The sequence below is a fragment of the Nocardia sp. NPDC020380 genome, assembly GCF_044386975.1.
In the GTDB taxonomy this organism is placed as follows: Bacteria; Actinomycetota; Actinomycetes; order Mycobacteriales; family Mycobacteriaceae; genus Nocardia.
The window spans coordinates 56,691-172,033 of record NZ_JBIRVQ010000005.1 but is presented as its reverse complement, the minus strand read 5'-3'; the positions used below and the strand labels follow the sequence as shown (position 1 = coordinate 172,033).

Sequence of the window (115,343 nt, the reverse complement as noted above, 5' to 3'; positions counted from 1 at the left end):
GCTCACGGGCATGTCCTCATCTACGAGTGGTGGTGACGGCTTTCAAGGCTTCGACGAGGTCGTTCAGGTCCTGTTGCAGGCGGGCCAGTCTGGCGGGATCGAAGTCGGGAAGGTGTGCGGCGAGGGAGCTGCCGAGGCCGGTGCGGGCGGCGGCCAGCCGGTCCCGGCCCGCGGGGGTGAGGGTCACGACCACGGCTCTGGAGTCGTGGGGGTCCTTGGTCCGCGTGGCCAGGCCGGCTTCGGTCAGCCGTCCGATCAGCGTCGTTGCTGCCGGTTGCGAGCATCGGTCGATGCGAGCGAAGTCGCTGATCCGCAGTGGGCCGTATTCGTCGAGGGTCCCGAGGGCCCGCATCACGGCGTGCGGCAGATCTATGTCGCCGAGTACTCCGGCCAGGCGGTTGAGCTGGGTCGAGCCGACGACGATGTCGACCAGACTCTCCTCGAGAGAAGGGGCGAGGGGCTCGGTTGCCTGGGTCAGCTGCACCTGAATTATGTTACATAAGCTAACTATCTAATTACATATGCTAACTATATTTACCTGGGTGAGATGGGACACAGACCAAAAACGGCCCGCACGCTGGTCGCGTGCGGGCCGTTCGGGCCGTGGTGGTGACTAGGCCGGTCGGGCCAGGGGGCGGGACGGGACGCCGAAAAGCTGGGCGTCGCCGTGGGCGCGCTTGAAGAAGAGGTGCGCGTCGTGCTCCCAGGTGATCGCGATGCCGCCGTGCATCTGGACGGTTTCGGAGACCACCGAGTTCAGGGTGTCGATAGCGTGCAGGCGGGCCGCGGCCACATCCACAGCTTCGGCGGTACCGTCGGCCAGGCCCGAAATCGCCAGGTAGATAACGGATCTGGCGGATTCCACCAGCACGTACATGTCGGCCATGCGGTGCTTCAGGGCCTGGAAGCTGCCGATGGGGCGGCCGAACTGAACGCGGGACTTGCTGTACTCGACGGTCATGTCGAGGCACTGCTCGGCCGTGCCGAGTTGATCGGCTGCCACTGCGGCCCAGGCGATTTCGCGCAGGCGCGCGAGGTCGACCGTGCCGAGCGCACGCGCCGGGACGGCCGCGAACTCGATGGTGGTGAGCCGCCGGGTCGGGTCCATGGGCGGCACGGCGGTCCGGGTCACGCCCGGCGCGTCGCCGTCGACTTCGTACAGTCCATCCGCGGTGAGCACCAGCAGGGTGTCGGCATAGGTGCCGTCGAGCACGTAATGCGCACTCCCGGTGAGGGTTCCGTTCTCGGCGCGCACGCCGAAGGAGTCCCAGCCGCCGTCCCCGGCCCAGCACACCGCCAGGGTGCGGACACCCTCCGCGACCTCCGGCAGCAGCCGCTCATCGGCTTCGGCATTGCCCGCCAGCAGCAATGCCTGCACCCCGAGCACGGCCGATCCGAGCATCGGCGGCGCGGCCAGCGTCCGCCCGAGCTCCTCGACCACCAGCAGCGCCTCGACCAGTCCGACCCCGACGCCCCCGAATTCCTCCGGAATCGCCAGCGCCGCAACCCCGACCTGCTCGCACAGCAACTGCCACAACTGCTCGTCGTACCCGCGCTCACCCGCGAGCCCGCGCCGCATGGCCGCACTGTCCCCGTGCTTGGCCAGCACGGCCCGCACCGTCGTCGCGAGTTCCTGCTGTTCAGCGGTGATGCTCATGCATGCACTCCCGTCGTGGCGAAGTGTCCGGCCCGCCGGCGCGCGCCGAGATCGTATGTCGTGCTGTCGGCCGAGAAGTTCCGTAGTGCCCGCACTGCCCGTGCGACGAGCGGGCTGAACTGCGCGGACTCGGCTCCAGAGGCGCTGATTGCCGACATGGTGGCCGGATCATGCTGCGGTGGAGCAGCTTCCCCGACCCCTTCCGGCGGCGTTCCGCCGTCGGCTGCCGGGTGGCCCAGGAGGCGTTGCACGGCCGCCGTCATGCGGCGGTCTCACCGCGCAGGGCCGCGGCGATGCGGGTGCGGTGCAGTTCCGGTGTGCCCCAGGCGGAACGGAGGGCAGTGACCTTGGTCAGCCAGAGCGACAGGTCGTATTCGGCGGTGTAGCCGATGGCGCCGTGGACCTGGAGGGCGATGCGGGCGGCCTGGTAGGCGGCCTCGCCGCAGGCCAGTTTCGCGGCGGAGATGTCGCGGGAGCGGGTGACCGGGTCCGCGTCGTCCTGGAGGGTGAGGGCGGCCCGATAGAGCAGTGGCTGCGCCATTTCCAGGTCGATGAGGGTGTTCGCCAGGTGGTGCTTGATGGCCTGGTAGCGGCCGATCGGGGTGCCGAACTGCTGGCGCTGCTTCACGTATTCGACGCTGGTGTCCAGCAGGGCGCGGCCCGCGCCGAGCAGTTGCGCGGCGGCGGCCAGGGCGCCGGTGTCGAAGGCGAGATCTATTGCGGCGCGGACGCCGTCGCCCTCGGCGAGCACCTCGCCCGGCTGCAGGGTGAACAGCCGGCGCGCGGCATCCACCGACTTGACCGGTGCGCCGGGGGTGGCGAGCCAGATCCGATCGCCCTCGGCGATCAGCGCCAGATCGGCGATATCGGCGTCGAGCGCGGTCGGCGCCCCGGCAGCCCAGCCGGAACTGAATCCGGGCGCCTCCGCGGTGGCGTCCGCGCGCGAACTGTTCGCCGTGTCGGCGTGCGCTCCGGTGGTGGAGTTCGCCGCTCCCACGGCCCCCGACCGGTGCGCCGATGTCAGGGCGACGGTGCCCAGCTTGGCGCCCTCGGCGAACTGCGGCAGCCATTCGGCGGCCGCGGCGGTGTCCGGGAGTGCTTGCAGCAGTGCGGGAATGGCGGCGGCGGTTTCCACCAGTGGACCCGGCACGGCCGCGCGCCCGATCTCGGTGAAGGCCACCACCAGTTCGACGGGTCCGGCGCCGAAGCCGCCGTTGTCCTCGGTGATGGTGAGCCCGAGCGCGCCCGCTTCGGCGAGCTGGCCGATGAGCGCCCGCCCGGGGGCGGTGTCGCCCGCGCCCCAGGCGCGCACGACGCCCGGGGTTTTCGCGGACTCGCCCATTTTGCGCAGGCTGGCGGCGAAGTCCTGTTGTTCTGCGGTGATTGCGAATCGCATGTCGTCTCCCGTTCTTGTACAGACGCAGCTAGCGCGGCAGCCCGAGCAGGCGTTCGGCGATGATATTGCGCTGAATTTCGTTGGTGCCCGCGTAGATCGGCCCCGCCAGCGAGAACAGGTAGCCGTCGGTCCAGGCCGACTCCTGTTCGGCGGCGGCGCCGTGCAGGTCCAGTGCGGTCTCGTGCATGGCGATATCGAGTTCGGACCAGAACACCTTGTTGACCGAGGATTCCGCCCCCAGCTGGCCGCCCTCGGCGAGCCGGGTGACGGTGGCCCAGGTATTGAGCCGGTAGGCCTCGGCGCCGACCCACGCGTCCACGACGCGGTCCCGGGCGGCCGTGTCGGTGTCGGAAGCCGTTGCGCGCCACAGCTCGATGAGCTTGGCGGCGGTGGCGGTGAACCGTCCCGGTGCGCGCAGCGAGAGCCCGCGCTCGTTGCTGGACGTGGCCATGGCCACCTTCCAGCCGTTATTGGCCTCGCCGATCACATCGGCGTCCGGCACGAACACATTGTCGAGGAAGATCTCCGCGAACCCGGGCTCGCCGTCCAGCTGCGGAATCGGCCGCACGGTGACGCCTGCCGCGGTGAGCGGGAACATCACATAGGTGAGCCCGCGATGCCGTTCGGCCTCCGGATCGCTGCGGAAGAGCCCGAATCCCCAGTCCGCGAACGAGGCTCGCGAACTCCAGGTCTTCTGCCCGTTGAGCAGCCAGCCGCCGTCGGTGCGCTTGGCGGTGGAGCGGATCCCCGCGAGGTCGGATCCGGCCTCGGGCTCGGACCAGGCCTGCGCCCAGATGTCCTCGGCGCGCGCCATTCTCGGCATGATGCGCGCGAGCTGCTCGGGCGAGCCGTGCTCGAACAGGGTGGGCGCGAGCAGGAAGATGCCGTTCTGGGAGACGCGTCCGGGTGCGCCGGCCGCGTAGTACTCCTCTTCGAAGATCACCCATTCCGTCAGAGAGGCGTCGCGGCCACCGTATTCGGCGGGCCAGGCGACACAGGACAGCCGCGCGTCGGCGAGCTGCGCCTCCCATGCCCGGTGGGCCTCGAAGCCCTCCTTCGTGTCCATGGACTGCAGCGGAGTGGCGGGCACATTGGCCGCCAGGAACTCGCGAACCTCGCGCCGGAATTCCGCTGTCTTGGCGTCGAATTCGAGATTCACCTATTTCGCCCCATCATTGTTCGTAGCGGCAGCTTTCATGGACTTGGCGTTCATCCCGCCGAGCGGATCGGTGCCGACCTCGGCATTGTGCGCGTGCGCGAAGTGGTGCAGCCCGAACACCGAATCCATCCCCGCGCGCATGCCCATCAGGTCCTCGCACTGGTTGACGGCCTTCTTGGTCAGCGCCAGACCGAAGGACGGCATCTCCGAGATCTTCTCGGCGAGCGCGAACGTCTCGCTCTCCAAATCCGTGCGGGCGACGACCCGGTTCACCATGCCCCACTCGTAAGCCTGTGCGGCGGTGAAGCGTTCACCGGTGAACAGCACCTCCTTGGCTCGCCGCGGTCCGAGCACCCACGGGTGCGCGAAGTACTCGACGCCCGGAATACCCATGCGCACCACGGGATCGGAGAAGAACGCGTCCTCGGAGGCGACGATCATGTCGCAGGCCCACGCCAGCATGAGCGCGCCCGCGATGCAGGCGCCCTGCACCATGGCGATGGTCGGCTTGGGGATCTCCCGCCAGCGCCGGCACATGCCCAGGTACACCTCGGATTCGCGCGCGAAGCGCTGATCCCCGCCCGGCCGGTTGACATGGTCCCACCACATGACGGCCTTGTTCTCGTAGCTGATGTGGTGATCGCGTCCCGGGGTGCCGATATCGTGCCCGGCGCTGAAATGCTTTCCGGCGCCGCCCAGCACGATCACCTTCACCTCCGGATCCTCGACGGCCCGCACGAAGGCGGCGTCGAGGGCGTAGGTCATGACCGAGTTCTGCGCATTGCGGTAGTCGGGCCGGTTGAGCGTGACGACCGCGATCGGCCCGCGCTTCTCGTAGAGGACGACATCGCCCTCGTCCGGGATGGGACCCAGTTGCTCGCTCACGCCTTCTCCTCACGTAATTGCCGCTTGAGAACCTTCCCGGCGGCGTTGTAGGGCAGCTCGTCGCGGAATTCCACGTACTTCGGCATCTTGAAGTTGGCCAGCAGCGTCCGGGCATGTGCCAGCACGTCTTCGGCGGTGAGCCGCACGCCGGCCCGGGGCACCACGAACACCTTGCCGACCTCGCCCATGCGCTCGTCGGGGACGCCGATGACCGCGGTCTCGGCGATGCCGTCGAGCCGCGCCATGGCCTGTTCCACTTCGGCGGGATACACATTGAAGCCGCCGGAGATGTACATGTCCTTGAGCCGGTCGGTGACCTTCATGTAGCCGCGGTCGTCGATGACGGCGACATCGCCGGTGTGCAGCCAGCCGTCGGGATCGATGGCGGCGGCGGTGGCCTGTGGATCGTCGAGGTAGCCGCGCATCACCTGCTCGCTGCGGAGCAGCAGTTCACCGTTGTCGGCGAGCTTCATCTCGAAGCCGTCGATGACGCGCCCGCAGGTATTGGCGATGGTCTCGGCGGAGTCCTCGGGCCGGCACATGGTGCCGAAGCCGCCGGATTCGGTCTGCCCGTACGCGGTCAGCACCACCTCGAAATCGAGTTCGCCGCGCAGTCTCTCGATGAGCACGACCGGCACGGTGGCCGCGCCGGTGACCGCGACGCGCAGGCTGGACAGGTCCGCCTCGGCGCGGGCCGGGTGATCGAGGATGGTCTGGTGGATGGTCGGCGGTCCGGTGAGCACGGTGATGCGCTCGTCGTGGATGAGCCGCATGGTCTCGCGCACGTCGAACACGGCCTGCGGCACGATGGTCGCGCCGGTGGCCAGGCAGGTGATGATGCCCGCCTTGTAACCGAAGCTGTGGAAGAACGGCGGCACCACCAGGTAGCGGTCGCCATTGTTCAGGGTCGCGCAATCGGCCCAGGCCCGCGCGCTGGTGAGCAGCTGGTGGTGCGCGATGAGCACGCCCTTGCTGCGCCCGGTGGTGCCGGAGGTGAAGAGGATGTCCGAAAGATCGTTGGGCGATACCGATTCCGCGCGGGCGATGGCGTCGCCGAGGCTGACGGCCTCGGCCACCTTGCCGAGTTCCGACCAGGCGATGGCGTTCTCGACGGGTTCCTCGCCCTCGACCGGGATGACGATGGTCGTCTCGATCCCCAGATCCGGTGCGGTGGATCGCAATTCGGCCAGCCGGTCGCGCCCCAGGAAGGTGCCGCTGATGAACAGCGCCTTGGCCTCCACCCGCGACAGCACATCCGCCGCCTCGGCCGCCACGTACCGCGTATTGAGCGGCACGATGACCGCGCCCACGTAATGCGTGGCCAGCAGCGCGGTGACCCAGTGGTGGGTATTGGGCGCCCAGATGCCGATCCGGTCGCCGCGCTGCACGCCGCGCGCGAGCAGCGCACGCGCCGTCTCACGGACCGAGTCCAGCAGTTGCGACCAGGTCGGCCGCACGGCACCGTCGGCGACAGCGGGCGCGTCGCCGTAGGCGGCGGCCGCCGCGTGCAGGGCCAGCGGTGTGGTCTGCGGAGGAGATGTCACGGGGTTTCCTCGCCGTCCGGGAATGGGTCTAACAAAGCAAGTGCTTGGTAGGTTACTCTACCGACGTGAGCATGATCCAGACCCCCGAACCGGCCAGTGGGAACACCCCTGCTGATGACGCCGAATTCCGTGCCGAGGTGCGGGAATGGCTGGCCGAGAACCTGAACGGCCAGTTCCGCGAACTGCGCGGTCTGGGTGGTCCGGGGCGCGAGCACGAGGCCTTCGACGAACGCCTCGAATGGGACCGCGCCCTGGCCGCCGCCGGGCTGACCTGCCTGGGCTGGCCCGTGGAATGGGGCGGCCGCGACGCGACACTGCAACAGCAGGTCATCTTCCACGAGGAGTACGCCAAGGCCGACGCCCCGAGCCGGGTCTCGCACCTCGGCGAGGAACTGCTCGGCCCCACCGTCATCGCCTTCGGCACCGAGGCGCAGAAGCGGCGCTTCCTGCCCGGCATCCGCAATGTCACCGAACTCTGGTGCCAGGGCTACTCCGAACCCGGCGCGGGCTCGGACCTGGCCGCCGTGGCCACCTCCGCCTACCTCGACGGCGACGAATGGGTGATCAACGGCCAGAAGATCTGGACCTCGCTCGCGCACCTGTCCGACTGGTGCTTCGTGGTCGCCCGCACCGAGAAGGGCTCGAGCCGCCACCACGGCCTGTCCTACCTGCTGGTGCCCATGAAGCAGCCCGGCGTCGAGATCCGGCCCATCATCCAGCTCACCGGGACCGCGGAATTCAACGAGGTCTTCTTCGACAATGCCCGCACCGCAGCCGATCTCGTGGTCGGCGTGCCCGGCGACGGCTGGAAGGTGGCGATGGGCACGCTCACCTTCGAGCGCGGCATCTCCACCATGGGGCAGCAGATCCGCTACGCGCGCGAACTCGCCGACCTGGAAGCGGTGGCCCGCACCAACGGTGCGATCGAAAACCCGGTCATCGCAGACCGATTCGACAAGGCCTGGGTGGGCCTGCGGGTACTGCGCGCACACGTGCTGCGCACCCTGGAATCCGGGCACGACGGAGCATCCGTGGATGCCCGCACCGCCGCCGGCCAGGCCTCGGTCACCAAGCTGCTGTGGGCGAATTGGCATCGGGGACTGGGCGAACTGGCCATGGACGTGCTGGGCGCGCCGGGCCTCATCGCCGACGCCCCCGGCGACGATCTCAATGCCTGGCAACGACTTTTCCTCTTCAGCCGCGCCGACACCATCTACGGCGGCTCGAATGAAGTGCAGCGCAACATCATCTCCGAGCGGGTGCTCGGACTTCCGCGAGAGGCTCGGCCATGAGTGAGCGAAGCGAACGCTCCATGAACACCGTCGACTTGTCCACTGCTCCTGAAATCACCGGCGGCCACAATCTGCTGGCGGGTAAGACCGCGGTCGTCACCGCCGCCGCGGGCACCGGCATCGGCTCCGCGACCGCGCGCCGGCTGCTCTCCGAGGGCGCCGACGTGGTGGTCTCGGACTGGCACGAACGCCGCCTGAAGGAGACCGAGGCCGCGCTGCAGGCCGAATTCCCCGATCGCCGAATCGCTTCCGTGGTCTGCGACGTCTCCAGCACCGAACAGGTGGACGCGCTCATCACCGCCGCCGCGCAGGCGCTGGGCCGCATCGATGTCGTGGTCAACAATGCGGGCCTGGGCGGCGAGACGCCGGTGGTGGACATGACCGACGAGCAGTGGGACAAGGTCCTCGACATCACCCTCAACGGCACCTTCCGCTGCACCCGCGCCGCACTGCGCTATTTCCGCGAGGCCGGGCACGGCGGCGTGATCGTGAACAATGCCAGCGTGCTCGGCTGGCGGGCCCAGCACGGCCAGGCGCACTATGCCGCGGCCAAGGCCGGCGTCATGGCGCTGACCCGCTGCTCCGCGGTGGAGGCGGCCGAATTCGGCGTGCGTATCAATGCCGTCGCGCCGTCCATCGCCCGGCACGCCTTCCTCGACAAGGTGACCTCCGCCGACCTGCTGGACCGGCTGGCGGCCGGTGAGGCGTTCGGACGGGCGGCGGAACCGTGGGAGGTGGCCGCGACCATCGCCATGCTGGCGAGCGATTACACGACTTACCTCACGGGCGAAGTGGTTTCCATTTCCAGTCAGCGGGCTTAGGGGTACCTGAGTCTCGACCATCGAGTGAATGTCGAACGCTCGGCGCACTCCAAGGCCCACCCGAAATTCGGGTGGGCCTTCGGTTTTCGGTCATGATGGCCGAATGCCGGGGGTCGGTCGGGACCCGATGTTTAATGAGCGGAAAATGGCTGGCGCACGGATGGTGTCATTGTGCAATCCTGGTTTAGGCCGGTTCCGCTAGTCGAAGGGCGCGACCCATGGGTCCGGATCGCCGACAACAAGCAGCCACAGAGGAAATCCACGAGGATTGGGAACTCGAGCTGGTGCGCGAGGTTGTCCTGGCGCGCCGAAGACTCGACAAGGTCGTGCTGGCCGCACTGACGTTCGGTGCGGAATTGCTCGACCACGATTCCGAATGCGCCACCGCCATGCGCGCGGCGCAGATTCTGGAACAGCACGCCGTGGACGAGTCCGATGTGACTCGCGATCCACGAGCGGCGCTGCGCCGCGACATGATCCACGATCGTGATCGCGCGCGCCGGCTCGGCCTGTCCCGGGAGACGGGCTACGGGGAGACGGAGGCCGAACAGCACCGCAGGAAACAGACCGAGCTGTTGTGTGAAGTGCGCGCCGACCTGCTGGAGGTGGTGCGCAGTTGCCGGCAGCTGCGTTTCGATCACAATGCCTTCGCCGACGGCATTGCGCAGGGGTTATGTGCTGCCACAGACAAATTGGTAGTGGGGGCGGATATGGAGACATATCGGGCGTGGCAGCGGGGGATGGTTCTCAAGATCATCGAGGAACCCACCATCGACGGAAGCCCCGCGCGCGTGATGGCGACCGTGGACGCGGGGCCCGGCCGGGCCCCGATGACCGTTGAGTGGGACAGTCCCGAACGCCGGCTGGCGCTGGTGGCTCGCATGGCCCGAGCGGGGATTTCCCCGGTGGTCATCTGTGATCGGCTGCTCGCGGACCTGTCCGTGTCCTCGCCGCTGCGCTACTCGGTGCGCTGATCGCCGGGCCGTGTGGACCAAGCAAATGCTTGGTTGTATATTGAGGCGGTGACCTCACCTGACCCCGCCAAATCCGCACGTCGCAACGAGCTGCTCGGCCTGGCCGCGAACCTGTTCGCGGAGCGGGGCCTGCGCGCTACCACCGTTCGTGACATTGCGGACGCGGCGGGGATTCTATCGGGGAGTCTCTACCACCACTTCGATTCCAAAGAAGCAATGGTGGACGAAATCCTGCGCGGCTTCCTCGACGACCTCTTCGGGCGGTACCGCGAGATCGTGGCGTCCGGGCTGGCCGCACGGGACACGCTGGAAGCCTTGGTCATTACGTCCTATGAATCGTTCGACCGATTCCATGCGGCGGTCGCGATCTATCAGGCCGAGGCGAAACGCCTCAGTGACACACCACGATTCGGTTACATCGCCGAATACAACAAAGAATTCCGCGAACTTTGGCACCAGGTGCTCGCCACCGGTGTCGCCGACGGAACTTTCCGGCCGGAACTCGATATCGAACTGGCCTACCGCTTTTTGCGCGACACCGTGTGGGTGTCAGTGCGCTGGTACGCGCCGGGCGGCCGCATCACGGTCGACAGCCTGGCGAAGCAGTACCTGAGCATCGTCCTGGACGGGCTCACCAACCCCGCAGTTCAGCAGTAGGAGTTCCAATGTCTGCAACCTCCCGCCGCCAGTATGCGCCCATGCGTGAGGCGTACGTGATCGATGCCGTGCGCACACCCGTCGGCAAGCGTGGTGGCGCACTCTCCGCCGTGCACCCCGCCGACCTCGGCGCGGCCGCCATCAAAGGACTGATGGGGCGCAACGAGATCGACCCGGTGGCCGTGGACGATGTGATGTTCGGCTGCTGCGACACCATCGGCCCGCAGGCCGGAAACGTCGCGCGCACTGCGTGGTTGGCGGCCGGCTACCCGGAATCGGTGCCGGGCGTGACCGTGGACCGGCAGTGCGGTTCCTCGCAGCAGGCCATCACCTTCGGCGCGCAGGCCATCATGTCCGGCACCGCCGAGGTGATCGTGGCGGGCGGTCTGCAGAACATGAGCGCGATTCCGATCTCGGCCGCCATGCTCGCGGGTCAGCAGTACGGCTTCGAGGGCCCGTTCGTGGGCTCGCACGGCTGGGATCACCGTTACGGCACCGGCGAAGTGTCGCAGTTCAATTCGGCCACCATGATCGCCGAGAAGTGGGACATCTCCCGCCGCGAGATGGAGGAGTGGGCGCTGCGCTCGCACGACCGCGCCCGCAAGGCCATCGTGGAGGGCAAGTTCGATCGCGAGATCGTGGCGGTCGGCGACTTCTGGATCGACGAGGGCCCGCGCGAGACCAGCCTGGAGAAAATGGCCGGCCTGCAGCCGCTCGCCGAGGGCAGCCGCATCACCGCCGCCCTCGCCAGCCAGATCTCCGACGGCGCCAGCGCCACCCTGCTGGCCTCGGATTGGGCGGTGCAGGAGTACGGGCTCACCCCACGCGCCCGCATCCACCACGTGAGCGCCCGCGGCGCGGACCCGATCTACATGCTCACCGCGCCGATCCCGGCCACCAAGTGGGCGCTGGAGAAGACCGGGCTCACCATCGACGACATGGACGTCATCGAGATCAACGAGGCCTTCGCGTCCGTGGTGCTGGCCTGGCTGAAGGAGACCGGCGCGAATCCGGAGAAGGTGAACGTGAACGGCGGCGCCATCGCGCTCGGGCATCCGCTCGGCGCCACCGGCGCAAAGCTTTTCGCCTCGCTGCTCAATGAGCTGGAGCGGGTGAACGGACGGTACGGTCTGCTCACCATCTGTGAGGGTGGCGGTACCGCAAACGTGACCATCATCGAACGCTTGGGCTGAGTTTCGCCCTTTCGAAAGCCTCACACCGTAATTCGGTGTGCGGTTTTTGTCGTTTGCGTCCGTAATGATCGGATTCGACGGACGATGGATCCGATGAACGAGAAACTGCCGAGAAGGGGTTTCCTGCTGGGTGCGCTCGGCGTGATGGGCACGGGCTACATGGCTTCTGCGGCCGCTGAACCGGTTCCCCTACCGCCACCGCCGGTGCCCATTCCGCCGCTGCCCGCACCGACTTACACGCCGCTCAACTATCACTCGCCGGTGCTGCAACCCTATGTGGATGCGCTGCCCATTCCCGAAACACACACCGTGGCTGGGCAGTTGATCATCGCAACCGACGGTGTGCACCGCTATCACCGGGATCTACCCGAGACGCGCACCTGGGGATTCGGGCAGCCACTGCTGGGGCCGAATCTGGAGGCGCATCGGGATCGGGTGGCGCGCATCAGCTTCCGCAATCAGCTCGGCGCTCATCCGCTGGCGCCGCATGTGGATCTCACCATGCACGGCGTCACCGAGCTGGATCGCACCGATCCGCGGTTCACCGTCCACCTGCACGGCGGGGTCAACTCGCCCGCCTCGGACGGGCATCCACTCGTCAACTGGCGCAATGGCGGCGGGCCGAGCTACACCTACAACAACCGGCAGGAGGCCGCGACCCTCTGGTACCACGATCACGCCATGGGTATCAACCGGCTGAATGTGCAGGCGGGACTGGCCGGGATCTACTACCTGCGAGACGAATTCGATACGGGGCGAGCGGACAATCCGCTGGGGCTGCCCAGTGGGGAGTTCGAGATCCCGCTCATCGTGCAGGACCGGACTTTCAATGCCGACGGCAGCCTGCAACCCATGGTCGCGCGGTACATCCCCGAGGGATACAACCAGTCCGGGCAGTTCGGCGACACCTGCTGCGTGAACGGCGTGGTGTGGCCGGAGCTGGCGGTGCGGCGCACGCTCTACCGGTTCCGGTTGCTGAACGGATCCAACTCGCGGCCTTATATTTTCGAGTTCTCCAACGGCATGCTGTTCCATGTCATCGGCACCGATCAGGGACTGCTCGACGCGCCGGTGGCGACGCCGTCCCTGCGGGTGAGCAATGCCGAGCGGGTGGATCTGCTGGTGGATTTCAGCGAGCTCGCGGACGGGACCACCGTCGAGCTGATCAATACCGCCGAGAACGATCTCGGCAACGAGGTTTTCATGGTGCCCGAACTGCGCCGGATCATGCGGTTCGCCGTCTCCGGTCCCGGGCCCGCGGCCTCGATCCCACCCCTCCTACGCGGCGGTGACGGCCTGCCCGCCGCCCTGCCACCCCTCGCCCGGCCCGACCTGCTCCGCACCGCGACCCTCATCGGCCTGAACGATCCGTCCCGTGCCGCAGCCGTGTTCCCGACCATGATGGCGCAGAACAATCTCCCCTTCCTGACCTCGGACATCGATACGGCGCGCGCCGGCACGGTCGAGCAGTGGAACATCGTCAACACCACACCGTTCGACCACCCCATGCACTGGCACCTGGCCCATCTCCGGGTGATCGGCCGCCAGCCCATCCTGACCTCCGCCTACTGGCTGGCGAATCCGCCACCCGCCTTCGGAACCCGCTGGGCCAACTCGGCCGACGCCTTCGCCCTCGGCCCCCAACAGCCCCCGCCCCTTTGGGAAGTCGGCTGGAAAGACACCGTCGAATGCCCCACCGACACCATCACCCGCATCCTCGTCTACTGGCCCACCCCCGACGAGATCGGCGCCGACCCCGACATGCCCATCCCGATTCCACCGGGCGCGGAAGCCATGTCCCCGACCCCCACCACCGACATGTCCGGCGGCATGTTCATGCCCGCCTCCGACTCCAATCCCGACATCCGCGGCTACGTCTGGCACTGCCACAACCTCGACCACGAGGACCACGACATGATGCAGCAAATCCGCGTCCAACCCTGACCACCCGGTGCGAAGTTCCCACTCGCCCAACCCAACCCACCCGGCGCCCCTAACCTGCGAACCATGACAGGGAAGGACCGCCTGGCGGCGATAGCTCGCAAGGCTCGCCGGGTACAGGACGCCACCTCTCGGGTACGCGCGACGGCGACCTGCGGTCGAGTGTGGATAGAGGTGGCCGCCGATGGCCGGATCACCGGCCTGACGCTATCGGATCCCGCCCTCGCACAAGCGATCAGCGCGGCCCACCGCGACGCCCTGCAGTCAGTACGCGCGCTGGCCGCCGGCCTGAGAGGCGAACTCGCCGACGATCCCACGGTTCTCGCGGCGCTGCACAGCTTTGCGGCCGAGTGCCCGGCGACCACCGCCCCTCCCCACGCTGCCGATCCCGAGGAGCCGAACCCCTACGCCCTCCCCGCGCCGATCCGCCGCCGCTACGGCCTCGGCTAGTCGCCGTCAGCGTGGGGCGTGGGTGGGTGGTGGGGGCGGCACTACGATGATCGCCGGTTTGTTTCCCGAGCTCAGGAAAGCGGGCGGTGTATGGATTTGGGTGTCCGCTGGAAGTTGCATGGCGGGGATGGGCGGACGCCGGCGGCTGGGGTGGTGGTGCGGCCGGATGAGCGGTTGAGCTGGCCGCGGACCATCGGGCTGGGGGCGCAGCATGTGGTGGCGATGTTCGGGGCCAGTTTCGTGGCGCCGGTGCTGATGGGGCTGGATCCCAATCTGGCCATCATGATGTCCGGCGTCGCCACCGTGCTGTTCCTGCTGGCTACACGCGGGCGGGTGCCGAGTTATCTGGGGTGCTCGCTGTCCTTCGTGGGTGTGGCGGCGGTGATCCGGGCGCAGGGCGGCAGTAGCGCGACGGTCACGGGTGCGTGCCTCGCGGTGGGTGTGGTGCTTTTCCTGATCGGTCTGGCCGTGCAGCGGTTCGGGGCGCGGATCATTCACGCGGCCATGCCGCCGGTGGTCACCGGTGCGGTGGTCATGCTGATCGGGTTCAATCTGGCGCCGGTGACCGCGGCGACGTATTGGCCGCAGGATCAGTGGACGGCCCTGCTGGTCATGCTGTTCACCGGGCTCGCCGTGGTGGGGTTGCGCGGATTCTGGTCGCGCATAGCCATTTTCCTGGGCCTGGTGTTCGGTTACGGCTTCTCCTGGGTGCTGGACCGGGTCTTCGGCAAGATCCATTCCACTGACGGCAGCGGCAAGGTCACCGATCACTGGCGGCTGGACCTGTCCGGTGTCGGCAAGGCGGATTGGCTCGGGCTGCCCGCTTTCCATGCCCCCGTGTTCCAGTGGTCGGCCGTGCTGGTCGCGCTGCCCGTGGTGATCGCCCTGGTCGCCGAAAACGCCGGGCACGTCAAGGCTGTCGGCGAGATGACCGGCGACAATCTGGACGACAAGCTCGGCACCGCCATCGCCGCGGACGGCGTCGCCTCCGTGCTCTCCACCGCGGTGGGCGGCCCGCCCAACACCACCTACTCCGAGAACATCGGCGTCATGGCCGCCACCCGCGTCTACTCGACCGCCGCCTATTGGGCCGCAGCCGGTTTCGCGCTGCTGTTCGGTCTCTGCCCGAAGTTCGGCGCCATTGTCGCGGCCATCCCCGGCGGCGTGCTGGGCGGCATCACGGTCATCCTCTACGGCATGATCGGCCTGCTCGGCGCGCAGATCTGGACGAATGCCGGTGTGGACCTGCGCAATCCGCTCAATCTGGTGCCCGCTGCCGCCGGTCTCATCATCGGCATCGGCAATGTGAGCATGAAGTTCACCGACAACTTCACGCTCAGCGGTATCGCTCTCGGCACCGTCGTGGTCATCACCGGCTACCACGCGCTACGCCTGTTCGCCCCAGCACATTTCAAGGCCGACGAGCCACTGCTCGACGAGGGCACCTCGTCCTACGACGAGCCCGCGCGCTAGAGCGCCACCTGAAGCTGGCGGGCCGCCACGCAAACCTGCTCCCAGGCGATCGGGGCGATGGCGTCGACCAGATCGTTGCCGTCGTCCAGCGGGGTCACGAAGACCGGCAGACTGGACAGCGCCTTGCGCGGGATGAGGATGATGTTGTCGTCGTTGTCCCGCAACAGGAGCCGGTTGGTATACGGCATGATGCAGTCGCGATCGGGGAGCAGGATCGAGAAGGTGACCTTCTCCAGCGATTCAGGGCGGGTCGCCTCGAAGGTGCCGGCCTGTTCGTAGCGCGGGTCCGGCCACTGGACCCGGCGCATGAGCGCCACCAGTTGGGCGGGCGCGGCATTCTCCAGCTGGCCGATCAGCCGGGGACCCAGGCAGAGACTGCGATTGGGGCCGGGCAGCGAGATGACGCCCCCGTCGCGGGCGACGAGCTGGGCCGCCACCCGGATCGCGGAAGTGAGTTGCTGCTCACGCCAATCGGCGTCGAAGACATCGTCGAGTTCGCCGAGACTCAGTTCGCCGTGGTCGGTTTCGATCGGCGATCCGCTGTGCACCGCGGCCCGGCGGACGATGCCGAGCGCGAGTTCGCAGTCCTCCTCGCAGGATCCGACCGGCAGGTTGATCTCGAGTTCGTCGTCCTCGTAGTGGATGGTGACGGCTCGGGTGGACAGACCGGCCCGGTACAGGCGGCGACTGCCCTCGGTGACCGGGTCCGTGAGTTCCTCGCCGTACCAGCGCAGGTCGGATAGTCCGGTATCGATCACCGTCAGGGGCATATCCCCGTCCATGCGGATGGTGAAGGTCTCACTCATGGTGTGCAGCATGCCCGCCGGAAGCGGAGTGCCGCACCCGAATAACACCTCATTGCCTGAATAACCCGAATCATCCGGATGACATCGCGAGGCGGGTGGATCAGCCCGCGCGCGGCTGATCCACCGCGGCCGTGCCATAGGGCAGTGGCACTACCAGCCAGGAGTGCTCCTGGGTGTACGCGGGATGTTGCGAAGCATCCGGATCGGCCGCGAGCCCCTCGACCCGTGTCCAGTGGTCGCCGCCCGAGGGGATGGTGTCGGTGTAGCGGTAGTGCAGATGCCCATGCAGGTGCAGGGCTGGGTGCAGCGTCTCGACCACGCGCTGGATGCGGTCCTGATTGGGGAAGCATTCCGGCTTGTTCTTGCGGTTGAACTTGGGTTTGGTGGCGCGCGGCTTGTCGTGGGTGAGCAGGATGTCGACCGGCGTGGCGTCCGCGCCGAGCAGGGCGTCCAGTTCGTCGTCGGCCATCTCCTCCTCCGGGAACCACAGCGTCCCCGCGGTGACCGGCATGCGGGCGGAACCGTAGACGCGCCGCTTGGCGGCCTGCTCCTCCTTGCGGGCCTCCCGGGCCAGCCGCCAGCCCTTGTCGGTCGAGCGGGCGCCGCCGAACGCGGCGAAGGTGGTGCCGTCCCAGGTCCAGCGGTGCCCGCGTGGCGCATAGCGGACCTGCTTGCGGCACATCAGGAAGCCCTCGTCGTCGCGCTGGTCGTCGTACAGCTCGTGCAGCAGCGAACTCTTGTCGTGGTTGCCGTCCAGGAAATAGACGATCACACCGGCCCGTTCGGCCGCCTTGTTCACCACGTCGAAGTACCGCCGGCCCGAGTGCACGTGCTCCCAGGCCCCGAAATCCCCCACCACGAACATGCGCGCGCAGTCGTTGCGCGCCGCGACCTGCACCAGCGTCAGCGCGTGTTTGGTGTTCCCGTGCAGGTCACCGGTTATCAGGACACTCCCCATCGGGATATGTTCGCAGCCGCGCGCATATCCGGCATCCGCAAATCGCCGGGGGCGCGATCCGAATGGTCCCGTTCTAGGCTGAGGCCATGAACTCTGTGTTGGTCACCGGCGCGGCCCGGGGCATCGGTAAGGCCATCTGCGTGCGCATGGCGCAGCAGGGCTGGCAGGTGTACGCGGGCGTGCGCAAGCTGTCCGACGGTGAGGAGCTCGCGGCCGCGGACGCCCGTATCGTCCCGGTGCTGCTCGATGTCACGAACAGCCAGCAGATCGCGGCCCTCGACGAGGTGCTGCCCGCCGATCTGACCGCGGTGGTCAACAATGCCGGCATCGTCGCCGACGGCCCGGTCGAACTGCTCGACCTGGACGAGGTCCGGAACCAGTTCGAGGTCAATGTCTTCGGCGCGCTCGCGGTCACCCAGGCCGTGCTGCCGCGACTGCGCGCCACCAAGGGCCGCGTCGTGTTCCTCTCGTCGCTGAGCGGGCGCATCTCCACGCCCGGCACCGGCGCCTACAACTCCTCGAAGTTCGCGCTCGAGGGCCTGGTCGACGCCTTGCGAGTGGAGTTGCGGCCGTGGGGAATCCGCACCGTGCTGATCGAGCCGGGACCCATCGCCACCGATCTCTGGTTCGGCGCGGTCGACATGGTGGACCAGACCACCTCGCATCTCACCGACGAACAGCGCACCCTGTACGCCGGTCATCTGGCCGGACTGCGCCGGATGTCGCAGCAGGTGCCGAAGATCGCCGCCCCGGTGGCGACCGTGGTCAAGGAGGTCGAGAAGGCCCTGACCGCAAAGCATCCCAGGGCCCGCTATGTGCCGGGCCTGGCGGGCAAGATCCAGGTGGTGGCCGTGGCCCTCACGCCCACACCGATTCTCGACACCGTCTTCTCGCTGGTCGCCGGCGTCCGCCGCAAGTAGCCGGAACAGCGAACCGCCCCCGGGCGAGAGGTTCCGGGGGCGGCTCGTGCGCGGCCGACTGTGGTCACCGCGCGGTCCTGGTGTGCGTCAGGCGGGTTCGGTGACGCGGTACTGCTGCAGGCTGTCGATGCGCTCGACGGCCTCGGCGATGATGCGGTCGACGAGTTCCGCCACGGTGGGCAGATCCTCGATGATGCCCGCCACCTGACCGGAGGCCAGCACACCCGCGTGGGTATTGCCCTCCACCAGACCGGCTTTCAGCAGCATCGGGGTATTGGCCGCCATGATCACCTGGGACCAGGTGAGTTCCTTCTGCTTCCGCATGGCGAGACCATCTTTGATCATGGTCGACCATTTCATGCCCGTCATGCCCTTGAACTTGACGGCATTGGAGACGGCGGCGGCGAGACCGCGGTAGCCGCCCGAATGTTCCAGCTTCTGCACCAGTTCGGTGTTCAGCACGCGGTGGGGCATACCGTCGACCTTGGTGGAGACGACCGTGTCCTGCAACCCGCGGGACAGATATTCCTGCTTCACCGAGTCCGGGACGCTCGAGTCCTGGGTGAGCAGGAAGCGGGTGCCCATGGCGACACCGGCCGCACCGTAGGACAACGCGGCGGCCAGGCCGCGGCCGTCGAAGAAACCGCCACCGGCGATGACCGGAATATCCACGGCGTCCAGCACGGACGGCAACAGCAGCGTCGTTGCGACGGAGCCGGTATGGCCGCCGCCCTCGCCGCCCTGCACGATGACCGCGTCCGCGCCCCAGGACGCGACCTTCACCGCGTGCTTGGCCGCGCCGATGGACGGCACCACCACCACGCCGTTGTCCTTGAGCCGCGCGATGAGTTCCTTCTTGGGCGCGAGCGCGAAGGACGCCACCTTCACGCCCTCGCGGATCATCAGCTCGCAGCGGTCGGCCGCGTCGGAGGCGTCGGCGCGGATGTTCACGCCGAAAGGCTTGTCGGTCTTGGCCTTGGTCTTGGCGATGGCCTCCTCGAGCTGTTCGAGGGTCATGGTGGCCGAGGCGAGAATGCCCAGGCCGCCCGCATTGGCGGTGCCCGCCACCAGGCTGGGTCCGGCGACCCAGCCCATGCCGGTCTGCACGATCGGATGATCGATGCCGACCAGTTCGGTGAGCGGCGTCTTCAACCGCTGCGCGCTCATGCCTCCACCTCGCTAGCGCTCGGCTCCGGCACGACCGCGCGTGCGGCTGTATCCATTGATCGCTCGCTGCGCTCGCTCATGCCTCCACCTCGCTAGCGCTCGGCTCCGGCACGACCGCGCGTGCGGCTGTATCCATTGATCGCTCGCTGCGCTCGCTCATGCCGTCACCTCCTTCTCGCGGAAGCCCTTGGGATCGAGCACGTTCCGGATGATGTTCAGTTCTTCGTCGGTCGGCAGCCGGGTCTCGCCCGCCTCGGCCAGGCCCGCGATCTCGAACGAGGTGTTCTCGGCGACCTCGTCGGCGGTCACGCCCGGATGTACCGACAGCGCGCGCAGGGTGTGGTCCGGTCCGCCGAAGTCGAACACGCCGAGGTTCGACACCACCCGGTGCAGGTGGTGGAACCGGTACGCCGGGTTCTCGGGATCGATCTTGTCGTAACCGATTCCGGAGACGATGTCGACGGTCTCGCAGAACACCCGCTTGTTGTGCTTGGGCACGAAGTAGCTGGTGGCGTGGTTGATGGTATTGCCCGGCGCGCCGCGCACCCCGAACATCTGCCGGGTCGGGTGCTGCAGCGGGCCGAAGGCCGACAGGTTCTGATTGCCGTGCCGGTCGATCTGGTTGGCGCCCATGACCACATGGCGGCGACCGGAATTCACCACATCGAAGACCTTGGAGAACGGGATCCAGCCCTCGATGGGCGCCTTGCCGCCGATCGGCGGGACCTCGGCGAAGAACAGCGCCTCACCGTCGGACAGCAGCAGATCCGGCTCGAAGGTGAGCCGCGCCAGCCGGGCGCCGATGGTGGTGACGGTGGACATGGGGCTGGCCATGATCTCGCCCGCGCCCCGGAAGATCTCGGCGGCCGCGACGACGCAAACTTCGGCGCGAGTGACGGGCCCACCCGTCGCCCGACCACCACCCCTGGTGGAATCGCCGCGCGATGCTGTGATGTTTTCGCTCATTACTTCTGCTCCTCGGCGAAAGCCTTGACGGCGGCCTGGTATTCGTCCTCCGGGACATCCAGGTAGCGAGCCTTGAACTCGGCCCACGACTCCGGAGTCTTGGCGGCCTCCACGTAGAAACGCTGGAACTTCTCGTCGCGCCCGTAGCTGCCGGAGAAGGTGAAGTGCGCGCCGCCCGGGGCCTCGACCACACCGTCGACCATCATGCGGTTGAGGATGAGGGCCTGCGTCGGAACGGCTTTCACCAGTTCGTCGGTCTCGACGAGCCGGTCCACCGACAGGTAGCGCTTCTCGGCGGCCAGCGTGTACAGGTCGTCCATATACGGATCGACGCCGGTGTAGGCGGCATTGCCGTGCTTGTCACCGAGATCCAGGTGCACGAAGGCGGCGTCCAGATTCAGTGCGGGCATGGCGACGAGGGTCTCGCTGCGGCCGTCGGCATCGGTGTAAGGGGACTGAACAGTTTTCAGCTCGCCCTCCCAGAAATCGATGACGGCCGAACCCAATCCGGCGCGGATGGGCAGGAACGGCAGCCGGGCCGCGGCGGCCTGCAGACCGCACTTGACCATGCCCTCGTCCATTTCGCGCACGGTGATGGCGCCCTCGGTGCGCGCCTTGGCGAACCACGGGTCGTAGAACGGCGCGGAGTCCAGGGATACGAAGCCGTAGTAGGCCTTTCGCACCTTGCCCGCCGAGCACAGCAGGCCCAGATCCGGTCCGCCGTAGGTGACGACCGTCAGATCCTTGATATCGGAACGCAGGATCGCGCGCACGAAGGCGAGCGGCTTGCGCCGTGAGCCCCAGCCGCCGAGGCCGATGGTCATTCCGCTGCGCAGTTCGCCGACGACCTCGTCGAGCGTCATTCGCTTGTCGCGCATGGCTTTCTACTTCTCCTTCTTCTGCGCGGCCAGATCGTCGTCGAAGCGGGCCCGGATCTCGTCGGCCACGCCCGCGAGGTTGAGCTCCATGGTGAAGCCCTGCTCGAAGCGGTAGGAGCGGTGCACGTCCTGCACGTCGATGCCGTTGAGGGCCTTCTTGGCGGCGCGGATGACGCGGCCGTCCTTGCCGGCGATGTTCTTCGCGACTTCCAGTGCGGCGGCGTCCAGTTCGGCGCGCGGCACCACCTTGAACACGGAGCCGTAGTGGTGCAGCTGCTGCGCGGTGAGGGTGCCGGCGGTGTAGAACATGGTCCGCATCAGGTGCTGGGGGACCAGGCGCGACAGATGGGTGGCCGCGCCGAGCGCCCCGCGGTCCACTTCGGGCAGGCCGAAGGTGGCGTCGTCGGAGGCGATGATGACGTCCGAGTTGCCGACCAGGCCGATGCCGCCGCCCAGGCAGAAGCCGTTGACCGCGGTGACGACGGGGACCTGGCAGTCGTAGACGGCGGCGAAGGCGTCGAAGCAGCCGTGGTTGGCCGCGATCAGCTTGGTGTGGCCGACGTCGGCGTTCATCTCCTTGATGTCGACACCGGCATTGAATCCGCGCCCCTCGGCGCGCAGCACCACGACCCGGGTCTCCGGATTGCGCCCGGCCGCGCGGACGGCGTCGGCGAGGGCGAACCAGCCGTCGGAAGGCAGTGCGTTGACCGGCGGATAGTCGACAGTGACGACTTCGACGCCCTCGGTTTCGGTGTGACGGTTGATCCCCATCGAATGTCCCATCGTTGGCAAAACAAGCAAGTGCTTGGTAGGTTATCACGGTGGGAATCGAAGTGAACCTCTCCGGCTCGGTCGTCCTGGTCACCGGCGGAGTGCGAGGCGTCGGAGCCGGCATCAGCCGCGTCTTCCTGGACGCCGGCGCCACCGTGGTGGCCTGCGCCCGCCGCCCGGCGGACGCCCCGATCGAGAGCAATGGCCGGGGCATCGACTTCCTGCCCTGCGATGTGCGCGACCCGGATTCGGTCAAGGGACTGATCGACGCCATCGTCGAGAGGTACGGACGGCTCGACACCGTGGTGAACAATGCCGGCGGCGCGCCCTTCGCCCTGGCCGCCGATGCGAGCGCCAATTTCCACTCGAAGATCGTGCAACTGAATCTGCTTGCCCCGCTCCTGGTTTCACAGGTTGCCAATGAGGTGATGCAGAAACAGGAGACCGGCGGCTCGATCATCATGATCTCCTCGGTCTCGGGTCATCGGCCCTCGCCGGGGACCGCCGCCTACGGCGCGGCGAAAGCCGGTGTGGACAGCCTGGTTTCATCCCTCGCGGTGGAGTGGGCCCCGAAGGTGCGGATCAACTCCGTGATCGTGGGTCTGGTCAATACCGAGAGTTCACACCTGCACTACGGCGACGATGACGGCATCGCCCAGGTCGCCCGCACGGTTCCGTTGCAGCGCATGGCCGTTCCCGAAGACATCGGGCGGACCGCCGCCTTCCTCGCCTCGCCGTTGGCCTCCTATATAAGCGGCGGCTCGCTGCTGCTGCACGGCGGCGGCGAGAAGCCCGCCTTCCTCGAAGCATCCACCGCGAGCGTTCCCGCCGCCACCCATCCGGGGGCGTCGGGGGCATAGCCCCCGACGTCCCCCCTTCTCTCACCAGTGAGGTAGATCGACATGACGGACAACAAGATCTGCGACGGCCGCGTCGTCATCGTGACCGGAGCGGGTCGCGGCATCGGTCGCGCGCACGCCCTTGCCTTCGCCGCCGCGGGCGCCAAGGTCGTCGTCAACGACCTGGGTGCCGAGCTCGACGGCGCGCCGAGCCCCGATTCCCCCGCCACGCAGGTGGTCGAGGAGATCAAGGCCCTGGGCGGAGAGGCCGTGGTGAACGGCGACGATGTGTCCGACTGGGAGGGCGCGCGCCGCATGGTGCACACCGCCGTCGAAACCTTCGGCGGACTGGACGCACTCGTCAACAATGCGGGCATCGTGCGCGACCGCATGCTGGTGAACCTCGGCGAGGACGAGTGGGACGCCGTCATCAAGGTGCATCTGAAGGGCCACTTCGCGCCCATGCGCCATGCCGCCGAGTACTGGCGCAACGAGTCCAAGGCGGGCCGGCAGCCGCAGGCGCGCATCATCAACACCAGTTCCGGCGCGGGCCTGCTGGGCAGTGTGGGGCAGGGCAACTACGCGGCCGCCAAGGCCGGCATCGCGGGCCTGACCGTCACTGCCGCCGCGGAATTCGCGCGCTACGGCATCACGGTGAACGCCATCGCGCCGGCCGCGCGGACCCGGATGACCGAGACGGTCTTCGCCGACACCATGGCCGCGCCGGAGGACGGCTTCGACGCCATGGCTCCGGAGAACGTGTCGCCGTTGGTGGTCTGGCTGGGCAGCGCGGATTCCGCGGGTGTCACGGGCCGCATGTTCGAGGTCGAGGGCGGCAAGGTGACGGTGGCCGACGGCTGGCGGCACGGCGTCTCGATCGATCGTGGCGCGCGCTGGGAGCCGGCCGAGCTGGGTCCGGTGGTGCGCGATCTGCTGGGCAAGGCGACCGTGCCGGAGCCCGTCTACGGAGCGTGATCTGCGTCACGACAATCCCTTTCGTCGCCGGTACCCCTCGGGTGCCGGCGACGACTGTTTTGTATGGCGTACGTCACGTCGCGGCTGTGGCAAGTGTCACCTCACGGCAAAACGGGCAACCTTCGATGCGGGCCCGGGGGGGGTGAGCAGATGATTAGCTGTCCAGTACGGGTGGATTGCCGGTTTTGCTCGGGAGGGACAGCGGCGTCGCGGTGACATCTGGGGTGGTTGGGACACCCGGGATCATCTCGAATCGGCCAATTATGCTGGGGCGCTTGTTCATATTCGGCACGTCGGGGCAGCCGCGAGCGTACGGTTTGATCGTTCCCCTAATGCTCTCGAGAGTTGTGCGGGGTGACATGGTGACCGGTACGATGACCGCGTTCCGCAAAGGTCCGGCAATCGGGGCTGTGAGGGGCGCTTGATACCGCTCCAACCTGACTGGTGCGGGTAGGAATTCCCCGCACCGCAGGACGGGAGGAAGCCGACCGCGCAGTATCGATGAGGGGATGGCTTTCGCATGATCTTCGGTCGTGCATGGCGCTTGGTGGCAGTGATAACCGCTGTCGCCGGGTCGGCGCTGCTCGGGCCCGTGGCCGCCGACGCGCAGCCCAGCGGCATCGATCTACAGCCCGCTCCGGCGGGCGGCGACTCCGCCCCGCAGGCTCAGCCGCAGGGGGCGAATCCCGTTGCGGGCGGGCCCGATGATCTCCTGGCCATTCTCGGCCTCGGTACCGGCTCGGCAGGGGTCGGTTCGGCCGCCGTCGGATCCGCCGGTGTGGGTTCGGCCGGAGTCGGCTCCGCCGGCGCCGGGACGGTATTGGGCGGCACCGGCTCCGCCGCATTGGGCACCGGCTCGGCCGCTCTGGGGACAGGTTCCGCCGCCGTGGGTTCGGCAGGCGCGACGACCGGGTCCGCGGTCCTGGGCGCAGGCGCCGCCGGCCTTGCTACCGGCTCCGCCGCACTCGGCGCGGGTTCCGCCGCAACGGGTTCCGCGGGCCTCGGCACGGCAGGCATCCTCGGTCTCGGTTCTGCCGCCACCGGTTCGGCAGGTCTCGGCACGGCAGGCATCCTCGGTCTCGGCTCCGCTGCCACCGGTTCGGCAGGTCTCGGTACCGGTGCGGGGCTGCTCGGTTTGCTCTTCGGGACGGGCTCGGCCGGAGTCGGCTCGGCGGCAGTAGGTTCCGCCGCCGTCGGTTCGGCGGGCATCGGCGCGCTGTGCACCGGTTCGGCCGCGGTCGGTTCCGCCGCAGTGGGTTCGGCCGGTGCCGGTTCGGCCACCGGCGGTTCGGCGGGAGTCGGTTCGGCCGGGACCGGATCCGGGGCGGGTTCCGCCGCAACGGGTTCCGGTGCGGGCTCCGCCGCGACCGGGTCGGGCGTGGGCTCCGCGGGTGCCGGTTCCGCCGGTGCGGGTTCGGCGGCCGCCGGTTCGGCGGCGACCGGGTCGGCCGCATTGGGTTCGGCCGCAGTGGGTTCCGCGGCGGTCGGTTCGGCCGGGGTGGGTTCCGCGGCCGTCTGCGCCTCGCCGTTGTTGCTGTTGCTGATTCCGCCGCCGCCCGCACCCGAGGCGCCGGGGGTGCCGCTCCAGATTCCGCAGCCGCCGGCCGTACCGCAGCTGCCCGCCTTCTTCCCGCAGCTGCCCGCACTCCCGGCCGCCGCGCCGGCCGCGCCGCCCGCCGCGGTGCCGCCGTCCCCGCCGCCCGTGTCGAATCCGCCACTGGCGCAACCGGTTCCGGACATCAAGCCGACCTCGGCGAGCAGTCCGCTGCCGCCCATCAAGGTGCTGTCGGTGGTCGGTGGCCTCATCGCGATGGCGCTGGCGGGCGCGGGTTCCGGTGCGGTGAGCTTCCAGGGCGCGTCGGCGGCGCAGGCGCGTGTGGATGCCGCCCGGGCCGCGTTCTTCGGACCGAGGGTGTAGGGGTAGCGCGATGACCGAGAGCAAGGCGCACAGCATCGGCTCCTACCGGAGGGTGGCGGCCGCCGTCGACGCGGTGTGCGCGGTGGCGGCCGACTACGACGCCACCACCCTCGACGACGTGGTGCTGGCCATCTCCGCCGAACGGCGGCGGCCCATCGAAATCGCCAGTGCCCAACTGGGTCCCGGCGTGTGCGGTCAGCGCCGCAGTTATCCGGAGAAGGACGTCATCGTGCTGGCGTCCGCATTACCCAGCCGCGACCACACACTTGCTCATGAACTCGGGCACATCGTGTTCGATCATCCGGGCGAAGCGGCGGCCGAGGTGGTGCTGGAGGCCAGTGACGATCTCATCGCCTACATGCTCAGCCAGCGCTCCCATCAGAAGGCCATCGACCTGGGCGAGGACGAGCAGGCCGAATGGGAGGCGGAAACCTTCGCCAGCATGCTCATGACCCGACTGCGTGTATTCAAAAGCCGGGGCGCGGGCGTCTCGGTCCTTCGATTCGATGAGGCACTCGGATGACCGAGTCAGGGCGCGGAGGCGGCAGCTTGCGTAACCACGTAGAGCCCCTCGGACATCCGCGAGGGTACAGCTCGACCGAGTCAGGGCGCGGAGGCGTCGCTCCGCCTCCCCGCGCTTGCTTGCGTAACCACGCAGCGCCCCTCGGACATCCGGGAGAGGATCCAGCATGACCTTCTGGCTGACAGCTCTGCTGGTCTGGATGGCAGCCGGCGCGCGGGTGGGGCGGGTGCTGGTGAAGCCCGCGACCACGGCGCGGGTGGCGATCGTGGTCGCGGTGGCGTCGGTGGCGGCGGCGGCCACCCTCGCGGTGCCGGAAATCAATGTGGCGGTGGATCATCTGCTGCCCAACGGCGTGCACGGGGAGTGGTTCGGCGACCGCCTGACCGCCGCCTCCTGGATCCTGTTCGGCACCGCCACCTCGGTGGTGGCGGCCGCCGCCTGGCCGGTGGTCTCGCGCCGCAATCTGCGCCAGATCGCCTGGATGTTCTACGCCGGCGGCCTGATCGCCATGCTGCTGACCCTGCTCTGGTCGCTCACCTTCGGGTGGGTGATCGTGGTGGTGGAATGCGTCTTCATCGTCATCACCGGCGTGCGCAATCTGGACTGGACCACGCTGGGCCGCGGTATCGCTCTCTACTCGACGGGCACCTTCCTCGTGGGTGTGCTTGCGGCACTGTCGATTCGGCGCGCGCTGCACCACGAGCCGATGGAGGTGCCGGGCCAGGGCGCCTGGTACTGGCCGGTGTGGGAGCTGGCGAGCCTACTCATCGCGGTGGGCGCGGTGTGGATCGTCATCGAACTGTGGTGGCGAGCGCGCATGCTGCTCAGGCAGATTCGGACCCTGCACCGGGTGCTGGTGGCCCGCTTCCCGGAGGTCATCGCGCACGAGGAGAAGGGGTCCGGCACCCAGATCAAGGCCTCCGACCAAGTGGCGCAGATCATGGACGCGCTCTACCTGCAGGCGGGTGGCGGTGTGGATCTGGCCACGGTCGGCATCCAGTTGACCGATGCCACCAAGCCGCCGGACGAGGTTGCTCCGCGCGCCCTGCGGGTCGCGGAGTGGGCCCGGAATCCCTTCGGCGATGTGGTGATCGATCCACGCTGGATCTCGCCCCCACCCGGAGTGGGTCCGCGCGGCTGGGTGCATGCGATTGCTCGCGCTTATGATGCATCGGGTTCGAATGCGCGCCCGAACGCCGTTCAAGGTTCGGCGCAACACTAGTCACTGAATCCGTCATCGAATCGGTCACTTCGCGCCGACTTCGACTGCACGGTGCTGGTCACCGCTGTTGTACTAATACCTTTCCCGCGACAGGTTGGCGCAAATACGATCTTGTCTCGAATATGACAAGTCCCGTGCTGCCATGCAGCACGGGACTTTGCTTGTCGCGGGATGGTGCATTGGGGGCGAAACACTCACAGTGCACAAAACGACATAGTGCACAAAAGAACTGACTTCGGGACCCGGAACATGCTGGGTGGGTAATGCCAGGATTGTGCATATTGCACCAGCGCAGCGTCTTACGCCACATGGCCCCAGCGAACTGGGACCGGTGCAACACTCCTCATGCATACCGAATGGTCGGGGATTGGCCGGCGCCGCCCTGCAAGCAGAGCCGGTCATTCTCCGTCGGTCCGACGTGGATCACGCTGCCGACAAACCAACACAGTGCGGCCTCCGAGCTAGCCGCACTGTGTTGCTCTGTGGCAGGGCCTATTCCGTGCCGTCCGGAGGAATTTCGGGCAGACCTTCGCTTGCCCGCAACTTCTCCGCCATGGAGGTGAGTAGATTCTGAGATTCTTCGGAGAGGTTGAATGCTCTACTCGACAGACGACGAAGTCCGTAGCCCTGCAGCTGGGACAGCAGCTCTAGATCATGATCGATCTTCGCCGCGTAGATGTCGTTGAAGAAGTAGTCAGGCTTGACCTTGAAGAACTTTGCCAGAGCAGCCACCGTCTCATCCGACGGGTTCGTGCGCTGTCCCGACCGCAACTGCGAGAGATACGGTTTCGAGATCGGATGGCCGGATGCCGTCAAGGCGGCCGCCACCTCTGCGTTCGTGTGCGGCTTACGCCCCGGGGGATGCACGGTTTCGAACAGCTTGTTCAGCCGCGCCGCGAAATCAGCCATTGTGAGCCGCCCAATTCCCTTCGCTGTACTAACAGTCGTTATCTCGGATACGTATCATTGATATTAGCGGCTCAGTAACTGAAAACCTACGCCTGATTCGCGATTTCCTTGAAGCTTCTAGGCGGTGATCCGGTTCACCCTCTGTGGCTTGGGCGTTTGCGGGCCAACCCCACGGTTCTTGCCGAGCGCTTAAGAGGACCGGTTCTGGCCCGTCGCGAGGGTCTTCCCGGACGGGCCACCTGTAGCTACAAGATAGCTGACATCTCATCTTCTTGTCTGTACCGGAGATTGTGTGGCGTACGCCACGTTTCGCGACAAGTCGGATGAACGTTCAACCCAGGCCCCAAAAAGTTTGGGCTACTGGATCCGCTCGATGATGGTGCCGGTCGCGAGGGCGCCGCCGCAGCACATGAGGACCATCGCGATGTTCTTGTCCGACCGCTCCAGCTCGTGCAAAGCCGTTGTGATCAACCGGGATCCGGTGCTGCCGACCGGATGCCCGAGCGCGATCGCGCCGCCGTTCACGTTCACCCGATCCAGGTCCGGCTTGTGCACCGAGGCCCACGACAGCACCACGGACGCGAAAGCCTCGTTGATCTCGAACAGGTCGATATCGCCGATGCTCATACCGCTGCGCTCCAGCAGCCGCTGGCAGGCCTGCACCGGACCGTCCAGCTGGTATTCGGGCTCGCCACCCACCAGGCACTGCGCGATGACGCGGGCGCGCGGGCGCAAACCCTCACGCTGCGCGGCCTTTTCGTCCATCAGCAGCACGCCGGCGGCGCCGTCGGAGATCTGTGAGGAGGTGCCCGCGGTGTGAATTCCGCCCTCCTGCACCGGCTTCAGCTTCGCCAGGCCCTCGCGGGTGGTCTCGCGCAGGCCCTGATCGCGGCTGATGTCGGCGGTCTCGCCGGTGAGGTTGCCCTCCTTGTCGACCTGCGGGGCGTTCTTGACGGTCAGCACCTCGCGATCGAAGCGGCCCTCCGCCCACGCCTGGCCGGCCAGCCGCTGCGAGCGCTCGCCCCACTCGTCGGTATCGTCGCGAGTGATACCACGCCGCTTGGCAATTCGCTCCGCGCCGGTGAACTGGTCGGGCATATCGATGTTCCAGGTGGCCGGCTTGCGCGGGCCCGCGTGCGTTCCGACGTTGGCGCCCAACGGAACATGGCTCATGGACTCGATGCCGCACGCCAGGCCGACCTCGATGGCGCCGGTCGAGATGAGACCCGCCACCAGGCCGACCGCCTGCTGCGCCGACCCGCACTGATTGTCGATGGTGACCGCGCCGGTCTGCCAGGGCAGGCCCGCGTGCAGCCAGGCGGTGCGGGTGACGTTGTTGCTCTGCTCGCCGACCTGCATGACGCAGCCGCCGATGACCTGCTCGACCAGGATGGGGTCGATCTCCGCTCGGTCGAGCACGCCCTTCTGTGCCGCCCCCAGGAGTTCGGCGGCGTGCAGGCCGGCCAGCCAGCCGTTGCGCTTGCCGATCGGCGTGCGGGCCGCCTCGACGATGACAGGTGTACCCATGACTTTCCTTCCGAGTCAGAACTGCAACAAGTTCTCTGCGACTAGCCTAAGTTAGTAAACGGTGTTTTCCATTGTCTCTTCCCCTGGTTTACCACCCGTGCTTGAATAACGGTAGAACAGGTTTCAGTTGGTCAAAGGAGACAGCTGGTGGTGGATACCCAGGCCCGCCCGAACGTCCCGGACGGATTCGACGTCACCGACCCGGAAATGTGGGCGCAGCGCGTTCCGGTCGAAGAACTCGCCGAACTGCGCAAGGCCGCACCGATCTGGTGGAATCCCAAATCCCCCGAGGTGGGCGGCTTCCACGACGACGGCTTCTGGGTGGTGAGCAAGCATGCCGACGTCAAGACCGTCTCGCGCCGAGACGACGTGTTCTCCACCTTCGAGAACACCGCCATCCCGCGGTTCCAGGACGACATCACCCGCGAACAGATCGAACTGCAGCGCTTCGTCCTGCTCAACAAGGACGCGCCCGAGCACACCAAGCTGCGCAAGATCATCTCCAAGGGCTTCACGCCGCGCGTCATCAACGGCCTGCGCGCCGAACTGACCGCCCGCGCCGAATCCATCGTGAAGGCCGCGGTGGCCTCCGGCACCGGCGATTTCGTGCAGCAGGTGGCCTCCGAACTGCCGCTGCAGGCCATCGCCGAACTCATCGGCGTGCCGCAGGAAGACCGCATGAAGCTCTTCAAGTGGTCCAACGAGATGACCAGCTACGACGACCCGGACAGCGACGCCGATCCGGTGGTCGCCTCCACCGAGATCCTCGGCTACGCCTACCAGATGGCCGAGGCCCGGCGCGCCTGCCCGGCCAACGACATCGTCACCGAACTGATCAATGCCGATCTGGACGGTGAGGCGCTGCTGCCCGAGGAATTCGGCTTCTTCGTCATGGTGCTGGCCGTGGCCGGCAACGAGACCACCCGCAATGCCACCACCCACGGCATGGCCGCCTTCCTCGAAAACCCGGACCAGTGGGAGCTTTTCAAGTCCCAGCGGCCCCGCACCGCCGCCGACGAGATCATCCGCTGGGCCACCCCGGTGAGCAGCTTCCAGCGCACCGCGCTCGAGGATGTCGACCTCGAGGGCACGCAGATCAAGAAGGGGCAGCGCGTCGTGCTGTCCTACCGGTCGGCGAACTTCGACGAAGAGGTGTTCGAGGACCCGTACACCTTCAATATCCTGCGGGACCCCAACCCGCACTTGGCTTTCGGCGGCACCGGTGCGCATTTCTGCATCGGCGCGAATCTGGCCCGGCTGGAGATAGAGATCATCTTCAATGCCATTGCCGATCACATGCCCGACATCACCAAACTCGGCGATCCGAAGCGACTGCGCTCCGGCTGGCTGAACGGCGTCAAGGAATTCCAGGTCGACTACACGAGCGGATGCCCGGTCGCCCACTGACCTCGTCACAGTAAGAAAAAGGCCCCGCCTGCCAGTGCAGCAGGCGGGGCCTTTCTTTCCCTCAAAGAGGTTTGATGGTGGCCATGGCGCGTTCTGTTTCCCAGAAGGCGCGCAGGGCAAGGATTTTGCCGTCACTGTCGACCTTGTAGGTGAAGACACCCTCGGCGTCGATGATCTGGCCCGTCATGGTGGTGCGGATGCGGCCGACGTAGGCCACCTCGCTGCCACAGGCGAAGGAGTCATCGAACAGGAACTCGATGGAGTCGGTCTGCGCGATCGCCTTGTCCCAGAACGCCGCAATGGCCTCCGCGCCGCGGTGCCCCTTGCCGTCCGGATCGAAGAACGACGGACCGACCGGATCCTCGACGATCCCGTCGACCGCAAACAGTGACACCCAGGTGTCCTTGTCCTTGGCCCGCACGGCCGCCTGCGACTTCAGGCCCGCGACCCGGGCGGGATGTTCGCTCACGGCTGCTCACTCCCGACCACCCACATCGAGAAGTACTGCGAGCCACCGCCGTACGCGTGACCGAACGCCTTGCGCGCGTTCTCCACCTGGTAGTCGCCGGCCCGTTCCATGACCTGCTTGGCGGCCTCGGCGAACCGGATCATGCCGGAGGCGCCGATCGGGTTGGAGGACAGCACGCCGCCCGACGGATTCACGGGAAGCTTTCCGCCGATGGCGGTTTCGCCCGCATCGGTGAGCTTCCAGCCCTCACCCTCGGGCATGAAGCCCAGGTTCTCCAGCCACATGGGCTCGAACCAGGAGAACGGGACATAGATCTCGGCCGCGTCGATCTCCTCGAGCGGGTTGGTGATCCCGGCCTGCTTCCAGAGCGCCTTGGCGGCTTCCTTGCCGGCCTGCGGACTCACCTGATCGCGGCCGGCGTAGGCCAGCGGCTCGGTGCGCATGGCGGTGCCGTGGATCCAGGCCACCTTCCGGCCCTGCGCCTCCACGGCCTTGGCCGAGGACTCGTCACCGATCACGATGGCGCACGCGCCGTCCGAGGACGGGCAGGTCTCGTCGAAACGGATGGGGTCCCACAGCATCTGGGACGACATCACGGACTCGAGAGTGATGTCCGGCTGATGCAGATGCGCGAACGGGTTCCGCGCGCCATTGCGGCGATCCTTCACCGCCACCATGGCGCCGATGTGCAGCGGCGCGTTCGCGCGGCGGATGTAGGCGCGCACGTGCGGGGCGAAGTAGCCGCCCGCGCCCGCGCCGACCGGCTTGGTGAACGGCACCGGGTTCGACAGCGCCCACATGGCGTTCGACTCGGACTGCTTCTCCCAGGCGATGGCCAGCACCCGGCGGTGCACGCCCGCCTGCACATGACTGGCGGCCACGACCGCGGTCGAACCGCCCACCGAACCGGCGGTGTGCACCCGGAGCAGCGGTTTTCCGGTGGCGCCCAAGGCATCCGCGAGGAACAGCTCCGGCATCATGGAGCCCTCGAAGAAGTCGGGGGCCTTGCCGACCACGACCGCGTCGATATCGGCCATGGTCAGGCCGGAGTCCGTCAGCGCCCGGTCGATGGCCTCGCGGACCATCCCCGCCATCGAGACATCCGACCGTTTGGTCACGTGATGAGTCTGTCCCGTACCCAGGACAGCGGCTGACAAGGGCCCACCCGTCGCCCGGCCGCCACCCCCCACCGAATCGCTGCGCGATGCTGTACTCATTTTGCCTCCAGGGTGGCGACCAGGTTCTGCTGCAGCGCGGGACCCGAACTGGCATGGGCCAGTGCGCGATTCGCGTTGCCATTGAAGATTTCGGTGGCGGCGAAGCCGATGCGCTCCAGCCCGGCCGCGAACATCGGGTTGCCCGACAGCGGGCCGCCGGACGGATTGATGCGGGTGTTCCCGTTCAGGCCGATGGCCTGCTTCAGGATGAGCTCCTCATGGCTGAACTGCGCGTGCAGCTCCGCCACATCGAAACCGCTCGCGTCGCCGCCGGTGACGGCGTCGGCCGCCTTCTTGGCGGACTCGGAGACGGTGAGATCCCGCGCACCCAGCACCGGGCTGTCGATGTAATGGGCCATACCGGTCAGCCAGGCCGGGCGCTCGCGCAGCTCGCGGGCGCGATCGCCCACCGCCAGCACGATGGCGGCCGCACCGTCGGTGATCGGCGCGATGTCGTGGGCGCGGAACGGGTCGGCGACTTTTGCGGCGGCCAAGAGCTTTTCGGCGTCCGAGCCGGTGGAGCGGGCGGCCACGGCGGCCATATCGGCCTCGGTCCACTTACCCGCGTCCAGGCCCGCGCGGGCCTGCAGGCCGGCGATGGAGACCGAATCCGGCCACAGCGGCGCGACCAGATACGGGTCGGTCTGCAGGGTCAGGATCTGACGCAGGGTACCGGCGGAGGCCTTTCCGAAGCCGTACACCAGCGCCGTTTCCGCCTGTCCCGAGCGGAGTTTCACCCACGCCTCGTACAGCGCCCAGGCGGCATCCATCTCCACGTGCGACTCGTTGATCGGCGGCACCGCGCCGATGGAGTCGATGGCCGAGATGAACGAGAAGGCGCGTCCGGCAAGGTAATCCGAGGAGCCGGAGCACCAGAAGCCGATATCAGAGACGCCGATGCCGAGCTCGGCGTACAGCTCCTGGAAGCACGGCGCGAGCATCTCGACGCCATTGGTGGTGCCGAAGGTCTCGGGCACATGCGGCGCGTGGGCGAACCCTACGACCGCGATGTCGGTTGCATTGTTGCGCCCACCCGAGCCCCGACCGCCGCCCCTGGCGGAATCGCTCTGCGATGCTGTGTTCATATTTCAGCGCCTCTCTACAGGTGGTGCGCGAAAGAGTCGTATTCGGCGTCCGGTTCGCCGGTCGGCCGGAAGTGGTCGATATTGCCGATGGACAGGCCCCACTCCTCGCGCGGCTTCCACACCGCCTGGACCTTCATACCCATCCGGACCTCGCTCGCTTCGATGCCGAGCACCAGGTGCAGGAACGGAATATCCGCGCCGTCCAGCAGGATGTAGGCGGCGACATACGGGGGCTTGAGCGTCTGACCCATGAACGGCACGTTCACGATGCAGAAGGTGGTGACGATGCCGGTGTCGGAGACCTCGACGTAGTCGTCGGTGGGGGAGCCGTCCCGCGGGTCCGCGCCACGCGGCGGGAAGTACACCTTGCCGTCCATGCGGGCACGGGCGCCGAGCAGCTTGCCCTCCATGAGCGCCTTCAGGAAGACGGCTTCCTGCGGTGCGGCGGTGTGCTTGATGGAGAAGTCGACCGGGGTCACGATGCCGGTGATGGGATCCGCGGTGGTGTCGGAATCGGCTGGAGCAGCGGAGGTTTCGCCCGGTTCGAAGGCGGCGATGTCATGAATGCTGCCGGTGCGTTCGCCGGCCCAGCGCGCCCGCACCCGCAGGCCGGTCGAGATGTCGGCCGGGGCGGCCACATCCACCGCGTGCAGGATGGCGGTGTCCGCGCCGTCGAGCTTGATGAGCGCGTAGGCGAAGGGCCGGTCGAAGGGCTGGCCCGGCAGCGGCTCGGCGACCCAGGACCAGGTCTGGACCGTGCCGACATCGGAGACCTCGACGAACTCCGAGAGCGGTTCACTGGTCTTCGGATCGAATTCCGCGGGCGGCACGATGACGCGCCCATCGGACCCCCGTACACCGACGACCTTCCCGGACCGCAGTTCCGTGAGGAAGCGCCCGATGATCGGTCCGGTGGAACGGGTGTAGTCGAATTGCATCCGCAGCGGCGCGGACAGTACTTCGGTGTTCCCGTGAGTCACGAGATCGAGTAGAACAGGTTCTAGAGATGGTGGCAAGGGCGCACCTGGGAAGGGAGTCGGACATGCGGTTTGGGTTGCAACTCGGATATTGGGGGCAACAGCCTCCGGCCAATGCACAAGATCTCGTGAACGCCGCCGAGGAGGCCGGATTCGACGCCGTCTTCACGGCGGAGTCGTGGGGTTCGGACGCGTTCACGCCATTGGCGTGGTGGGGTTCCCAGACGAGCCGGGTGCGGTTGGGGACCTCGGTCGTGCAGCTGTCGGCGCGGACGCCCACGGCGACCGCGATGGCCGCGCTGACGCTCGATCATCTCAGCGGCGGCAGGCACATTCTCGGGCTCGGTGTGTCCGGCCCACAGGTCGTTGAGGGCTGGTACGGACAGCCTTTTGCGAAGCCGCTCGCGCGGACCCGCGAATACGTGTCGATCATCCGGCAGGTGCTCGCCCGGGAAGGCAAGGTGACTTCCGCCGGGCCGCATTACCCGTTGCCCTACAACGGTTCCGGCGCGACCGGGTTGGGTAAGCCGCTGAAGCCGATCACGCATCCGCTGCGCGCTGACCTGCCTATTTGGCTGGGTGCGGAGGGGCCCAAGAATGTGTCGCTGACCGCGGAGATCGCGGACGGCTGGCTGGCCATCTACTACACGCCGCGGCTCGCGGGCATGTACAACGAGTGGCTCGACGAGGGCTTCTCGCGGCCGGGTGCGCGGCGTTCGCGCGAGGACTTCGAGATCGCGGCCACCGCGCAGGTGATCTTGACCGATGACCCCAAGGCCGCGCTGGATCGGCTGCGGCCGTTCTCGGCGCTCTATATCGGCGGCATGGGTGCGGAGGAGCTGAACTTCCACGCCGAGGTGTACCGGCGGATGGGTTACGGCGCCGAGGTCGACGAGATCACCCGCCTGTTCCGTGCCGGGAAGAAGGAGGAAGCCGCCGCGGCGGTGCCCGATCAGCTGATCCTGGACACCACGATCATCGGCGACGAGGACCATGTGCGCGAGCAGCTGAAGGTCTGGGAGCAGGCCGGCGTCACCATGATGCTGGTCGGCGTGCACGATGCCGAGCAGTTCGAGCGGCTGAAACCGCTTATCCGGTCGTAGAACTCGTTCTAGGATTGGACTCGATCTCGGTGAGTGGGAATGTCCCCCTTGCCGAGAACGAGAACAGGTTCTATTTTCATCCTTGTGAGCTACAACATAGCGGACCTTGTCGAACACACCATCGATCTCATGCCGGAGCGAGTCGCACTGGTTGATGACACCCGCTCGGTGACGTACGCCGAGCTGGAGGACCGGGCCAACCGGCTCGCGCACTACCTGCAGGAGCACGGTGTGCGGCCCGGCGACAAGGTCGGCGTCTACTCGCGCAACACCATCGAGGCCGTCGAGGCCATGGTGGCGATCTTCAAGGCGCGGGCGGTCATGATCAACGTGAACTACCGCTACGTCGAGAACGAATTGCAATACATCTTCAGCAATTCGGACATGGTCGCGCTGATCCACGAACGCCGTTACAGCGAGAAGGTGGCCAATGTGCTGCCGAACGTCCCCGCCGTGGCCACCGTCGTCACCGTCGAGGACGGCACCGATCTCCCGCTGCCCCCCGGCGCGGTGGAATACGAAGCGGCACTGGCCGGCTCGTCCGGTGAGCGCGACTTCGAGGAGCGCACCTCCGACGACATCATGATGATCTACACCGGCGGCACCACCGGCCTCCCCAAGGGCGTCATGTGGCGCCAGGAAGACTGGTGGCGGGTGCTCGGCGGCGGCATCAACTTCTACACCGGCGTCCACATCGAGGACGAGTGGGAGCAGTCCAAGGGCGGCGCCAGCGGCAATACGCCCATGGTGCGCTACCCGATTCCGCCGCTGATCCACGGCGGTTCCTTCACCGCCACCCTGCACAGCCTCTTCGACGGCGGCAAGGCCGTCATGCTGCCGGAGTTCAGCGGCCACGGCGTGTGGCAGGCCATCGAGCGGCACGGCATCAACATGATCTTCATTACCGGTGACGCCATGGCCCGGCCGATGATCGACGCCGTATCCGAGGGCAACCCGGAAACCGGTGAGCCGTACCAGCATTCGAGCCTGTGGGTGCTGGCCAGCAGCGCGGCCCTGTTCTCGCCGACGCTGAAGGACGAGTTCGTCGAGCGGTTCCCGGGCGCGCTCATCACCGACTCCATCGGCTCCTCCGAGACCGGCTTCGGCGGGCTCTCGGTGGCGGCCAAGGGCACCACGCACACCGGCGGGCCGCGGGTGAAGATCGACGGCTCGACCCAGGTGCTCGACGAGGAAGGCAACCCGGTCGAACCGGGCTCCGGCAAGGTCGGCATGCTCGCCCGGCACGGCAATATCCCGGTGGGCTACTACAACGACCCGGTCAAGACCGCGGAAACGTTCAAGGAGTTCAACGGCATTCGCTACTCCATCCCGGGCGACTACGCCCGCGTGGAGGAGGACGGCACCGTGACCATGCTCGGCCGCGGCTCGGTCAGCATCAACTCCGGCGGCGAGAAGATCTACCCCGAAGAGGTCGAGGGCGCGCTCAAGGCGCATCCGGAGATCTTCGACGCGCTGGTGGTCGGCGTGCCCGACGAGCGCTGGGGGCAGCGGGTGGTGGCGGTCGTGCAGTGCCGCGACGGCTCCCGGCCCACCCTCGAGGAGCTGCGGCCCACGCTGATCCAGGAGATCTCGTCCTACAAGCTGCCGCGCAGCCTGTGGTACGTGGACGAGATCAAGCGGTCGCCCGCCGGCAAGCCCGACTACAAGTGGGCGCACGCGCAGACCGAGGAGCGCCCGGCCGACAATCACGCCCAGGCGCCCGGCAGCAAGTAGCCCTGCGGTGCCGGGCGGCTCCGAGCCGCAATCAGCTTCGAGCACCAAGTAGCTCGCGGGAAGATCCCTCGGTGCTCGCGAGAATCGCGCCCGGTCACGCTCATGGCGTGACCGGGCGCGATGCATTGTGCGGGCGGGTTGTCCCGCGCTGCCCTCGAGAGTGGGGGAGTTCGTTTTCTGCAACTTGTCGGTGGCCTGTGCCACAGTGGTCCACATGAGCGAGAAGGGGGACCGGTCCGCCACGGTCACCGACGAGGTTTTACAGAGCTTCGAGACGCACCGGCGGGAACTGTGCGCCTACGCCTATCGCATGCTCGGATCTTCTTTCGAGGCCGAGGACGCCGTGCAGGAGACCTTCACGCGCGCGTGGAAGTCCTATGACAGTTTCGAGGGCCGCTCCAGCCTGCGGTCCTGGCTGTACAAGATCACCACCAATGTCTGCCTGGACATGCTCGACGGGCCGCAGCGCCGCGCCCGGCCCATGGATCTCTCCGGTCCCTCCACCCCCGATTCGCAGCTACCCGCGCCGGAGCCGGATTACGTATGGGTGGAACCGATTCCGAACGGCCTCGCCTTCGGCGCCGATCCCGCGGAGGCCGCCAGCGCGAAAGACACACTGCGCCTGGCCTTCGTGGCCGCGGTCCAGCACCTGCCGGCCAGCCAGCGCGCCATCCTCATCATGCGGGAGGTGCTGCGCTTCTCCGCCAGCGAGACCGCCGACATGCTCGAGGTGTCGCCCGCCTCGGTGAACAGCGCGCTGCAGCGCGCCCGCGCCACCATGTCGAAAGTGCAAGAGAAGGCCACGGTTTCGGACGCCTTCAGCGAAACCGACGAGCAGCAGCGCAAACTCGTCGACGACTTCGTCAAGGCCTTCGAGTCCTACGATATGACCGCGCTCACCGAGCTGCTGAAGGCCGATGTGGCACTGTCCATGCCGCCGTTCCCGCTCTGGGTATCCGGTCCGGAGAATGTCGCGGCCTTCATGCTCGGCACCGGCGAGGCCTGCCGGAACTCGCGCCTGATCCCGCTCGCCGGCGCCAACGGCCAGCCCGCTTTCGGTCAGTACAAACCGAGTGGCGAAGAACCGGGACTGTGGACGCCGTGGTCGATTACAGTGTTGGAGCTCGATGGCTCCACCATCTCGGGCCTGAACTTCTTCCTCGACACCGAGAAGTTGTTCCCGCTCTTCGGCCTTCCGATGGAGTACCGCGAGAACTAGTTAGACTTTGTCGTCGCGCAGGTGGATGCGCCGGGGTGGTCCGGCGCAGTGCGGCGGCATGCGTAGAACGGCCCGCAGGGTGAAAACCCGGCGGGCCGTTCACGTTTCATGCTGACCAGTCTGTAGGTGCTGGAGCGTCGGCTATCCGGGATACGCCATATGGAATGGCTCCCACTGGTGGCCATCGGGATCGATGAAGGTGCGGCCGTGCATGCCGACCTGCGCCTCCTGAGCCCGCTTGTCGGCGTTCACCTCTTCGGTGCCGCCCGCGGCGATCGCGGCCTCGGTGAGGGCATCGACTTCGTGGGCACTGGCCAGGGACAGGGCGTACAAACCGTTGACGGTTCCGGCCGAATCACCCAACGGTCGTTCGCTGAAGGTGGTGAAGAAGTCTCTGGTCAGCAGCATCAGGCAGATGTTGTCGTCGATGACGATGCAGGCCGCGTTGCAGTCGGTGAAGTCCTGATTCACCTTCCAGCCGATGGACTCGTAGAACCGCTTGGCCCGCTCCAGGTCCGCGACCGGGAGATTGATGAAGATCATTTTGCTGGCCATGGGGGTCGTCCTTCCATCCGCGATCCGATGCACGCAGTGACAGCTGTCGCTAGTGGGGACGAATCGAGCCCGAAAAACTCATCGGTCCGACAGCGGGGCGCCGGTCGTGACAGAGTGGCTGTGGAGGTGCTCGATGAAATACAGCTACCTGGTCGCACTCACCGGAAACGGCGGGCCGGTGCCACCGGAGCTGGGAGTCGTGCGCCGATTGGTGCGGCGAGGTCACCGGGTGACCGTGCTCGCCGAGGAATCCATGGCCGCCGAGGTGACGGCCACCGGGGCCCGGCTGCGGCCGCGCGCGGGCGCCGGATTCGCCCGCGATACCGCCGACGAAATCGATTCGGACCGCCCGGATCTGGTGCTGGCCTCGTATTTCGCCTTCGGGGCCATGGTCGCGGCGCAGGCCTGCGGGGTGCCGTTCTCGGTACTCATGACCGGCGTCTATCCGCTGCAGGTGGAGGGCGCGCCGCCGCCCGGGACCGGATTCGGGCCCGCACACGGACCGGTCGGGAGGCTACGCGACCGGTTGGTGGGCACCCTGGTACAGCGGCAATGGGATCAGGGATTACTCCCGCAATTGAATGCGCTGCGCGAAGGATTCGGGCTGGAACGGCTGGCCCACTACCAGGATCAGGCCCAGCTGGCGCACCGGCAGCTCGTACTGTCCAGTGCGGCCTTCGATTTCGCGGGACAGCGCCCGCACGGCGTCCGGTATGTCGGGCCCATTCTGGATGATCCGCACTGGGCGGGGGAGACCTCCTGGACCGCCACCGACGGCGGCGATCCGCTCGTCCTGGTCTCGCTGTCCACCACGGCCCAGGGGCAGGCCGACTGCCTGCAACGGATCGCGGAGGGCCTGGGCCGGCTGCCGGTGCGCGGCGTCATCACCACCGGACCCGCGGTCGATCCGGCCGCCCTCATCGCGCCCGCGAATGTGACGGTGCTGCAGACCGCCCCGCATCGCGAGATCATGCGGTACGCCAGCCTGGTGGTGACGCACGGCGGACACGGCACCCTGATGAAGGCGCTGGCCGCCGACCTACCCGTGGTCGTGCTCCCGCACGGCCGCGACCATGCCGACAATGCCGCCCGGGTGCGGGCGCACCGGGCCGGAATCGTGCTGCCGCGCATCGCTTCTCCGCAGCGCATCACCCGTGCGGTCCGGCAGGTGCTGCGGTCCCCGGTGTACTACCGCGGTGCCGGTGAGCTCGGCCGCCGCATTCGCGCCGACGCGCTGAGCGATCGGCTGTTGCGGGAACTCGAGCCCTCCGGGCATGCCGCGGGACCCGTGGCCGAACGCCTCTTCTCGGTGCGCGAAATGGAATCCTGAACCGCGAGCGACGGCGTCCTGGACCGCGAACTCCGCGTTGTTCGACCGAAATTCGCGCGCCACTGGCCGGATTTCGCTGGTGTACGGCGTAACCGCCGCTTACCGTGTGGCTCATGGACTTTCTGGCGGTTTTACGACATCAACTCACCGCATTCGGGGAGCTCGTCACACCGGACGTGGAGCTGTCCACACCGGTCACGGGCTGCGGCGACTGGACCCTGTACGACCTCGCCGACCACGTCGGGAACGGCAACCTGTGGGTCGTGACCGCCGTCGCCGAGAACCGTGGCGACCACACCGGTGAACCCGCCCCGAAGGACGCCGCGGAACTCCGCGCCTGGCTGGACGGCACCGCCGACGCCCTGGTGACGAGCCTGTCCGTGGACCCGGAAACCCCGGCCTGGACCTTCTCGAAACTCCTGCCGCGCACCGTCGGTTTCTGGCAGCGCCGCCGCGCGCTGGAGACCCTCGTGCACGTCTGGGACGGGCAGCACGCCCTCGGCACGGCCGACGTCTTCGATCCGGAGCTGGCCGCCGACGGCATCAGCGAGGTCTTCGAGCTGTTCGCCCCGCGCATGATTCAGCGCGGCCTGGCCACCGAACCGCAGGAAGCGCTGCGCATCCGATCCACCGATACCGGGCAGACCTGGACCTACGGGCCCGGTGAACCGGTCGCCGAACTCAGCGGCGCCGCTTCGGATCTGCTGCTCGCGCTCTGGCAGCGCATCCCCGCCACCGATCCGGCTCTCGCCTGGAACGGCAACTGGGCCGCCGGCGAGCGCATCCTCGCCGGGCCGCTGGTGCCGTAAGACCTTCGCGCGCACGGAAAAGCGGCGAGGTGATGGCCGGTATGGAAGCCATCGCCTCGCCGCTTCGACCGCGGGTGCGGGGCGCCGTCAGTCGTTTCCGGGACCTCAGTGGGCCGGTTCGGCGAGCAGTCCGCCCAGGGCCCGCAGGTGATCGGTCGCGCCGCCGAGGGCGAACTCGTTGTGCTTGGCGGCGGTGAAGAACTGGTTGACGATGTGATCGCGGTCGATACCCACGCCACCGTGCACGTGCACGACGGTGTGGGAAACACGGTGACCGGCATCGGCGGCCCAGTACTTGGCGGTGTGGATCTCGGCGGTGGCCGGCAGGCCCTCGGCGAGCCGCCACGCGGCCTGCTGCACGGCGAGGCGCACGCCCTGGACGTCGATGTAGGCGTCGGCGAGGCGCTGGGCCACGGCCTGGAAGCTGCCGATCTTCTTGTTGAACTGCTCGCGCTCGCGGGCGTAATCCGCGACCAGTTCCAGCCCCTTCTCGACCGTGCCGAGCTGCTGCGCGGCCAAACCCAGCCAGGCGTGCTCCAGCAGCCACTGCAGGATTTCCGCGCCCTGCTCGACGGTGCCGACCAATTCGGCCGGGGTGCCGGAGAATTCGACCTCGGCCTCGGGGGAGCGGTCCGTGACGATCTGATCGTCGACGCGCACGGTGGCATCGGACGGATCGACCAGGAAGACCGCGGCCCGGCCGGAAACGGTGGCGGGCACCAGGATCCGAGCGGCCTGGCGGGCATAGGGCACGGTCGTCTTGAGACCGGTGATGCGCCAGCCGCCGTCCTCGTCGGCCGTGGTGACCGGGGTGGTGAGCTCCCAGTTGCGCTCCTCGGCCAGCGCCACGGTCAGGATCTTCGCGCCGGCGGCGGCCTCGGCGGCCAGTTCACGCTGAGCGTCGGAACCGAATTCGGCGAGCGCGCTCGCACCCAGCACGATCGACCACAGGTACGGCACCGCGGCCACCGACTTGCCGAGTTCGCGCAGTACGGCGGTCTGCTCCAGCACGCCGAAATCGCTGCCGCCCACCGACTCCGGCAGGGCCGCGGCCAGCACGCCGGTCTCCGCGAGGGAGTTCCACAGCGGCTCGTCGAAGCGCACGGTGGGCGTGCCCGCGGTATCGGTGTTCTTGTCGAGTTCGCGCAGCCGATCCGCGGTGACGAGCTTGCCGGTCACCTCGGCGGTGAGCCGGGTCAGGTCCTGCTGCGCTTCGGTAAGGCTGAAATCCATGATGGTTACCTAGCTTTCGATCAGCGAGCGGCCGCGGGCTGCTTGAGGGCGGTCATGGCGATGATGTCGCGCTGCACCTCGTTGGTGCCGCCGCCGAAGGTGAGGATCAGGCAGGCGCGGTGCATGCGCTCGAGCCGGCCGCGCAGCTGGGCGCCGACCGAATCCTGACGCAGATAGGCCTGCGGGCCCAGCACTTCCATGAGCGCGCGGTAGGACTCGGTGGCCAGCTCGGTGCCGTAGACCTTGCAGGTGGAGGCGTCCCACGGGCGCGGCGCGGCATCCCCGCCGGCATCGGCGCGGGAGGCGATCTCCCAGTTCAGCAGCTTCAGGTATTCGACCTTGGCGTGCACCTTGGCCAGCGCGATCTGCACCCACTCCTGATCGATGACCCGGGAGCCGTTGCCGGTCTTGGTGTTCCGCGCCCAGTCGGTGGTCTGCGCGACCGCGAGCGCCAGCGGCGCCGACGAGGTCAGCGCGACGCGCTCGTGATTGAGCTGGTTGGTGACCAGCGACCAGCCGCCGTTCTCCGGGCCCACCATGTCGGAGTGCTTGACCCGCACGTCCTGGTAGTAGGTGGCGGAGGTGTCCGGCCCGGCCATGGTGTGCACCGGAGTCCAGGAGAAGCCCTCGGCCGTGGTGGGCACGATGAACATCGAGATGCCCTTGTGCTTCTTGGCGCTCGGGTCGGTGCGGGCGGCCAGCCAGATGTAGTCGGCGTAGGCGATGAGGGAGGTCCACATCTTCTGCCCGTTGATGATCCACTCGTCGCCGTCGCGGACCGCGGCGGTGCGCAGCGAGGCCAGGTCGGTGCCCGCGCCGGGCTCCGAGTAGCCGATGGCGAAGTGCAGCTGACCGGCGGCGATCTTGGGCAGGAAGAACTTCTTCTGCTCCTCGGTGCCGTAGTGCATGATCGTCGGCGCCACCGAGTTGATGGTCAGGAACGGCACCGGGGCGCCGGCCACGGCGGCCTCGTCGGTGAAGATCAGCTGATCCATGGTGGACCGGTCCTGGCCGCCGTACTCCTTGGGCCAGCTGAGGGTGAGCCAGCCGTCGCGGCCCATTTCGGCGACGACCTCGCGGTAGACATTGCCCTGGCCGTACTCACCGGTGGTCGCCGAAAGCGCTGCTCGCCGTTCGGGAGTGATGAGTTTGGCGAAATAGTCACGCAGCTCAGCGCGCAGCTGTTCCTGTTGCGGCGTGTAGGCGATACGCATAGCTGTACCTCTAGCCTTCGTTTTCTCGGTTCAGCCGATCATTGCACAGCTGGTGAAACATGTTCCAGTATGGACCTCGGGTAAGGGTCGGTTTGCTACCCCCGGCCGAACCCGGGCACTAGGCTCGGGCCATCCCTGTGTATAAGGAGTCAGCTATGAAGGTCACCGTCGATTTCGACCAGTGCGAGGCCAACGGAATCTGCGTCGGAATCGCCCCTGATGTCTTCGAACTCGATGACGACGACAACCTGCACGTTCACGAGGCGGAGGTCACCGAGGCGAACCGGGCGGACATCGAGACGGCCGTGGCCCAATGCCCCAAGGCCGCGCTCAAGCTGTCCTGAGCGGATGCTTGCCCGTCGGGTGGAACACGTTCTAGAGTCGGCCCCGTGAGCGATTCTGATGTGAGCCTGGCCGGCAAAGTTGCCGTCGTCACGGGTGCGGGCGCCGGACTGGGCCGGGCCGAAGCCCTCGAACTGGCCCGGGCCGGCGCCTCGGTCATCGTCAACGACCTGGCCGAGAACGACGCGGTCAGCGCGACCCTCGCCGATATCCGCGCCCTCGGCGTCAAGGCCGAATTCGTGGGCGGCAGCATTGCCGAGCGGGCCACCGCCGACGCGCTGATCAGCACCGCGGAGGAAGCCTTCGGCGGACTCGACATCGTGGTCAACAATGCCGGGATCACCCGGGACCGCATGCTGTTCAACATGTCCGACGAGGACTTCGACGCGGTCGTGGCGGTGCACCTGCGCGGCCACTTCCTGCTGACCCGCAACGCGGCCGCCTACTGGCGCGCCAAGTCCAAGGCCGCCGACGCGCCCGTCTACGGGCGCATCGTCAACACCTCGTCCGAGGCCGGCCTGCTGGGACCCGCGGGGCAGGCGAATTACGGTGCCGCCAAAGCGGGTATCACCGCGCTGACCTTGTCGGCCGCACGCGCGCTGTCGAAAATCGGTGTGCGCGCCAATGCCATCGCGCCGCGCGCGCGGACGGCCATGACCGAGAAGGTCTTCGACGCCGCCCCCGAGGCGGGTCCCGACCCGCTCTCCCCGGACCACGTCGCCCGCCTGGTGGCCTATCTGGCCTCTCCCGCCGCGGATTCCATCAACGGCCAGCTGTTCGTCGTCTACGGCCCGATGGTCGCCCTGATGGCGGCTCCGGTGGTGGAACAGCGCTTCGACGCCGAGGGTGAGTGGACCCGCGCGGGCCTCGCCGACACCCTGGGCGGCTACTTCGCCGAACGCGCCTCCGGCGCTTCCTTTTCCGCCTCGTCGCTGTCCGAACTCGGCTGAGGCTTACCTGACTTCCCCCGGTGGGGCCGCGAGTTCGTAGATTTGACACTCCGGCCCCGCAACGGTTGATCACGGGGTCGATCGTTGGTAGGAAGGGGAGCAACTATGTGTGTGGTGCCTCACAGAGCTCCACCAGTCTGACGGTAGCTCTAGGGAGAACATGTTCCCGAAACTTGACACGTGTTCGAAGAGAATGCCTGTTCAATACCGTCGAAACCTTCCCGAATCACGTAAGAACGTGTTCTAATCTTCGGGCGGGACCGAGATCACAATCAGATCTCAGGTGCTATAGCTAGGCAGGGGCAGGAGGAATAGCGGGAATGAATGAAGTCCTTGCCGTACCGCTGCGGGCGGTCGGAGGGTTCTTCGAACTCGCCGGCGCTGTCGCCCGCGCCTTGGTGCGGCCCCCGTTCCAGCGACGGGAATTCATCGATCAATCCTGGTTCATTGCCAGGGTTTCCATCTTCCCGACCCTGATGGTCGCCATTCCGTTCACCGTGCTGGTGAGCTTCACCCTCAACATCCTGCTGCGCGAGATCGGCGCCGCCGACCTCTCCGGCGCCGGTGCGGCTTTCGGCGCCATCACGCAGATCGGCCCCATGGTCACCGTGCTCATCGTGGCCGGTGCGGGCGCCACCGCGGTCTGCGCGGACCTGGGAGCCCGCACGATTCGCGAAGAGATCGACGCCATGAAGGTGCTCGGCATCGACCCCATCCAGCGGCTCGTGGTGCCGCGCGTGCTGGCCTCGATGCTCGTGGCCTTCCTGCTCAACGGACTCGTCTCCACCATCGGCATCCTGGGCGGTTTCCTCTTCTCGGTCTACCTGCAGGGCGTGAACCCCGGCGCCTTCGTCAACGGCATCACCCTGCTGACCCACTTACCCGAGCTCGTCATCTCCGAGGTCAAGGCCACGTTGTTCGGGCTCGTCGCCGGACTCGTGGCCTGTTATCTGGGACTGAACGTCAAGGGAGGGCCGAAGAGCGTCGGCGACGCGGTGAACCAGACCGTCGTCTTCGCCTTCATGGCCCTCTTCGTCATCAACGTGGTTGTCACCGCCGTTGGCATCAAGTTCACGGCGAGGTGATCAGATGGCCTACGTGATCCAATCTCGTTTCCCGCGGGTGACCAAGCGATTCCAGCGTTTCGCCGACAGCCTCGACGGTGTCGGCAGGCAGGCGGTCTTCTACGGGCGGTCGATCGGCTCGGTGCCGAAGGCCCTGGTGCACTACCGCACCGAAACCATCCGGCTCATCGCCGAAATCTCCATGGGCAGCGGTGCTTTGGCCGTCATCGGCGGCACCGTCGTGATCGTCGGGTTCCTGACGCTGGCCGCGGGCGGCACCATCGCCGTCCAGGGCTACAGCTCGCTCGGCAATATCGGCGTCGAGGCCCTCACCGGCTTCTTCGCGGCCTTCATCAACGTTCGCATTGCCGCTCCGGTTATTTCGGGCATCGGCCTGGCGGCGACGCTGGGCGCCGGCACCACGGCACAATTGGGTGCCATGCGTGTCTCGGAAGAGATCGACGCCCTGGAGGTCATGGCGATACCGCCGATACCCTTCCTGGTGGGCACCCGGATGCTGGCGGGCACTATCGCCATCATCCCGCTGTACTCGCTGGCCGTCATCGCCTCGTTCATCGCCAGTCGCTTTGCGACCGTGGTGATCTACGGGCAGTCGGGCGGCGTGTACGACCACTACTTCAGCACCTTCCTGATTCCGAGTGACATCCTGTGGTCATTCGCCCAGGCGATCTTCATGGCACTGGCCGTCATGTTGATCCACACCTACTACGGTTACACCGCTTCGGGAGGCCCGGTCGGCGTGGGCGTCGCGGTGGGTAATGCGGTGCGGGCCTCGCTGATCGCGGTCGTCATGGTGACGCTGCTGATGTCGCTGGCCATCTATGGCACATCCGGCAATTTCCATCTCTCCGGGTAGGGCGGAACATGGTGCAAGAGCAGAAGCCCAAGCAGTATCTCGAGCAGGGCTGGGTCGTCCGGCTGGCCGGAGCCGGGCTCGTCCTCGGTATCGTCGCCGTGATCGTCATCTGCCTGGTGAGTTTCGCGGGCGGATTCGAAAGCAACGTAAAGGTATTCGTGGATTCCCCGCGTGCCGGTCTGGTCATGGACAAGGACGCCAAGGTGAAAATCCGCGGCGTCGAAATCGGGCATGTCACCGGGATTACCGATACCCCCGGCGGGGCGCGCATCGAGTTGGCGGTCGATCCGGACAAATTGAAGATGGTGCCCGCCAATGCCGGCGTCGATATCAACTCGACCACGGTATTCGGCGCGAAGTACATCAATTTCCTGGAACCGCAGCAGCCGTCCGGATCATTGCAGCCGGGTTCGACCGTCGAAGCGAGTTCGGTGACAGTCGAATTCAATACGCTCTTCCAGCACCTCACCGACGTGCTCGGCAAGGTGCAGCCGGAGAAGCTCAACGCGACCCTCACCGCCCTGGGCACCGCCCTGCAGGGCCGCGGCGACAAGCTCGGCCAGCTGCTCGCCAACAGCGACCAGTACCTGAAGGACATCAACCCGAGCCTGCCCGACCTGCAGCGCGATCTGCAGACCTCGGTCGGCGTCACCAACCTGTACGCCGACACGGCCCCGGACCTGTTGCACACCACCGACAATGTCGTGGTCACCGGCAACACCATCGTCGATGAGAAGGACAACTTCAACAAGGTGTTGCTGAACCTCATCGGGCTGGCCAATGACACCGGCGGCGTGCTCAACGACAACACGCCGGCGCTGGTCACCGCGCTGGATGTACTGCGCCCGACCGCCGAACTCCTCAACGAGTACAACCCGGCGCTGTACTGTCTGGTCGTCGGATCGGCCGACGCGCTGCCGCTCGGCAACCGCATCTTCGGCGGCGACGGACCGTGGGTGACCCTGAACGCCAGCTTCATGCCCGGCGGTACGCCCTACTCCTACCCGAAGGATCTACCGAAGGTGAACGCCACCGGCGGCCCTCACTGCGAGGGCATCCTCGACCGGGTGCCGAACAGCCACGCCAAATACGTCGTCACCGATACCTCGGAGGGCGAGGTGTGGACACCTCCGATGGACACGCATCTCAACGGGCCCAAGGTGTTCCAGCTGCTGTTCTCCGGCATGCCGGGGGTGCCGAACCCGTGATGAAGTTCAAACCGCACGGGAGCACCGTCAAGCTGTCGATCTTCGCGCTGGTCATGGTGCTCATCCTGGCCGGACTCGGCGTGATCTTCAGTCAGATGCGCTTCGCCAGCTCGACCGGCTATCACGCGATCTTCACCAGTTCGTCGGGGATGCTGCCCGGGTCCAAGGTGCGCATCGCCGGCGTGCCGGTCGGCTCGGTCAAGCGGGTCTACGTGGGCAAGGACCACCTGGCCCACGTAGATTTCGACATCGACCACCAGTACCGCCTCTACGACAGCACCCACGCGGCCATCCGCTACGAGAACCTCGTCGGCGACCGCTACCTGGATCTCCTGCAGGGTGCGGGAACCGCGCAGCCGCTGGGCAAGGGCGCGACCATCAATACCGAGAAGACCAAGCCCGCTCTCGATCTGGACATGCTGCTCGGCGGCTTCAAACCCCTGCTGCGCGGTCTGAATCCGCAGCAGGTCAACGATCTGACCGGGGCGCTGCTGCAGATCTTCCAGGGCCAGGGCGGCACCCTGGTCTCGATGCTGAACAGCGGCGGCGACTTCACCAAGACGCTCGCCGACCGGGACGCCTTGATCGGCAGCGTGATCGACAATCTGAAGACGGTGCTCGGCACCATCGATCAGAAGGATCAGGACTTCGGGACCACGCTCAACGAATTGCAGCGCCTGGTCAGCGGATTGGCGCAGGACAAGGATCCGATCGGCGACGCCCTGCCCCGATTGGCCGGAGCCACCGGTGATCTCACCTCACTGCTGCAAGAGGTACGCCCCGACCTGCGGTCGGACTTCAACCAGCTGGGTCAGCTGTCGGCGAACCTGGACGGTCAGCAGGACGAGGTGCAGTACGTCCTGAACCTGCTTCCCGACACCTACAAGAAGCTGATCCGGATCGGTTCGTACGGTTCGTTCCTGAACATGTACGTCTGCGGCACCACCTTCTACTTCGACGGGCCCGACGGTAAGAACACGACGCTCGTTACGCCGGGTGGTCAGTCCACCGGAAGGTGTGCGAAATGAACCAACGCTCCTCACTGCTCAATGCCGGGGTCATCGGCATCGTGCTGGCGGTGACGATCTGCCTGTCCGCCCTGCAGTTCGACCGCTTGCCGTTCATCCGCTCCGGCGCCGAGCTCAACGCCTACTTCGCAGACGCCGGCGGGCTGCTGCCCGGTGACCCGGTGCAGGTCGTCGGCGTGCGGTCGGGCCGGGTCGAGCAGGTGAAACTGGACGGCGCGAAGGTCAAGGTGCGGTTCTCGCTGGACGAGTCGATCGTGCTGGGCAACAAGTCCTCCGCGGCCATCAAGACCAACACCCTGCTGGGCCGCAAGTCCCTCGAGGTGACCCCGGCCGGTATCGGCGAGCTCCGCGGGGACGATGTGATCCCCTTGGACCGCACCACCTCCCCCTACTCGCTGACCGACGCTCTCGGCGATCTGACCACCGACGTGAAGGGCATGGACACCGACCAGGTCAACAAGACCCTGGACGCGCTGTCGGACGCCTTCTCCGACACGCCCGGACCGTTGCGGTCGGCGCTCGACGGCGTCACCCAGCTCTCGCGCAGCCTGAACAAGCGCGACCAAGCCCTCACCGACCTGCTCAAGCACGCGCAGGACGTCACCAAGGTGCTGGGTGACCGTGCGGGACAGATCAATTCGCTGCTGCTCGACGGCAACAGCCTGCTCGGCGAGCTCGACGCCCGCCGGGCCGCGCTGAGCCAGCTGATCGTCTACGTCAACGGACTCGCCCAGCAGCTCACCGGCTTCGTCAAAGACAACGAAGACCAGCTGAAACCGACTCTGGACAAACTGAATTCGGTGCTCGCGCTGCTGCAGAAGAACAAGGACAACATCGGCAAGGCGCTCGTCGAACTCGGGCCGTTCGAGGCCGCGCTCGGTGAGCAGGTCGGCAGCGGCCCGTACTTCCAGGCGTATCTGGCCAACGGCACCAGTACGGGTCTGCAGATGCTGGTCGACGCCATGGTCTGGCCGCAGCACCTGCCCGATTCGTTCAAGCAATTCATCAGCCCGCTGGCAGTCGGGTCCGCCGACAATCAGGAGCCGCCGCGATGAACGCGATTCGCAAAGTGCCGCGGTCGGCACGCATCGCCGCCGCCGTCGTGGTGGTGGCTCTGGTCGGCTGGCTGGTCTACGGTCTGGTCGCCGACATCGGCAAGAAGCACATCACCGCCTACTTCCCCTCGACCACCGGCCTGTACGTCGGCGACGACGTGCGGGTGCTGGGCGTGAAGGTCGGCCGGATCGACTCCATCGTGCCGGGCAAGGATCAGTCGACGGTGAAGCTCACCGTCGACCGCGACGTCGACGTGCCCGCCGACGCCAAAGCGGTGATCATCTCGCCGTCGCTGGTGTCCGCCCGTTTCATTCAGCTCGCGCCCGCCTACACCGGCGGGCCGAAGATGGCCGACAAGGCCTCGATTCCGGTGCAGCGCACCGCGATTCCGGTGGAATGGGACGATATCAAGGCGGAACTGACCAAGCTGTCCAAGGCGCTCGGCCCGGTGGGCGACGACAAACAGGGTTCTTTCGGACGGGCCATCAACACCGCCGAGACGAACCTCGGCAACGGCAACGCCCAGTCCTTCCGCGACACCCTGAAAGAGCTGTCCAGCACGCTGAATACGCTCTCCGATGGCCGGACCGACCTGTTCGGCACCATCCGGAACCTGCAGCAGTTCGTCGACGTGCTGTCCAAGTCCAATGATCAGATCGTGCAGTTCGAGGGCCGGCTGGCCTCGGTCTCGTCCGTGCTCTCCGGGGTGTCCGGCGATCTCGGCGCGGGACTCGACAATCTCGACGGCGCGGTCGCCGACGTGAAACGGTTCCTCGACGAACGCGGCGGCGCACTCACCGAGAGCGTGCAGCGGCTCGCCGACGCCACCCAGGTGCTCGCCGACAAGAAGCCGGAACTCGAGCGGATCATGCACTCCGCGCCGATCGCGCTGACGAACTTCTATCAGCTCTACAAACCGGCGCAGGGTACGCTCACCGGTGACCTCGCGGTGCCCAACTTCGGCAACCCGTTCGCGTTCCTCTGCGGTGCGGTGGAAGCGGTGCAGTCCAACGACTCGCAGCACAGCGCCGATCTGTGCAAACAGTACGTGGCTCCCATCGTCCAGTCGCTGATGATGAACTACCCGCCGTTGCTGGCGAATCCGGCAACGCTGCAGAACGCCTTCCCCAACCAGCTCACCTACAGCCCGCCGTCCTTGGCCGGCCAGGTGCCCGCGAACGCGCCCGACCCCGCCGAGTCCACGACGCCGCGGAGTCTGACCGATCTCATGCTCCCCGGAGGTGGACGATGATGAGCCGCCGGCGGATTCGCGTGGCCGGCCTGGCTGTCGGCCTGGTCGCCCTGCTCGGAGTGAGCGGATGCGAATGGGACGGACTGAACACCGTGTCCATGCCCGGTGCGGTCGGCACCGGGGCCGGGTCCTGGCAGGTGAACATTCAGATGCCGAATGTCACCACGCTGACCCGCAATTCACCGGTCATGGTCAACGATGTGACCGTCGGAACCGTCACCGGTATCAAGGTCGAGGACTGGCACGCGCTGGTCACCGTCAGCCTGGAGAAGGGACTCGACCTGCCCGCCAACGCCATCGCGCGGATCGGGCAGACCAGCCTCCTCGGCAGTAATCACGTGGAGCTCGCCGCACCGAAAGACCAACCGGCGCAGGGCAAACTGAAGAACGGCGACGTGATCACCCTGGATCGGGCCGGCGACTTCCCGACCACCGAGCAGACCCTGTCCTCGCTGTCGGTGGTGCTCAATGGCGGTGGCATGTCCCAGGTGGAGACCATCACCCATGAACTGAACGCCACCTTCAACGGCCGCACCGACGCCATCCGGGATCTGCTGCCGCAGTTGAATCAGCTGGCGGGCACGCTCGATCAACAGACCAACGACATCATCAACGCCATGAGCGGGCTCGATCGCTTCGCCGGAGTGCTGGCGAAGCAGAAGGACCAGCTCACCAATGCCATCACCAATATCCACCCGGCGCTGACGGTGCTCGCGGACCGCCGCGAGAACATCACCAAAGCCATTACCTCCCTGGGCGGTCTGAGCGATGTCGTGCAGAAGATCATCGACCAGGGCGGCGACAATCTGAAGGCCGACCTGTCCAACCTGGAGCCCGCATTGCAGTCGCTGGCCTCCACCGGCGACAAGCTGGCCACGTCGCTGGAATGGCTGCTGTCCTTCCCGTTCCCCATCAGGAACATCGACAAGGTCATCAAGGGCGACTACATGAACCTGTACATGTCTGTCGACATGACCGGCGCCCGGCTGGACTCGAACTTCCTGACCGGTACGCCGCTGGGCGGATCGCTGGGCGGCGCCCAGGCCACCCTCGGTGAGGGCGTACCGCCCACCGCCATGGGCAAGGGCGACCCGATGACCGATCCGCTCAATCAGAAGGCGCCCGCGCCGGCCACGACGCCTCCGCAGCCGAGCATTCCGGGGCTGCCGCCGATTCCGGGGCTGCCCGCCATTCCGGGCCTCACCGTGCCCGGTGACCAGCAGGGGGGCGGCAAGTGAAACTCACCAAGTTCGTCAAGGCTCAGCTGGCCATCTTCACGGTGCTGACCATCGTCGGCCTCTCCGTCATGGCGGGTAGCTATATCCACCTGCCCGCCATGTTCGGCATCGGAAGATACGGCGTCACAGTCCAATTGACTGCGACGGGCGGCCTCTACCCGACCGCCAACGTCGCCTACCGCGGCACCAATGTCGGCAAGGTGGAGGACGTCAAGCTCACCCCGCAGGGGGTGGACGCCAAGCTGTCCATCAACAGCGACTTCAAGATCCCCTCCGACGTCGAGGCCTACGTGAAGAGCGTCTCGGCCATCGGTGAGCAGTACGTGGATCTGGTGCCCGCCGACTCGCCCAAAGGCGGGAACCTGCACGACGGTTCGGTGATCCCGGTAGATCGCACCAAACTGCCGCAGGACGTCGGCACCATGCTCGACCAGGCCGACCGGCTGCTGTCCAGCGTCGCCGACACCAAACTGGCCGAGGTCATCAACGACGCGTTCACCGCCTTCAACGGCGCCGGACCGGACCTGCAGCGCTTCATCGACTCCGCCTCCCTGCTGGTGCAGGAGGCGAAGGACAACACCGACCAGACCAAGGACCTGCTGAACAAGCTGGGCCCGCTGCTGGACACCCAGAACCAGTCCGCGGACTCCATCCGCAGCTGGACCGAGGACCTCACCACGCTGACCGATCAACTGCGCCAGCACGATCCGTCCCTGCGGCAGCTGCTGCAGCGCACGCCGTCCGCGGTGGACAAGGTCAACCAGACCTTTCAGGACCTGAAGCCGACCCTGCCGATCCTGCTCGCCAATATGGTCAGCGTCGGACAGGTCGGGGTCACCTACCACGCCGGCGTCGAACAGGTCCTCGTCACCTACCCGCCGCTGCTCGCGGCGCTGCTGACCGCCATTCGCGGCCCAATCGAGCGCGGCGCCATGGTCGACTTCATGCTCGGCCTCAACGACCCCCCGGGCTGCACCACCGGCTTCCTGCCGCTCGACCAGCGGCGCTCGCCGGCCGATCTCAGCCAGATCGACACGCCCGACAATATGTATTGCAAGGTGGCGCAGAACGCGCCGGAGGCCGTGCGCGGCATCCGCAACACCCCGTGCATGGAAGTGCCTGGCAAGCGGGCACCCACTCCGGAACTGTGCCGCGATCCGAACGGCTATGTGCCCGAGGGCGATAACCCGCCCATCGGCCCCCCGCACCCGGTGGACAACTCCGGTGCGCCGACCGACAACCCGACGACCGATCACCCGGCCGCCTATATCGGGCACGTCGATCCGGAAAGTGGCACTTTCCTCGGACCTGATGGCCGCACCTATCGGCGAGGCGATGTCGGCCCGGATGGCTCCAGTAAGGTGCCATCAAGTTGGCAGCAGATGCTCGAGGAGCAACAGCGATGAGCGAAACCACGGCACCTGGCGGACGCGCCCGACGGCGCGCCCTCCGACAGGCAGGCCCGCCTGCCTCCGACGATCAGACCGCTGTCGAGTTGCGGATAACCGAACCCGCGGTCGCCCCGGCGACCACGGGGGAGGAGAAACAGCCGACGCCGGTCGAGGACGCGAAGCCCGCGGCCGCGAAATCCGATACGCCGGCGACCGGATCCGAGTCGCCCGCCGAGGACGCCGGCGAGGCCGAATCCGCGGAGGACGCCGCGGAACCGAAGTCGAAGTCCCGCAGGGTATTCGACAGCCTCGGCCCGATCGGGGTGGCCGCCGCCGTGGTCGCTCTGATCTCGACGCTGCTGCTGATCGGCTCGGGCGGCGTGTTCTTCTACCACCAGAATCACGCCGACGCCCTGGAGTCGAGGCGGACGGAATACGTCCAGGTCGCCCGGCAGGCGGTGATCAATCTGATGACCGTCAAGGGCGATACCGCCGACCAGGACATCGACCGCATCCTCGCGGTCTCGTCCGGATCGCTCAAGGACGAATACGCCCAGAACCGCGACGTCTACAAGAAGGTCTTCGAGCAGGTGAAGGTGCAGTCCACCGGAACCGTGCTGGATACCGCCATCGAGAGCGATGACGCCGACTCCGCGAAGGTGCTGGTGCTGGCACAGCAGACCGTGTCCAACGCGAGTTCCAAGGACCCTCAGCAGAAGGACTACCGCTTCCGGGTCACCGTGACCCGTGACAGCAAGGGCGTGACCGCCTCGAATCTGGAGTTCGTGCCATGAGCATCAACAAGCGTTCCATCCTGATCGCGGCCGCCGGGGTCCTGTTCGTCGTCGCGACCGTCTGCGCGACCCTGACGGGCTACCGCTTCTGGAGCGACCGCGAGGCCGAGCAGGCCCGCAGCCAATCCATGGACGCCGCGCGAACCACCGTCCAGTCGCTGTTCTCCTACGACTACGACAGCGCCGACAAGGAACTGCCGAAGGCCGCCGACAACCTCTCCGGCGACTTCCGCGACACCTACCTGAAACTCATTCGGTCCTCGGTGATCCCGGCGGCCAAGGACAAGAAGATCATCGTCCAGGCCACCGCCCAAGCGGCCGGCGTGATCAGCGCGACCAGCGACCACGCCACCGTCCTCGTCTACGCCAACCAGGTAACAACCAGCGCCGACGTCCCCAAGGGCACCATCACCAGCTCCCGCGTCGAGGTCGCGATGGTCAAACAGGACGGCCGCTGGCTCACCACCTCGATCAAACCGGTCTGACCCGCCCTCCCCGGACAACGGGTGGAGCGCGGTGAACGAGAAACAGCCTTGGACCGCAAGCGACATGCCGGACCTGCACGGCCGGACCGCGGTCGTCCGCGGGGCTCGGCTTGGAGACGGCACGGCGGCTGGCTGAGCGGGGGGCCTCGGTGGTGCTCGCGTGCCGCAATCTCGAAAAAGGCGCTGCGGCTCTGGCACTCGTGCGGGAGCAGGCTCCCGGGGCCGAATTGGGCACTGTGCGGCTCGATCTGGCGGTACAGGAATCCGTGCGGGCTGCTGCCGCTGAATTGCATGATCGGGTCGAGCGGATCGATCTACTCCTGGCTTCGCAGGAGGGGCGGGTCGTCACTGTGAGTAGTGGGACGGCGGGTATCGGAGTACCACCCTCGATATCGATGATCTGGGCTATCTGCGGCGGGCTTACAAACCTATGCGGGTGTACGGGCAGTCGAAGTTGGCGAAGCGGGGGGTAGGCGCGAAAACGCCGGGACGGCAAGCTGTCCCGGCGAAGTCGTGTGGGTGTCGGTCAGCGGTGCATCTCGGGGTCGACGTCGTCGTCGGTGAGGAGGGCGCTGCCGGCTACCCGGTCGGTGGCCAGGGCGTCCAGGAAGGCGCGGGCCCAGCGGTCCACGTCGTGGGTGAGGACCTGGCGGCGGAGGGAGCGCATGCGGCGGCGGCGGGTGTCCCGGTCGTCGTCGATGGCGCCGATGAGAGCGTCCTTGACCGAATCCAGGTCGTGCGGGTTGCAGAGGTACGCCTGGCGCAACTCGGCTGCCGCGCCGGTGAATTCGCTCAGCACCAGTGCGCCGTTGAGGCTGCCCTGGCAGGCCACGTACTCCTTGGCCACCAGGTTCATGCCGTCCCGCAGCGGGGTCACCACCATGACGTCGGCGGCGACGAAGAAGGCGATCAGTTCATCGCGGGGAATGGGGCGGTGCAGGTAGTGCACCACCGGATACCCGACCCGGGCGTACTCGCCGTTGATCCGGCCCACCTGACGCTCGATATCGCCGCGCATCTGGATGTAGGACTCGACGCGTTCGCGACTGGGTGTCGCGAGCTGCACCACGACCGTCTCCTCCGGATTCAACCGGCCCTCGTGCAACAGTTCCTCGAGTGCGGCCAGGCGGATGTCGATGCCCTTGGTGTAATCGAGGCGGTCGACGCCCAGCAGGATGTTCTTCGGATTGCCCAGTTCGGCACGGATCTTCGCGGCTCGTTCCCGAACCGAGCGCCGCCGCGAATACTCGTCCATCTCCGTCGAGGTGATGGAGATCGGGAACGCGCCCACCCGGACGGTGCGGAAACCCACCTGCACCACACCGAGTTTCGAGCGCACGCCCACATTGCCGCGGGAAGTCGGCTGCCCGGCAAGCCTTCTCGCCAGGTACAGGAAGTTCTGTGCGCCACCGGGCAGGTGGAAGCCGATCAGGTCGGCGCCCAGCAGACCCTCGACGATCTCGGTCCGCCAAGGCATCTGCATGAACAGTTCCACCGGCGGGAACGGAATGTGCAGGAAGAACCCGATGGTCAGATCGGGACGGAGCATGCGCAGCATCTTCGGCACCAGCTGCAGTTGGTAGTCCTGCACCCAGACCGTCGCGCCCTCCGCCGCCACCTTCGCGGTGTATTCGGCGAAACGACGATTCACCTGCACGTACGCCTGCCACCACTGCCGGTCGTAGACCGGCCGCACGATCACATCGTGATACAGCGGCCACAGCGTGGCATTCGAGAAACCCTCGTAGTAATCGGCCACTTCATCGGCCGACAGGGGCACCGGATGCAGTTCCAGACCGTCCTCGACGATCGGATCCAGATCCACATCCGGCACGCCGGCCCAGCCGACCCACGCGCCCTTGTTATTGCGCAGCACCGGCTCCAGCGCGGTCACCAGACCGCCGGGACTGCGCTTCCAGCGAGTGCTGCCATCGGGCAGCTTTTCCAGGTCGACCGGGAGCCGGTTCGCGACGACAACGAATCCGGAGCCGGAATTGTCCGGGGTCACCGGTCATTCGCCTCGCGTAGCAGGCGCGATACCCAGCATCGACAGCAGCATGCGGCATTCGTCGGCATCGCTGGCGTAAGCGGCCACGACGCGCTGGGCCTGACGAGCGGTTTCATCGGCGAGCGGCTCCAGATCGTCGTCCGCGATGTCATTGGCGCTACTCTTCGCGGCCATCATCCATATCCTCTCGAGGGAAGTCTGCTCAGGTGTGCGATCCATGGTATCTGCCCGTATTACCTGCACCGTCCGCTCGGTGTGCAACGAGCCTCAACCGCAATGGTGCGGAAACGCCGGAACCCCGGATACCTATACGGTTGATGGGGCGCGTGACGCCCCTGACAAGTGCACCGGAACGTATTTCCTGATGAAGGAGTCGAAGAGTATGCCGTTGGCGACGGTGAACGGAATCTCGCTGAACTACCAGGTCAAGGGAGACCGGACCAAGGGCACCGACACCAAGGGGTCCGCGCCGCTGGTCGTCATGATCATGGGCACCGGCAGCCCCGGCCGCGTCTGGGAGCTACACCAGGTACCCGCCCTGGTCGCCGCCGGCTACCGGGTCTGCACCTTCGACAATCGGGGCATCGCACCGACTTTCGAGGCCCCGGACGGCATGACCATCGACGATCTGGTCCGCGACACCGCGGCCCTCATCGAATTCCTCGGCGAGGGGCCCGCATTGGTGGTGGGCCAGTCGATGGGCTCCCGCGTCGCACAGGAACTCGCCCTGGCCCGGCCGGAATTGGTGCGCAAGGCCGTCTTCATGGCCGGGCACGCCCGCCTCGACCAGTTCCAGAAGACGCTGTCGCTGGGCGAGCACGAATTCGACGCCTCGGGCGTGAAGCTGCCGGCCAAGTACGAGGCCGCGCTCACCGCGGTGATGAACCTGTCGCCGGCCACCCTGGCCGACACCAATGCCGCCCGCGACTGGCTGGACCTGTTCGAATTCACCGGCGGCCCGGTCGCTCCCGGCGTGCGCGCACAGCGCCGCATGGACCATGACTTCGATCGCACCGCGGCCTACCGGGGCATCACCGTGCCCTGCCTGTCGATGGGATTCGCCGACGACCGCATGATTCCGCCCTACCTGTCGCGGGAGGTCGCCGAGCTGATTCCGGGCGCCCGCTACCAGGAGGTCCCGGACGCGGGGCACTTCGGCTACCTGGAACAGCCGGACGCGGTCAACAAGATCCTGCTCGAATTCTTCGCGGTCTGACCCCGGGGTTCCGCCCCGATTACCCGGCTCGGCTCGCGCCGAACCCGGGTCGCCTGCGGAGCAGCCCGGAGACCTGCGACAATCGATGACCTAGCGCTAGAGGCACGGTAACCGCCCAGTCGTAACGCCTGCCTTGCTAGGGTCGAATCAACGTCGGGGGCTCGTTCCTACGCGCCGGTACATTTACCGGGCGTACGGACGATCCGTCGAAGTTCCCGTACACAGCGCCAGTATCCAGTGAGGTGAAATGAGCACCAATCCCTTCGACGACGAAGACGGCCGGTTCTTCGTTCTGGTCAACGACGAGGAGCAGCATTCCCTGTGGCCCGCCTTCGCCGAGGTCCCGGCGGGTTGGCGAGTCGTTTTCGGCGAGGACAGCCGCGCGGCGTGCGTCGAGTACGTCGAGAAGAACTGGACGGATATGCGTCCGAAGAGCCTGCGCGACGCCATGGCCGCCGATGATGCCGCCCGTCAGGCGGCCCAGTCCTAACCCCGCGGTCGTCTCGATACTGCGCAGGAACGGTTTCCGGGTACGGCCGGGCGGCGGCGTCGCCGTCCGGCCGCACTTCGGAGAGTCGGTCCTGAGCATCGAATGACCGGGTCACGTCGGCTTTTCCGCGCAGCCGACCTACCCGGTTATGATGGCACCGTTTTCCGCCTCCTTAGCTCAGTGGTAGAGCACCGCTCTTGTAAAGCGAAGGTCGTCAGTTCAATCCTGACAGGGGGCTCTGTCCCGCCTCCCCGCGACTTTTGCCGGTCGTTGGGGAGCGTGGCGGGCTTCGTACCGGGCCGGCGGTCAGCCGGTGGCCGAATTTTGGGCGTACCCGGGGAGTTACCCCGATTCTTGCGAGATCAGTTGTCGCCTTGACATCCCACTTGTTTTCTCAGGCGCGCAGAGGTGCTTCCCAGGAAACTCCCAGGGAAGGTACAGCGACTTCCCTGTCCCAGGCCGCACTATGGGTCCATGACAGGTGTGCCCGTATCGCGAGAAGCCGAGGCCAGGATTCTGGTCGTCGATGACGAGCCGATGATCGTAGAGCTTTTGTCGGTAAGTCTGCGGTACCAGGGGTTCGAGGTCGCTGCGGCATCCAGCGGCACCGAAGGCCTGGACAAAGCGCGAACCTTCCGGCCAGACGCACTCATCGTCGACGTGATGATGCCCGGTATGGACGGTTTCGGACTGCTGCGGCGGCTACGCGCGGACGGCATCGACGCGCCCGTGCTGTTCCTCACCGCGCGCGACGACGTCGACGACAAGATCACCGGCCTCACCCTCGGAGCCGACGACTACGTCACCAAGCCCTTCAGTCTCGAGGAAGTGGTGGCCCGCCTGCGGGTCATCCTGCGCCGGGCCGGGCGCTCCGCGCCCGAGACCAAATCCTCCCGGCTGCGCTTCGCCGACATCGAACTGGACGACGACACCCACGAGGTGTGGAAGGCGGGCGAGCCGGTCGCCCTGTCGCCCACCGAATTCACGCTGCTGCGCTACTTCCTCGTCAATGCCGGCACCGTGCTGAGCAAGCCGCGGATCCTGGATCACGTGTGGCGCTACGATTTCGGTGGTGAGGTCGGCGTCGTCGAAACCTACGTCTCCTATCTGCGCAAGAAAGTCGACACCGGGCCGGACCGATTGATACACACCCTCCGCGGGGTGGGGTATGTCATGCGGGAACCGCGCGGCAAGTCGGCGGCGACGTGAATGCGGCGGAGGCAGCACGTACCCTCCGCCGGCGAGTCTCGGATCGGCTTGCGGCCGTACCACTCCGAACCACCCTGGTCCTGGCGCTCGTATCCCTCGTCGGATGCGGGCTGCTGGTGTCGGGCATCGCAGTCACCTCGCTGATGAGGAATGTGCTGGTCGAGCGCATCGACCGGCAGCTCTACGATGCCGCGCACAGCTGGGCCGCACCCGGCGCGCAACGCCCCGAACCCCTGCCCTCGCTACGCGGACGGGAACGACCACCGCACCTGTACTGGGTGCGCGTGCAGGACCCGTCCGGCGCGGACAAGCTGAGCCTGGACGCCGGCTCGCAGAAACCCGACGTCCCCGCCGACCTCGGAACCCGGCCCACCACCATCGGATCCGTGAACGCGCCCGATGAGGAATGGCGGGTTCTGAAGACCACCAACGAGTTCGGCACCAGCGTCGTCGCGCTGCGCATGGACGAGACCAATACGCTGCTCGACAAGCTGATCGTGCTGCAGCTGGTGATCGGCGCGCTCGTGCTGTCCGCGCTCGCGGGCGTCGCGCGCGTGGTGATCCGGCGCAGCCTGCGGCCGCTGCGCGAGGTCGAGCGCACCGCCGCGGCCATCGCCGGCGGTGATCTGCATCAGCGAGTTCCGGTGCGCGGCACCGATACCGAGGTCGATCACCTCTCGCAGTCGCTGAACACCATGCTCACCCAGATCCAGCAGGCGTTCGCGGCCACCGAGGCCTCCGAGGAGGCGGCGCGGCGTTCCGAGGCCAAGATGCGGCGGTTCATCGCGGACGCCAGCCACGAGCTGCGCACCCCGCTGACCTCCATCAAGGGTTTCTCGGAGTTGTACCGGCAGGGCGCGATCACCGATCCGGACATGCTCATGGACCGCATCGGACGCGAATCCAAGCGGATGGGACTGCTCGTCGAGGATCTGCTCATGCTGGCCCGGCTGGACGCGCAACGGCCGGTGGAGATGCGGCCGGTGGATCTGCTCATGCTGGCCAGCGATGCCGTGCACAGTGCGCGCGCCCTCGCGACCGCGCAGCGGCCGAACGAGCCCGCCCGCTCCATCGATCTGGAAATCCGTTCCGGCACGGGCACTCTCGAGGTGCTCGGCGATGAGGCGCGACTACGGCAGATTCTCGCGAACCTGCTCAACAACGCGCTCATGCACACGCCGCCGGACGCGGCGGTGAAGGTGCTGCTCACGCCCGGTGAGCACGATGTGCTCATGGAGGTCGCCGATACCGGGCCCGGCCTGGATCCCGAACAGGCCGAGCGGGTCTTCGAGCGCTTCTATCGCACCGACAGTTCCCGCAGTCGCGAGAGCGGCGGCACCGGGCTGGGATTGTCGATCGTGCAGGCCCTGGTCGACGCGCACGACGGCACGGTCACCGTGTCCAGCGTGCCCGGTGAGGGCACGATCTTCGCGGTGCGCCTGCCCCGCGAACCGTCCTGACGCGCGAACGGGCCCGAAGACGACTGTGTCCCGCACCCCGGGAGTGGGTGCGGGACACGGATACCGCGTCGATCAGGCCGGGACGTTCGCGCCGTGGCCCAGATCGCGCAGCGCCTGCTTGATCTTCTCCTGCGCCTCGTCCAGGGATTCCTTGCTCGGTTCCGGGTCGGCCCCGGTGATATCGAAATCGCCCAGTTCGAAGGCCGGGAACACGTGCAGGTGCAGATGCGGCACCTCCAGGCCCGCGACCAGCAGGCCCACGCGCGGGGCATCCCAGGCCGCCCGCAAGGCCTTGCCGATGGTCTGGGCGACGCCGGTCATCCGCGCGAACGTCGCCGGATCCACGTCCTGCCACTGGTCGATCTCCTTGCGCGGCACCACCAGCGTGTGCCCCTGCGTCACCGGGGCGATGGTGAGGAACCCGACGAATTCATCGTCCTCCCAGACGAACCGGCCCGGCAGCTGACCTTCGATGATTGCGGAGAAAACAGAAGCCATGCCCCGGACATTACGCGTGGGAAGCCACCCTCGCGCGGACGCACATCAGACCGCCACCAAATCACCTGCGCCATCCCTCTAAGCTGTCTGCCGTGCGCGTACTCGTCATCGGCTCTGGTGCCCGTGAACATGCCCTCGTCCTGGCGCTGCGCCGGGACCCGGCGGTGACCGCGGTGACCGCGGCGCCCGGTAATGCCGGGATCGCCCAGCACGCGACCGTCCGGCAGGTCGACCCGTCGTCGGGTGACGAGGTGGTGGCGCTGGCCCGGGAGCTGAAGGCCGACCTCGTGGTGATCGGGCCCGAGGTGCCGCTGGTGCTCGGCGTCGCCGACGCGGTGCGGGCGGCCGGGATTCCGGCGTTCGGGCCGTCGGCGGCCGCGGCCCGCATCGAAGGGTCGAAGGCGTTCGCCAAGGACGTGATGAACGCGGCCGGCGTGCGGACCGCGCACAGCGAGATCGTCGATCATCCGGGCGAGCTGGATGCCGCGCTGGATCGCTTCGGGCCGACCTGGGTGGTGAAGGACGACGGGCTGGCCGCGGGCAAGGGCGTCGTCGTCACCGCGGACCGGTCGGTCGCCCGCGAGCACGGCGCGGAACTGCTCGAACAGGGCCACCCGGTGCTGCTCGAATCCTTCCTCGACGGACCCGAGGTCTCCCTCTTCTGCCTCGTCGACGGCGAGACCGTGGTGCCGCTGTTGCCCGCCCAGGACCACAAGCGCGTCGGCGACGGCGACACCGGGCCCAATACCGGCGGCATGGGCGCGTACACGCCGTTGCCGTGGCTGCCCGAGGAGACCCTCGACGCCATTGTCGAGGATGTCGTGAAACCCGTTGCGGCCGAAATGGTCCGCCGCGGCGTGCCGTTCTCCGGCCTGCTCTACGCCGGCCTCGCGGTCGGCCAGGCCGGGCCCGCCGTCATCGAATTCAACTGCCGCTTCGGCGATCCCGAGACCCAGGCCGTGCTCGCCATGCTGGACTCGCCGCTCGGTGAACTCCTGAACGCCACCGCCACCGGCACCCTGGACCGGGTCGCTGCGCCGCGCTGGAAGGACGGCTCGGCCGTCACCGTCGTGCTCGCCGCCGAGAACTACCCCGGCCGCCCGCGCACCGGCGATGTCATCAGCGGGGCCGAATCGAGCGGCGCCGGAACCGAATCCGAGATCCTGCACGCCGGCACCACCCAGCGCACGGACGGCGCCCTCGTCTCCGCGGGCGGACGGGTGCTCGCCATCGTCGGCCAGGGCGCCGACCTCGAGGAGGCGCGCAAGAACGCGTACGCCCGCCTCGCCGGGGTCAAGCTGCCGGGCGGCCACTACCGCACCGATATCGCGCTCGCCGCTACCGAGGGCCGAATCAGCATCCCCACCGCGGTCTGAGTCCCGTTACGTACGAAAACGCCCGTCCGAGCGGCAAGCTCGGGCGGGCGTTTCGCGTCGGCTACGAGAGTCGTTTCAGCCGACCACGATTCCGCGCTGCGCCAGCCACGGCTGCGGATCGACGTGCTGGCCGTTGACGAGGATCTCGAAGTGCAGGTGCGGTCCGGTCGAATCGCCGCGATTACCGATCCGGGCGATCTGCAGTCCGGCGGGCACCCGCTCGCCCACCGAGACCGAGAAGTCGTACATGTGGCCGTAGACGGAGATGGTGCCGTCGTCGTGGCGGATGCGGACCCAGAGGCCGAAACCCTGGGCGGGACCCGCGTCGATGACCGTGCCCGCGGCCACCGCGTAGATGGGCGAGCCGATCGGCGCGGCAATATCGATGCCCCAGTGGAAGGTGCCCCAGCGCATGCCGTAGCCGGAGCTGAACACGCCGCGGGCGGGCAGGACGAAACCGCCCACGCCTGGGACCACGAAGCCGGGCGGGAGCGCGGTGTCGGGGGAGGCCGGGGCATTCATCCACGGCTGCGGCTGACCGGCCACCGCCGCGGCGGCCTCGGCCTTGGCGCGATCCAGGGTGGCGCGGGCCGCGTCCTCCACCACCGCCTGCTCGCGCAGGTGTTCACCGTTGTTGATGGCGTCCAGATAGCGCTTGGAGGTCTCGGGCGAGGCCTGGATCTGGAGCGGATACTGCACCGGAACGCGGAGTGCCACACCGGCTTCCACCGGCGCGTCGGTCGGGATGAGTTGGAGGGCGCTGTCGGCGCCCGCGAACACCAGGACCAGGACCATGCCGCCGATCAGTATTCGATGCCGGATCGACCAGGCGCGCACGATCGGCCATTGCCGCTTGACCTCGGCGCGTCCGCGGGCGAGTAGCGCTCTGATCTCGGCCCAGGAGCGCGGGCGTAGCTCCCAGGCCTTGCGTGCCCGTTCCCAGGCCGTTCCGGCCTGCTCCCGCAGGAATGCGGCGGTTACTCGGGTGGCCTGTGCGAGTTCCCGGTGCGCCCGGGAGGGTTCGTCGTTCGTCCGCAGGTGGGACAGGACGCCCGGCGTATAGCGGCTCACGCCGACGTGGAACGTTTTTCTGGGTTCGGCCGACCCGTCGTCGGCCTCCCGACGGGCCTCGTCGGTCATTGGTCCCCCCTGCACTGAACCCTCCTCAGGCATTCCGGCGGCCACTCCGGGGCAAATCTCGATAGGCATTGCGGGGCAAACGGGGGAGCGGGTGCTCTACCGTCTGTCGAGTGCGTATCGAATCTCGCCGGTCGGCCATTCCACCTTTTTACGTGATGGACGTCTGGAAAGCAGCAGCTGAACGGGCCCGGACTCACGGAGATGTGCTCGTGCTCGCCGCGGGACAGCCGTCGACTCCGGCGCCGCGGGCGGTGCTGCGGGCCACCAAGGCCGCCATGGACAGCGAATTGCTCGGCTACACCGAGACTTTCGGGATCCTGCCGCTACGGGAGGCCATTGCCGAGCATCACCGGAGTACCTACGGCGTGCGGGTGGACGCGGACGATGTGGTGGTGACGACCGGTTCGTCCGGCGCGTTCACGCTGATCTTCCTGGCCGCTTTCGATGCCGGGGACACCGTGGTGGTGGCGCGGCCGGGGTATCCGGCGTACCGGAACACCCTCGCGGCGCTGGGTTGTGACGTGGTGGAGCTGGATTGCGGGCCGGAAACTCGGTTCCAGCCGACCGTGGCCATGCTGGAGGCGCTACCCGAGCCGCCCGCGGGCCTGATCGTGGCGAGTCCGGCCAATCCGACCGGGACCATGATCGCGCCGGGCGAGCTGGCCGCGCTGGCGCGCTGGTGCGATGCGCACGGCACGCTGCTGATCTCCGACGAGATCTATCACGGCATCGTTTACGACGCTGGGTTTTCTACAAGCACTGAACCGACGTCCTCGGCTTGGGAGACGTCGCGGGACTCGGTCGTCATCGGGTCGGTGTCCAAATACTTCTCCATGACCGGCTGGCGGCTGGGCTGGATGCTGGTGCCGGAGAATCTGCGGCCCGCATTGCAGCGGTTGGCATCGAACATGACGGTCTGTCCGCCGGCTATTTCCCAGTACGCGGCCGTGCATGCGTTCGGCGCGGAGGCGAAGGAGGAATTGGACGGCCATGTGCGGCGGTATGCGGAGAACCGGCAGCTGCTGTTGTCTGGGCTGCCGAAGCTGGGTATCACCGATCTCGCCCCGGCCGACGGCGCGTTCTACGCGTACGCGGATATCGCGCACCTGACCGATGATTCGATGCGGTGGTGCACCGAGGTGCTGGACGCGACGGGTGTGGCGCTGGCGCCGGGCATCGACTTCGACACCGTCAACGGGCTGCACACGGTTCGCTTCTCGTTCGCCGGGGCGAGTGCCGACATCGAGCAGGCGCTCGACCGGTTGGAACGCTATTTGGCCTGATACGTCAGGGTTTTCCGGTCTCGCCCACCGGATCGCGCCCATGGGGTACAAAGGCATTGATTGCGTTTCTGCACGGCTTCCCCGTATGCCCATCCGAAGTGGAATCACCACAGATCGCACAGATTCGGCCCTGATGACTTGATGATGACTGGCACGATTGCACCGTGACCACTGCGACGACACCGAAAGGCGAACGGCGTCGCCAAGCGCTGGTTTCGGCCGCCGCCGAGTTGCTGCTCGAGGGTGGCTTCGAAGCGGTTCGGCATCGCTCGGTGGCGACCCGCGCGGAATTGCCGCTCGCGTCGACCACCTACTACTTCGCGTCGCTCGAGGATTTGATCGCCCGGGCGGTCGAGTTCTCCGGCAACGCCGAATTGGATGCCATGCGCCGGCGGGTCGGCGAGGTGACGCACCGGCGGCGCGGCACCGACGCGACCGTCGATCTGGTCCTCGACCTCCTGGTCGGCCCCGAGCCGCAGGACGGTGATTCGCGCGGGCAGCTCATTGCCCGCTACGAGCGGTCGGTGGCGTCGGCGCGGCATCCCGAGCTACGGGATGTGCAGATACGACTACGCGCCCAGCTCGATGAGCTGCTCGCCGACGTGCTGCGCCGGTCCGACCGGGTGGTGCGGCCCGAGCAGCTGCGGCGGCTGGTGGCCGTCGTCGACGGGGCCGTCGTGACGGCGCTCAGCGAGTTCGACCCCCAGCCCCGCCGCATGGCGAGGGGCGCGCTCCTGGAAGTCATCGACATCGTCGCGCCCCCGGCGTAGTAGGAGAACCCACTCCTGGGGTCCGCGGCTCCGCCTCTCCGCGCCGGGGCAAGCCCCTGAAACCCCAGACAAGAGGAGGGCGGCGCTCGTGGCAAGGCCGTTGAGGTGCCGGATGCGGAGAGGGTGGGCGTAGCTCCGGGGGCCAGAGGTCTGGGGTCGGCCGGGGTGAGCGATGCCGCGGCAAACGGGGTGGGGGTGGGCCACTAAACTCGGTTGACGTGAGCTTTGTGCCGAACGTCCTCGCCACCCGTTATGCCAGCCCCGAGTTGGTGCACCTGTGGTCGCCCGAGAACAAGATCGTGCTCGAGCGGCGGCTGTGGCTGGAGGTGCTGCGCGCTCAGTCGGAGTTGGGTGTGGAGGTTCCGGCCGGGGCCATCGAGGATTACGAGCGGGTGATCGATCAGGTCGATCTGCGGTCGATCTCGGAGCGGGAGCGGGTGACGCGCCACGATGTGAAGGCGCGCATCGAGGAGTTCAATGCGCTTGCGGGACATGAGCAGGTGCACAAGGGTATGACCTCGCGCGATCTCACCGAGAACGTCGAGCAGTTGCAGATCCGGCTGTCGCTGGAGCACGTGTACGGGCACGGGGTGGCGATCGCGGCGCGGCTGACCGAGCGTGCGGCGCAGTATCAGACGCTGGTGATGGCGGGCCGTTCGCACAATGTGGCGGCGCAGGCCACCACGCTGGGGAAGCGATTCGCTTCGGCCGCAGACGAATTGCTCATCGCGCTGACCCGGCTGCGGGAGCTGATCGATCGTTATCCGTTGCGCGGCATCAAGGGCCCGATGGGCACCGCGCAGGACATGCTGGATCTGCTGGGCGGGGATGCGGGCAAGCTGGCGCAGCTGGAGCAGAAGGTGGCGCGGCACTTGGGTTTCGCGAACGTCTTCACCAGTGTCGGCCAGATCTATCCGCGGTCGCTGGATCACGATGTGCTGTCGGCGCTGGTGCAGGTGGGCGCCGGACCGTCGTCCTTCGCGCACACGATTCGCCTGATGGCGGGCCACGAGCTGGTGACCGAGGGCTTCCAGCCGGGTCAGGTCGGTTCGTCGGCCATGCCGCACAAGATGAACACCCGTTCGTGCGAGCGCGTGAACGGCCTGCAGGTGGTGCTGCGCGGTTACGCCTCGATGGGCGCGGAGCTGGCGGGCGCGCAGTGGAACGAGGGCGATGTCTTCTGTTCCGTGGTGCGCCGGGTGGCGTTGCCGGACGCGTTCTTCGCCATCGACGGCATGATGGAGACCTTCCTGACGGTGCTGGCCGAGTTCGGCACCTACCCGGCGGTGGTGGATCGCGAGCTCAACCGCTACCTGCCGTTCCTGGCCACGACCCGCATCCTGATGGCCGCCGTGCGCGCCGGTGTGGGCCGCGAGACCGCGCACGAGGTCATCAAGGAGCATGCGGTGGCGGTGGCGCTGGCCATGCGTGAGCAGGGCCGTGAGCCCGATCTGCTGGATCGCCTGGCCGCCGACGACCGGATGCCGCTGGATCGTGCGGCCCTGGATGCGGCGCTGGCCGACCGTTCCGCCTTCATCGGCGCGGCGGAGGCGCAGACCGCCGAGGTGATCGCGCAGGTCCAGAAGCTGGTGGACGCGAACCCCGAAGCCGCCCGCTACACCCCGTCGCCGATCCTCTAGGCGACGAGAGCGACTCTTGTTCGCCCCCGGCTCCGAATGGAGCCGGGGGCGAATTGCTCTGCGCTGCCGGGCCTTATGCTCGCCGCATGAATCCGTACACGATCTTTTCGGACATCGTTGCCGGTAGGGCGCCTTCGAGCAAGGTGTTCGAGGACGAGGATGTGTTGGCGTTCATGGATATTCGCCCGGTGACGCCCGGACATGTGCTGGTGATTCCGAAGGTTCCGGCGCGGAGTCTGGCGGAGTTGGATCCGGCGTTGGGGGGCAGGCTGTTTCAGGTGGGGCAGCGGGTGGCGGCGGCGCTGCGGGCGTCGGAGGTGGGGTGTGACGGGGTGAATTTCTTTCTGGCCGATGGGGTGACGGCGGGCCAGGAGGTGTTCCATGTGCACCTGCACGTGATTCCGCGCACGCCGGGGGACGGTTTCGGGTTGCGGGCGCGGCCGACCACGCCGGCGCGGGCGGACCTCGATTACCTGGCGGGTTCGATTCGCGGTGTGTTGCCCGGAATCGCTGGCGAGTAATAGCGCATCGGCATTACCATAAGCGAACCGTGCGGTTTGCCAACGACACGCCATACGGGATTCGACCGCTTCACGGCTGTTGCTCGAGTTACTTTTGAAAGTGATCGTGGTGGGCTGATGGAGGTGGGGACATGCGTAGAAGAGTCGTTGCCGCAGCGATTTTGGCAATCGCCGCAGGTTTGCTGAGTCCGATGATCGCTACTCCGGCAACTGCCCGGGCGGCCTCGGTGGTCCGTGTCGACGAGCTGAGCGCGACCCGCTCGGCGATCTTCGTCGACTCGCCCGCCATGGGCCGCACCATTCAGGTGCAGGTGCTGCATCCGCCGGGCGGCGGTTCCCGCCCCACCTACTATCTGCTCGACGGCCTGGACCCGGGTGCGACCCAGAGCACCTGGACCAATGCCACCGACGCCGAACCCTTCTTCCAGGGCAAGGACGTGAACGTGGTGCTGCCCATGGGCGGTCAGGCCAGTTACTACACCGACTGGGCCGCCGACGATCCGCGTTTCGGCCGCTACCAGTGGGAAACCTTTCTGACACAAGAGCTTCCGCCGTTGATCGACGCGAACTTCTCGGGTAACGGGGTGAACGCCATCGGCGGGCTGTCGATGGGCGGTATCGCGGCTTTCGTTCTGGCGGTGCGGCATCCGGACATGTATCGCGCGGTGGCGGGTTACAGCGCGTGCCCGGATCTCAGCATCGCGGAGGGCGCCATCCTGTTCTCGATCGCGAATCGCGGTGGGAATCCGCTGAACATGTGGGGCGGGCCGGCGAGTCCCGAATGGGCGGCGCACGATCCGGCCGTGCTGACCGAGGCGCTGCGCGGTAAGACGCTCTTCCTGTCCACCGGCACGGGTATCCCCGGTCCGCACGAGCTGGAGATCAAACCGCAGCTGCCGGAGAACATCTTCTTCGGCGGTCCCATCGAGTTCGGTGTGGATGCCTGTGTCACGTCGTTCGAGCAGCGGCTGCGGTCGCTGAACATTCCGGCGCGGGTGGAGCACAATGCGGTCGGCACGCATTCGTGGTCGTACTGGCAGGACACACTGCACGATTCGTGGCCGACCATCGGTCCCGCGATCGGCGCGTGACCGGGCGCGGGTGAATCAGGCGCCGGGACGGTTGAATTCGCCGTCCTTGGCGCCGGCCACGAAGGCCTGCCATTCGCCGGGTGTGAAGATCAGTACGGGCCCTTCGGGATTGCGTGAGTCACGCAATCCGATATTGCCGCTGGCGAGGAAGGCGATCTCGACGCCGTCGGTGCGGTCGTCGCTGCGCCGCCAGACGGCGCCGGCCTCGATTTCGCGGTTCTTCGCTTCCACTAACGGCCTCCCCGGGTATTTATGACAGCGAGTACTGGTCGGTGATGCGGATCGCACTCATAATGCCAGGGTTTGTGCGGGGCCCGGATCGGATATTCCATTCTGTGTCAGCGGAAGGAGGTCTGGTGCGCACGCCATGGTCGTCCCAGCAGCGGGCAGCTCCCGTCTCCGATACCTGCTCGGAGGTCCCGGAACACTTCAATCGGGAACTCGCGAACAGTATCTTGCGGATTCACAGCAGCTGTCCGACTGATCAGTGTCCACGCCGGAAGGCAGCGGTGTTCTATCTCTACGAGCATCATCCACGGATGAACGCGTCGCGCTCGCGGCGCACCAGATAGGGAAGTCAGCGCTCGGTAGCGGAGGAGTTCAGCGCCCGGTGCTCCGCCGGGCGCGGACTCGCCGCCAGTTCAGCGTCACCGCCACGATCAGCAGTCCCGCGCCGAAACCCAGCTGCGCATGCGGGAACCACTGCTTGTGCACGATCTGCTGTGGGGCGGTGAGGTGCTGGAGTTCGGTGAAGGTGGCGGGAGTGCCCTGCGTGACGGTGGCCGGCGCGGGCGTCGGGATGATCAGCGCGGCCTTGCCGGTGTCCCCGGTCAGGCCGATCCGCATATCGATGGTTTCCCGCTGTCCGTCCCAGCCGAGGAGGGCGGTTTCGGTGGCGGAGACCACAGTGCCGCCCGGCGGATTCGCGACGCCGCCGCAGGCGCAGGCGGATGCCGGTGCGGCCCACCCGATTCCGCTCGCTCCGATGATCAGTCCCAGCACCGCCGTGATCCGCGCTGTCCTCCCCGACATGCCCGCGAGCCTACCCAGCAGGAACGGGTCCCGTGGCGCTACTAACGTGGAGCCATGGCTTTGGACAGTGGTAGCGCGACCTCACAATCCGGCGCAGTGGTGACGGCGCCGATCGCCAAGCGGGTGCCGACGGAGCGCGTGCACCACGGGGATGTCTTCACCGATGAGTACGAGTGGCTGCGGGAGAAGGAGAATCCCGAGGTCATCGCGTATCTGGAGGCGGAGAACGCGTATACGGAGGCGCAGACCGAGCGGCTGGCCCCGCTGCGGGAGAAGCTGTTCGAGGAGATCAAGGGCCGTATCCGCGAAACCGATATGTCACTGCCCACTCGCCGCGGTGATTACTGGTACTACTCGCGCTCGTTCGAAGGTAAGCAGCACGGCGTGCACTGCCGCTGCCCGATCGCCGATCCCGGTGACTGGAACCCGCCGACGCTGGCCCCCGATGTCGAGATCCCGGGGGAGGAGGTGCTGCTGGACGAGAACGTACTGGCCGAGGGCCACGATTTCTTCTCCATGGGCGCGTTCTCCCTCAGCCGCGCGGGGGATCTGCTGGCCTATTCGGTCGATACGTCCGGCGATGAGCGATTCACGCTGCGTATCAAGGACCTGCGCACCGGTGAGCTGCTGAGCGATGAGATCTCCGGGATCTTCTACGGCGCGACCTGGTCGCCGGACGGCACGCATCTCTTCTATCAGACGGTGGACGACGCCTGGCGGGCCGACAAGGTGTGGCGGCACCGGGTGGGCACCGGCCACGAGGCCGATGTGCTGGTCTTCCACGAGGAGGACGAGGCGTTCTCGGTCGGCGTCGGCATCACGCATTCGAAGAAGTATCTGGTCATCGGCAGCAGCTCCAAGATCACCAGCGAGGACTGGATCCTGGAAGCGGACAACCCGGAGGGCGAGTTCCGGGTGCTGATGCCGCGCCGTGAGGGCGTGGAGTATTCGGCCGAGCACGCGGTCATCGGCGGTGCGGACAAGCTGCTCATCCTGCACAACGATGTGGTGGACGGGGTGAAGGCGGTGAACTTCGTGCTCGCCGTGGCCCCGCTGGACGATCCGGCCGACATGACCGTGCTCATCCCGCATCGCGACGATGTGCGGCTGGAGGGCATCGATTCCTTCGCCGACAAGCTGGTGCTGAGCTACCGCAAGGACGCGACGCCGCGAATCGCCTTGTGGCCGTTGACCGCCGACGGCCTGGGCGAGTTGACGGACATCGACTTCGGGCTGTCGCTGTTCTCGGCCGGGCTGGGCGGTAACCCGGAGTGGGATCTGCCGATGCTGCGCGTGGCGGTCACCTCCTTCATCACGCCCACGCGGGTGTACGACTATGTCCCCGGCACGGGCGAGCTGATCCTGCGCAAGGAGCAGGAGGTGGTGGGCGGCTACAACCCCGACGACTATGTGCAGCAACGGGATTGGGCGGTCGCCGAGGACGGCACCCGGGTGCCGATCTCGCTGGTGATGCGCAGGGACGCGCCGGCGGGCCCGAAGCCGCTGCTGTTGTACGGGTACGGCTCCTACGAGTCCCCGATCGACCCGTACTTCTCGGTGCCGCGCCTGTCGCTGATGGACCGTGGCATGGTGTTCGCGGTCGCGCACGTGCGTGGCGGCGGTGAGCTGGGGCGGCTCTGGTACGACAACGGCAAGATGCTCACCAAGAAGAACACCTTCACCGATTTCGTTGCGGTGGCAAGGCATCTCGCGGATACCGGGGTGACGGCGGCCGGTCGCATCGTGGCCGACGGCGGCAGCGCGGGCGGTCTGCTCATGGGCGCGGTGGCGAACCTGGCGCCGGAGCTGTTCGCGGGCATTCTCACCAATGTGCCGTTCGTGGACCCGCTGACCTCCATCCTGGATCCGTCGCTGCCGCTCACCATCACCGAATGGGACGAGTGGGGTAATCCCTTGGCGGACAAGGAAGTCTACGAGTACATGAAGTCGTACGCGCCGTACGAGAACGTGGCGGCCAAGGACTACCCGGCCATCCTCGCCATCACGGGCCTGAACGACACCCGAGTCATGTACGTGGAACCGGCCAAGTGGGTCGCGAAACTGCGCGCCACCAAGACCGGTGACTCGCAGCTGCTGCTGAAGACCGATATGACCTCCGGGCACGGCGGGGTCAGCGGCCGCTACGAGAAGATCAAGGAGACGGCGTTCGAGTTCGCCTGGGCGCTGGACACGGTCGGTCTCGCCGACGCGTGAAGCGGCCGGGTCAGCCGATTTTCAGGTGTGAGGTGTCGGCGCTGGGCCCCAGCGCCTTCGCCTTCACCTCGTCCGGCGGGATCCAGGACGGCTTCTTCATCCGTTCGATGACGAGCGGCACCGCGCAGAACACGATGGCGCCGCCGGCCACCAGGGCGATATAGGTGCCCTTGTTGCCGATGGGCAGCTGTGAGGGCGGGACGAACGCCAGGACGAACGCGAAAGCGACCGCCAGGAAACCGATTCCGGCGAAGAGCCACATGCCGAGGGTGCCGCCGGGAATCTTGAAGGCGCGCGGCAGGTCCGGTTGCGTGTAGCGCAGCCGGATCGCCGCGGCGTACATGACCATGTAGATGATCAGGTACAGGCTCACCGCCATGGCGGAGATGAGGAAGAACGCCGAGCTGACATCGTCCATGAACAGGTAGATGGACGACAGCAGTGACACGATGACGCCCTGGATGATCAGGATATTGACCTGTACGCCACGGGAATTCACCTTCTGCAGCACCGGCGGCAGCATGCCGTCGTGCGCGGTGGCGAGCACACCGCGGCTGGGCCCGAGGATCCACGCCAGCACACCGGCCAGCGCACCGTAGGCAATGAGCGCGGACAGGATGCGCACCGGCCAGGTGGAACTGATCATCTCGGTGAAGCCGGAGCTGAAGGCGTCGAAAACCCCGGTGTTCAAGTTGATCTCCGGATAGGGCACGATGCCGGCCACCGCGAGCGCGCCCAGGGTGAAGATGCCGAAGGCGGTCGCGGCGGCGATCATGATGGCGGCCGGATAGCCCTTGGCCGGATTCTTCAGCTCGGTGGAGTGCACGCCCTGTGATTCCACGCCGGCGAAGTTGAGCAGGATGCCGGCCAGGAAGGCGAGCCCGGAAAGCCCTGCGAGATAAGGGAAGAAGCGCGGCGAGTCGTGCCCGTCGCGCACGGTGGTGACGTCGGGGTTGTGGGTGTGCTGCCAGCCGATGGAGTGCCCGGTGGAGATCCACCAGATGAACACCAGCACCAGGATGATGCCCGGCAGCGCGGTACCGAGCAGGAAGCCGGCGCGGGTCACCTTCAGCGCGAACTGGTTGCTCACGAAGGCGATGGCCGTGCACAGCCAGAAAGCGGCGATGGCGAAAATGCCCACGTAGATATGGTTCTGGGCGATATCGGGCCGGTCGAAGGCGAAGGCCACGCCGGCCGCGGCGAAGCTCATGCCGGTCGGGTAGAAGACGATCACCTGGATCCAGGACAGGAAGATGACGGCGAAGCCTGCCCGCTTGCCGAATGCCCCGCTGATCCAGGCGTACAGACCGCCGGCCTTGTCGGCGTACATGCTGCCGAGTTCGGCGGCCACCAGGCCTGCGGGGATGAGGAAGAGGATGGTGGAGAAGCCGATGTAGGCGAACATTGTCATCTCTTCCTTGGCCATCATGGGCAGCCCGCGCAGGCTGGTGACGATGGATGCGGCGGTGGTGAAGCCGAGGGCCGAGACGGTCAGATACTTCGTGGTTCCCGCAACGCTTTTCGGCGGGGACGAGACGGAAGTCCCAGTGGCAGCCGACCGCTCGGCCGCGCTCACTTACCGGCCGCCTTGCGCCGTGCGCGCAGCTCCTCCGTCGAGACGACCGGGGTCGCATTGTGGGTGAAGCCGCCGGATTCCTCCCGGCTGAGCGAGGAGCTGGGCGGATGTTTGTCGAGTGATTCGAGCGCTCGTTTCATGTCGGCGAGCAGCAGGTCCGCCATGTCGTGGCTGAAGCCGTGCCGGACCAGGACCCGCATGATGGTCTCGTGCTGCCGGTCGTTGGGCAGTGGGTAGGCGGCGACGAGCCAGCCGCGGGTGCGGAGTTTCTCGGAGAGGTCGTAGAGGTTGAAGCTGTGGCCGTCCTTCAGCTTCCAGGAGACGGCGGCGATGCCCTTGCGCGGGTCGCCGTCGTGGATGAGGTCGAACAGGCCGAGCCGGTGCAGCCCGTTGGCCAGGTGCAGGGCGACGGAATAGGTGGCGCCCTGGGCGCGCCGGTAGCCGACGTGGCCGAGCCGGATGAACTCGTAGTAGGAGGTCACCACCTGCCCGCCGGGCCGGGAGAAGTTGAGGTTGAAGGTGGCCATATTGCCGCCGAGGTAGTCGACATTGAAGATGAGTTCCTCGGGCAGATCCTCGATGCTGCGCCAGATGGCCCAGCCCGCGCCGAGCGGGGCGAGACCGGTCTTGTGGCCGGAGGCGTTGATGGATTTCACCCGGCTCAGGCGGAAGTCCCAGCAGATGTCGGGTGCGGTGAAGGGGGCGAGGAAGCCGCCGCTGGCCGCGTCGACGTGGATGGGGATGTCAAGTCCGGTCTTGGCCTGCAGGTCGTCGAGGGCCTTGCTGATGCCTTCCACGTCCTCGAAGAGCCCGGTGAAGGTCTGGCCGAAGGTGGGCACCACCATGATGGTGTTCTCGTCGCAGTGGGCGGCGATATCGTCGGGGTGCATGGTCAATCGGTCACCGCGCAGCGGGATTTGGCGGATCTCCACGTCGAAGTAGCGCGCGAACTTCTCCCAGCAGACCTGGACCGGCCCGCACACGAAGTTGGGGACGCCCTTGCCGCCGCGTTTGCGCCAGCGGAATTTGGCGGCGAGGCCGCCGAGCATGGCGGCTTCGCTGGAGCCGGTGGTGGAGGTGCCGGGGGTGGTGGCCGGGTCGGGGGCCTGCCACAGGTCGGCGAGCATGTGGACGCAGCGGCGTTCCAGCTCGGCGGTCTGCGGGTATTCGTCCTTGTCGACGATGTTCTTGTCGATGGATTCGTTCATCAGGCGGCGGGCGTGCTCGTCGACCCAGGTGGTGCAGAAGGTGGCGAGGTTCATCCGGGAGACGCCGTCGAGCAGCAGTTCGTCGTGGACGACCTGGTAGGCGACTTGCGGGAGCATCTCGGGTTTGGGGAATCCGCCCTTGGGCGCGCCGGCCTCCAGGCCGGGCATGGCGAAAAGGTCGTCGGATTCCGAGCTGCCGGTCATACGGCCTCCAGTCGTGTTCAAGGCATGGTTCGCCATGAATTCAACGCCAGTCCCCGGACTATTGAAACTGGTTGGGCAAGCGATCGTTTCGTAATCAAGATAGCGTTGCTGAACGGTTACTATGCAAGGCTATGGACTATCGGCATGTCGTCGAGCAGGTGATGTCCACTACGGCCCCGCACATCGGTGAGGGTGCGGTCGCCGACTACATTCCGGGCCTCGCCGAGGTGGATCCCAAGCAGTTCGGGTTCGCCGTCGCGACCGTCGACGGACAGGTCTATACCGGCGGTGACGTGGACGTTCCCTTCGCCATCGAGAGCATTTCGAAGGCCTTCGCGCTGGCGCTGGTATTGAGCCGCAAGGACACCGACATCTGGCAGCGGGTGCGGCGGGAGCCGTCGGGGCTGGCCTTCAACGACGTGATCGAACTCCAACTGGAGAACGGTATTCCGCGCAATCCGTACATAAACCCGGGTGCAATCGTTGTCGCTGATCAGTTGCTGGCCGATACCGGCGATGCCGTGAAGGCGCTCCGCGACCTGCTCCGGGCCGAATCCGGCAACCCCGCCCTCGAAATCGACAGCGTGATCGCCGAGAGCGAACTACGCACCGGCGACCGCAATCGCGCCATCGCCTACCTGATGGCGAGCTTCGGAAACATGCGCAACAGTGTGGATCTCGCGTTGGACCACTACTTCCGGCAGTGCTCGTTCAGCATCACCTGCGCCGAACTCGCCAAGGCCGGTTTGCTCATCGCCCGGCACGGACTGCGCGCCGACGGATCCCGGCTGCTCGAGCGGGACGACGCCCGGCACATCACCGCCCTCATGACCATGTGTGGAACCTACGACGGCGCAGGTGATTACGCGTATCGGATCGGGCTGCCGGTCAAGAGCGGGGTGGGTGGCGGGCTGCTCGCGGTGGTGCCGGATACCTGTTCGATCGCGGCGTGGGGACCCGGTCTGGACGACAAGGGCAATTCGGTATCGGGCGCGGTGGCGCTCGAGGCCTTCGTGCGCGCGGGTGGTTTCTCGGTCTTCTGATGCTCGGTGTTCTGCTCCTCGTCGTCGCGGAAAGGATTGCTGATGACCGGCACGGTGACCAAGGCAGCCACGGCCACCAACTACATGTCCTGGGTGACGCTGGCGCTCATGACCACCAGTTCGGTGGCCAGCCTGCGCGCCGCGCCGACCATGGCCGTCTACGGCCTGGCCTGCGTGTTCCTGTACCTGTTGCCCGCGTTGCTGTTCCTGCTGCCGACCGCGTTCGTGGCGGCCGAGCTGGCGTCCGGCTGGGCGGGTGGCGTGTACAAGTGGGTGGGCGAGGGGATCTCGCAGCCGATGGGGTTCCTGGCGGTGTGGTGCCAGTTCGCCATGACGATCTTCTACTACCCGAGCCTGCTGGCCTACGTGGCAAGCACTTTCGCGTACATCATCAATCCGGCGCTGGCGGCCAACGGCCTGTATGTGGCGATCGTGATCATCACCATCTACTGGGTGGCGGTGTACGTGTCCTCGCAGGGCACCAAAACCGTTGCGGGGCTGTCGAGTATGGGTTTGATCATCGGGACGCTGATTCCCGGTGCGCTGCTGGTGATCCTGGGTTTCGTCTTCCTGGGGCAGGGCAATCCGTCCGCCGCGCCGATGGATTTCGATCATCTCTTCCCGGCCTGGACCGGGCTGGCCAGTCTGGTGCTGATCGTCAACAACTTCCTGTCCTATGCGGGCATGGAGATGAACGCCGTTCACGTCTCCTCCCTGAAGGATCCGGGTAAGGAGTATCCGAAGGCCATGGCCACGGCGGTGGGCCTGGTGCTGGTGATCTTCATCGTGCCGGCGGTGATCATCAGCTGGGTGGTGCCGTCGCAGAATCTGAGCCTGACCGCGGGCGTCATGCAGGCGTTCGACGGGTTCTTCAATCACTTCAAGATCGGGTTCCTGACCCCGGTGCTGGGCGTCATGCTGGTGGCGGCGGCGCTGGGCGGCATGCTCACCTGGCTGGCCGGGCCGTCCAAGGGATTGCTGCTCATCGGGCGGCAGGAGGGTTATCTGCCGCCGATCCTCACCCGGCTGAACAAGCATGGCGTGCAACAGAACATGCTGGTGGCGCAGGGCGTCGTGACCACGCTGCTGGCGCTGCTGTACGCGTTCATCCCGAATGTCTCCAGCGCGTACTGGATTCTGTCGGTGATCACCACGCAGGTGTACCTGATCATGTACGTGCTCATGTTCATCGCGGCCATCCGGTTGCGCCGGGATCAGCCCGCCCATCCGCGCGGCTACAAGGCGCCGGCGTTGATCGCGCTGTGCGGGCTGGGCACGGTGTCCTCTATCGCGGCCTTCCTCATCGGCTTCGTGCCGCCCTCGCAGTACGGCAGCGGTAATGCCCTCGGGTATGTGCTGCTCATCGGGCTCGGCATGGGCGTGGTGGGCCTGCTGATCCCGTACCTGTTCCTGCGATTCCGTCAGCCCGGGTGGAGGACCGAGATCCCCGAGGCGGCGGCGGCATGACCGAACTCGGCAATGCGCCCAAGGAAGCCCGCCGCATGGTGTACATCGTGGTGGCGGTGGTGCTGGCGGCCATCGCGATCGTGGGGATCATCGTGTTCAACCAGCATCGGGTGAACGACACCGCATTACGCCGCGCGCAGGTGCTGCAGTCCCGGCTCGCTGCGGCCGGGCTGGCCTCGCCGGATCCGCAGGTGATCGCCGATTCGCTCGGCGAGGACGGGGGATTGGTGTGCCAGAACCCGTCGTCGCCGCTGATCAAGGCCCGTTACGAAGCGTCGATCACCAACGGCGCCAGCGGTCCCGGCGCCCGCCCGATCATCGCAGACAAGGACGTCTTCACCGCCACCGCGCTCGCCATCGAGGTCTATTGTCCGGACCGGCTTGCGTCGTACCTGGAGGAAACCGGCACCCTGAAGAAGGGGGACACGGTGAAATCGGATACGCACCAATGAGACAGGAGACCCGATGACCACAACCACTGGGACGCAGGATGATGCACGCACCGCCGCGCTGCGTTCCGCCGTCCGCGACCTCATGCCGCGTGCGAAAAGTGATCTCACCGAACTGGTTTCGTACAAATCGGTGTACGACCCGCGCCAGTTCCCGATCGAGGAATGCCACAAGGCCGCGCAGTGGGTGGCCGACGCCTTCATCGCCGCAGGCCTCACCGACGCCGCCCTGCACGAAACCCCCGACGGCAGTATGGCCGTCATCGCCCACCACCCGGCCCCGCCCGGCGCGCCGACCATCATGCTGTACTGCCACTACGACGTGCAGCCCCCGCTCGGCGACGACGCCTGGCACACCCCGGTCTGGCAGCTGACCGAGAAGAACGGCCGCTGGTACGGGCGCGGCAGCGCCGACTGCAAGGGCAATATCGTCACCCACCTGACCGCGCTGCGCGCCCTGCGCCAGGTGCATGGGGACGACCTCCCGGTCGGTCTGGTGCTGGTCGCCGAGGGTTCGGAAGAGCAGGGCACCGGCGGCCTGGAGGAATTCGTCCCGAAGAATGTGGAGCTGCTCCGCGCCGACACCCTCCTCATCTGCGACTGCGGCAATTTCGCGGTCGGCGTGCCGACCTTCACGCAGACCCTGCGCGGCAATGTGAACGTGCTCGTCACCGTCGAAACGATCAGCGGCCCACTGCATTCCGGCATGTTCGGCGGCGCGGCCCCGGACGCCCTGGCCGCCATGATCCGGCTGCTCTCCACCCTCCGTGACGAGCACGGCAACACCACCGTGGACGGTCTGCGCGGCGACCAGACCTGGGACGGCCATGAATACCCGGCCGACCAGTTCCGCACCGATGCGAGCGTGCTGGACGGCGTGGATCTGCTCGGCAGCGGCAAGGTGGCCGACATGCTCTGGGCGCGACCGGCCTTGACCGTGCTTGGCATGGACGTGCCGCCGGTGGTCGGCTCGTCGGCGGCCATCCAGCCCAAGACCCGGGCCCGCCTCAACCTCCGGATCCCGCCGGGCATCAAGCCCGAGGATGCCCTGAAATCCCTTACCGCGCACCTGGAATCGCACACCCCGTGGCATGCGAAGGTGACCGTCGAGACCGAGGCCACGGGCTCACCGTTCGTCGGCAGCACCGACGGGCCCGCCCGCAAGGCCATGGAAGCGGCCTTCGCCGCCTCGTACGGCCGTCCCGCCACCACCGAGGGCCAGGGTGGTTCCATCCCCCTTTGCAACGTTTTCGCGGACACCTATCCGGACGCGGAGATCATGCTCATGGGCGTCGAGGAACCGAAATGCCTGATCCACGCCCCCAACGAGAGTGTCGACCCCACTGAAATCGAGCACATGGCACTGGCCGAGGCATTGTTCCTGGCCTCGTACCGGAACGCTTGATCCAGTGGCAATTAGGTAGCAAACTCAACGATCGATGGAGTGACCGCACGATCCCTGCGACCAGCTAGGAGACGCTCGTGTCCGTCTTTCTGTATCGGTGGGGCAGGTTCGCGTACCGGCGCAAGTGGATCGTGTTGCCGGTCTGGCTGTTGTTGTTCATCGTGCTGGGCGGCCTCGGCGCCAAGCTCGAAGAGCCGATGAGCAATGACTTCAACCTGCCCAATCTGCCGTCGGAGCGGGCCACCGAGATCTTGGACAAGCATTTCCCGGGTATGTCGCAGGGTTTCGAGCCGGGTGCGGTCACCGCCGTCTACGTGATCGGGGCGCCCGCGGGGACCAAGCTCACCGATGCGGGTAATCAGCAGGCGATCCAGTCGCTGGTGGACGACCTGGGCGGGCTGGGCATCGTCGATCACAGCAAACCGCTGACGAACCCGGTCGCCGCGGCGCAGTCCATGGGCTGTCTCGACGGTGACCGCACCTCCAGCGCGTTCATCTCCAAATGCAGTAACGCGCCGTTGAACGTGCTCAACGGTCAGGACCCGGATTCGGTTGCGGTACTGAATGTTCCGTTCACCATCAAGAACTTCGCGGACGTCACCGCGGACGATCGCAAGATCGCCTACGCCGCCGGGGATTCCGCGCGCCAGGCCGGGCTGACCGTGGAGATGTCGGGCACCCTGGCCATGGAGCAGCAGCAGCCCAGTGGCAAGTCCGAGATGATCGGTATGGCCTTCGCGCTCGTGGTCATGGTGATCTCGTTCGGGGCCATCGTGGCGGCGTTCGTGCCGATCGTGACGGCCGTGGTGGGGCTGGGGGCGGCGACCTCGCTGATCTTCCTCGGTACGTCCGTCATCGACGTGCCGAGCTTCACCACCTTCCTGGCGTCCATGATCGGCATCGCGCTGTCCATCGACTACGCGCTGTTCATCGTGTCCAGGTTCAAACATGAACTGGCGGTACAGGAGTCACCCGAGGAAGCCGCGGGCGTGGCGCTGGGCACCGCGGGCTCGGCGGTGGTGTTCGCGGGCCTCACCGTCATCATCGCGCTGGTCGGGCTGGCCATCGTCGGAGTGCGATTCCTGACCTTCATGGGCCTTGGCGGCGCGGTGGCGGCCGGATTCGCGGTGCTGGTGGCGCTCACCCTCATGCCGGCGCTGCTGGGCGCGCTGGGGCGATTCCTGTTCAAGCCGAAGATCCCCGGCATCGCACAGCACGATCCGGAGGACGACACCCAGGTCACCAATGGCATGCGGGTCGGCCGGGCGATCGGGCGTATGCCCGTGGTGGCGCTGATCCTGAGCATTCTGGTGCTGGGCCTGCTCGCCTTGCCCGCCACCAGGATTCAGCTGGGCCTGCCCGGCGAGGACAGCATGCCCAAGACCACCACCATCCGGAAGGCGTACGACCTGCGCACCGCGGGCTTCGGCGCGGGCAGCAACGGCGTGCTGCAGATCGCCGTCGACCTGTCGAAGGTGCCGGCGGATCAGCGGCAGGCGGCGCTCGACGCATTGCACGACAAGCTCGCCTCCTACTCGGACATGAACTACGTGACCAACCCGGTGCTCAGTCCCGACGGGCAGGGCGCGCAATTCCAGGGCGTGCCCAAGACCGGGCCCAATGATCAGGACACCAAGAACCTGGTGAGCGAGGCCCGCGACGCCGAGGCGCAACTCCAGGCGCAATACGGCATGCAATACGGAATCACCGGCACCACAGCCATTTACGCGGATATCGACCATGTGCTGCTGAGCAAGATCGTGCCGTATCTGGCCATTGTGGCGGGCGCGGCGTTCCTGCTGCTGATCGCCGTATTCCGTTCCGTCCTGGTGCCTTTGACGGCCGCGCTCGGCTTCCTGCTATCCATGGCCGCCACTTTCGGTGCGACGGTGCTGATATTCCAGGACGGCAAATTCGGCATCATCTCCGAGCCGCGACCCATCATCAGTTTCATGCCGATCATGTTGATCGGCTTGGTATTCGGTCTCGCCATGGACTATCAGGTGTTCCTGGTGACCCGCATGCGCGAGGAATTCGTGCACGGCAAACCGCCCACCGAGGCCATGGTCTCGGGTTATCACCACGGCGCGCGGGTGGTGACCTCGGCGGCCATCATCATGATCTTCGTGTTCGGCTCCTTCATGCTGGAGCCCGATGTGACCGCCAAGTCCATGGGTTTCGCGCTGGCCGCGGGCGTGCTGCTGGACGCCTTCCTGGTGCGCATGGTGCTGATCCCGTCGCTGCTGGTGCTGATGGGCAAGTGGGCGTGGTGGATTCCGAACTGGCTCAGCAAGATCGTGCCCGATATCGACGTGGAGGGCGCGCGCCTGCGGGAGATCCAGCGGCGGGCGGCGGCGGTGCGCGAGGAGGAACCGTCCGGCGTGCACTGAGGCACGCGGTGCGATGAACCGCGGCAACCGCTACGCTGCCCGGCCATGACCGATCATGCCCGGGCAGCAGCGGCGCTGCTCCGCGACAGCGGCCAGTTCAAGTGGTACGTGATTCCGCTCCTGCTGGTCGTCATCTACGTCTACGCGACCGAGGTGGAACGCCGGAACTGGAATGTCTTCTTCGCCGGCCTGGCGCTGTGGGGCATGGACTGGTTCAACGAGATCTGGAATTCGCTGGTCTTCCACGCCACCGGGCGCGCGCCGGTATGGGGCACCAGCGGCCCGACGGCCTATCAGATCCTGATCGGGCTGAATATCGAGATCTGTTTCATGTTCGCCATCATGGGCGTGGCGGCGGCGAAAATGCTGCCGCCCAAGGAAACTCGAATTCTCGGATTGCCCAACCGGCCCGTGCTGATCGCCGTGAATTCGGCCGCCGCGGTCTGCGTCGAGGTGCTGCTGAACAAGGCGGGCGTGCTCACCTGGGACTGGTCCTGGTGGCACGCCGGCGTCCCGTACCTGATCTGGCTGCTCGGCTATGTGCCGTTCTTCATCGCCTGTTTCTGGGTGTACGACCTGCCGTCGGTGCGGTCGAAAGCCCTTGCCGTGGGCGCGATCCTGGGAATCGACGCCCTCGGCCTGATCGTGTTCGGCGCGCTCGGCTGGTTGTGACCGCTCAGAATTCGGTGTGATCCTCGGCCTGGATGACGCGGAATTCCGTTTCCACGGGCGACATTTCGTTGAGCCGGCCGAAATAGAGCCCCTGCGCCTCGGGCGCGATGATCCCGAAGTGGATGGGGAAGGCGAAACGCGGATTCACCGCGCGGAGGTAATCGACCGTCTCGTGGATCTTCATCCACGGCGCGACGGACGGAATCGCGAGCACGCCGACCGGGGTGGACGGCACCCACAGCGAGTCGCCCGGATGCACGAGCTGCGACGGGTCGTCGGGCGTGCCGAGCTGGAAGACGGTGTTGTCGATGACCGGGATCTCCGGGTGGATGACCGCGTGCCGTCCACCGCCGCCGGTGATCTGCACGTTCCCGACCTTCAGCACCTCGCCGGCGCGCACGGCCTCCCAGGGCTCGCCGCGCAGGAGCGCCGTCTGCGGATCCGAGAGCAGCCGGGCCTGCGGATTCGCCGCGATGAGCGCCTCGATGCGGTTCGGGCAGATGTGATCGGGATGCTGATGCGTCACCGCGATGGCATCGAGCCCGGTGATGCCCTCGAAACCGTGGGAGAAGTTGCCCGGATCGAACAGGATCCTGGTGCCGTCCTTCTCCACGAGAATGCATGAGTGTCCGAAATGGGCTATGCGCATATGGCTACGGTAACTCCGGAAGGGTGTGGCCCGCGCCACGAACGGGCTGACCCGGCAGTGGGTCTGCGGGCCGGTCCAACTACTCTGATCTGCGAAACCCCCGCTCGGTACGTACGTAAGTCCGGGCGCCGCCCCACCAGTTGAGGAGCAACGCGTGGCACGTGTCGTGGTCGAGGTGATGCCGAAGGCCGAAATCCTGGATCCGCAGGGTCAAGCCATTGTCGGCGCGCTGGGGCGCCTGGGACACCCGGGAATCTCGGATGTGCGGCAGGGCAAGCGATTCGAGCTCGACGTGGACGACAGCGTGAGCGACGCCGAACTCGAGCAGATCGCCGAATCGCTGCTGGCCAATATCGTGATCGAGGAATGGAAGGTCGTCCGGCTGTGACCGCGCGCATCGGAGTCATCACCTTCCCGGGCACCCTCGACGATGTCGATGCCGCCCGCGCGGTGAAGCTGTCCGGCGCCGAGGCGGTCGCACTCTGGCACGCCGATCACGACCTCGAGCAGGTCGACGCGGTCGTGGTGCCCGGTGGCTTCTCCTACGGCGACTACCTGCGTGCCGGCGCCATCGCCAGCATGGCCCCCGTGATGACCGAGGTCATCCGGGCCGCCGGGCAGGGCCTGCCGATCCTGGGTATCTGCAACGGCTTCCAGATCCTGTGCGAGGCCGGGCTGCTGCCGGGCGCGCTCACCCGCAACGAGGGCCTGCACTTCGTCTGCCGCGATCAGTGGCTGACCGTCGAGCAGACCGACACCGCGTGGACCTCCCGCTACGAGCCGGGCGCGCAGATCCTCATCCCGGTCAAGAACGCCGAGGGCCGCTTCCAGGCGTCGCAGGAAGTGCTCGACGAGCTCGAGGGCGAGAACCGGGTGGTCTTCCGCTACACCGGCGGCAACCCCAATGGTTCGCAGCGCGATATCGCGGGCATCACCTCGGCCAACCGCCGGGTGGTCGGCCTGATGCCGCATCCCGAGCACGCCACCGAGGCGCTCACCGGGCCCAGCGACGACGGACTGGGACTGTTCCTGTCCGTGCTGGATTCGCTGGTTTCGGCTTAACTATGGGGGCTCCGGGGGCATAGCCCCCGCATGCTTCCCGAATCAGCAGATTCGGTCCAGAACTTCGAACTTCACCCCGTCGGCACGTGCGATGTAACCGGGTAGGACTACCTGGTGGCCATCGAAACCCACGCTGCCCGACGGGGTTTCGAGTTTCTGGCCGTCCGAAACGGCCGCGTGGAAGCTCTTGACTTCCATCGATCCCGCGGCTTGAGCCATGGCTCGCAGCGTGTGTACCGCCTCGTATTCGGTATTGCTGAAGTTGGTCAGGGCGGGGGCGAACTCGCCGTGCATGCGGCGGTAGCGGTCGAGGCGGTCACCGCCTTCGGCGCCCTCCACAAAGAAACTGGACGGTACATACAAATTGCGGTTGGCCGGCGCTCCGCCCGCGAGCAGAACATTGTCGTCGACCGCGGGACTGATCCGTAGCTGTTTGTAATCTCGTCCGATTTGGGCGAATTTTTTATTGAAACGCGCAACATCGGCCCCCACGAGAAGAACGATCACACCGTCCACGTGATCCAGCCGAGGGTCCGCCAGGAAATCCTCGAAATCGGTACTTCCGAGTGGAACAAATTGCTCTAAAGGGACAAAACGGTCAAGTTGGGCAGCGCCTCGCGCACCCAGTTCCGCGCGCACCGCATCGGCCGTACGCCGCGGCCACACATAGTCGTTGCCGATGATCGCCCACCGCTGCGCGCCCAATTCTCTGCGCAGCCAGCGCAAGGCGGGCAGGATCTGATGCGCCGGATCGGAACCGACCATGAACAGGCCCGGGGGCGGATCCTGCACGCCCTCGTTGTCCGTCGCGAACAGGTACGGAACCCGCCCCGACGTCACCTGCGCGACCGCGCCGCGCACCCGCGAGGTGTGCCAGCCGGTGATCGCGTGCACCATGCCGGTGGCCAGCAGCGCCGAAACCTCCAGCGCGACTTCGCCCGGTTCGCGGCCGCCGTCGATGTGGGTGGCGCGTAATTCGCGACCGAGAATTCCTGTCCCACTGTTGATTTCTTCCACGGCCAGAGAAATGGCCGCCTCACAGGAAGGGGCGAAGATACCTCCCGGTCCCTGCTGCGGGACTATGTTCAGGATCTCTATACAGTTTTCGGGATTCCCGCCGAACGGGGACATCGGTTACCCTTCCCCTCGATCGATCTATTTTTTGTGTGAACGGGCGGGAAAATATGGCGACAATTCTAGGTGGTGTTTCCACCTTGCATGGAGCGCTGCGGGCGGCCGAACGTAGTTGGCTTCGTCACCTGGACGCCGCACTGTGTGCCAGGAGACTGACCGCTGACCAGTGGTCCATGCTCACGAATCTCTCGGCCGAGAACGGCATCACGATGAGCGAACTGGCCGCTCGGTCACAACTCGCTCCCTCCTCGGCAACCCGGCATGCCGACCATCTCGCCGAACGCGGCCTGATCTTCCGCGTCGCCGCTTCCGACGACCGCCGCCGCATCCTCATCGGCCTCAGCCGCCGCGGCGTGGAACTCGTGGAAGAGGTCCGCGCCGAAGAGGTTCGCGCCGAAGCCGAACTACGCCGCCGCCTGGGTGGCGACGACTACCTGGAACTCGTCCGGCTCCTGGAACGCGTTACCGAAGCGCCGCAACCCGACTGAAACGGTCCCCCCTGATCAGGGGAAACTGAACCGGACATGCTTAGGATTCAAGGCATGCCAGTTGCCGAGACGACCGCGACCGCTGCCGGACTGTGTGAATTCATCGACGCGTCTCCGTCCCCGTTCCACGTGTGCCGGACGGTGGCCGCGGAACTGGATGATCATGGCTTCACCAGGCTCTCCGAATCAGCGCCGTGGCCGTCCAGCAGCGCCGGACGTTATTACGTGGTGCGCGGCGGCTCGCTGGTCGCCTGGGCCGACGGCGGCCCCGGTGCGCCAACGGGATTCCGCACCGGGCAGGCCACCCCCTTCCGGGTGGTCGGCGCCCACACCGACAGTCCCAATCTGCGGGTGAAGCAGCATCCCGACATGGCCGTGGCCGGCTGGCAGATGGTCGGGCTCGAGCCGTACGGCGGCGCCTGGCTCAACTCCTGGCTGGACCGCGACCTCGGCATCTCCGGCCGCATCTCGGTGCGCGACGGAAACGTGCTGCGCGAGCGCCTGATTCGCATCGACGAACCGATCCTGCGCGTCCCGCAGCTGGCCATCCACCTGTCCGAGGACCGCCGCGGCGTCACCCTCGACCCGCAGCGGCACGTGAACGCGGTGTGGGGGATCGGCGGCGAACCGCGCTCCTTCCTCGCCTTCCTGGCCGAACGGTCCGGCATCGAGCCCAGCGCCGTGCTCGGCTGGGAACTCATGACCCACGATCTGGTGCCGTCCAAGCTGATCGGCCGCGACCTGGATCTGGTGAGCGCGCCCCGCCTCGACAATCAGGGCACCTGTTATTCGGGCCTGCGCGCCTTCCTGGCGGCCATCAACGAGCCCGGCGCGGCCGTACCCGTCTTCGCCATGTTCGATCACGAGGAGGTCGGCTCGCAATCCGACCGCGGCGCCCAATCCGGGCTGCTGCCCACGGTTCTGGAGCGCATCGTCCTGACGCGCGGCGGCGGGCGCGCCGAATACCTGGCCGCGCTGGCCGGTTCGGTCTGCGCCTCCGGCGACATGGCGCACGCCACCCACCCCAACTACCCCGACCGGCACGAGCCGATGCACCGCATCGAGGTGAACGGCGGACCGGTGCTGAAGGTCAACCAGAATCTGCGCTACGCCACCGACGCCACGGGCGCCGGCGCTTTCGCCCTGGCCTGCGCGCAGGCGGATGTTCCGTTGCAGCGCTACGTCCACCGCGCCGATCTGCCCTGCGGTTCCACCATCGGCCCGATGACGGCAGCCCGCACCGGCATGCCGACGGTCGACGTCGGCGCCGCGCAGCTGGCCATGCACTCGGCCCGCGAAATGATGGGCGCCGCAGACATTCCCGCCTACGCGGCGGCGCTCGCGGCCTTCCTCACGCCCGAACCGGCCAGGTAAGAAGACCGAAAGAAGGGGTTGGGCCTTGGGCCCCAACCCCTTCGTCTTCGTTCCGAGTGCGCCCTACGCCTCGAGAGCGGCGGCCTTCTTGGCATCCGGGACCGGACGGTAGGTCAACACGGCCACGATGAAGATGGCCAGCGTGAACACCACATAGCTGCTGCCGATGATCTGTTCCCACCAGGCCCAGCGCAGTTCGCGATCCCCGTCGTGCGGCAGCAGCCACTGCGGGCCGATGGCGAACATGGCGATGGCCAGTCCGGTCGCCCCGAGGAACAGCGGACTGCGATGCCCGCGGGCGATGGCGTCGGCCGCCACGATCAGCGCCGGCGCGATCCACACCCAGTGATGCGACCAGGAGACCGGCGAAATCAGCAGCACCGTAGCCGCATTCACCATGAGCGCCGCCACATTGGCGCCGACCGAGAACAGCCGGCTCATCCACACCGCGGCCAGCGCGATGGCCAGCGCGGACAGCAGCACCCAGATCATGGTCGCCGCGGAATCCGAGACGCCCAGGCGGAAGGCGAAACCCTTCAGCGACTGATTGCCCGCGAAGTACGGCGGCCCGATACGCCCGGTATCGGACAGGGTGTGGAACCAGTACTGCACCGAATCATGCGGGAACAGAATGAAACCCACGCCGATCGCGCCGATGCTGCCCAGGACCAGCCCGGCCGCGCCCTTCCAGTCCCGGCGCAGCACGAAGTAGAGGAGATAGCCGGCGGGCGTCAGCTTCACCGACACCGCGATGCCGATGAGCACGCCGCGCGGCCAGAAGGGCTTGCGCACCAGGCAATCCAGCGCGATCGCCGCCATCAGCACCATATTGATCTGCCCGAACCCGTAGGTCTGGCGGATCGGTTCCAGTAGCTGCAGCACGCCCACGCCACCCAGCACGAGGGACAGCCGGACCAGCCGATCCATCGACGGCCGGATGCGGTCCAGCACCACCCACAGCGTGATGCCCAGCGAGGCGACGGAGGTGGCGAGCACCGCCCATTCGGCCACCGGCAGCGACATGATGGCCAGCGGCGCGAAGAACAGGGCGGCCAGCGGCGGATAGGTGAACGGCAGTCCGAGCCCGTACACCGGCGGCATCGGGCCGTACAGGTCCTTGTTGTCCAGCCAGGCCCGCGCGCCGTTCCGATACACCTGTAGATCGATGTATCCGTGCCAGAACTGGGCGGCATAACTGATCCAGGCGGATACCGCGAACAGGACCACCGCTACCACCAGCAGCTGGACCTGTCGCCGAGACAGCCCTCTTGGCATGGTCACGGGCTTCTCGCGCTTCTCGGTCGGATCCGCGACCCCGGATCGATCGTTCACCGGGACAGACTAGCTGGGCCGGTGGCACCTGTTCCCTGTGACCTCGGAAGGCGACAACTGATCTCGTGAGATCTGGGTAACTTCCCGGGTACGACCGAAATTGGTTCGGCGTGTGACCGCCGGCACGCGTGCGGGACCGTCGACGGCACCCGGCCGTGCGCCGAGTCGCGGGGAGGCGGGGGAGCCGAAGCGGCAGATCCGGCGGCAATTAGACTCGCCTCGTATCCGCCGACATCCAGCAACGCGGGCGTTCGCTTCCGACCTGCCCGGCCGAAAGGACTCTGGTATTCCCGTGACCAGCCACGTCGATACCGTCAGCAACGCCGCGGCCACCCCGGACAGCGCGCAGCCCTACAAGGAACTCGGCCTGAAGGACGACGAGTACGCCCGCATCAAGGAGATCCTGGGCCGCCGGCCCACGGATGCCGAGCTGGCCATGTACTCGGTGATGTGGTCGGAGCACTGCTCGTACAAGTCCTCGAAGGTGCACCTGCGCTACTTCGGTGAGACCACCACCGAGGAGATGCGCAAGTCGATGCTCGCGGGCATCGGCGAGAACGCGGGCGTGGTGGATATCGGCGACGGGTGGGCGGTCACCTTCAAGGTGGAATCGCACAATCACCCCTCGTACGTGGAGCCGTATCAGGGCGCGGCCACCGGTGTCGGCGGCATCGTGCGCGACATCATGGCCATGGGCGCCCGCCCGATCGCGGTCATGGATCAGCTGCGCTTCGGCGCGGCCGAGCATCCGGACACGCGGCGCGTGGTCGACGGTGTGGTGCGCGGCGTCGGCGGGTACGGCAACTCGCTGGGCCTGCCGAATGTCGGCGGCGAGACCGTGTTCGACCCGTCCTACCAAGGCAATCCGCTGGTGAACGCGCTGTGCGCGGGCGTCATGCGAGTCGAGGACCTGCACCTGGCGTTCGCGTCCGGTGAAGGCAACAAGATCATTCTTTTCGGCGCGCGCACCGGCCTCGACGGCATCGGCGGCGTGTCCGTGCTCGCCTCGGACACCTTCTCCGGTGACGAATCCGGCACCGGCCGTAAGAAGCTCCCGAGCGTCCAGGTCGGCGACCCGTTCGCCGAGAAGGTGCTCATCGAGTGCTGTCTCGAGCTGTACCACGCCGACCTCGTGGTGGGCATCCAGGACCTCGGCGGCGCCGGACTCTCCTGCGCCACTTCCGAACTGGCCGCGGCCGGCGACGGCGGCATGCACATCGACCTGGATCAGGTGCCGCTGCGCGCCGCCAATATGACGCCCGCCGAGATCCTTTCGAGCGAGTCGCAGGAACGCATGTGCGCGGTCGTCACCCCCGAGAACGTGGACGCCTTCATGGCCGTCTGCCAGAAGTGGGATGTCACCGCCACCGTCATCGGTGAGGTCACCGACGGCGAGCGGCTCATCATCACCTGGCACGGCGAGACCGTGGTGGACGTGCCGCCGCGCACCGTCGCCCACCAGGGCCCGGTCTACGAGCGCCCGGTCGAGCGGCCCGCGGATCAGGATGCGCTGAACGCGGATTCGACCGCCCGCCTGAACCGCCCGAAGACCGCCGACGAACTGCGCGCCACCCTGCTGAAGCTGCTCGCCAGCCCGCAGCTGTGCTCGCGCAAGTGGATCACCGAGCAGTACGACCGTTACGTGCGCGGCAACACCGTGCTCGCCGAGCACGCCGACGCGGGCCTCATTCGCATCGACGAGGAGACCGGGCGCGGTATCGCGCTCGCCACCGACGCGTCGGGCCGCTACACCAAGCTGGACCCGTACACCGGCGCGCAGCTCGCGCTCGCCGAGGCCTTCCGGAACGTGGCCGTCACCGGCGCCACCCCGAAGGCCGTCACCAACTGCCTCAACTTCGGTTCGCCGGAGGATCCGGGCGTCATGTGGCAGTTCCAGCAGGCCGTGCGCGGTCTCGCGGACGGCTGTGTGGCGCTGGGCATTCCGGTCACCGGCGGCAATGTGTCCTTCTACAACCAGACCGGCCAGACCGCGATCCTGCCGACCCCGGTGGTCGGCGTGCTCGGCGTCATCGACGATGTGCACCGCCGCATCCCGACCGGACTCGGCACCGAGCCGGGCGAATCGCTCATCCTGCTCGGCGACACCCGCGACGAACTCGACGGCTCCATCTGGGCGCAGGTCGAGCACGATCACCTCGGCGGCCTGCCCCCGAAGGTGGATCTGGCTCGCGAGCAGCTGCTTTCGGACGTCCTCACCTCGGGCTCGCGCGACGGCATGATCTCCGCCGCCCACGACCTCTCCGAGGGCGGCCTCATCCAGACCGTCGTGGAGGCCGCGCTGGCCGGCGAAACCGGTTGCCGCATCGTGATTCCCGAGGGCGCCGACCCGTTCGTCACCCTCTTCTCCGAATCCGCCGGCCGCGTCCTGGTGGCCGTCCCGCGCTCGGAGGAAACCCGCTTCACCAAGATGTGCGAAGCCAGGCAGCTGCCGTGGGCGCGCATCGGCGTCGTTGACGAGGGCTCCGATTCGGTCGAGGTCCAGGGCCAGTTCACCATCACCCTGGACGAACTCCGCACCGCCCACGAAGGCACGCTCCCGGCCTTGTTCGGCAACTCCGACCACTGATCGGCACGGAGAGAGCCCGGCAGACCTATTGGTCTGCCGGGCTCTGTCAGTTGATTTTGAACGGGTCGTGTTCGGCGATCAGTTTTTCCATGCGGGCTTCGTCGATGCGGTGGTTCACCCGTGACGACTCGTGCTGGTCCCGAACCACTTTGGCGAGGGTGAAGCAGCTGCTCACCAGGAACAGCATGCTCATCAGGAGGAAGCCGCGCTGCCACATGTCGAGCGGCAGCCGTACGATGCCGAAACAGATTGCCGCGAAACTGATTCCGAACGCGATCATGGCCTGCACCAGAAAAGCCGTGGTGCTCTTGGTCTCTGTGCTGGGAGTGCTCATGGCAGCTGATTCTGTCGGCCGCCGCGGCCGCTGAACCGGGTACTATTACTCGAGCAGTGCGCGTAGATATAGCGCGACACGCCGGGCAATGGCGTCTTTCACGCGGGGCGCTGCCCCGAGTTCCGGTTGCCGCCCTCCATACTTGACGAGTGCTGGACCCCGCCCACGCCCTGACACGGCTGCGTTTACGCGGCCGGGTCTTCTTCCGGCGCGGCTGGGGCAGGCGGATCGCGGTGCTCGCGCGGCGGGTCGAGGACATCATCGACCTCAATCACACCGGGCTCGTGGTGGCGACCGTATTCTTCGCCTGGTCCGTCACACCGTCGCTGGTACCGCGCGACTGGCTGTTCCAAGGCCTCATCTCCGGGCTCAATGCCGCCGTCGGGTACGGCGTGGGCTGTCTGCTGCAGTGGTTGTTCCGCATGTGGATTCGCCCGCGCATCAAGCTGGAGACCCCGCCCGAATGGGTGCGGTACGCGGTGAAGGTGATCGTGGTCGTGCTGTGCGCGCTGGCCGCCGCCTACATGCTGGTCATGTCCGCCGACTGGCAGCGGGAGATCACCGGGCTGATGGGCATGGAGGGCACCACGCGTGCCGCCTATCTGCGCACGGGGGCACTGAGTTTCGCGGTCGGCGCGCTCGTGGTGGCCGTGTATCGGACCGTGCGGGAGCTGGTGCGATTCATCGCCCGGCTGCTCAGCCGGTGGGTGCGGGTGCCGCCCGCCTTCGCGCCGGCGCTCGGCGCGCTGGTGCTGACCGTGTTGGTGGTGACGGTCTTCAACGGCGTCGCGACGCGGGCCTTCTTCGCGGTCGCCAACTCCGCGTTCAGCGTCCGCAACGACAAGGTCACCCAGTACGCGGTGCAGCCGACGAAACCCGAACGGTCCGGCAGCCCGGCCTCGCTCGCGAAATGGAACACACTCGGGTCGGAGGGCCGCTGGTTCGTCTCGCACGGACCCGACCCCATGCTGATCAGCGCGGTCACCGGAAAGCCTGCGCTGGAACCGATCCGGGTGTACGTCGGCCTGCAGTCGGCGAGCAAGGACACCACCGAGGAGGACCTGGCCGTCGCGGAACTGGAGCGCACCAAGGCCTTCGACCGCAAGGTGCTGGTCCTGGTAACCACCACCGGCACCGGCTGGGTGAACTCCATGAGCGCCGCCGCGCTGGAGTACATGTACGGCGGCGACACCGCCATCATGGCCTCGCAGTACTCGTATCTGCCCAGCGTGCTGTCCTTCCTCGCGGACCGGCAGAAGGTGGCGGAGAACGGGCGCAAGATGTTCGACGCCGTGTACCGGCACTGGTCGCGACTGCCGGTCGATCATCGGCCGAAACTGCTGGTGTACGGCGAGAGCCTCGGCTCGCAGGGCTCCGAGGCCGCCTTCGACGGGCTGGCGGATCTGCGTTCCAAGGTGGACGGCGCGCTGTGGGTGGGCCCGCCGAATTCGAATCGGCTGTGGCGGCAGTTCGTCGAACGCCGCGACCCGGGTACGCGCGAGGTGGATCCCATCTACGCCGACGGCCTGGTGGTCCGATTCGCCCGCACCGCAGCCGATCTGGAGAAACCCTCACCCGACTGGCGCAAGCCCCGCATCGCCTACCTCATGCATCCGTCCGACCCGATCATCTGGTGGTCGCCGGATCTCATCACCTCGCAACCGGATTGGCTCGGTGAACCACGCGGGGCGGACGTCTCCCCGCAGATGCGCTGGTGGCCCTTCGTCACCTTCTGGCAGGTGGCGGCCGACCTCACCAATGCGCAGGGCGTCTCGGACGGCCACGGCCACAACTACGGCTCCCTGGTCCTCGACGGCTGGGCCGCCATCGCCGCACCTCCCGACTTCACCCCCGAGCTCCGCGAAAAGATCCGCGTGCAAATAGAACTCGCCGAGTACTACGAGCGAGCGGTCAAATAGCGTGCCCCGCCTCCCTCGAATCGCGAAAGCCGTTGCCGCCGTGGCCTTGCCGCTGCTGTGGGCCAATCGCGCACTGCCCGCCCTGGGCCTCGACATCCGAGGTCGCACCGCCGCCAACGCCGCTTTCGCCACGGCCTACGCCGCCGTCTTCCACGGCCGCCCGAATTGGCGTTCCGCCCAAGGCTTCCGGGTCGGCCTGCTGGCAGGCGCGGTGGTCACCGCCGGTTACGCAGCGGCGCTGACGGTCCCGGCCACCCGCCGCCACTTCGCCGACCTGGCCGACCGCGGCCCGGACGTCTCGACGACCGAATGGGCGGCCCTGCACATCCCGGTGGGTACCGTCTACAGTGAGGAACTCGTCTACCGAGCCACCCTCACCCCACTCCTGGAAGACGCCCTGGGCCGCCCCGGAACCTGGCTCGGCGCACTGTCTTTCGGCCTGGCCCACATCCAGCCCGCCCGCGCCGCCGGCGATCCCGTCCCCGGCACCGTGGCCGTCACCGCCGCCGCCGGCTACCTCTTCGACCACCTCCGCCGCCACACCGGCAGCACCACCGCCCCGGCCTTCCTGCACCTCGCCCTGAACGCGGGCGGCGCACTGACCCCGCGGATCGCCCGCCACCTCACCGGCGAGCGCCCGACAGTCGAATGACCATGGCGTCCAGCGGTCGTCCTCGGCGAAGGCGTCGGTGGGCGGCGGTAACCTCGGGATATGGCGCGACGAGGTGCGGTGGATCCGGCGGAGATGCGGGCGGCGGTGGACGCGGTGGGGGAGTGGTTACGAGACGAGTCGGTGCCGGCGCCCGCGCGGGCCGAGCTCGCCGCCGCGGTGCGCGGGACCGCACGAGCGCTCGCCGCGGATGCGCCGGGGGCTTCGGTGGAGGTGCGGGTGCCGCCGTTCGTGGCGGTGCAGTGCATCGAAGGGCCCCGGCATACGCGGGGGACGCCGCCGAACGTGGTGGAAACCGATGCGCGGACTTGGCTTCTGCTCGCGACCGGGCTGCTCACCTTCGATGCGGCGCTGGATGCGGGGGCGCTGACGGCCTCGGGGACGCGGGCCGCCGAGGTCGCGCATTGGCTACCTATCGCGCAGCTGTGACGCCTCAGGGCTGAGGCGGTGCGGATTCCTCATCCGCCGTGGCCTCTTGCTCCGGTGCGGAATGCCGTCCCGTTGCGACGGGAACGGTGGCCTTGGTCTGGATGGGCTTGCGTTCCAGGCCTTTTCGGTCGTAGAAGCGGGTGATGAAGAGGCCGAAGACGAGGCCGACGGCCAGGCCCAGGATCGACATCCAGATGCCGCGGGAGAGGCCGGCCTGGGCGCTGCCGTCGAAGTAGAGGATGGAGCGGGTGCCGAGGAAGACCTGGTGCATGGGCTCGAACTTGGCGAGCCAGCCGAAGTACTTGGGGGTGGCCTCGATGGGGACGGTGCCGCCGGAGGAGGGGAGTCCGAGGATCACGAAGAAGATGAGGTTCACGATCAGGCCCGCCGTGCCCACGGCGGCCAGCACCGCGGTGCAGGTGACGCCGACGGCGGTCATCACCAGGACGCTGTAGAGAAAGAGGAGTAGCGGGCGGTCGATCGGCATGCCGAGGCCGGCGCCGATACCCTCCAAAGCGGCCGAGGCGCAGACGGCCAGGGCCACCACCGCGGACCACTTGATCATCAGCGTCTTGAACCGGGAGATCGACGCGCGCGGGTAGTGGACGTACCAGGGCCCCCACTCGGTGGGCAGGAAGCCCAGCGCCGAGTCGATCAGCTGGTGGATGATCATGGCCCCGACCATGCCGATCAGCAGCAGCATGAGGCTGTAGAAGAAGGCCGTCAGCCCTTCGCCCGATCCGCCGGGCAGCGGCTGGAATTCGCTCACCACGATGTCGAGGGGCTGTGCCAGCACCAGCCGGGTGGCGGCCGTGAGTTCGGTGGGCGGTGCGCCCGGCGGCGGGGTGAGCTGGGCTTTCACCGTGTCCGTGAGCTGTTGTCCCACTTGCGCATTGACCTGGGTGAGAGCTTCGTCACCGAACTTCGTCACGATGGCGGTGGCGAACGCGCCCGTACGCGGGTTGGTCTGCAGGGTGATGACCGGCTTGCTGATATTGCCGGGCACGACGCTGCCGACCCCGAGAATGCCGAGCCGTTTGGAGAAGTCGCTCGGGATGATGATGGTGGCGTACACCTGCGCGGACTGCATCTGCAACTGGGACTCGTTGATGCCGAGCACCCGCAGGTCGATCTTGTCGGCGGGAACGGCCTTCTGCAGACCCGTCGAAACCTGATCACCGAAGTTCACATGCTTGGCCGGCTGCCCCGGGGTCGTGAGATCGTCGCCCACATCCTGGTTGACCAGCGCGATCGGGAAGTTGTGCAGATTCTTCTCCGGATCGACCACGTAGTCGAGGTACATGACGCCGAGCAGCGAGCCCAGTAGCGTCATGACGATGACCGGAAAAGCCCACCTGACGAGGCTCAGATGCCGGCGTGGAGTCGATTCCGTAGTGTCCGTGGTCGCCACGGACGAACGCTAACAGCAAACGCTCTGCCATCGGGCATATCCCAACGGTGGGTTGCGTTGTGGTTACCCGTAGAATGGCCTATGCCCCCCGCCCGCCGAACAGGGAGCAAACGGTGACTCTCCCCTCCGCCGCCACCACCCCCGACCACGACGAGAACGAACCGCGCGAAGAGTGCGGCGTGTTCGGTGTCTGGGCGCCGGGCGAGGATGTGGCCAAGCTCACGTATTACGGACTCTACGCATTGCAGCATCGCGGGCAGGAGGCGGCGGGTATAGCGGTCGCCGATGGCTCCCAGGTGCTGGTTTTCAAGGATCTGGGGCTGGTGTCCCAGGTCTTCGACGAGCAGACCCTGGCCGCCATGCCGGGCCATGTGGCCGTCGGCCATTGTCGTTACTCCACCACGGGTTCCACGACGTGGGAGAACGCGCAGCCGATCTTCCGCACCACCGCGGTGGGTACCGGACTCGCGTTGGGCCACAATGGAAATCTGGTCAATACCGCCGAACTATCCACGCGGGCACGCGATCTCGGGCTGGTGACCGGGCGGCTCGCCGGGTCCATGGCCGCCACCTCCGATTCGGATGTGATCACCGCGCTGCTCGCGCACGCCGCCGCCGACAAGAGCATCGAGCAGGCCGCCATGGAGCTGCTGCCCACGCTGCGCGGCGCCTTCTGCCTCACCTTCATGGACGAGCACACGCTCTATGCCGCGCGGGATCCGCACGGTGTGCGCCCGCTCTGCCTGGGCCGGTTGGATCGCGGCTGGGTGGTTGCCAGCGAGACCGCGGCCCTCGACATCGTGGGCGCCTCGTTCGTCCGCGAGATCGAGCCGGGCGAACTGCTGGCCATCGACGCGGACGGTGTCCGGTCGTTGCGTTTCGCGAGCCCGGAACCCAAGGGCTGTGTTTTCGAGTACGTCTACCTGGCCCGGCCCGACTCCACCATCTCCGGCCGCTCGGTGCACGCCACCCGCGTGGACATCGGCCGCCGCCTGGCCGCCGAGCATCCGGTCGAGGGTGACCTGGTCATTCCGGTGCCGGAGTCCGGTACGCCGGCGGCCGTCGGTTACGCGCAGGGTTCGGGTGTGCCCTACGGGCAGGGCCTGATGAAGAACGCCTATGTGGGCCGCACCTTCATCCAGCCCAGCCAGACCATCCGCCAGCTCGGAATCCGGTTGAAGCTCAACCCGCTTCGCGAGGTCATCCGCGGTAAGCGGCTGATCGTGGTGGACGATTCCATCGTGCGCGGCAATACCCAGCGTGCCCTGATCCGCATGCTGCGCGAGGCCGGCGCGCTGGAGATCCACGTCCGGATCGCTTCGCCCGCGGTCAAGTGGCCGTGCTTCTACGGCATCGACTTCGCTTCGCGCGCAGAGCTGATCGCCAACGGCGCGGGCCCGGAAGGCATCGACTCCGGCAGTCTCGATGACATGGTCGAGGGCGTGCGCCGCTCCATCGGCGCGGACACTCTCGGCTATATCTCCTTGGAGGGCATGGTCGCCGCGACCGAGCAGCCGCGGTCGCGGCTGTGCTGCGCCTGCTTCGACGGCAAGTACCCGATCGCCCTTCCGCAGGAGGCCGCCATCGGTAAGAACCTGCTGGAAGGCATGCTTTCCGGTGCGACGGAGACGGCGCTGCTGGCGGACAATGCCAATGCCAGTGCGCTGAGCCGCCCCTAGCGGCAGCCCGGGGTTCCTGGGAACCGCGGCGGAACCGCCTGAACTATCGACACATTGCGCCCCGTCCACCGGAAGGTGGGCGGGGCGCAATCGTTGTACGGCCGAAAAATTTCTGTCCGTATAGACCGAAAAATAACTTGTTTGTTCGGAAAGGCAACATACCGGTTATAACCGGTCGATACTGTGCCCAGCCAGAAGAGTCCACCGCGGCGCGGCGGGTCGTAACCCGGCCTGCCTTGCCGCGTTTCGAGAGCAGGGCAGTGCATGCGCGTTAAAGATGTTGCGGCAGTGGGATGTGCGGGACTGGCGGTGCTGGCAATCGCCGGTTGCGGCGCCGGCCGGACCGGCGGCGGAAGCGGGGGAGCGGGCCTGGTCGTGGGCACCACCGACAAGGTCACCTCACTCGACCCGGCCAAGGCCTACGACAACGGTTCGCTGCTGGCCGAGACCCAGGTCTACCAGTTCCTGCTGAACTTCCCACCGGGACAGGCGACTCCGCAGCCCGACGCCGCCGACAAATGCCAGTTCAGCACCCCCACCGTCTACTCGTGCACGCTGAAATCGGGCCTGAAGTTCGCCAACGGCGACCCGCTCACCGCGAAGAGCGTCAAGTTCTCCTTCGACCGCATGGTGAAGATCAACGATCCGCAGGGCCCGGCCGCCCTGCTGGCCAACCTCGATCACACCGACGCGCCGGACGACCTGACCGTCAACTTCACGCTGAAGAAGGCCAACGACCAGACCTTCGCCGCGATCCTGCCCACCCAGGCCTCGGCCATCGTGGACGAGAAGGTCTTTCCCGCCGACTCGATCCTCGACGACGACGCCATCGTGAAGGCCAAGCCGTTCGCCGGCCCGTACACGATCACCAGCTACGACAAGAACAAACTGGTCGAATACCAGTCGAATCCGGGCTACAACGGCCTGTTCGGCAAGCCGCAGAACGACGCCGTCACCGTCAAGTACTACGGCGAGGCCGCCAACCTGAAACTGGATGTGCAGCAGGGCAATGTCGACGTCGCCTGGCACACCCTGGCCCCCACCGACATCGACTCCCTGCGCGGCAGCGACAAGGTGACCGTGCACCAGTCGCCCGGCGGCGACACCCGCTACCTGGTGTTCAACCTGAACACCATGCCCGGCGCCAACCCGGCACAGAAACTCGCCGTCCGCAAGGCCGTCACCGTGTCCGTCGACCGTGACGCCCTGGCCAAAGACGTGTGGAAGGGCACCTGGACACCGCTGTATTCACCGGTACCGCAGGGGCTTCCGGGCGCGACCGAACCGGGCAAGGAGCTCTACGGCACCAAGCCCGACAAGGCCGCCGCCGCCAAGTACCTGTCCGACGCGGGGATCACCACCCCGGTCGAACTCAATATCCAGTACAACACCGACCATTACGGGCAGACCAGCTCCGAGGAATACGCGGCCATCAAGAGCCAGCTGGAATCCACCGGCCTGTTCAAGGTGAATCTGCAGTCCACCGAATGGGTTTCGTACCAGAAGGCGCGCTCCACCGACGGCTACCCGATCTTCCAGTTCGGCTGGTTCCCGGACTACCCGGACGCCGACGACTACCTGACCCCCTTCTTCGGCCCGGACAACTTCCTGCGCAACCACTTCAGCGATCCCAAGATCACCGCCGAACTGCAGGCCGAGGTGACCGAACCCGATCCGGCCAAACGCGCCGCGGTGCTCGCCACGCTGCAGCACGACCTGATGGCCGACTACCTGCCCACCGTCCCGCTGCTGACCGGCAATCAGATCGCCGTCGCCGGAAAGAACGTGCAGGGCGTCGACAAGACGCTCGACCCGTCCTCCAAATTCCGGTTCGGCGTACTGAGCAAGTGAGCTCCCGCTCCGTCCAGCACAGCTGTGCGGCCCCGCTCTTCATGAGGGGGAGCGGGGCCCACCCCTCACAGAGATGAGCAGCATGACATCGACTTCGACGACCAGCCGGGCGAAGCTATTCGCGGCGGTCGGCATGGCAGGCATTGCCGCGCTCGCCCTCACGGGCTGTGGCGCGGGACGTACCTCCGGCGGCAATACCGGTACCGGGATAGTGGTCGGCACCACCGACAAGGTCTTCTCCCTGGACCCCGCCCTCGCCTACGACAACGGCTCCCTGCAGGCCGAGACGCAGATCTACCAGACCCTGCTGAACTTCCCGGCGGGCAAGACCGATCCGGAACCGGATGCCGCGCAGCACTGCGGATTCACCGCGCCCACCGTCTTCACCTGCACCGTCAAGGCCGGACTGAAATTCGCCAACGGGCATCCGCTCACCGCGCAGAGCGTGAAGTTCTCGTTCGACCGCATGCTGAAGATCAACGACCCCAACGGCCCGGCCTCCCTGCTCGGCAACCTCGCGCACACCGATGTGATCGACCCGAACACGGTGGCGTTCACGCTGAAGGTCGCCAACGATCAGACCTTCGCCTCGGTACTGCCCACCCAGGCCGGAATCATCGTGGACGAGAAGAGCTTCCCGCCCGACAAGATCCTCGAGGACGACGCCGTCGTCAAGACCGGATCGTTCTCCGGGCCGTACACCATCACCAGCTACGACAAGAACAAGCTGGCCGAATTCAAGGCCAACCCGGACTACAACGGCCTGTTCGGCAAGGCCAAGACCGACACCGTCTCGGTCAAGTACTACGCCGGCGGCGACAACCTGAAACTCGATGTGCAGCAGGGCAATATCGACATCGCCTACCGCACCCTCAGCCCCACCGACATCGACTCGCTCCGCGGCGACAACCGGGTCACCGTGCACGAGGGCACCGGCGGTGAACTCCGCTACATCGTGTTCAACATGAACACCATGCCCGGCGCGAACCCGGCGCAGAAACTGGCCGTGCGCAAGGCCGTCGCCAGCAGCGTCGACCGGGACGCGCTCGCCAAGGGGATCTACAAGGGCACCTACAGCCCCGCCTACTCGTCGGTCGTGCCCGGCCTCGCCGGCGCCACCGAACCGTACAAGGACATCTACGGCGCACAACCGAACAAGCAGGCCGCGGCCAAATTCCTGGCCGACGCCGGCGTCGCCGCACCCGTCACCCTGAACCTGCAATACAACTCGGACCACTACGGCGGCTCCAGCTCCGAGGAATACGCGGCCATCAAGAACCAGCTCGAAGCCACCGGGCTGTTCAAGGTGAATCTGCAATCCACCGAATGGGTTTCGTACCAGGACGAACGGGTCAAGGACAGCTACCCGCTCTACCAGTTCGGCTGGTTCCCCGACTTCCCCGACGCCGACGACTACCTCACCCCGTTCTTCGCGCCGAACAACACGCTGCAGAACCACTTCGAGGAACCGGCGATCAACACACTGCTGACCGCGGAGACCACCGAATCTGATCCGGCCAAGCGCGCCGACATCCTGAAGCAGGTGCAGTTCAAGCTGGCCAACGACTACCTGCCCATGCTGCCGCTGCTCGCCGGCCGCAATATCGCGGTGGCCGCCAAGAACATCCAGGGCGTCGACGAGACCCTCGACCCCAGCTTCAAGTTCCGCTTCGGAGGGCTGAGCAAGTGACAGCCATCGACGAACAGGGCGGCCCGGCAACCCCGGCCGCCCCACCGCCGCGAAAACGACTATCCGGCGGCAACTCCCGCTACAGCGCCCTGCTGCGCTACCTCGGCGTGCGGGCGCTGCTCATCATCCCCACCACCTGGATCCTCGTCACCATCGTCTTCTTCCTCATGCGGGTGATCGGCGACCCCATCACCGCCGCCGTCGGCGGCCGGCTCAGCCCCGAGGAGATCCAGCGCCGCAAGGAAGCCGCCGGACTCACCCGGCCCATCCTCAGCCAGTACTGGGACTACCTGTCCGGGCTGCTGCACGGCGATTTCGGCCACTCCCAGGACAATCGGGCCATCAGCGAGGTCATCACCACCTACGGCGCCGCCACCCTGGAACTCGTCTTCTGGTCCCTCATCGTGGCCTTCGCCGTCGGCGTGCCGCTCGGCAGATACGCCGCCACCAAACGGGATTCGGCCGCCGACGTCGGACTGCGGCTCTTCGCCATCCTGGTGTACGCGGCGCCCGTGTTCTTCGTCGGCCTGCTGCTGAAACTGGTGTTCGCCGTGCAGCTGGGCTGGCTGCCGGTCGCCGGGCGCGCCAGCACCAGTGTGGAGCTGGAACTGCAGCACGTCTCGCCCAAGACCAACGTCATGATCATCGACGCCATCCTCTACGGGGATCCCGGCAATATCGTCGACGTCCTGAAACACGCTGTGCTGCCGGCCATCGCGCTCGGCCTGCTCACCGCCGGCGTGTTCCTGCGGCTGGTGCGGATCAACCTCATCCAGACCCTGCGCTCCGGATACGTGGACGCCGCCCGCGCCCGCGGACTCTCCGAACGCGTCGTCACCCGGCGGCACGCGTTCCGCAATGCGCTCATCCCCGTCGTCACCGTCATGGGCATGCAGATCGCCATGATGCTCGGCGGCGCGGTACTCACCGAAACCACCTTCGAATGGAAGGGATTGGGCTATCAGCTCGCCCAGTACCTGCAGGCGCGCGACTTCGTGGCCGTGCAGGGCATCGTGGCCTTCATCGCGATCGTGGTCGCGGTCATGAGCTTCCTGGTCGACCTGATCGTCGCACTCATCGACCCGAGGGTGAGGTTCTGATGACCGCCATCGAACTCGAAACGAATGTCCCGGCGCCCGTCCCGCCGCAACGCTCCGGGCTGCGCATCCCCGGACTCGCCTTGGTGCGCATGACCTCCGGACTGCAGCGGTTCACCCTGCTGCTCGGCTTCGCACTGGTCGTGCTGTTCATCGTCATCGCGGTGTTCGCGCCGCTCATCGCGCCCTACGGGTTCGCGCAGAGCTCCTCCGGCGGCGTGGATTTCGTGCGGCAGCAGGCGCCCTCGGCGGCGCACTGGTTCGGCACCTCGGTGCGCGGTGAGGACGTGTTCTCCCGCGTCATCTTCGGGGCGCGCACCGCACTGTCGGTCATCGCGGTCTCGCTGGTGCTGTCCATCGTCGTCGGCGTACCGCTCGGGCTGGTGTCCGGGTACCTCGGCGGCTGGGTGGACCGGATCCTGGTGCTGTTCATGGACGCCATGTACGCGTTCCCGTCGCTGCTGCTCGCCATCGTGGTGTCGATCGTGGTGTCCGGCGGGCAGTCCAGCAGCTTCGGCGGCATCCTCTCCGCCGCCATCGCCATCACGGTGATCTTCGTGCCCCAGTACTTCCGGGTGGTGCGCAATGCCACCATCGCGGTCAAACAGGAACCGTACGTGGACGCCGCGCGTGTCACCGGCGCCTCCACCGCGCGAATCCTGTTCCGGCACATCCTCGCCAATGTCACCCAGTCGCTGCCGGTGCTGGTGACGCTGAACGGTGCGGAAGCCATCCTCACCCTCGCCGGGCTCGGGTTTCTCGGGTTCGGCATCGAACCCACGCAGGCCGCCGAATGGGGTTTCGACCTCAACAAGGCGCTCTCCGATGTCTCCAACGGGATCTGGTGGACCGGTGTGTTCCCCGGCCTCGCCATCGTCACCGTGGTGCTGGGTATGACCCTCGTGGGGGAGAGCCTCAACGAAGTGCTCAACCCGCTGCTCCGCACCCGCCGCGCCGCGAAGGAGGCCACCGATGTCTGACCCCGTCCTCTCCTACGACGCTCTCACCGTCACCTTCGCCACCGACCACGGCTCCGTCGCGGCCGTGAAAAACGTTTCCTACCAGGTGCTTCCGGGGGAAGTGCTGGCCGTCGTCGGGGAATCCGGCTCCGGCAAATCGGTCAGCTCCCGCGCCGCCATGGGACTGCTGCCACCCACCGCCAGCGTGCGCGGCACCGTCACCCTCGGCGTCAAAGCCGTCACCAAGATGAGCGAGAAGGAACTCACCGCACTGCGCGGCGGGGCCATCTCCATGGTGTTCCAGGAACCCGGCGCCGCCCTCGACCCGCTGTTCACCGTCGGCTACCAGATCGGCGAGGCGCTGCGGGCGCACACCCGCATGCACCGGAAGGCCGCGCGCGCCAAGGCGATCGAACTGCTGCGGGCCGTCGGACTGCCCGATCCGGAAGCGCGCGTCGACTACTACCCGCATCAGCTCTCCGGCGGGCAGAAACAGCGCGTGGTCATCGCCATCGCCATCGCCTGCGAACCGAAGGTGATCATCGCCGACGAACCGACCACCGCGCTCGACGTCACCGTGCAGGCCGAAATCCTGGAACTGCTGCGCGATATGCGCGACCGGACCGGGGCGGCCATCGTGTTGATCACGCACAATATGGGCGTCGTCGCCGACCTCGCCGACCGGGTCGTGGTCATGCGCGACGGGTGCGTCGTCGAAACCGCCACGGTGGATGATCTTTTCGCGGCACCACAACACGAGTACACCAAGGCGCTGCTGGCGGCGGTGCCGAAACTGCACGTCGCCGACGAGGATTCGGAATCCAGCGTGGCGGGCGCGGACCTCGCCGAGGTGAGAACGACGGTGCGCGAGCCGATCCCGGACGACGCACCCACGGTGCTCGAGGTGACCGATCTGGTGGTCGAATTCCCCGGACCGCTCGGCCGCGGGCCCTTCCGCGCCGTCGACGACGTCACCCTCGTCCTGCGGCGCGGTGAAACCCTCGGCCTCGTCGGCGAATCCGGCTCCGGCAAATCCACCATCGGCCGCTGCGTGGCCGCACTGCAGCGGCCCACCTCCGGCAGCGTGCGCGTGCTCGGCACCGATATCGCCGGATTGTCCGAACGGAAGCTGCGGCCGCTGCGGCGCCGCTTCGGATTCGTCTTCCAGGATCCCGCCACCTCCCTCAACCCGCGCCTCACCATCGGCGACTGCGTCGCCGAACCACTCCTGGTGCACGGCGCGGCCAAGGGCACGGCCCTCCGCGAACGAGTCCGCCGCCTCCTCGACGACGTCCAGCTCCCCGCCGGCGCGGAAGGCCGCTACCCACACGAACTGTCCGGCGGCCAGCGTCAGCGCGTCAGCCTGGCCCGCGCCCTCGTCCTCGAACCCGATCTCTTGGTGGCCGACGAACCGACCAGCGCCCTCGACGTCTCCGTCCAGGCCAAGGTCCTCGAACTCTTCGCCGGCCTGCAACGCGAATACGGCTGGGCCTGCCTCTTCATCACCCACGACCTAGCCGTCGTCGACCAGCTCGCCGACCGCATCGTCGTACTACGGCACGGCGCCGTCGTCGAACAAGGCAGTAATGACGAGATCCTGCGACAACCCCGTGAGGACTACACTCGGCGCCTGGTCGCGGCCGTCCCGGTCCCGGACCCGGCGGTCCAGCGTCGACGTCGTTCCGGAGCGCGACAACTGATTTCGCAGCGACCGGGGTAACTCATCGGGTACGTCCAAAATGGGTGTGTTCCGGAACCGCCAGCCGCATGCTCGACGGCCAACGGCACTCAGCCGTGCGCTGAAGTCGCGGGGAGGCGGGACAGCCGGTACTGATACCGTGAGCTGGCAACTGTCCACCTCGAATCGGCTTGGAGTTCTCCCCCGACATGACTGAACAGACACCCAGCAGCGCCGGTGCCTCCTACGCGGCGGCCGGTGTGGATATCGAGGCCGGAGACCGGGCAGTCGAACTGTTCGCTCCCCTGGCCAAGAAGGCCAGCCGGCCCGAGGTGCAGGGTGGTCTGGGAGGTTTCGCCGGACTGTTCGCGTTGAAGGGCGGCTACAAGGAGCCACTGCTCGCCGCCTCCACCGACGGCGTCGGCACCAAGATCGCGGTCGCCCAGGCCATGGACAAGCACGACACCGTCGGCCTCGACCTGGTCGCCATGGTCGTCGACGACCTCGTGGTCTGCGGCGCCGAACCGCTGTTCCTGCAGGACTACATCGCCGTCGGCAAGGTCGTGCCCGAGCGGGTCGCGCAGATCGTCGCCGGCATCGCCGAGGGCTGTGTGCTCGCCGGTTGCGCCCTGCTCGGCGGCGAGACCGCCGAACACCCGGGACTGATGGGCAATGACGACTACGACATCTCCGCCACCGGCGTCGGCGTCGTGGAAGCCGACGCCGTGCTCGGCCCGGACCGGGTCCGGCCCGGCGACGTGGTCATCGCCATGGGCGCGTCCGGCCTGCACTCCAACGGCTACTCGCTGGCCCGCCGCGTGCTGCTCGACATCGACCGCATGTCGCTCACCGGGCATGTCGAGGAGTTCGGCCGCAGCCTCGGCGAGGAACTGCTCGAACCCACCAAGATCTACGCCAAGGACTGCCTGGCCCTGGTCGCCGAGACCGACGTGCGCACCTTCGCCCACGTCACCGGCGGCGGCCTGGCCGGCAACCTGGCCCGCGTACTGCCCGCCGGCCTGGTCGCCGAGCTCGACCGCGGCACCTGGAACCCGGCCCCGGTCTTCAAGATGATCGCCCAGCGCGGCCGCGTCGAACGCGCCGAGATGGAGAAGACCTTCAACATGGGCGTCGGCATGGTCGCCGTCGTGGCGCCCGAGGACGCCGACCGCGCCCTCGCCGTCCTCACCGCCCGCCACATCAACTGCTGGACCCTCGGCACGGTGAAGAAGGCCAAGGACGCCGAGGCCGCGCGCGCGGTGCTCGTGGGCGACCACCCGCGCTTCTGACCCACTGACGTATGAGAAGGGCCCCGATCACTCCGCCGAGTGATCGGGGCCTACTCATATATGGAGTGAGTGAAACTCCCTACGGCCCCGACGTACGACGAAGCGCCGGCGCGGTCGGGCCGACGACGGTGCGCCGCTGAGCGCCGCGGTGCCATTCCGTCGCGCGATAGCGACAGACATAGCCGAGCGACGCGTGCCTGCGGCGGCGCCGGGCGGTGAAAGAGCTTCGGCCCCGGGCGCTCTCAGGCGTGCCGGGGCCGTGCTGTATGTCGGGAATGCCGTATCTCATTGGTGCCCGGGCGAATTGGGCCCGGGCATGAGAAACGCGCCGACGTCCCGGCCTCGGGGGAGGCGGGACGCCAACGTATCAGCAAGCCTTCTGTGCTACCGCGTCGGCGCAAATCGACGTGCGAAAGGGGAGGCCAGTCACGGCCTCCCCCTTCGCACGTCGATTATCCGAATCAGCGGCGCCAGTCGTCGTATTTGTCCTCATCGTCCCAGCGCGACGGAGTTTCGTCCGTGTCGTGCTCGTCGGACAGGACACTGCCTTGCGGCGTGTCGGGACCACTCGACAGCTCACGCTGAAGGCTGGAGAAGTCGGTTGATGGCGAGCTGTACTTGAGCTCGCGTGCAACCTTGGTCTGCTTTGCCTTAGCCCGGCCACGGCCCATGGCTGACCCCCTCGCGTCACTGCGGGGCGGCCTGGGGTGTGTTGGCGGCCCCGTTCGAATTAATACTCTTCCTGACAGACACTTTAGCGTGTGTCAGGCGGTCGCGCTTCCAGGAGTGGGGGAGAAAGCGCCGAACTACTCCCGGCCGGTCATCGGACCGTCCGGAGCAGCAGGTTTCGCGGCCGCGTCAGAGCACCCCGGGGATAGCCCGGACGATGCCCACCCGGACCCCGCCACCCAGCACCGCCGGCGCCGCGAGCACACCGTGCTCCTCGGTCCACTCGATGCCCATACGCTGCAGAATGGCCAGCGTCAGCGGCAACCGCGCCCGGTCCGCGCCGTCATCGATCTTGTACGCGAAGGCCGAACCGTCAGGCAGCGCACCCGCGTGCACACCGTCCGCGCCGATCTTGCACACCAGTCCCGGAGTAGCCGTCATCACCCGGAAATCCGGGCCGTCCGTGCCGGAAATCACTCGCGGATGGGCGCGGATGGCGTCCGCGACCCGGCGTTCCGGCGTGCCCGCCGCCGCGGTCGCGAGCGTCGCGTAGGCCCGCGCCAGATTCACCAGCGACACCGGGACGATCGGCAGGCCACAGCCGTCGATACCCAGATCCGACTCCGGCTCGCCGGTGACGTCGGCGATGGTGTCGATCACGGCCCGCTGCAACGGATGCCCGGGATCCAGATAGCCGCGGGTGGGCCAGTCGTTGATCCGGCAGGTGGCGAGCATCGCGGCATGCTTGCCTGAGCAGTTCATGAAGATGCGGCGGGCGGCCTTCCCGCGCTCGTGGCCGTTCAGCGCCTCCGCCCGCGCCTGCTCGTCGAAGGGCAGATCCGGCGGGCACTCCAGCTCGTCCTCGGTGAAACCGAAGCGATCCAGCAGCCGCTGCACCAGCTCCACATGATCCGGCTCACCGAAATGCGAGGCCGTCGAAATGGCCAGCTCCGCATCGTCGACCGGTTCGAAACCATTGCGCAGCAAGGTCAGTGCCTGCATCGGCTTGTTGGTCGACCGCGGGAAGATCGGGCCGTGCACCGCGCCCAGCTCCACCAGCGGCTCACCGTCGGGGCGCAACACCACCGCGGAACCACGATGCACGCACTCCCGGAACCCGGACCGCACCACCTCCACCAGATCCACGCTCATGCGCGCACTCCGTTCCGCTTGCGGTGCCGTTCGATCTGCATGCGCACATCATCGGAGATGGTCGGCTCCTCCGCGAGCAGCCGATCCAGGCGGTCCTGATCGGCGCCCGAGAACAGGTCCCGGACCGTGATGCCGTGCGCGGGCGTGTGCACCACCCGGACCTCGTCCCCCGCGCCGATCGCACCCTCGGTCAGCACCCGCAGGTACGCGCCCGTATCCGTTTGCAGCGTGAAGCGTTTCACCCACTGCCGCTCCTGCGACCACCACTGGAATGTCGCGCACGGGACGCGCGGCGCGGACACCTCCAGCAGCGTGTCGCCGATGGCCCAGTGTGCGCCGATCACGGCATCGCTCACCGGCAGACCGTCGATGCGCAGATTCTCGCCGAACCAGCCGGCGGGCAGCGGCCGCTCCAGCTCGGTGCTCCAGCGGCGGGCATCCGCCTCGGCGTAGGCGTAGACGGCCTGGTGGACGCCGCCGTGATGCTCGGTATCGCAGACGTGATCACCCGCCAGACCCAGACTGCCGACCGGAACCCGGTGCGGCACCGGCCTTTTGTCGATGGCCGTGCGACCCACCTTGCTGGACTTGGCGGGCACCTCGAGTTCGGCGTGCAGCACGCAGACGGCGAGGACTGTGCCGATGCTCGCGGACGGCGCCTTGCTCCTGACCGGTTGCGTTGTCGCGCCAGTGCTCGCAGGTACGGTGCCGCGCTCCGCAGACTGAGGGGTGTCGTGCAACATCGGTTGTGGGGTGCTGTTTTCCACGGGCTGTGTGGTGTGGCCGACGATCGGCTGTGCGGTGTGGCCGACGATCGGCTGTGCGGTGTGGTCGACGATCGGCTGCGCAGGGCCGGTGGCCGTCGGCTGCGCAGTGGTGTTCATCGGCCGCGGAGCTTTTCGACGGCGAGCCGGCCGGCCTGCGGCTCGTCATGGGCGGGAACGGAATCCGGGTCGATGGCGGCGGCGGTCGGGCCCGCCTCCAGCTTCGTATCGACCGGGACATTGCGTTTGATCAAGGCCAGCGCGATGGGGCCGAACTCGAAATGGTCCACCACCGTGCCGAGTACGCCCACCGCGCGACCGCCCGCGGTGACCGCGTCACCGGTGGCGGGCCGATCGTCGGCGGAACCGTCCAGGTGCAGCAGCACCAGATGCCGGGGCGGCTTACCGAGATTGTGGACGCGGGCCACGGTCTCCTGACCGCGGTAGCAGCCCTTGTTCAGGTGCACCGCACCGTGTTCGGCGGGACCGCCGATCCAGTTCACCTCGTGCGGGATGGTCCGGTCGTCGGTGTCGAGGCCGAGGCGGGGACGCAGGTCCGCCACCCGCAGCGCCTCGAAGGCCCACATGCCCGCGGCTTCGGCGCCGGCGTCGCGCAGTTTCGCCCACCAGGCGCCCAGCTGATCGCGCGGGACCAGCAGGTCGAAGGCATTCTCGGTGGGCCAGGGCATCCGGCGCAGGAACCCGCCGCCGGGCAGTGCGACGGCCCGGTAGGTGTCGGGAAGGGCTGCGATACCGAGGGTTTCGAGCAGCGTGTCGGCCTTGGGGCCGAGCAGGCTCAGCAGCGCATGGTCATTCGCGTCGACCGGCTTGGCATCGGCCCAGAAGACCATCTTCTGCAGGAAACTCAGCAACTCGGGGCCGCGCTGCGCCTCGGTGTCGATCCAGACGGTGCCGTCCAGATCGGTGAGCACGAAGTGGTTCAGCACGCGGCCGTTGAGATCCAGGTCCAGATTCTCGGCGGAATCGCCGTCCCGCAGATCGGCGACGGCCTGACTGGAGATGGTGTGCAACCAGCTCAGGCGTTCCTTACCGGTGATCGAGAGGACGAACCGATGCGAGCGATCCACCACCGCGACCCGCTGCATCGCGGCGCGCTGTTCACCGAAGGGATCCCCGTAATGCCACGCGACCGCGGCATCGGGAGACTCCGGCAGACCCGCGACCGCCCCTGGAACCTGCAGAATCGGACTGGCTGCAACCGAGGAGGACACACCTCCACCTTATACACGCCCGCCGCGCGACCCGGTCCGCCCAAACGGGATCGATTGTTCTCGAGGCGATGATGCCCGCGTGACCACTGATTTCGTAAGGCGGGGGTAACTCGCCGGGTACGTCCAGAATCGGGGTTGTGCCGGACCGCCGGCCCGCATGCATGACCGATAACGGCTCTCAGTCGGGCGCAAAGGGCGCGGAGAGGCGGAAAGAGTCCTAGGCTCGACCGCATGGTGGAACGAGTTCTGGTGACCCTCGACGGCGCGATCCAGGATCCGGACACGCCGTTGTTGTATGCGGACGAAATCGGCGTGCTGCGCGGCGACGGCATTTTCGAGACGGTGCTGCTGCGGGACGGCGCGGCCTGTTCGCTGGAACTGCATCTCGCGCGACTACGGCGTTCCGCCGAGGCCCTCGAACTGCCGTCGCCGGACCTCGATGCCTGGCGGCTCGCGGTGTGGACGGCCGCCGAGGAGTGGGGTAGCGACCGGGAGGGCATGCTGCGCATGATCCTCACCCGCGGTCGTGACAGCGATCACGATCCGAGCAGCGAATCCGCCGCAAACAAGACCGGCGCCCTGGCCGGCGCCCAACCTTCCATCACCGGTTACGTTTTGGTGGTCCCGGTGCAGGACCGCGTGAAAAAGGCGCGCACCGAGGGCATTTCGGTGATCACCCTGAACCGTGGCATCTCCATCGACCTCGCGCAGGCCGCGCCCTGGCAGCTGCTGGGCGCCAAAACCCTTTCCTACGCGATGAATATGTCCGCCCTGCGGTTCGCGCGGCGGATGGGCGCCGACGATGTGATCTTCACCAGTACCGAGCATCGCGTGCTCGAGGGCCCGCGCTCGACCGTCGTCGTGCAGCGCGACAACGAGCTGATCACGCCGCCTGCCCGCAATGGCGTACTGCCCGGGACCACGCAGCGCGCGCTGTTCACGGTGGCCGAGAAGGCGGGCTGGGACTGCAAGTACGAGCCGCTGTTCACCGCCGATCTCATCACCGCCGAGGCCGTCTGGATGCTGTCCAGTGTGACCCTCGCCGCGCGCGTCAACTCGCTCGACGGACTGCGAATGTCCGCGCCCGACAAGGCCGCCGAGATCATCGAGCTGGTGGATCGCGGAATCACGCTGCCCGGCAGCCTTTCCGACTGGTAGTCGGCTTCGCTGGTCGTTGCATGACCTGTACCACGTTTCTCACGGCGTGATCAGGGCAAAACGCGGTTCGGCTATCACAGTCCAGCAAATTTCCGGCACGTGTGGTGTGGCACATGTTGATCTGCTGTCCGGTAAGCGTAATCTCAGGTACTACGTCATGTCGTAGATCGGCTGGGAGGTCGGATGAGCGTCGTCGATGTCGCGCGCTGGCAGTTCGGAATAACCACCGTCTATCACTTCATCTTCGTGCCACTCACGATCGGTCTCGCGCCGCTCGTCGCGGGCATGCAGACCGCCTGGGTGATCACGGGTAAGGACCACTGGCTCCGACTCACAAAATTCTTCGGCAAGCTGTTCCTCATCAACTTCGCCCTCGGCGTCGCCACCGGCATCGTGCAGGAATTTCAGTTCGGCATGACCTGGAGCGAATACTCCCGCTTCGTCGGCGACGTGTTCGGCGCACCCCTCGCCATGGAGGCCCTGGTCGCCTTCTTCATGGAATCCACCTTCCTCGGACTGTGGATCTTCGGCTGGACGCGACTGCCGAAAAAGGTGCACCTGGCCACGATCTGGCTGGTAGCCATCGGCGTCAACGCCTCCGCCTACTTCATCGTCGCCGCCAACTCTTTCATGCAGCACCCGGTCGGCGCCGAATACAACCCGGTCACCGGGCGCGCCGAACTCACCAGCATCTGGAAGGTCATCACCAACCCCACCACCCTCGCGGCCTTCCCACACGTGGTGGCCGGCGCCTTCCTCACCTCCGGCACCTTCGTCGCCGGCGTGGCCGGCTGGTGGATGGTGCGCAAGGCCCGCAAGGGCGAAGCCGCCGGCCTCGAGGAAGCCCGCACCATGTGGCGGCCCAGCGCGCGCATGGGCCTGTGGGTCATCGTGATCGCCTGCCTCGCCATGTTCATCACCGGCGACTTCCAGGGCAAGCTCATGTTCAAGCAGCAGCCCATGAAGATGGCCTCCGCGGAATCGCTGTGCCACACCGAAACCGACCCGGACTTCTCCGTCCTCACCGTCGGCACCCACAACAACTGCGACAGCGTCAACCACCTCATCAAGGTGCCGTACGTGCTGCCGTTCCTCGCCGAGAGCAAGTTCGACGGGGTCACCCTGCAAGGCGTCAAGGACCTGCAACTCAGCTACAACGAGAAGTACGGCGTCGGCGACTATCGGCCCAACCTCTTCGTCACCTACTGGTCCTTCCGCGCCATGATCACCTGGATGGCCGGCTCGATCCTGCTCGCGCTGGCCGGATTCTGGCTCACTCGCCGCGGCCGCGTCCCGGATCAGAAATGGTTCGGCTGGCTTTCGCTGCTCGCCATCGCAACCCCGTTCCTGGGCAACAGTTCCGGCTGGGTGTTCACCGAAATGGGCCGTCAGCCCTGGGTGGTCGCACCCAACCCGACCGGGGACCAGCACATACGAATGACCGTGCAGCAGGGCGTCTCCGGCGTCTCCGCCGGCACCGTGCTCACCTCGCTGATCGTGTTCACGCTGCTCTACGGTGCGCTCGCGGTCGCCTGGTTCTACCTCATGCGGCGCTACGTCATCGAGGGACCCGAACCTGCCAAGACGGATTCGCCCACCCCGAAGATGACGGGCGACGACGCCGTCGACAAACTTTCCTTCGCCTACTAGGAGCCGGGGATGAGCCTGCCTGAATTCTGGTTTCTCCTGATCGCGGTCCTGTTCACCGGATACTTCGTCCTCGAGGGCTTCGACTTCGGCGTCGGCATGCTGATGCCGATCATCGGCCGCGGCTCCGAGGTCAAGAAACGCGTGGTACTCAACACCATCGGACCCGTATGGGACGGCAACGAAGTGTGGCTGCTCACCGCCGGTGGCGCCATGTTCGCGGCCTTCCCCGAGTGGTACGCCAGCCTGTTCTCCGGGTTCTACCTGGCGCTGCTGCTCATCCTGGTCGGATTGATCGTGCGCGCCTGCGCCATCGAATGGCGCGGCAAGATCCACGACGACCGCTGGCGGCGCTGGTGCGATATCGGCATCGGACTCGGCTCCTGGATCCCGGCCATCGCCTGGGGCCTCGCCTTCGGCAATATCGTGCACGGCGTCAAGCTCAACGCGCACAAGCAGATCGAAGGCAACCTGTTCGACCTGCTCAACCCGTACTCGCTGCTGGCGGCACTCACCACGCTGCTGCTGTTCCTGCTGCACGGCGCCGTGTTCATCTCGCTCAAGACCGGCAACGAGGTCCGCGACGACGCCCAGCGGCTCATCCGGATCCTGTTCGCGCCCACCGCGATCGTGGTCGTCGCCTTCGGGCTCTGGACCCAGCTCGCGCACGGCAAGGGCTGGACCTGGATTCCGCTGGTACTGGCCGTCATCGGACTCGTCCTCTGCGGGCTGGCCGCCACCCAGGGCCGCGACGGCTGGGCCTTCACCGGCACCGCGCTCACCATCGCCGCCGCCACCGTGCTGCTGTTCGGCTCGCTGTTCCCGAACGTGCTGCCCTCGACCATCGACTCGGCCTTCAACCTCACCGT

The 115,343-nt window shown here is 67.0% G+C and carries 106 protein-coding genes, 1 tRNA gene and 1 pseudogene (2 of these 108 cut by a window edge); 69 read left to right on the top strand and 39 right to left on the bottom strand.

The window, feature by feature from the left end; translation table 11 throughout:
• From ACH438_RS14700 to ACH438_RS14670, 7 genes are all read right to left on the bottom strand, one after another.
• Positions 1-12: the start of an MFS transporter gene (locus ACH438_RS14700; RefSeq protein ID WP_397005188.1), read on the bottom strand. Its footprint begins 1,245 nt before the window's first position; the window shows 12 of its 1,257 coding nt (coding positions 1-12); the start codon lies at positions 10-12; the stop codon falls past the left edge of the window.
• Between the two features lie 4 nt (positions 13-16).
• Positions 17-484: a MarR family winged helix-turn-helix transcriptional regulator gene (locus ACH438_RS14695; RefSeq protein ID WP_397005186.1), complete on the bottom strand. Its 468-nt coding sequence runs from the start codon at positions 482-484 to the stop codon at positions 17-19.
• Positions 485-613: 129 nt separating this feature from the next.
• On the bottom strand, positions 614-1,657 hold the full coding sequence (locus ACH438_RS14690; protein ID WP_397005184.1) for an acyl-CoA dehydrogenase family protein: 1,044 nt from the start codon (positions 1,655-1,657) through the stop codon (positions 614-616).
• Between the two features lie 259 nt (positions 1,658-1,916).
• On the bottom strand, positions 1,917-3,053 hold the full coding sequence (locus tag ACH438_RS14685) for an acyl-CoA dehydrogenase family protein (RefSeq protein WP_397005182.1): 1,137 nt from the start codon (positions 3,051-3,053) through the stop codon (positions 1,917-1,919).
• Positions 3,054-3,081: 28 nt separating this feature from the next.
• Entirely contained in the window at positions 3,082-4,212 is a 1,131-nt protein-coding gene (locus ACH438_RS14680; RefSeq protein WP_397005180.1) for an acyl-CoA dehydrogenase family protein, read from the bottom strand.
• A complete protein-coding gene (locus ACH438_RS14675) occupies positions 4,213-5,097 on the bottom strand; it encodes an enoyl-CoA hydratase (protein ID WP_397005178.1) in 885 nt (294 codons plus the stop codon).
• Positions 5,094-6,641 (bottom strand): FadD3 family acyl-CoA ligase, encoded by a 1,548-nt coding sequence (locus tag ACH438_RS14670; RefSeq protein WP_397005176.1) that lies wholly within the window; start codon positions 6,639-6,641, stop codon positions 5,094-5,096. Before ACH438_RS14670 ends, ACH438_RS14675 begins: the two co-directional genes overlap by 4 nt.
• Positions 6,642-6,712: 71 nt before the next feature.
• Between ACH438_RS14670 and ACH438_RS14665 the strand changes: the two genes are divergently transcribed.
• From ACH438_RS14665 to ACH438_RS14630, 8 genes are all read left to right on the top strand, one after another.
• The gene (locus ACH438_RS14665; protein WP_397005999.1) at positions 6,713-7,933 is read left to right on the top strand and encodes an acyl-CoA dehydrogenase family protein; all 1,221 of its coding nucleotides are present in this window, start codon (positions 6,713-6,715) and stop codon (positions 7,931-7,933) included.
• 20 nt (positions 7,934-7,953) lie between these two features.
• Positions 7,954-8,754 (top strand): SDR family oxidoreductase, encoded by an 801-nt coding sequence (locus ACH438_RS14660; RefSeq protein WP_397005997.1) that lies wholly within the window; start codon positions 7,954-7,956, stop codon positions 8,752-8,754.
• A 218-nt stretch (positions 8,755-8,972) separates the two neighbouring features.
• Positions 8,973-9,728: a hypothetical protein gene (locus tag ACH438_RS14655; RefSeq protein ID WP_397005174.1), complete on the top strand. Its 756-nt coding sequence runs from the start codon at positions 8,973-8,975 to the stop codon at positions 9,726-9,728.
• Between the two features lie 48 nt (positions 9,729-9,776).
• A complete protein-coding gene (locus ACH438_RS14650; protein WP_397005172.1) occupies positions 9,777-10,385 on the top strand; it encodes a TetR/AcrR family transcriptional regulator in 609 nt (202 codons plus the stop codon).
• A gap of 41 nt (positions 10,386-10,426) precedes the next feature.
• Entirely contained in the window at positions 10,427-11,578 is a 1,152-nt protein-coding gene (locus tag ACH438_RS14645; RefSeq protein ID WP_397005995.1) for an acetyl-CoA C-acetyltransferase, read from the top strand.
• Between the two features lie 93 nt (positions 11,579-11,671).
• On the top strand, positions 11,672-13,522 hold the full coding sequence (locus ACH438_RS14640; protein ID WP_397005170.1) for a multicopper oxidase family protein: 1,851 nt from the start codon (positions 11,672-11,674) through the stop codon (positions 13,520-13,522).
• A 63-nt stretch (positions 13,523-13,585) separates the two neighbouring features.
• Entirely contained in the window at positions 13,586-13,969 is a 384-nt protein-coding gene (locus tag ACH438_RS14635) for a hypothetical protein (protein ID WP_397005168.1), read from the top strand.
• 90 nt (positions 13,970-14,059) lie between these two features.
• A complete protein-coding gene (locus ACH438_RS14630) occupies positions 14,060-15,442 on the top strand; it encodes a uracil-xanthine permease family protein (protein ID WP_397005166.1) in 1,383 nt (460 codons plus the stop codon).
• On the opposite strand, the gene ACH438_RS14625 is transcribed toward ACH438_RS14630, so the two are convergent.
• Both ACH438_RS14625 and ACH438_RS14620 read right to left on the bottom strand, forming a co-directional pair.
• Positions 15,439-16,248, bottom strand: coding sequence for a hypothetical protein (locus tag ACH438_RS14625; RefSeq protein ID WP_397005164.1), 810 nt, complete (start codon positions 16,246-16,248; stop codon positions 15,439-15,441). The genes ACH438_RS14630 and ACH438_RS14625 overlap by 4 nt on opposite strands.
• A 100-nt stretch (positions 16,249-16,348) precedes the next feature.
• Entirely contained in the window at positions 16,349-17,206 is an 858-nt protein-coding gene (locus ACH438_RS14620; protein WP_397005162.1) for a metallophosphoesterase, read from the bottom strand.
• 86 nt (positions 17,207-17,292) lie between these two features.
• Between ACH438_RS14620 and ACH438_RS14615 the strand changes: the two genes are divergently transcribed.
• Positions 17,293-18,126, top strand: a complete 834-nt coding sequence (locus tag ACH438_RS14615; protein WP_397005160.1) for an SDR family oxidoreductase — start codon at positions 17,293-17,295, stop codon at positions 18,124-18,126.
• 87 nt (positions 18,127-18,213) lie between these two features.
• Here ACH438_RS14615 and ACH438_RS14610 read toward each other — a convergent pair whose 3' ends face one another.
• The 4 genes from ACH438_RS14610 to ACH438_RS14595 form a co-directional block, all read right to left on the bottom strand.
• On the bottom strand, positions 18,214-19,293 hold the full coding sequence (locus tag ACH438_RS14610; RefSeq protein ID WP_397005158.1) for an NAD(P)H-dependent flavin oxidoreductase: 1,080 nt from the start codon (positions 19,291-19,293) through the stop codon (positions 18,214-18,216).
• A gap of 156 nt (positions 19,294-19,449) precedes the next feature.
• Positions 19,450-20,259 carry a CoA-transferase subunit beta gene (locus ACH438_RS14605; protein WP_397005156.1) on the bottom strand — a complete coding sequence of 270 codons (810 nt, stop codon included), beginning with the start codon at positions 20,257-20,259 and terminating at the stop codon, positions 19,450-19,452.
• On the bottom strand, positions 20,259-21,137 hold the full coding sequence (locus ACH438_RS14600; RefSeq protein ID WP_397005154.1) for a CoA transferase subunit A: 879 nt from the start codon (positions 21,135-21,137) through the stop codon (positions 20,259-20,261). Before ACH438_RS14600 ends, ACH438_RS14605 begins: the two co-directional genes overlap by 1 nt.
• A gap of 6 nt (positions 21,138-21,143) precedes the next feature.
• Positions 21,144-21,908, bottom strand: a complete 765-nt coding sequence (locus ACH438_RS14595) for an enoyl-CoA hydratase family protein (RefSeq protein WP_397005152.1) — start codon at positions 21,906-21,908, stop codon at positions 21,144-21,146.
• Between the two features lie 56 nt (positions 21,909-21,964).
• Between ACH438_RS14595 and ACH438_RS14590 the strand changes: the two genes are divergently transcribed.
• From ACH438_RS14590 to ACH438_RS14570, 5 genes are all read left to right on the top strand, one after another.
• The gene (locus ACH438_RS14590; RefSeq protein WP_397005993.1) at positions 21,965-22,768 is read left to right on the top strand and encodes an SDR family oxidoreductase; all 804 of its coding nucleotides are present in this window, start codon (positions 21,965-21,967) and stop codon (positions 22,766-22,768) included.
• Between the two features lie 42 nt (positions 22,769-22,810).
• Positions 22,811-23,722, top strand: coding sequence for an SDR family oxidoreductase (locus tag ACH438_RS14585; protein ID WP_397005150.1), 912 nt, complete (start codon positions 22,811-22,813; stop codon positions 23,720-23,722).
• A 520-nt stretch (positions 23,723-24,242) separates the two neighbouring features.
• The gene (locus ACH438_RS14580; RefSeq protein ID WP_397005148.1) at positions 24,243-25,640 is read left to right on the top strand and encodes a hypothetical protein; all 1,398 of its coding nucleotides are present in this window, start codon (positions 24,243-24,245) and stop codon (positions 25,638-25,640) included.
• Positions 25,641-25,650: 10 nt separating this feature from the next.
• Positions 25,651-26,163 (top strand): ImmA/IrrE family metallo-endopeptidase, encoded by a 513-nt coding sequence (locus ACH438_RS14575; RefSeq protein WP_397005146.1) that lies wholly within the window; start codon positions 25,651-25,653, stop codon positions 26,161-26,163.
• A gap of 166 nt (positions 26,164-26,329) precedes the next feature.
• On the top strand, positions 26,330-27,385 hold the full coding sequence (locus ACH438_RS14570; RefSeq protein WP_397005144.1) for a hypothetical protein: 1,056 nt from the start codon (positions 26,330-26,332) through the stop codon (positions 27,383-27,385).
• Between the two features lie 492 nt (positions 27,386-27,877).
• Here the strand turns inward: ACH438_RS14570 and ACH438_RS14565 are convergent, their stop codons facing one another.
• Both ACH438_RS14565 and ACH438_RS14560 read right to left on the bottom strand, forming a co-directional pair.
• Positions 27,878-28,294, bottom strand: coding sequence for a helix-turn-helix domain-containing protein (locus ACH438_RS14565; RefSeq protein ID WP_397005142.1), 417 nt, complete (start codon positions 28,292-28,294; stop codon positions 27,878-27,880).
• A 357-nt stretch (positions 28,295-28,651) separates the two neighbouring features.
• Positions 28,652-29,821 (bottom strand): steroid 3-ketoacyl-CoA thiolase, encoded by a 1,170-nt coding sequence (locus ACH438_RS14560; RefSeq protein ID WP_397005140.1) that lies wholly within the window; start codon positions 29,819-29,821, stop codon positions 28,652-28,654.
• A 207-nt stretch (positions 29,822-30,028) separates the two neighbouring features.
• Here ACH438_RS14560 and ACH438_RS14555 point away from each other — a divergent pair, with 207 nt between their 5' ends.
• Entirely contained in the window at positions 30,029-31,228 is a 1,200-nt protein-coding gene (locus tag ACH438_RS14555; protein WP_397005991.1) for a cytochrome P450, read from the top strand.
• Between the two features lie 61 nt (positions 31,229-31,289).
• On the opposite strand, the gene ACH438_RS14550 is transcribed toward ACH438_RS14555, so the two are convergent.
• The 4 genes from ACH438_RS14550 to ACH438_RS14535 are packed head-to-tail and all read right to left on the bottom strand — an operon-like array spanning position 31,290 to position 34,937.
• Positions 31,290-31,697 carry a nuclear transport factor 2 family protein gene (locus ACH438_RS14550; protein ID WP_397005138.1) on the bottom strand — a complete coding sequence of 136 codons (408 nt, stop codon included), beginning with the start codon at positions 31,695-31,697 and terminating at the stop codon, positions 31,290-31,292.
• Positions 31,694-32,914, bottom strand: coding sequence for a thiolase domain-containing protein (locus ACH438_RS14545; protein WP_397005136.1), 1,221 nt, complete (start codon positions 32,912-32,914; stop codon positions 31,694-31,696). The genes ACH438_RS14550 and ACH438_RS14545 overlap by 4 nt, the downstream gene beginning before the upstream one ends.
• Positions 32,911-33,999 carry a thiolase domain-containing protein gene (locus ACH438_RS14540; RefSeq protein WP_397005134.1) on the bottom strand — a complete coding sequence of 363 codons (1,089 nt, stop codon included), beginning with the start codon at positions 33,997-33,999 and terminating at the stop codon, positions 32,911-32,913. Before ACH438_RS14540 ends, ACH438_RS14545 begins: the two co-directional genes overlap by 4 nt.
• 14 nt (positions 34,000-34,013) lie before the next feature.
• Entirely contained in the window at positions 34,014-34,937 is a 924-nt protein-coding gene (locus ACH438_RS14535) for a Zn-ribbon domain-containing OB-fold protein (protein WP_397005989.1), read from the bottom strand.
• 104 nt (positions 34,938-35,041) lie between these two features.
• Here ACH438_RS14535 and ACH438_RS14530 point away from each other — a divergent pair, with 104 nt between their 5' ends.
• The 3 genes from ACH438_RS14530 (at position 35,042) to ACH438_RS14520 (ending at position 39,032) form a co-directional block, all read left to right on the top strand.
• Entirely contained in the window at positions 35,042-36,079 is a 1,038-nt protein-coding gene (locus tag ACH438_RS14530) for an LLM class F420-dependent oxidoreductase (protein WP_397005132.1), read from the top strand.
• 84 nt (positions 36,080-36,163) lie between these two features.
• Complete coding sequence (locus tag ACH438_RS14525) at positions 36,164-37,813, top strand: acyl-CoA synthetase (protein ID WP_397005130.1); 1,650 nt, start codon at positions 36,164-36,166, stop codon at positions 37,811-37,813.
• A 214-nt stretch (positions 37,814-38,027) separates the two neighbouring features.
• Entirely contained in the window at positions 38,028-39,032 is a 1,005-nt protein-coding gene (locus ACH438_RS14520) for a sigma-70 family RNA polymerase sigma factor (protein WP_397005128.1), read from the top strand.
• Between the two features lie 141 nt (positions 39,033-39,173).
• Here ACH438_RS14520 and ACH438_RS14515 read toward each other — a convergent pair whose 3' ends face one another.
• A complete protein-coding gene (locus ACH438_RS14515; protein WP_397005126.1) occupies positions 39,174-39,587 on the bottom strand; it encodes a VOC family protein in 414 nt (137 codons plus the stop codon).
• A 133-nt stretch (positions 39,588-39,720) separates the two neighbouring features.
• Here ACH438_RS14515 and ACH438_RS14510 point away from each other — a divergent pair, with 133 nt between their 5' ends.
• Positions 39,721-40,917, top strand: a complete 1,197-nt coding sequence (locus tag ACH438_RS14510) for a glycosyltransferase (RefSeq protein WP_397005124.1) — start codon at positions 39,721-39,723, stop codon at positions 40,915-40,917.
• 113 nt (positions 40,918-41,030) lie between these two features.
• Positions 41,031-41,726, top strand: coding sequence for a maleylpyruvate isomerase family mycothiol-dependent enzyme (locus tag ACH438_RS14505; protein WP_397005122.1), 696 nt, complete (start codon positions 41,031-41,033; stop codon positions 41,724-41,726).
• A gap of 105 nt (positions 41,727-41,831) precedes the next feature.
• Here ACH438_RS14505 and ACH438_RS14500 read toward each other — a convergent pair whose 3' ends face one another.
• Complete coding sequence (locus ACH438_RS14500) at positions 41,832-42,959, bottom strand: acyl-CoA dehydrogenase family protein (RefSeq protein ID WP_397005120.1); 1,128 nt, start codon at positions 42,957-42,959, stop codon at positions 41,832-41,834.
• A gap of 20 nt (positions 42,960-42,979) precedes the next feature.
• Positions 42,980-44,173 carry an acyl-CoA dehydrogenase family protein gene (locus ACH438_RS14495; RefSeq protein ID WP_397005118.1) on the bottom strand — a complete coding sequence of 398 codons (1,194 nt, stop codon included), beginning with the start codon at positions 44,171-44,173 and terminating at the stop codon, positions 42,980-42,982.
• Between the two features lie 137 nt (positions 44,174-44,310).
• On the opposite strand from ACH438_RS14495, the gene ACH438_RS14490 reads away from it, so the two are divergent.
• From ACH438_RS14490 to ACH438_RS14430, 13 genes and pseudogenes are all read left to right on the top strand, one after another.
• Positions 44,311-44,517: a ferredoxin gene (locus ACH438_RS14490; protein ID WP_397005116.1), complete on the top strand. Its 207-nt coding sequence runs from the start codon at positions 44,311-44,313 to the stop codon at positions 44,515-44,517.
• A gap of 45 nt (positions 44,518-44,562) precedes the next feature.
• Positions 44,563-45,465: a 3-oxoacyl-ACP reductase gene (locus ACH438_RS14485; protein ID WP_397005114.1), complete on the top strand. Its 903-nt coding sequence runs from the start codon at positions 44,563-44,565 to the stop codon at positions 45,463-45,465.
• Between the two features lie 320 nt (positions 45,466-45,785).
• The gene (locus ACH438_RS14480) at positions 45,786-46,550 is read left to right on the top strand and encodes an MlaE family ABC transporter permease (RefSeq protein WP_397005112.1); all 765 of its coding nucleotides are present in this window, start codon (positions 45,786-45,788) and stop codon (positions 46,548-46,550) included.
• 4 nt (positions 46,551-46,554) lie between these two features.
• Positions 46,555-47,406: an MlaE family ABC transporter permease gene (locus ACH438_RS14475; RefSeq protein ID WP_397005110.1), complete on the top strand. Its 852-nt coding sequence runs from the start codon at positions 46,555-46,557 to the stop codon at positions 47,404-47,406.
• 8 nt (positions 47,407-47,414) lie between these two features.
• On the top strand, positions 47,415-48,614 hold the full coding sequence (locus tag ACH438_RS14470; RefSeq protein WP_397005108.1) for an MCE family protein: 1,200 nt from the start codon (positions 47,415-47,417) through the stop codon (positions 48,612-48,614).
• Positions 48,614-49,642: an MCE family protein gene (locus ACH438_RS14465; protein ID WP_397005106.1), complete on the top strand. Its 1,029-nt coding sequence runs from the start codon at positions 48,614-48,616 to the stop codon at positions 49,640-49,642. Before ACH438_RS14470 ends, ACH438_RS14465 begins: the two co-directional genes overlap by 1 nt.
• On the top strand, positions 49,639-50,697 hold the full coding sequence (locus ACH438_RS14460) for an MCE family protein (RefSeq protein ID WP_397005104.1): 1,059 nt from the start codon (positions 49,639-49,641) through the stop codon (positions 50,695-50,697). Before ACH438_RS14465 ends, ACH438_RS14460 begins: the two co-directional genes overlap by 4 nt.
• Complete coding sequence (locus ACH438_RS14455; RefSeq protein WP_397005102.1) at positions 50,694-51,950, top strand: MCE family protein; 1,257 nt, start codon at positions 50,694-50,696, stop codon at positions 51,948-51,950. Before ACH438_RS14460 ends, ACH438_RS14455 begins: the two co-directional genes overlap by 4 nt.
• On the top strand, positions 51,947-53,188 hold the full coding sequence (locus ACH438_RS14450) for an MCE family protein (RefSeq protein WP_397005100.1): 1,242 nt from the start codon (positions 51,947-51,949) through the stop codon (positions 53,186-53,188). The genes ACH438_RS14455 and ACH438_RS14450 overlap by 4 nt, the downstream gene beginning before the upstream one ends.
• Positions 53,185-54,594, top strand: a complete 1,410-nt coding sequence (locus ACH438_RS14445) for an MCE family protein (RefSeq protein WP_397005098.1) — start codon at positions 53,185-53,187, stop codon at positions 54,592-54,594. The genes ACH438_RS14450 and ACH438_RS14445 overlap by 4 nt, the downstream gene beginning before the upstream one ends.
• On the top strand, positions 54,591-55,373 hold the full coding sequence (locus ACH438_RS14440) for a hypothetical protein (RefSeq protein WP_397005096.1): 783 nt from the start codon (positions 54,591-54,593) through the stop codon (positions 55,371-55,373). Before ACH438_RS14445 ends, ACH438_RS14440 begins: the two co-directional genes overlap by 4 nt.
• Positions 55,370-55,858, top strand: coding sequence for a h domain protein (locus ACH438_RS14435; RefSeq protein ID WP_397005094.1), 489 nt, complete (start codon positions 55,370-55,372; stop codon positions 55,856-55,858). The genes ACH438_RS14440 and ACH438_RS14435 overlap by 4 nt, the downstream gene beginning before the upstream one ends.
• A 107-nt stretch (positions 55,859-55,965) precedes the next feature.
• Positions 55,966-56,331, top strand: a pseudogene (locus tag ACH438_RS14430) (SDR family NAD(P)-dependent oxidoreductase); the annotation flags it as partial.
• Between the two features lie 53 nt (positions 56,332-56,384).
• Here the strand turns inward: ACH438_RS14430 and ACH438_RS14425 are convergent.
• Complete coding sequence (locus ACH438_RS14425; RefSeq protein ID WP_397005092.1) at positions 56,385-57,866, bottom strand: trehalose-6-phosphate synthase; 1,482 nt, start codon at positions 57,864-57,866, stop codon at positions 56,385-56,387.
• Positions 57,867-57,869: 3 nt separating this feature from the next.
• Positions 57,870-58,040 (bottom strand): hypothetical protein, encoded by a 171-nt coding sequence (locus tag ACH438_RS14420; RefSeq protein WP_397005090.1) that lies wholly within the window; start codon positions 58,038-58,040, stop codon positions 57,870-57,872.
• A 208-nt stretch (positions 58,041-58,248) separates the two neighbouring features.
• Between ACH438_RS14420 and ACH438_RS14415 the strand changes: the two genes are divergently transcribed.
• From ACH438_RS14415 to ACH438_RS14395, 5 genes are all read left to right on the top strand, one after another.
• Positions 58,249-59,082, top strand: coding sequence for an alpha/beta fold hydrolase (locus ACH438_RS14415; protein ID WP_397005088.1), 834 nt, complete (start codon positions 58,249-58,251; stop codon positions 59,080-59,082).
• 247 nt (positions 59,083-59,329) lie between these two features.
• On the top strand, positions 59,330-59,572 hold the full coding sequence (locus ACH438_RS14410) for an MbtH family protein (protein WP_019931522.1): 243 nt from the start codon (positions 59,330-59,332) through the stop codon (positions 59,570-59,572).
• Positions 59,573-59,738: 166 nt separating this feature from the next.
• A tRNA-Thr gene (locus tag ACH438_RS14405) sits at positions 59,739-59,810 on the top strand.
• A 236-nt stretch (positions 59,811-60,046) separates the two neighbouring features.
• On the top strand, positions 60,047-60,781 hold the full coding sequence (locus tag ACH438_RS14400; RefSeq protein ID WP_397005086.1) for a response regulator transcription factor: 735 nt from the start codon (positions 60,047-60,049) through the stop codon (positions 60,779-60,781).
• 116 nt (positions 60,782-60,897) lie between these two features.
• The gene (locus ACH438_RS14395) at positions 60,898-62,241 is read left to right on the top strand and encodes a sensor histidine kinase (protein WP_397005084.1); all 1,344 of its coding nucleotides are present in this window, start codon (positions 60,898-60,900) and stop codon (positions 62,239-62,241) included.
• A 72-nt stretch (positions 62,242-62,313) separates the two neighbouring features.
• Here ACH438_RS14395 and ACH438_RS14390 read toward each other — a convergent pair whose 3' ends face one another.
• Positions 62,314-62,739, bottom strand: a complete 426-nt coding sequence (locus tag ACH438_RS14390) for an HIT family protein (RefSeq protein ID WP_397005082.1) — start codon at positions 62,737-62,739, stop codon at positions 62,314-62,316.
• A 92-nt stretch (positions 62,740-62,831) separates the two neighbouring features.
• On the opposite strand from ACH438_RS14390, the gene purD reads away from it, so the two are divergent.
• Complete coding sequence (purD, locus tag ACH438_RS14385; protein ID WP_397005080.1) at positions 62,832-64,115, top strand: phosphoribosylamine--glycine ligase; 1,284 nt, start codon at positions 62,832-62,834, stop codon at positions 64,113-64,115.
• A gap of 75 nt (positions 64,116-64,190) precedes the next feature.
• Here the strand turns inward: purD and ACH438_RS14380 are convergent, their stop codons facing one another.
• Entirely contained in the window at positions 64,191-65,255 is a 1,065-nt protein-coding gene (locus ACH438_RS14380; RefSeq protein ID WP_397005078.1) for a M23 family metallopeptidase, read from the bottom strand.
• Positions 65,256-65,365: 110 nt separating this feature from the next.
• Between ACH438_RS14380 and ACH438_RS14375 the strand changes: the two genes are divergently transcribed.
• The 5 genes from ACH438_RS14375 to ACH438_RS14355 all read left to right on the top strand — a co-directional run bounded on the left by ACH438_RS14375 (position 65,366) and on the right by ACH438_RS14355 (position 70,560).
• On the top strand, positions 65,366-66,538 hold the full coding sequence (locus ACH438_RS14375) for a pyridoxal phosphate-dependent aminotransferase (RefSeq protein WP_397005076.1): 1,173 nt from the start codon (positions 65,366-65,368) through the stop codon (positions 66,536-66,538).
• Positions 66,539-66,702: 164 nt separating this feature from the next.
• The gene (locus tag ACH438_RS14370) at positions 66,703-67,308 is read left to right on the top strand and encodes a TetR/AcrR family transcriptional regulator (protein ID WP_397005074.1); all 606 of its coding nucleotides are present in this window, start codon (positions 66,703-66,705) and stop codon (positions 67,306-67,308) included.
• Between the two features lie 218 nt (positions 67,309-67,526).
• Positions 67,527-68,948 carry an adenylosuccinate lyase gene (gene purB / locus ACH438_RS14365; protein ID WP_397005072.1) on the top strand — a complete coding sequence of 474 codons (1,422 nt, stop codon included), beginning with the start codon at positions 67,527-67,529 and terminating at the stop codon, positions 68,946-68,948.
• An 86-nt stretch (positions 68,949-69,034) separates the two neighbouring features.
• Positions 69,035-69,469, top strand: a complete 435-nt coding sequence (locus ACH438_RS14360; RefSeq protein WP_397005070.1) for an HIT family protein — start codon at positions 69,035-69,037, stop codon at positions 69,467-69,469.
• Between the two features lie 131 nt (positions 69,470-69,600).
• Positions 69,601-70,560, top strand: coding sequence for an alpha/beta hydrolase (locus ACH438_RS14355; RefSeq protein WP_397005068.1), 960 nt, complete (start codon positions 69,601-69,603; stop codon positions 70,558-70,560).
• A gap of 15 nt (positions 70,561-70,575) precedes the next feature.
• Here the strand turns inward: ACH438_RS14355 and ACH438_RS14350 are convergent, their stop codons facing one another.
• The gene (locus ACH438_RS14350; protein ID WP_397005066.1) at positions 70,576-70,791 is read right to left on the bottom strand and encodes a DUF397 domain-containing protein; all 216 of its coding nucleotides are present in this window, start codon (positions 70,789-70,791) and stop codon (positions 70,576-70,578) included.
• A gap of 369 nt (positions 70,792-71,160) precedes the next feature.
• Positions 71,161-71,592, bottom strand: a complete 432-nt coding sequence (locus ACH438_RS14345) for a DUF2330 domain-containing protein (protein WP_397005064.1) — start codon at positions 71,590-71,592, stop codon at positions 71,161-71,163.
• A 54-nt stretch (positions 71,593-71,646) separates the two neighbouring features.
• Between ACH438_RS14345 and ACH438_RS14340 the strand changes: the two genes are divergently transcribed.
• Positions 71,647-73,806: a S9 family peptidase gene (locus ACH438_RS14340; protein WP_397005062.1), complete on the top strand. Its 2,160-nt coding sequence runs from the start codon at positions 71,647-71,649 to the stop codon at positions 73,804-73,806.
• A 10-nt stretch (positions 73,807-73,816) separates the two neighbouring features.
• Here ACH438_RS14340 and ACH438_RS14335 read toward each other — a convergent pair whose 3' ends face one another.
• Together ACH438_RS14335 and ACH438_RS14330 are read right to left on the bottom strand one after the other, a co-directional pair.
• Positions 73,817-75,382, bottom strand: coding sequence for an amino acid permease (locus ACH438_RS14335; protein ID WP_397005060.1), 1,566 nt, complete (start codon positions 75,380-75,382; stop codon positions 73,817-73,819).
• The gene (locus ACH438_RS14330) at positions 75,379-76,794 is read right to left on the bottom strand and encodes a glutamate decarboxylase (RefSeq protein WP_397005058.1); all 1,416 of its coding nucleotides are present in this window, start codon (positions 76,792-76,794) and stop codon (positions 75,379-75,381) included. The genes ACH438_RS14335 and ACH438_RS14330 overlap by 4 nt, the downstream gene beginning before the upstream one ends.
• A gap of 131 nt (positions 76,795-76,925) precedes the next feature.
• On the opposite strand from ACH438_RS14330, the gene ACH438_RS14325 reads away from it, so the two are divergent.
• The 6 genes from ACH438_RS14325 to ACH438_RS14300 all read left to right on the top strand — a co-directional run bounded on the left by ACH438_RS14325 (position 76,926) and on the right by ACH438_RS14300 (position 84,220).
• Positions 76,926-77,837, top strand: a complete 912-nt coding sequence (locus ACH438_RS14325) for a glutaminase (protein ID WP_397005056.1) — start codon at positions 76,926-76,928, stop codon at positions 77,835-77,837.
• A gap of 42 nt (positions 77,838-77,879) precedes the next feature.
• Entirely contained in the window at positions 77,880-79,304 is a 1,425-nt protein-coding gene (locus tag ACH438_RS14320) for an APC family permease (RefSeq protein ID WP_397005054.1), read from the top strand.
• A complete protein-coding gene (locus ACH438_RS14315) occupies positions 79,301-79,756 on the top strand; it encodes a hypothetical protein (protein WP_397005052.1) in 456 nt (151 codons plus the stop codon). The genes ACH438_RS14320 and ACH438_RS14315 overlap by 4 nt, the downstream gene beginning before the upstream one ends.
• A 13-nt stretch (positions 79,757-79,769) precedes the next feature.
• Positions 79,770-81,158 (top strand): dipeptidase, encoded by a 1,389-nt coding sequence (locus ACH438_RS14310; protein WP_397005050.1) that lies wholly within the window; start codon positions 79,770-79,772, stop codon positions 81,156-81,158.
• A gap of 77 nt (positions 81,159-81,235) precedes the next feature.
• On the top strand, positions 81,236-83,548 hold the full coding sequence (locus ACH438_RS14305) for an MMPL family transporter (protein ID WP_397005048.1): 2,313 nt from the start codon (positions 81,236-81,238) through the stop codon (positions 83,546-83,548).
• A gap of 45 nt (positions 83,549-83,593) precedes the next feature.
• Positions 83,594-84,220 carry a hypothetical protein gene (locus ACH438_RS14300; RefSeq protein ID WP_397005046.1) on the top strand — a complete coding sequence of 209 codons (627 nt, stop codon included), beginning with the start codon at positions 83,594-83,596 and terminating at the stop codon, positions 84,218-84,220.
• Between the two features lie 4 nt (positions 84,221-84,224).
• Here the strand turns inward: ACH438_RS14300 and ACH438_RS14295 are convergent, their stop codons facing one another.
• Positions 84,225-84,869, bottom strand: a complete 645-nt coding sequence (locus tag ACH438_RS14295) for an MBL fold metallo-hydrolase (RefSeq protein WP_397005044.1) — start codon at positions 84,867-84,869, stop codon at positions 84,225-84,227.
• A 154-nt stretch (positions 84,870-85,023) separates the two neighbouring features.
• On the opposite strand from ACH438_RS14295, the gene purS reads away from it, so the two are divergent.
• Both purS and purQ read left to right on the top strand, forming a co-directional pair.
• Positions 85,024-85,257 (top strand): phosphoribosylformylglycinamidine synthase subunit PurS, encoded by a 234-nt coding sequence (gene purS / locus ACH438_RS14290; RefSeq protein ID WP_397005042.1) that lies wholly within the window; start codon positions 85,024-85,026, stop codon positions 85,255-85,257.
• Complete coding sequence (gene purQ / locus ACH438_RS14285) at positions 85,254-85,931, top strand: phosphoribosylformylglycinamidine synthase subunit PurQ (protein WP_397005040.1); 678 nt, start codon at positions 85,254-85,256, stop codon at positions 85,929-85,931. The genes purS and purQ overlap by 4 nt, the downstream gene beginning before the upstream one ends.
• A gap of 42 nt (positions 85,932-85,973) precedes the next feature.
• Here purQ and ACH438_RS14280 read toward each other — a convergent pair whose 3' ends face one another.
• Positions 85,974-87,062: a substrate-binding domain-containing protein gene (locus tag ACH438_RS14280; RefSeq protein WP_397005038.1), complete on the bottom strand. Its 1,089-nt coding sequence runs from the start codon at positions 87,060-87,062 to the stop codon at positions 85,974-85,976.
• A 53-nt stretch (positions 87,063-87,115) separates the two neighbouring features.
• On the opposite strand from ACH438_RS14280, the gene ACH438_RS14275 reads away from it, so the two are divergent.
• Together ACH438_RS14275 and ACH438_RS14270 are read left to right on the top strand one after the other, a co-directional pair.
• Positions 87,116-87,553, top strand: a complete 438-nt coding sequence (locus ACH438_RS14275) for a MarR family winged helix-turn-helix transcriptional regulator (protein WP_397005036.1) — start codon at positions 87,116-87,118, stop codon at positions 87,551-87,553.
• A gap of 54 nt (positions 87,554-87,607) precedes the next feature.
• On the top strand, positions 87,608-88,927 hold the full coding sequence (locus ACH438_RS14270; RefSeq protein WP_397005034.1) for a M18 family aminopeptidase: 1,320 nt from the start codon (positions 87,608-87,610) through the stop codon (positions 88,925-88,927).
• Between the two features lie 63 nt (positions 88,928-88,990).
• On the opposite strand, the gene ACH438_RS14265 is transcribed toward ACH438_RS14270, so the two are convergent.
• Positions 88,991-90,259 (bottom strand): glycosyltransferase 87 family protein, encoded by a 1,269-nt coding sequence (locus ACH438_RS14265; RefSeq protein WP_397005032.1) that lies wholly within the window; start codon positions 90,257-90,259, stop codon positions 88,991-88,993.
• 292 nt (positions 90,260-90,551) lie between these two features.
• Here ACH438_RS14265 and purL point away from each other — a divergent pair, with 292 nt between their 5' ends.
• Entirely contained in the window at positions 90,552-92,846 is a 2,295-nt protein-coding gene (gene purL, locus ACH438_RS14260) for a phosphoribosylformylglycinamidine synthase subunit PurL (protein ID WP_397005030.1), read from the top strand.
• A 46-nt stretch (positions 92,847-92,892) separates the two neighbouring features.
• On the opposite strand, the gene ACH438_RS14255 is transcribed toward purL, so the two are convergent.
• Positions 92,893-93,180, bottom strand: coding sequence for a YiaA/YiaB family inner membrane protein (locus ACH438_RS14255; RefSeq protein WP_397005028.1), 288 nt, complete (start codon positions 93,178-93,180; stop codon positions 92,893-92,895).
• A gap of 149 nt (positions 93,181-93,329) precedes the next feature.
• Between ACH438_RS14255 and ACH438_RS14250 the strand changes: the two genes are divergently transcribed.
• The 3 genes from ACH438_RS14250 to ACH438_RS14240 are packed head-to-tail and all read left to right on the top strand — an operon-like array spanning position 93,330 to position 96,198.
• Positions 93,330-95,099 (top strand): alpha/beta hydrolase, encoded by a 1,770-nt coding sequence (locus tag ACH438_RS14250; RefSeq protein ID WP_397005026.1) that lies wholly within the window; start codon positions 93,330-93,332, stop codon positions 95,097-95,099.
• A 1-nt stretch (position 95,100) separates the two neighbouring features.
• Positions 95,101-95,751: a lysostaphin resistance A-like protein gene (locus ACH438_RS14245; protein WP_397005024.1), complete on the top strand. Its 651-nt coding sequence runs from the start codon at positions 95,101-95,103 to the stop codon at positions 95,749-95,751.
• Between the two features lie 60 nt (positions 95,752-95,811).
• The gene (locus ACH438_RS14240; RefSeq protein WP_397005022.1) at positions 95,812-96,198 is read left to right on the top strand and encodes a sterol carrier family protein; all 387 of its coding nucleotides are present in this window, start codon (positions 95,812-95,814) and stop codon (positions 96,196-96,198) included.
• Between the two features lie 4 nt (positions 96,199-96,202).
• On the opposite strand, the gene ACH438_RS14235 is transcribed toward ACH438_RS14240, so the two are convergent.
• Positions 96,203-97,609 carry a YhgE/Pip domain-containing protein gene (locus ACH438_RS14235; protein WP_397005020.1) on the bottom strand — a complete coding sequence of 469 codons (1,407 nt, stop codon included), beginning with the start codon at positions 97,607-97,609 and terminating at the stop codon, positions 96,203-96,205.
• Between the two features lie 113 nt (positions 97,610-97,722).
• On the opposite strand from ACH438_RS14235, the gene purF reads away from it, so the two are divergent.
• The 7 genes from purF to purM all read left to right on the top strand — a co-directional run bounded on the left by purF (position 97,723) and on the right by purM (position 107,852).
• A complete protein-coding gene (purF, locus tag ACH438_RS14230; RefSeq protein ID WP_397005018.1) occupies positions 97,723-99,288 on the top strand; it encodes an amidophosphoribosyltransferase in 1,566 nt (521 codons plus the stop codon).
• Between the two features lie 264 nt (positions 99,289-99,552).
• Complete coding sequence (locus ACH438_RS14225) at positions 99,553-101,139, top strand: ABC transporter substrate-binding protein (protein WP_397005016.1); 1,587 nt, start codon at positions 99,553-99,555, stop codon at positions 101,137-101,139.
• A 133-nt stretch (positions 101,140-101,272) separates the two neighbouring features.
• A complete protein-coding gene (locus ACH438_RS14220) occupies positions 101,273-102,829 on the top strand; it encodes an ABC transporter substrate-binding protein (protein WP_397005987.1) in 1,557 nt (518 codons plus the stop codon).
• A gap of 89 nt (positions 102,830-102,918) precedes the next feature.
• The gene (locus ACH438_RS14215) at positions 102,919-103,929 is read left to right on the top strand and encodes an ABC transporter permease (protein WP_397005985.1); all 1,011 of its coding nucleotides are present in this window, start codon (positions 102,919-102,921) and stop codon (positions 103,927-103,929) included.
• A gap of 89 nt (positions 103,930-104,018) precedes the next feature.
• Positions 104,019-104,906 carry an ABC transporter permease gene (locus ACH438_RS14210; RefSeq protein WP_397005983.1) on the top strand — a complete coding sequence of 296 codons (888 nt, stop codon included), beginning with the start codon at positions 104,019-104,021 and terminating at the stop codon, positions 104,904-104,906.
• The gene (locus ACH438_RS14205) at positions 104,899-106,605 is read left to right on the top strand and encodes an ABC transporter ATP-binding protein (RefSeq protein WP_397005014.1); all 1,707 of its coding nucleotides are present in this window, start codon (positions 104,899-104,901) and stop codon (positions 106,603-106,605) included. Before ACH438_RS14210 ends, ACH438_RS14205 begins: the two co-directional genes overlap by 8 nt.
• Positions 106,606-106,772: 167 nt before the next feature.
• On the top strand, positions 106,773-107,852 hold the full coding sequence (purM, locus tag ACH438_RS14200) for a phosphoribosylformylglycinamidine cyclo-ligase (RefSeq protein WP_397005012.1): 1,080 nt from the start codon (positions 106,773-106,775) through the stop codon (positions 107,850-107,852).
• Positions 107,853-108,313: 461 nt separating this feature from the next.
• On the opposite strand, the gene ACH438_RS14195 is transcribed toward purM, so the two are convergent.
• The 4 genes from ACH438_RS14195 to ACH438_RS14180 form a co-directional block, all read right to left on the bottom strand.
• Positions 108,314-108,523 (bottom strand): DUF3073 domain-containing protein, encoded by a 210-nt coding sequence (locus ACH438_RS14195; RefSeq protein WP_397005010.1) that lies wholly within the window; start codon positions 108,521-108,523, stop codon positions 108,314-108,316.
• Positions 108,524-108,710: 187 nt separating this feature from the next.
• Positions 108,711-109,673, bottom strand: coding sequence for an asparaginase (locus ACH438_RS14190; protein ID WP_397005008.1), 963 nt, complete (start codon positions 109,671-109,673; stop codon positions 108,711-108,713).
• Positions 109,670-110,317 (bottom strand): MOSC domain-containing protein, encoded by a 648-nt coding sequence (locus tag ACH438_RS14185; RefSeq protein ID WP_397005981.1) that lies wholly within the window; start codon positions 110,315-110,317, stop codon positions 109,670-109,672. The genes ACH438_RS14190 and ACH438_RS14185 overlap by 4 nt, the downstream gene beginning before the upstream one ends.
• Positions 110,318-110,553: 236 nt before the next feature.
• Complete coding sequence (locus ACH438_RS14180; RefSeq protein ID WP_397005006.1) at positions 110,554-111,669, bottom strand: YgfZ/GcvT domain-containing protein; 1,116 nt, start codon at positions 111,667-111,669, stop codon at positions 110,554-110,556.
• 231 nt (positions 111,670-111,900) lie between these two features.
• Between ACH438_RS14180 and ACH438_RS14175 the strand changes: the two genes are divergently transcribed.
• From ACH438_RS14175 to cydB, 3 genes are all read left to right on the top strand, one after another.
• Positions 111,901-112,827 carry an aminodeoxychorismate lyase gene (locus ACH438_RS14175; RefSeq protein WP_397005004.1) on the top strand — a complete coding sequence of 309 codons (927 nt, stop codon included), beginning with the start codon at positions 111,901-111,903 and terminating at the stop codon, positions 112,825-112,827.
• Positions 112,828-113,010: 183 nt separating this feature from the next.
• Complete coding sequence (locus tag ACH438_RS14170) at positions 113,011-114,477, top strand: cytochrome ubiquinol oxidase subunit I (protein ID WP_397005002.1); 1,467 nt, start codon at positions 113,011-113,013, stop codon at positions 114,475-114,477.
• 9 nt (positions 114,478-114,486) lie between these two features.
• Positions 114,487-115,343: the 5' portion of a cytochrome d ubiquinol oxidase subunit II gene (gene cydB / locus ACH438_RS14165; RefSeq protein WP_397005000.1), read on the top strand. The gene runs 196 nt beyond the window's last position; only the first 857 of its 1,053 coding nucleotides appear in the window; it begins with the start codon at positions 114,487-114,489; its stop codon lies off the right edge, out of view.

Coding starts and splice junctions, on each gene's coding strand:
- ACH438_RS14435 (WP_397005094.1), top strand. CDS start 55,370: ATGAGCATCAACAAGCGTTCCATCCTGATCGCGGCCGCCGGGGTCCTG.
- ACH438_RS14535 (WP_397005989.1), bottom strand. CDS start 34,937: ATGCAATTCGACTACACCCGTTCCACCGGACCGATCATCGGGCGCTTC.
- ACH438_RS14655 (WP_397005174.1), top strand. CDS start 8,973: ATGGGTCCGGATCGCCGACAACAAGCAGCCACAGAGGAAATCCACGAG.
- ACH438_RS14205 (WP_397005014.1), top strand. CDS start 104,899: ATGTCTGACCCCGTCCTCTCCTACGACGCTCTCACCGTCACCTTCGCC.
- ACH438_RS14340 (WP_397005062.1), top strand. CDS start 71,647: ATGGCTTTGGACAGTGGTAGCGCGACCTCACAATCCGGCGCAGTGGTG.
- ACH438_RS14295 (WP_397005044.1), bottom strand. CDS start 84,869: ATGCGCATAGCCCATTTCGGACACTCATGCATTCTCGTGGAGAAGGAC.
- ACH438_RS14520 (WP_397005128.1), top strand. CDS start 38,028: ATGAGCGAGAAGGGGGACCGGTCCGCCACGGTCACCGACGAGGTTTTA.
- ACH438_RS14515 (WP_397005126.1), bottom strand. CDS start 39,587: ATGGCCAGCAAAATGATCTTCATCAATCTCCCGGTCGCGGACCTGGAG.
- ACH438_RS14545 (WP_397005136.1), bottom strand. CDS start 32,914: ATGAGTACAGCATCGCGCAGCGATTCGGTGGGGGGTGGCGGCCGGGCG.
- ACH438_RS14665 (WP_397005999.1), top strand. CDS start 6,713: ATGATCCAGACCCCCGAACCGGCCAGTGGGAACACCCCTGCTGATGAC.
- ACH438_RS14420 (WP_397005090.1), bottom strand. CDS start 58,040: ATGGCCGCGAAGAGTAGCGCCAATGACATCGCGGACGACGATCTGGAG.
- ACH438_RS14630 (WP_397005166.1), top strand. CDS start 14,060: ATGGATTTGGGTGTCCGCTGGAAGTTGCATGGCGGGGATGGGCGGACG.
- ACH438_RS14605 (WP_397005156.1), bottom strand. CDS start 20,259: ATGAGCGAAAACATCACAGCATCGCGCGGCGATTCCACCAGGGGTGGT.
- ACH438_RS14505 (WP_397005122.1), top strand. CDS start 41,031: ATGGACTTTCTGGCGGTTTTACGACATCAACTCACCGCATTCGGGGAG.
- ACH438_RS14625 (WP_397005164.1), bottom strand. CDS start 16,248: ATGAGTGAGACCTTCACCATCCGCATGGACGGGGATATGCCCCTGACG.
- ACH438_RS14275 (WP_397005036.1), top strand. CDS start 87,116: ATGGCGACAATTCTAGGTGGTGTTTCCACCTTGCATGGAGCGCTGCGG.
- ACH438_RS14640 (WP_397005170.1), top strand. CDS start 11,672: ATGAACGAGAAACTGCCGAGAAGGGGTTTCCTGCTGGGTGCGCTCGGC.
- ACH438_RS14660 (WP_397005997.1), top strand. CDS start 7,954: ATGAACACCGTCGACTTGTCCACTGCTCCTGAAATCACCGGCGGCCAC.
- ACH438_RS14390 (WP_397005082.1), bottom strand. CDS start 62,739: ATGGCTTCTGTTTTCTCCGCAATCATCGAAGGTCAGCTGCCGGGCCGG.
- ACH438_RS14575 (WP_397005146.1), top strand. CDS start 25,651: ATGACCGAGAGCAAGGCGCACAGCATCGGCTCCTACCGGAGGGTGGCG.
- ACH438_RS14175 (WP_397005004.1), top strand. CDS start 111,901: ATGGTGGAACGAGTTCTGGTGACCCTCGACGGCGCGATCCAGGATCCG.
- ACH438_RS14555 (WP_397005991.1), top strand. CDS start 30,029: ATGTGGGCGCAGCGCGTTCCGGTCGAAGAACTCGCCGAACTGCGCAAG.
- ACH438_RS14255 (WP_397005028.1), bottom strand. CDS start 93,180: ATGAGCACTCCCAGCACAGAGACCAAGAGCACCACGGCTTTTCTGGTG.
- ACH438_RS14355 (WP_397005068.1), top strand. CDS start 69,601: ATGCGTAGAAGAGTCGTTGCCGCAGCGATTTTGGCAATCGCCGCAGGT.
- ACH438_RS14595 (WP_397005152.1), bottom strand. CDS start 21,908: ATGGGGATCAACCGTCACACCGAAACCGAGGGCGTCGAAGTCGTCACT.
- ACH438_RS14300 (WP_397005046.1), top strand. CDS start 83,594: ATGACCGATCATGCCCGGGCAGCAGCGGCGCTGCTCCGCGACAGCGGC.
- ACH438_RS14560 (WP_397005140.1), bottom strand. CDS start 29,821: ATGGGTACACCTGTCATCGTCGAGGCGGCCCGCACGCCGATCGGCAAG.
- ACH438_RS14510 (WP_397005124.1), top strand. CDS start 39,721: ATGAAATACAGCTACCTGGTCGCACTCACCGGAAACGGCGGGCCGGTG.
- ACH438_RS14500 (WP_397005120.1), bottom strand. CDS start 42,959: ATGGATTTCAGCCTTACCGAAGCGCAGCAGGACCTGACCCGGCTCACC.
- ACH438_RS14310 (WP_397005050.1), top strand. CDS start 79,770: ATGACCACAACCACTGGGACGCAGGATGATGCACGCACCGCCGCGCTG.
- ACH438_RS14220 (WP_397005987.1), top strand. CDS start 101,273: ATGGCAGGCATTGCCGCGCTCGCCCTCACGGGCTGTGGCGCGGGACGT.
- ACH438_RS14645 (WP_397005995.1), top strand. CDS start 10,427: ATGCGTGAGGCGTACGTGATCGATGCCGTGCGCACACCCGTCGGCAAG.
- ACH438_RS14170 (WP_397005002.1), top strand. CDS start 113,011: ATGAGCGTCGTCGATGTCGCGCGCTGGCAGTTCGGAATAACCACCGTC.
- ACH438_RS14620 (WP_397005162.1), bottom strand. CDS start 17,206: ATGGGGAGTGTCCTGATAACCGGTGACCTGCACGGGAACACCAAACAC.
- ACH438_RS14540 (WP_397005134.1), bottom strand. CDS start 33,999: ATGAACACAGCATCGCAGAGCGATTCCGCCAGGGGCGGCGGTCGGGGC.
- ACH438_RS14440 (WP_397005096.1), top strand. CDS start 54,591: ATGAGCGAAACCACGGCACCTGGCGGACGCGCCCGACGGCGCGCCCTC.
- ACH438_RS14615 (WP_397005160.1), top strand. CDS start 17,293: ATGAACTCTGTGTTGGTCACCGGCGCGGCCCGGGGCATCGGTAAGGCC.
- ACH438_RS14330 (WP_397005058.1), bottom strand. CDS start 76,794: ATGACCGGCAGCTCGGAATCCGACGACCTTTTCGCCATGCCCGGCCTG.
- ACH438_RS14530 (WP_397005132.1), top strand. CDS start 35,042: ATGCGGTTTGGGTTGCAACTCGGATATTGGGGGCAACAGCCTCCGGCC.
- ACH438_RS14565 (WP_397005142.1), bottom strand. CDS start 28,294: ATGGCTGATTTCGCGGCGCGGCTGAACAAGCTGTTCGAAACCGTGCAT.
- ACH438_RS14480 (WP_397005112.1), top strand. CDS start 45,786: ATGAATGAAGTCCTTGCCGTACCGCTGCGGGCGGTCGGAGGGTTCTTC.
- ACH438_RS14325 (WP_397005056.1), top strand. CDS start 76,926: ATGGACTATCGGCATGTCGTCGAGCAGGTGATGTCCACTACGGCCCCG.
- ACH438_RS14195 (WP_397005010.1), bottom strand. CDS start 108,523: ATGGGCCGTGGCCGGGCTAAGGCAAAGCAGACCAAGGTTGCACGCGAG.
- ACH438_RS14280 (WP_397005038.1), bottom strand. CDS start 87,062: ATGTCCCCGTTCGGCGGGAATCCCGAAAACTGTATAGAGATCCTGAAC.
- ACH438_RS14380 (WP_397005078.1), bottom strand. CDS start 65,255: ATGACCGACGAGGCCCGTCGGGAGGCCGACGACGGGTCGGCCGAACCC.
- ACH438_RS14685 (WP_397005182.1), bottom strand. CDS start 3,053: ATGCGATTCGCAATCACCGCAGAACAACAGGACTTCGCCGCCAGCCTG.
- ACH438_RS14360 (WP_397005070.1), top strand. CDS start 69,035: ATGAATCCGTACACGATCTTTTCGGACATCGTTGCCGGTAGGGCGCCT.
- ACH438_RS14570 (WP_397005144.1), top strand. CDS start 26,330: ATGACCTTCTGGCTGACAGCTCTGCTGGTCTGGATGGCAGCCGGCGCG.
- ACH438_RS14475 (WP_397005110.1), top strand. CDS start 46,555: ATGGCCTACGTGATCCAATCTCGTTTCCCGCGGGTGACCAAGCGATTC.
- ACH438_RS14690 (WP_397005184.1), bottom strand. CDS start 1,657: ATGAGCATCACCGCTGAACAGCAGGAACTCGCGACGACGGTGCGGGCC.
- ACH438_RS14610 (WP_397005158.1), bottom strand. CDS start 19,293: ATGAGCGCGCAGCGGTTGAAGACGCCGCTCACCGAACTGGTCGGCATC.
- ACH438_RS14400 (WP_397005086.1), top strand. CDS start 60,047: ATGACAGGTGTGCCCGTATCGCGAGAAGCCGAGGCCAGGATTCTGGTC.
- ACH438_RS14450 (WP_397005100.1), top strand. CDS start 51,947: ATGATGAGCCGCCGGCGGATTCGCGTGGCCGGCCTGGCTGTCGGCCTG.
- ACH438_RS14495 (WP_397005118.1), bottom strand. CDS start 44,173: ATGCGTATCGCCTACACGCCGCAACAGGAACAGCTGCGCGCTGAGCTG.
- ACH438_RS14585 (WP_397005150.1), top strand. CDS start 22,811: ATGACGGACAACAAGATCTGCGACGGCCGCGTCGTCATCGTGACCGGA.
- ACH438_RS14410 (WP_019931522.1), top strand. CDS start 59,330: ATGAGCACCAATCCCTTCGACGACGAAGACGGCCGGTTCTTCGTTCTG.
- ACH438_RS14415 (WP_397005088.1), top strand. CDS start 58,249: ATGCCGTTGGCGACGGTGAACGGAATCTCGCTGAACTACCAGGTCAAG.
- ACH438_RS14470 (WP_397005108.1), top strand. CDS start 47,415: ATGGTGCAAGAGCAGAAGCCCAAGCAGTATCTCGAGCAGGGCTGGGTC.
- ACH438_RS14345 (WP_397005064.1), bottom strand. CDS start 71,592: ATGTCGGGGAGGACAGCGCGGATCACGGCGGTGCTGGGACTGATCATC.
- ACH438_RS14270 (WP_397005034.1), top strand. CDS start 87,608: ATGCCAGTTGCCGAGACGACCGCGACCGCTGCCGGACTGTGTGAATTC.
- ACH438_RS14210 (WP_397005983.1), top strand. CDS start 104,019: ATGACCTCCGGACTGCAGCGGTTCACCCTGCTGCTCGGCTTCGCACTG.
- purM (WP_397005012.1), top strand. CDS start 106,773: ATGACTGAACAGACACCCAGCAGCGCCGGTGCCTCCTACGCGGCGGCC.
- ACH438_RS14465 (WP_397005106.1), top strand. CDS start 48,614: ATGAAGTTCAAACCGCACGGGAGCACCGTCAAGCTGTCGATCTTCGCG.
- ACH438_RS14455 (WP_397005102.1), top strand. CDS start 50,694: ATGAACGCGATTCGCAAAGTGCCGCGGTCGGCACGCATCGCCGCCGCC.
- ACH438_RS14240 (WP_397005022.1), top strand. CDS start 95,812: ATGGCGCGACGAGGTGCGGTGGATCCGGCGGAGATGCGGGCGGCGGTG.
- ACH438_RS14635 (WP_397005168.1), top strand. CDS start 13,586: ATGACAGGGAAGGACCGCCTGGCGGCGATAGCTCGCAAGGCTCGCCGG.
- ACH438_RS14315 (WP_397005052.1), top strand. CDS start 79,301: ATGACCGAACTCGGCAATGCGCCCAAGGAAGCCCGCCGCATGGTGTAC.
- ACH438_RS14460 (WP_397005104.1), top strand. CDS start 49,639: ATGAACCAACGCTCCTCACTGCTCAATGCCGGGGTCATCGGCATCGTG.
- ACH438_RS14190 (WP_397005008.1), bottom strand. CDS start 109,673: ATGAGCGTGGATCTGGTGGAGGTGGTGCGGTCCGGGTTCCGGGAGTGC.
- ACH438_RS14600 (WP_397005154.1), bottom strand. CDS start 21,137: ATGCGCGACAAGCGAATGACGCTCGACGAGGTCGTCGGCGAACTGCGC.
- ACH438_RS14320 (WP_397005054.1), top strand. CDS start 77,880: ATGACCGGCACGGTGACCAAGGCAGCCACGGCCACCAACTACATGTCC.
- ACH438_RS14580 (WP_397005148.1), top strand. CDS start 24,243: ATGATCTTCGGTCGTGCATGGCGCTTGGTGGCAGTGATAACCGCTGTC.
- ACH438_RS14225 (WP_397005016.1), top strand. CDS start 99,553: ATGCGCGTTAAAGATGTTGCGGCAGTGGGATGTGCGGGACTGGCGGTG.